A 115,343-nucleotide genomic window follows, 5' to 3' on the forward strand; every position below is an offset into this window, starting at 1 on the left:
AAATACAAACGGCTCAGGCCGGTAATGATGCTTTAAGAACAAGGAAAAAGTTGATTGCCGATAGCTGAGAGCCGATAGCTCAATAACAATGTTACAACAAAAGATAGATCAGGAAATTAAGGCAGCAATGCTTTCAAAGAATGAAGCCAGACTGAGAGGGCTTCGCGCAATTAAGGCTGCTATTTTATTGGCTAAATCCGAAAAGGGCGCTAGTGAAAATCTTACTGAAGAGACTGAAATTAAAGTACTTCAGAAGTTAGCAAAACAAAGGAGAGAGTCGGGGGATATTTATCAGGCTCAGAACCGGGAAGATCTTTATAAGATAGAGATGGAAGAACTGGAGGTGATTGAAGAATTTCTTCCCAGGCAGTTAAGCAGGGAAGAGATCGCTGTTTATATAAAAGAGGTGATTGAACGTACCGGCGCTGCTTCTGTTAAAGACATGGGAAAGGTGATGGGTGCCGCTAATAAGGAGCTTGCAGGGAAAGCGGACGGAAAGACTATTTCAGAGCTTGTTAAGCAGCTCCTTTCCTGAAGTATTATTCCGAAATTGTTATTTCGGGAGTATTATTTCGCGGGCATTTATTGTGTTTAGTATTTAAAACTGTACTTTTATTTCAGATATACGTAAACGTACTGTTACCTGACTAAACAAATTTTGTTTAGAATTATGAGTTATACTATTAAAGAAGAAGACGGATTTAAATATATAGAGGAGGGAGAGGGCGATGTCCTGTTGTTGCTCCATGGCCTGTTTGGTGCCCTGAGCAACTGGGAGGATGTTACGGAAACTTTCAAATCTCAATACCGGGTGGTAATACCTTTGCTGCCTATTTATGAGCTTCCTATACTGACCACGGGGGTCACAACGCTGGCTAAGTATCTTCTGAGATTTGTACGTCACAAGCAGCTTAAAAATATCAACCTGCTCGGTAATTCACTGGGCGGACATGTCGCCCTGATCTTTACATTAAGTAATCCGGAGTATGTAAAGGCACTGGTGCTCACGGGCAGTTCAGGCCTCTATGAAAATTCGTTCGGGGGGTCTTTTCCCCGCAGGGAAAGCTATGATTTTATCAAAGAAAAGGTTGCCTTTACTTTTTATGATCCGGCGATGGCTACTGAGGAACTTGTGGATGAGGTATTTACCACTGTCAACGACAGGAACAAGGTGATCCGGATACTTGCTATGGCAAAATCGGCTATCCGTCATAATATGGCAAAGGATTTGCATAAGATCACCATACCGGTATGCCTGATATGGGGAAAGAACGATAAAGTGACGCCTCCTGAAGTGGCTGAGGAATTTCATAATTTGTTTCCCAATTCGGAGCTGAACTGGATAGACGAATGCGGTCACGCTCCTATGATGGAACGGCCGGCGGAGTTTAATATATACCTCCGGAAATTTTTGGACAGGGTTTTACTGAAGTAAAAAAACAGATGATTGCCGCGGAACTTATATCAGATGCGATACCTCCATTGACACTTTCTGATACTATTCAGAAGGTGATTGGCCGTATGTCTGAGTTTCGTATCAGTCACTTGCCTGTTGTGGAAGATACGCAGTTTATTGGAGTAGTATCCGATGATGATCTTATAGAGATTTCTGATTATACCACTCTTCTTGAGAAAAGCGGGCTTTCTTTCAACCGGATCTTTATCGATCATCAGCAGCATATCTATGAGGTGATCCGCTTGTTTTATGAAAGCCGGTTAAGCATTATTCCTGTACTGGACGAAAATAAGCACTACCTCGGTCTCATTTCCATCAACACGATGATGGAGCATATTGCTTCTATTACGGCGATGAAGGAGCCTGGCGGCATTATTGTTCTTGAAATGACCAGCCGGAACAACTCTCTCTCGCATATTGCTCAAATTGTTGAATCTAATAATGCGAAGATACTTAGTTCTTACATCACCTCTTTCGTTGATTCTACCCGTACTGAGATCACGATAAAGCTTAACAGAAGTGATATTTCGCCGATAGTCGCGTCTTTTCTGAGATACGAATATACGATCATTGCAACGTTTAATGATGTTAAAGCGGATTCCGGTGCAGCAGACAGGTACGATCAGTTAATGAATTATTTGAGTTTTTAGATTGAGCCCGGAGTTTGAGTTTACAGGTATATTATTCCAAATCTCAATCTAACGTCTCAAAACTAAATTATACACATGAAGATAGCAGTTTACGGCCGCGAATTCAGTAATACGACATTGCCGTTTGTGCAGGAAGTATTTGATTGTCTGAGAAAGTTTGACGTAGAACTGTATGTTTATGAAAAGTTCAGCCAGTTTATCTCAGGCCGTATTTATTTTCCGAGGAAACTTTGGCTGTTCAAAGATCATCACGACATTAAGGGCCAGGTTGATGTGATGTTAAGTCTGGGAGGGGACGGCACTATGCTGGATACCGTTACCCTGATCAGGGATTCGGGAATCCCGGTGATCGGGATCAACTTTGGCAGGCTGGGATTTTTGGCCAGTATTAATAAGGGTGATATTCAGTCGGCTATTGCGAGCCTTGTGAACCGGGAGTATACTATTGACAGCCGTGATCTGCTTAAAGTGGATTCCGACAGGAACGTTTTCGGAGACGAGAATTTTGCGCTTAATGACCTTACCGTCCATCGGCGGGATAACTCAGCCATGATGATCATTCATGCTTATCTGAACGGCGAGTTTCTTAATTCATACTGGGCTGACGGATTGATAGTGGCAACTCCTACTGGTTCTACGGCATATTCGTTAAGTTGCGGGGGGCCGATTATCTTTCCCCGGTCTGAAAATTTCCTGATCACACCTATCTCTCCTCACAACCTGAATGTCCGTCCCGTCGTTATTTCTGATTCTTATACACTCTCGTTTGAACTTGAGGGACGCAGTTCTAAATATTTGTTGTCGCTTGATTCGAGGACAGAAGTGATAGATTGTTCATTAAAGTTCAGCGTTTGTAAAGCTGCTTTTCAGATCAACCTGGTCAGGCTTAATAATGAAAGCTATCTTTCAACATTGAGAAATAAGATGCTTTGGGGGATTGATACCCGGAATTATTAAGTGTTTGATTTACTGAACGCAGTGGTTTTTCGTTTTTTTACTCATCCTTACGGAACCTTTAAAAGCGAAAATCAGTATAACAATTTGTTTATTTATCAGTTAATAAAGTGTACTTGCTGCATCTGGTTATTTAGTTCATGATTTTAAAGAGGTTCAGGATCCTTTTAATATTTATTCTCTTATATATCCCGCGTTTGGTTTCAGCCCAAAGCTGGGAAGTTGGAGTGTTTGCCGGAGGTGCCGGGTATATGGGGGATCTGAATCCGGTGAAACCGTATAAGATCAACAATGCAGCATACGGCGTGCTTGTGAAAAAGAATATCGACGGATACTGGTCTGTAAAGCTGAATCTGACACATGGACGTATTGCAGCGACTGATTCCTTATCCAATAACGATTACCAGAAAAGACGAAACCTGAGTTTTTTTTCTCCTGTTACGGAAATGAGTTTACAGGCAGAGTTTAATTTTTTCAATTATATTCCCTCGCTGAGCAGAAAACGGTATTCTCCTTATTTATTTGCGGGGGGAGGCCTTGTATTGTTTAATCCCCAAACGAAATACAGGGATTCAAATAATGAATTGCAAACGGTAGAACTGAACCCTCTGGGAACAGAAAATCAAAGTCTTAATGACCCCTATAAGAGGTATGCGATCACGGTCCCTTTCGGAGCCGGGATAAAATATAACATTTTCAGAAACTGGACGCTTGGAGCTGAAATAGGCTACAGGACAACGTTTACGGATTACCTGGATGATGTAAGCGGCCGGTATGCAAACTTCTCCAACTTACCCGACACGGAGGAAAACAACCTGAGACGCAAGCTGGCGGACCGTTCATGGGAAAAGAATTACCCGGCGAATGCACCTTATACGCAGCGCGGCGATTTCCGTCCGCGGGATACTTATCTCTTTTCAGGTATCACACTTACCTATACTTTTCTCAGCAGCAAGTGCCCCGCTGTTGAATAGGCAGAATTGCTCTTATCTTTCATTATTAATCGATTGTCCGCTTTCTTTTTTTTTATACCTTTGACACCCAAATGCCTCATTAGGCTTGAATTTACATGAGTTTGCTTGAAAGAATTGACAAGACGAGGGTACCTCAGCATATAGCCATTATTATGGATGGGAACGGGCGATGGGCGAAAGAGAAAGGCAAAATGCGTTTTTTTGGCCATCAAAGCGGGGTCCAGTCTGTGAGGGATGTAGTAGAAGGTGCAGTAGAGGCTGGAGTAAAGTATATTACCTTATATACTTTTTCGACAGAAAACTGGAACCGCCCCTGGCTTGAGGTGACTGCCCTGATGGAACTTCTTATTTCTACTATAAATAAGGAAACGAAGACACTAATGGAGAATGACGTGCGTTTAAATGCCATAGGCGATTTGAAACAGCTGCCATCCCGGTGTGTAAAGCAGCTTCAGGAGGCAATAGCTAAAACATCATCGAACAAGAAAAGCACATTAACGCTGGCTTTAAGTTATAGTTCCCGATGGGAGATAGTGGAGGCGGTAAAGAAGGTGTCGGAGCAGGTTGCGAACGGAACGTTAAAGCCTGAAGACATCAATGAGCAAATCTTTGCAGAGCAGCTTACCACCGCAGGGATTCCCGATCCTGAGCTGCTGATCCGCACAAGCGGTGAGTACAGGATCAGCAATTATTTGTTATGGCAGCTTGCATATTCTGAGTTGTATTTCACTTCCAAGCTTTGGCCTGATTTCAGGAGAGAGGACCTCTTTGAAGCTATACTCGATTTTCAGAAGAGAGAACGGCGTTTCGGGCTTACCAGCGAGCAGATTTAAAAAATTTCCATTTAACAAAATTTAACAACTGATACCGTTATTTTAGCAACGTCAAAAAACTAAATGAACAGATTTCTTATAATAATACTTTTTCTCTTTTCAGCTACGGCGTCACTGGCTCAGTTGGGTGGACGTCCGCAGGGATTGCAACTGCGTCCTCATGCGGACGATGAATTAAGTTATCTTAATCCGAAAGAATATATAGTAGGCGGGATTACAGTTTCGGGTACTCAGTATCTTGAGCCGGATATCCTGATCCAGATCTCCAAGCTTGTTAAAGGAGAACGTATTTCAGTTCCCGGAGATGCCACTTCAAATGCTGTAAAGAATCTCTGGCAGCAGGGTCTGCTGGATGATGTGCAGCTAAGAGGATCGCTTAAAGGGGATACTATTTTCTTTAATATCGCGGTTACAGAGCGTCCGCGCCTTACCCGCATGGATTTTAAGGGAATGAAAAAAGGCGAAACAGATGATATAAAGGAAAAGCTGAAAGATAAAACCGGCCGTATTGTCAATGAAGCCCTGAAGAGTACGACATCTGCGATAATCAAGAAGTTCTTTCACGAGAAAGGCTACCTGTTTACAGAAGTGAACTACGAGCAGAAAAAAGATACAACGGAAGCAAACAATGTGATCCTGGTTGTCAATGTAGACAAGAAAACCAAGACTAAGGTTGACGATATTTCATTCGAAGGGAACAAGAATTTCAAAGAAAAACAGCTTCGGAAGTTTCTGAAGAAGACGAAGGAGCGTTCGTCGATCAATATTTTCAGGTCCGGTAAATTTTTACAGGACAAATACGAGGAGGATAAACGCACCCTGGTTGCTAAAATACAAGATAAGGGATACCGGGATGCCGAGATCATCAGTGATTCTGTGATCAAGAAGCCAACCGGCCGTGTTGATATTCATATAAAGTTGCATGAAGGCCCTAAGTATTATTTCGGAAAAGTTACCTGGGCAGGTAATGCTGTTTATCCAACCAAGACTCTTAATGATCTGCTGGCGATAGAACAAGGAGACGTTTTCAGTGAAGAAAAGCTTGAGAAAAAGTTAAGAGGCAATCCTAACGGGGATGATATATCGTCTTTATACCTCAATAACGGGTATCTGACTTTCAATGTTGACCCGGTACAGACGAAGATATATGGAGATACTATTGACGTAGAGCTTCGCGTTTACGAAGGCCCTCAATATACGATTAACAAGGTTAGCATAAAAGGGAACGATATTACGAACGATAAGGTTGTGAGACGGGAAATCCGGACGAAGCCTGGTCAGAAATTCTCTAAAGAGCTGGTGGTTCGTACAACACGTGAAATTGCCCAGCTCGGGAACTTTGATGAAACGAAAACAGATGTTCACCCTGTACCGAATCCTGCAGATGGTACAGTAGATCTGGAGTATGTGGTTGCAGAAAAACCATCAGATCAGATTGAGTTGTCCGGAGGTTTTGGCGGCGGACGTATTATCGGAACACTCGGTCTTACGTTCAACAACTTCTCTGCGCGCAATCTTTTCAATTTTAAAGAATGGAAGCCCCTGCCTAAGGGAGATGGACAGAAGCTGAGCATCAGGGGACAAACGAATGGTAAGTCGTACCAGTCATATAGCTTTTCTTTCTCTGAACCATGGCTTGGGGGTAAGAAGCCTGTATATTTTGGAATAAGCGCCTTTACTTCTTTGAGCTCCAATGATGATTATGCACGGTATTATAATTATACTGATGACCAGAAGTACAGGATCCGTCTTAATGGAGTTACCTTTAGCTTGGGTAATAGATTGAAGTGGCCTGATGATTACTTCAACCTCAACCACTCAATCAACATTCAGCAATATAAGATTAAGAACTATCCTAATTTTATTTTGAGCAATGGAACATCCTACAACTTCAATATTACAGAGGAGTTCAGCAGAAATTCTGTGGATGCTCCTATATACCCGACATCTGGTTCTCATATCAGGTTAACAGTACAACTAACTCCACCTTATTCCCTGTTTAACAAGGTAAATTACAGCACAGCGACGCCTGAAGACAGGTACCGGTTTACTGAATACCACAAATGGAAATTTGAATCACAGTGGTATCAAAGAATTGTTGGCAAGCTTGTACTGAAAACTCAGGCCCAGTTCGGTTTCCTTGGCCAGTATAACAAGGCAGTGGGACAATCAGCTTTTGAGCGATTTAAGTTAGGAGGAGACGGGATGCAGGGCTTTGATTATTTGCAAGGTTCGGAAGTTATCGCTATGAGAGGATATGAAAATAACAACGTGACACCACTTGGTTATGATCCTCAGATTGCCCGTTATTCAGGCAGCCCGATCTTTAATAAGTATATTGTCGAAATGCGTTATCCGCTGATGAACAGCCAGCAGGCTACCGTTTTCATGTTAACCTTTGCTGAAGGAGGTAATACCTGGAACAGCTTTAGTGATTTCAATCCATTCAATGTTCGCAGATCAGCCGGTGTTGGCGCCAGGATCTTCCTGCCAATCTTCGGGTTGCTCGGAATCGACTGGGGATATGGATTTGATAAGGTATACGACACTTCCGACGGCAGGCTTAGGAAATCCGGAGGCCGGTTCCAGTTTAGTATTGCACAGCAGTTAGGCGGAGGTTTCTAATCCGTGTTGGCCTCATATTTGATGTATCGTAAGAGTAGACAACAAGTAATCTTTAAAAAAATTTCTAATAACAGAAATTTATATAAGTTTGTGTTTGGGAAATGTAACTTTTGATAGAAGATAATTTGTTACAATTTGTATCGTTTCATTAGAAAAGAAAATTATATAATGAAGAAATTGCTGTTAATCGTTTCGTTTATTTGTGTTTCAGGGCTTTCAGCATTTGCTCAACGATTTGCCTATGTTGACAGTGAATACATTTTAAAACATATACCCGAATATAACTCAGCCCAGAAGCAGCTTGACGCGCTGTCTCAGCAGTGGCAGAAGCAGGTTGACGACCGTTTGGCGGAGGTTGAAAAATTGTATAAAGCATATCAGGCAGACCAGGTACTTCTAACTCCGGATATGCGGAAACGCAGGGAGCAGGAAATCGTTGATAAGGAAAAAGAGGCAAAAGAGTTTCAAAGACAGAAATTTGGATTTGAGGGCGAATTGTATCAGCAAAGGATTAAACTGGTAAAGCCTATCCAGGAGAGGGTGGCTAAGGCTGTGGAAGCAGTAGCACAGAGCAACCAGCTTGATATGATATTAGACAAGAACAGCCAGGTAATTATGTTGTATGCAAGCTCAAGGCTCGATAAAAGCAACGAAGTTATTACACGGCTTGGATATAAACCAGGAACCCTAGCACAATAAACCACGTATAAAAACCATCTTAATAATTAAAATTCTCAAATGAAAAAATTAGTTAAAGTAGCAGTAGTAGCGGTAGGATTATTTTTAACAGGAAATGCTGTCAACGCACAACAAAAAGTAGCACATATCAACTCAGCTGATCTTTTACAGGCTATGCCGGAAATCAAGACTGCTGATGCTCAGATGCAGACTTTTCAAAAGCAAAAACAAACTACTCTTGAGCAGATGGATGCTGAACGTCAGAAAAAGATCCAGGCTTATAGAGATAAAGAAGCCACTTTAAGCCAGGCTAATAAAGACGCTGTGTCTAAGGAACTGGAAGTAATGGCAAAAGAAATCGAAGATTTCACCAAGAGAATGCAGGAAACTCAGCAAAAAGCTCAGCAGGAAATGGGCCAGAAGCAGCAGGAACTTTATACTCCGATCATGCAGAAAGCTGAGAATGCCATCAAAGCAGTAGCAAAGGAAAAAGGTTATGCTTATGTGTTCGATAGCTCTCAGCAGTCTCTTATCTACTTTGACGGTGGAGAAGATATCATGGGAATCGTTAAAACGAAACTGGGAATATCTGCGACAGCAGCAGCTCCTGCAGCTCAGAAGAAATAAGCATAAGTCTAAGGGTAAAACAAAAAGGTGGGGTTGAAAAACTTCACCTTTTTTGTTTTACGGGGTTTTTATCATCTGACTTTCATAAGTCAGAATTTTGGCAAAAATTCCGGTGTATTTTTTAAGTTTGCAGTTACTACAAAAATAAAATTGAATCTCTATATAATTAATGTACTAATAGGAGGGCTTCTGTTTTCGTTTACGGCACTCTTTGCTCTTTTCGCAGTCTATGCTGAAAGAAAGGTATCTGCATTTATCCAGGACAGGCTGGGCCCTATGGAGACCGGAAAATGGGGTAGCCTGCAGACCTTCGCCGATATTCTGAAGATGCTGCAGAAGGAGCTCATCGTTCCTCATGTTGCAGATAAACTGTTGTTTGCTGCGGCTCCTTTAGTGATCTTCCTGTCTGTATATATGGGATTTGCGGCTTTGCCCTGGGCTGAAGATGTTGCCCCCGTTTCCCTGAATATCGGGGTTTTTTATGTTTTTGCAATCATTTCGGTTGAGTCGCTTGGGATCCTGATGGCGGGATGGGGATCGAACAATAAGTATTCTCTCCTGGGGGGATTGCGTTCCGTTGCCCAGGTTGTATCCTATGAGATTCCTGCCGGGATCGCCCTGATTTCTTCCGTCATGATAGCACAGAGCCTCGATCTTCATGTGATCGGCCTCAGGCAGGGTGTTGCCTCTGTTGAAGCGATAAAGTTCCTGGGTATATGGGATGTTAGTAAAACCGGCGGTGTCTTTGCCTGGCATATATTTCAGGCCCCTCATCTAATCATTGCATATATCATTTACTTTATAGCTTCTCTGGCAGAATGTAACCGCGCGCCTTTCGATATTCCCGAAGCGGAATCTGAACTGGTGGCAGGTTTTCATACTGAATATACAGGGCTCCGGTTTGCCTTTATATTCCTTGCAGAATATTCTATGATGTTCCTGGTTGGAATGCTGGGGGTGATCCTTTTTCTCGGCGGATGGAATACGCCATTGCCGAACATTGGAAGTGTAAGGCTTGCCGACTGGACCAGCGGAATAGGATGGGGATTTTTCTGGACGCTTTCTAAAGTACTGCTAGTAGTGGGAATACAAATGTGGATGCGCTGGACTTTGCCAAGGCTCCGCATGGATCAGTTAATGAACCTTTGCTGGAAAGTATTGACACCGCTTGCCTTTTTGTGCATGCTGGTTTCGGGATTGTGGAGACTGATGGTGATGTAGGGATGGAAAATAAATATTAAGAATAACACGGGCCGGGCTAAAAGCCTGATAGACAAAAGCTAGTATATTTTGATCATAAAAAAGACGATACGGGCACTGAGTACTGCATGGAAGGGCTTGTCTCTTACACTTAAGCATTTCTTTGCAGTAAAGAAACGGCGTAAAAGTGTTGATATCAAGTCGGATAACTATTTTGAGCAGAAAGAAGGCGTCGTTACGGTACAGTATCCCAAAGAAAAGATCCCGATTCCGGAAGTGGGGCGTTATCAGTTACATGTAGAAATTGATGACTGTATAGTTTGTGACCTGTGTGCGAAGATCTGTCCTGTAGACTGTATTGAAATAGAAAGTATTAAAGCTACCGGACCAATCGGGCAAACATCAGATGGAAGCACAAAGCGGCTTTACGCGGCAAAGTTCGATATTGATATGTCAAAGTGTCTTTATTGCGGATTATGTACGGTTGTTTGCCCAACAGAATGTATCACGATGACCAACCAGTATGATCGTACGGTATTTAATATAACAGATCTCACGTATAAGTTCTCTGATATGACTCCTTCGGAAGCAGAAGAGAAAAGGAAGGAACTGGCTAAACAACAGGCGGAAAAGCAGGCAGCCAAAGAAGCCGCTGCCCGCTCTGCTGATCAAAAGAAACAAGAATAATATGATGGCAGAGCAAGTGGTATTTTATATCTTTTCAGCACTGGTGCTATTGTCGGCATTTATGGTAGTGGTTTTGAAGAACCAGGTGAGGGCTATATTTCTCTTTTTTGTTACCTTGTTCTCTATGGCAGGACTTTTTGTTTTTACCCTTGCCGACTTTGTCGCCATTACCCAGGTGGTGGTTTATGTAGGGGGAGTGCTGGTATTAATGATCTTCACCTTCCTCCTGTCGAACCGGGATATTCTTAATAATCCGGATGCTACCAGGGTGAGTGCAGCCGGCATTCATCATCTGCCGGGGATGGTGGTAGCAGGACTCTTTTTTGCTGTACTCATCGCGGTGGTACTGCAATCAAACCCGGAACAGATTGAATGGATTAAGAATGCGGATAAAAGCACACTGAAGCCTACAGATAATACTATCCATTATCTTGGCATAAACCTAATGACACGTTATCTCGTCCCGTTTGAAGTTGTATCCCTTTTATTAATGCTTGCGCTGATTGGCGCAGCGCACCTGGCAAGAAAGGAACGTAAAATATGATCCCTCTTTCTCATTTTATGATCATCAGTGCCGCCCTGTTCTGTATCGGGCTTTACGCGGTGTTATCCAAGCGAAGTGCCATCATGATCCTTATAGGAATTGAGTTTATGCTAAATGCTGCGATACTTAATTTTGTTGCATTCAGCAGGTATGATAAATTTGCCGCCGGAGGGCAGACATTTGCATTGTTTGCTATTGTTCTTGCTGCTGCTGCGGTTGCCGTTGCGCTGGCAATTATCCTGAATGTTTACGGATATTATAAAACAATTGATCCGACACAGATAGACCAGTTGAGGGATTAACTTTGGACACACTAACAGATCAAAATATAGCTCAAATAGCATTGCTGGCTGCGTTTTTACCGCTGCTTACTTTTTTTATCAGTCTTTTTGTTCCGGTAAAACCTGCCGGTAAAGGAGCTGCCGCCATATTTAATATAGGTCTGAGTCTCATCCTTTCCGGTGCTCTTTTCCTTAAGGTATGGAACCAGCAATCCTTTCATTTTCGCATTGAATGGGTTACTATAGGGGATTTTACGCTTTACACAGGTATCCTTCTGAACAACCTTTCTGTTCTGATGATGCTGCTTGTTTCCGGTATCGCGTTGCTCGTCCATGTCTATTCAACAAAGTATATGCAGGGCGATCCATACCTGCACCGTTACTGGGCTTACCTGGGCTTGTTTTGTTTCGCCATGCTGGGCCTGGTAATTGCCGACAACCTTCTGCTGATGTACATGGCATGGGAACTGGTCGGTTTTTCATCATACCTGCTTATTGGTTTCTGGTTTACACGCCATACAGCCGTACTGGCTAATAAAAAAGCTTTTATTGTTAACCGGATAGGTGACCTGGGCTTCCTCATAGGGATTATGATCACCCTTACCCAATTTCACACCCTGGATTTGACGGAGCTTTTTGGCAGCAATGGCTTAGTGGCTAACGCAGTCGTAAAAGGCGGAATGTGGCAGTCACAAGCGGGCATGATGCCTGCAGGTTGGCTTACAGCCGCAGGCATTGCATTCTTCCTCGGAGCGGTAGCCAAGTCGGCTCAGTTTCCGCTTCATACATGGCTGCCGGATGCGATGGAGGGACCGACATCTGTATCGTCGCTGATTCATGCAGCCACGATGGTTGCTGCAGGCGTTTTCCTGCTTGCCAGGATTTACCCGCTTTTCGGTGATGACGTTTTACTGATCATTGCTATTACCGGAGCATTTACGGCATTTATGGCGGCCACGATTGCTCTTGTTCAAAATGATATCAAGCGGATTCTTGCATTTTCGACAATTTCGCAGCTGGGCTTTATGATGCTGGCGATGGGGACAGGAGCTCAGGCGGCCGGCTTATTCCATCTTGTAACACATGCCTTTTTTAAATGCCTTCTCTTCCTTGCTGCAGGAGCTGTTATCCACGAGATGGCTCATGTAAAAGACAAGCAGGGCATCGCATTCGATCCCCAGGACATCAGGCTGATGGGAGGCCTGAGGAAACGTATGCCGGTAACATTTGCAACCATGGTGATAGCTTCTCTTGCTCTTACTGGTCTTCCGCTGATGTCAGGATATTTGTCCAAAGACAGTATCCTGATAAATGCTTTTGAATGGGCTGAGGGACATAGCGGTTTAGCTAAACTGATTCCTTATTCAGCGCTTCTTACCTCTTGGTTAACTGCATTCTATATCTCAAGATTAATCTTTAAGGTGTTTTTCGGTGAACTACGGCTCGAACAAGAGCTGCTGGTACACGTTCATATACACGAGGCTCCTTCAGCAATGAAGTATGTGCTGGTAGTCCTTGCCGTTTTTTGTTTTTTTCCGGCGTTCTCTCTGAATCCATTTCTTTTTGAAGATGCCTGGATACTCAAAGGCTTCCCGGTAACCGATAGCATGACAAGGGTCAATTTATTTCATACGATCATTCCTTTAGCGGTGAACCTGATAGCTATGCTGCTGATCTTTATTGCCTGGTTATGGTATGGTAAACAACAGAGAAAGCCTGATTTTTCAGCATCCGGCTTGTTCAGATTTGCAGAAGGGCAATGGTATATTGACCAATTCTATACAAATGTTCTTGTTTCTGGTTTTGTAAGTGTGTCAAGGTTGGTTTACCGTTTTGACAGGGTAGTTGTAGATGGCCTGGTAAATATATTTGCCCGTGCCGCTAAAGCATTATCTGTTATGGCGGCATGGACTGACCGCAACATTGTCGATCGAATCGTGAATGGTGCAGCATATTTAACGGGACAGGGGGGGCGTTTTTTCGGGCATTTTCAAACCGGCCGGCTTCAGCATTATTTTGTAACGATGCTTCTGGTGGTGCTGGCTTTCTTTATTTATAAATATTACAGCGGAACTATATGAGTTTGCTTTCTACATTGATATTTCTTCCTTTACTTGCGGGAGTTCTTATACTGGTGATGCCGTCGGCCTGGCAAAGCCGTTTTAAGTATGTGGCCCTTGGAACGATCGTTATCCAGATTGTGCTGAGTGCTTTCATGTACATGAATTTCAATGCTGATCTGGCTGGAGTGTCTGATCAGAATAAATTCCAGTTGGTAGAACGCCTTCCCTGGATCAGTATTGATTTAGGTGGCCTGGGAAAACTTCAGATAGATTATTTTCTGGGTATCGATGGATTTTCGATGCCTTTGCTGGTTCTCACATCCATTGTGATGCTGGTGGCTGTTCTCGCCTCATGGGAAATTAAAACTAACCTGAAGGGATATTTTGCCCTTTTTCTTTTGCTGGATACAGCGGTAATGGGTGTGTTTTCATCTCTCGACTTTTTCCTGTTTTACATTTTCTATGAGCTGATGTTGCTGCCTTTGTATTTCCTGATAGGCATGTGGGGAGGGGTAAGAAGGGAATATGCGGCGATAAAGTTCTTCCTGTATACCTTATTGGGCTCAGTTTTTATGCTTCTGGTGATCATTGGCTTGTATTTCTCGGTTACTGATCCTAAGACGGGGAGCCATACGTTTAATATGCTTGCAATGATGGATCCTGCAAATTACACTGCCGGCTCGATCTTTTCCGTTGTATCAAAGCAGATGCTGTTGGGAGTGCCGGCACGGCTTCTCGGCTTTATCGTTTTATTCGTGGCCTTTGCTATTAAGGTACCTGTTGTTCCTTTGCATACCTGGCTTCCCGACGCACACGTGGAGGCGCCTACTCCGGTCTCTATTATTCTGGCAGGGATCCTGCTCAAAATAGGAGGCTATGGTATTTTACGGATCTGCTTCAGTATATTTCCCGATGCTGCTGTCCAGAGTTCCTGGTGGCTGGGACTTATCGGGGTGGTCTCTATCCTTTACGGCGGACTTAATGCCCTTGCCCAGACAGACCTCAAACGCCTGATCGCATACTCTTCCGTGTCGCACATGGGATTTGTGCTGCTGGGGATTGCTTCCGTAACGCCCGAAGGTATCAGCGGGGGAATGATGCAGATGATCAGTCACGGCTTTTTGTCATCTATGCTGTTCTTCCTCGTCGGCGTGCTATACAGCAGGGTACACGACCGCCAGATTCCCAATTTCAGAGGGCTTGCGCTTCTTATGCCGAAATACACTGCTTTTGTTATGATTGGATTTTTCGCTTCCCTGGGACTGCCTGGCTTTTCGGCTTTCATTGCCGAAGCATTCAGTTTAATAGGGGCTTTTACATCTGAAAATGTCAATGGGTTTTTGCCGCGCTGGATGGCTGTCTGTGGTTCGGTTGGTATATTATTAAGTGCCGGATATCTTCTTTGGACCTTGCAACGCATGTTTTTTGGTGAAACAAGGTTGATGGGGGGGGAGGAATGGAAGCTTGCACTTACTGATGTTAACCCGAGAGAGGTAATAGCACTTTCCGTTCTTGCGTTCCTGGGAGTGCTGCTTGGAGTGATGCCTTCCCTCGCTTTTGAGAAAATGAATTCAGCAGTGCTTGAGCTGATACGTTTAGTAAATCCCCAATAATATGAGTGAAATGTTACCATATATTGCAGGACTGCTCAGAGATGTATTGTCAGGCATCCCGCATCTGATGCCGGAGCTCATTCTGGCCTGCACATTTATTGTCGTGATCTTAACAGACCTGTTCTTTAAAGGAAAGGACTCTGCTGCAACATTCTGGCTTTGCCTTACAGGCTTGACAGCTTCCTTTGCGGTTACTCTTCTTCCTTCCCATCAGAGCCAGTCCGGACACTTGATTTTCGGTAATACTTTATTTGCCGACAGGCTCAGCATCGTGTTTAAGCAGATCTTTTATTTTGTGATCCTGTTTTTCGCCGTGTTTGTGAAATTCAGCCCTCAGTTTAGAAAACACAGTAAGGGGGCAGGTGATCTTTACATACTGCTTCCTGTCATTCTTCTCGGCTTAAACCTAATGTCGATGGCTTCAAGTTTACTCCTGATATATCTGTCTGTCGAGATGATCTCCATCGCGTCCTACCTGATGGTTGGCTATGTTTCAGGTACCAGCAGGCAGACAGAAGCTGCTATGAAATATGTTCTTTTCGGATCAGCCTGTTCGGCTATGATGTTATATGGAATGTCCCTGCTTTATGCCTTTACAGGAACATTGAACGTTGCTGAACCTCAGTTCCTGCAAAGGCTTTCACAGATGCCGTCGCTGGCGGGTAATGTAGCCGTCGGGCTGGTACTGGTAGGGATAGGGTTTAAATTATCTTTTGTGCCTCTGCATTTCTGGAGTCCCGACGTTTATGAAGGAGCCCCCACGACGGTAACCGCTTTTCTTTCTACAGGTCCCAAGATCGCTGGATTCGCTATCCTGGTAAGGTTTACAGAAAGCCTGAGTCCTCAGGGAGGAGGAATGCCGGTTTTTGATTTTCAGGGAGTGCTCTCCGCTGTTGCCATTCTTTCCATGCTTGCCGGCAATTTTACCGCGGTGTGGCAGGACAACATAAAGAGAATGCTGGCTTATTCTTCAATAGGGCATACGGGGTTCATACTGATGGCCGTTATTGTTCATTCGCAGCAAGGCCTGAAGCCGCTTTTGTTTTATTTGCTTATTTATGCCATCATGAACATGGCTGCATTTATTCTTGCGGGAAGAATCGAGGATCAGACAGGAGCTGTCAGCATTCGTGAATATAAAGGGCTCGGCCGTTATATGAAGCTGGAAATGGTTTGTTTTGTGGTCATACTGATTTCCCTCACAGGGTTGCCTCCTCTTGCCGGTTTTATGGCAAAGTTCCTGGTGTTTTCAAGTGTTTTGGAGAATTATTCTGTTACTCATTCGGGATGGTTGCTCGCATTGCTGATCACGGCTGCTGTAACTACTGTCGTTTCATTATTTTACTATTTTAAGGTTCCGCTGAATGCGTTTTTAAGGCAATCAGAAGGAAAACCTGTTGCCCCGGTTAAGCCGGATTTTCTCTCTGTTATCATTTTGATTTTAACTTCCCTTCTTTTATTGTGGGGTATATTTCCAGGGCTTATAGCCTAGGTCGATGCTTTTTTACCCGCAGGAGACCGAGTCTTATTTTCCACTGTCCTTAAAAAAGCTTAATTTTGCGTGCTTAGTGATAATCCATGAGTGAAGCAATAAAACATGAGTGCGGAATCGCTCTCATTCGTCTGTTAAAACCCCTCTCTTTTTATCAGCAGAAATACGGTACAGCCCTCTACGGCCTGAACAAGCTGTATCTGCTGATGGAGAAACAACATAACCGAGGTCAGGATGGTGCGGGGATAGCCACAATTAAATTAGATGTAACGCCGGGAAACCGTTATATCAGCCGGTACAGGGCGATGGGTTCAAATGCGGTTTCTGAGATTTTCGAGTACGTACAGAAGAAATTTGCTGATATACAGCATACGCCGGAGTTGTTTGAAAATACGGAATGGCTTAAAGAACATGTGAGTTTTACGGGTGAAGTCCTTATGGGGCATTTACGTTACGGCACTCATGGAAAAAACAGTATAGAGAATTGCCACCCGTTTTTGCGTCAGAATAACTGGATGAGCAGGAACCTGGTGATTGCCGGAAACTTCAACATGACGAATGTGGATGAGCTTCTTGAGCAGCTATTTGAACTTGGCCAGCATCCGAAAGAAAGAGCAGACACTGTTACTGTACTCGAAAAGATTGGCCATTTCCTGGATGCAGAGAATCAATTCCTGTTTGATAATTTTAAAGCTGAAGGGTTCAGCAATGCGGAGATCAGCCGCCTGATCTCTGACAACCTGGATGTCGCTAAAATACTTAGGCGTTCTGCCAAAACCTGGGACGGGGGATACACGATAGAGGGGATCTTCGGACACGGTGATGCCTTCGTCATGCGGGATCCGTCGGGCATCAGGCCTGCTTACTATTATTATGATGACGAAATTGTCGTCGTAACATCTGAAAGGCCTGCCATTCAAACTGCATTTAACGTTGCCTTTGATGCCATAAAAGAGATAAAGCCCGGTCATGCTCTTATCATTAAAAAGAACGGCGAAATAAGCGAAGAACAATTTAAGGAGCCTGAAGAGCATAAATCCTGTTCTTTTGAACGTATTTACTTTTCAAGAGGAAGTGATGCTGCTATTTATGGCGAGCGTAAGCAGTTAGGCCGTCTTTTATGCCCCCAAATTCTGGAAGCGGTTAATTATGATTTCAAGAATACCGTGTTCTCATTTATTCCGAATACAGCGGAAGTCGCATTCTACGGAATGGTGGATGGCTTACATAAACATATTAAGAAATATCAGAGAGACACTCTTTTAAATCGTGCGGACAAGATCTCCGACACAGAACTGGAAGAAATGCTGAGTCTCGAACCACGTGTGGAAAAGATTGCGATCAAGGATGTGAAGCTGAGGACATTTATCACCCAGGATGCCGACAGGCAGGATATGGTTTCTCATGTGTATGACACCACCTATGGTATTATCAACTCGGGCCAGGATAATCTCGTCGTGATTGATGACTCCATTGTAAGAGGTACTACCCTAAAGCAGAGTATCCTTAGAATTCTTGACCGCTTAGGCCCGAAAAAGATTGTCGTGGTATCTTCCGCTCCCCAGATTCGTTACCCCGACTGCTATGGCATAGATATGTCAAGGATGGGAGAATTTGTTGCGTTTGAGGCTGCTATCTCACTTTTGAAGGAGAGCGGCAGAGAACATATTATCTGGGAAACTTACGAAAAGTGCCAGGCCTCGTTAGAGATGAATAAGGAGGATGTGGAGAATTACATTAAAGCTATCTACGATCCGTTTACAGACGAAGAGATTGCTGCCAAAATTGCCCAGATTATATCACCCAAGAATGTTAAAGCTGAAATTAAGGTGATCTATCAGACTTTAGATAATCTTCACAAAGCTTGCCCGGCTCACCTTGGCGACTGGTATTTCTCCGGGAACTATCCTACACCTGGTGGCAATAAGGTTGTCAACCGTGCCTTTATGAATTGGGTAGAAGGGAAGAACCAGAGAGCTTACGTGTAAATTCGAGATATACCCCGTTCAACAGGCAATACGATATGCTGAATTGTATAAAAGCGGCTGTTCATTTTTGAACAGCCGCTTTTAGTTTAAATGAGATTCTGCCTTTCCTGACTACTAAAAATCAACGATAATCGCCGTTTAACTAATGAAATGTGCAATGGGTTGGTTTTCAATGTATTTTATGTCATATTATTTACGCTGACTTTATGATCGCTGTCATTTTTCATACCGCCGGCGTTTAGTAATTTAGTTTTAGCAAATTAAGGGGAGGAAAAGAGGTCAGACCGGAGCAGTGATTTGCTTTAAAAGTACGGGACACGTTAACGCAGGATTATGAAGACTATTTTACGTTATGAATTTGATTTTCCTCTCATTGCAAGGGGTTATGAAGGGAATTGTCATATTATTTTCGAAAATCCGTCTTATATCCCCCAAACAGGGGACGTCATAGATTTTCAGATAGAAGATTTTTTTGATGATGAGCAGGTTGTTGCGCAATACGAACGGGTAAGGGATAGCGGACTTATATGTGCCGAAAAGTTGTATACGAGGTACAAAAAAGATGAAATGGAAATTGTGATCCTTCTTTACGCAGAAGAACAGTTTCAGTTAAATTCTTCCGGCTCGCACAAAGAGACATTAGAGGAAGCCTTCCTTTGTTCTGTGTGACCGTCAGAAGCGGTCTGAATTCTTTAAAGGCGGACTTTTCAGTCCTCCGAACCGTAAAAGGGGGCATCTTACCTTATCACCTTCCCTTTACTGAGGCGTCAGATAGTCAATGGCTTATTTTAAAGTGGTGTTGTTTCGATAATGTAAATGTTTACTCATTGCTCATTATTGTCGCTCTTTCATCCTGATAAAATCCAAGAAGTTTTCCCGTTTCAATATTTTTGAAATAGAGCGTCATGCCCAAGGGAAGATTGTCCGTAAGTCTGCAATACAGATGAAGGTTTTTCATCCAAATTCTGGCTTTTTCCTCGTCGGCCCATAACTCAGGATAGAGATAAACGGTATTATCCGTAATGCTGATGGCCTTCGTTTGCAGAAGCCTGGTTACTGATTCTACAGCTTTGGCTGAACCAGTCATAAGGGAGTGTTCCTTTGCGGTTTTCAGGTCTTTTAACATAGCAATTAAGTTCGGTGTTTAGTCAAAATTAGCGAAATCGAATTATAAAACCAAGTGTTTCTTTGGCTTACATAGTGAAATAGGTAGCTGATTCAAATTTTGAAACCGTTGGCGGGTATGATCCATTCCGGACATTTAATGAACGAATCCGAACAATTCAAAGTAGTGTGATTTTATGTAAATTGTTGATTTTTAGGTCTTTTGTTTTTTTGGGTGTGATATTGCTAAAATATTGCCAAAACATATATCTCCCGGTTTAATTCGATGATGAACTTCAATAACATTAAAGTTTCCATGCGGTATCTGATCCGTAACAAATCTTATACATTGCTGAATATGGCAGGGCTTTCAGCCGGAATAGCTGTTGCGCTGATGATTGGATTATGGGTGCATAATGAATATTCTTATGATAAGTTTCTGAATAATTACGATAGCATATACCAGGTAAGGCGCAATTACAATAGTAACGGAGATACCCTTAATTTCACAACGACATCTTTAAAGCTGGCGGATGCACTGAAGCGGGTTCCCGGCATCGAGTTCGTCGCAGAAACAGACAACTTTTCGAGACACACGCTTAAAGCCGGGGAGAAAAAATTAATACTAACGGGGGGCCAGGTAGCCAGTGATTTCCTGAAGTTATTCGACTATAAATTTGTTCAGGGCAATGCCTCTTCGGTTCTTTCCGATCCTTATTCCATTGTACTTACTGCACAGGCCGCAAAGAGACTGTTCGGCGAAGGAAATGCCATTGAAAAGCTGGTTCGTTTTGACAATATGCACGACCTGAAAGTTACCGGTATTCTGGAAGATATTCCTTACAACTCAAGTCTTCAGTTTGATTTCCTGGTTCCCTTCAGTTATATGGAGGCGGCTCAATCATGGGTAAAAGAAGCGCGGACGTCTTCGTTTAGCTGGAATTCCTTTAATATATATATAAAATTGAAAGACGGAACACCACTGGAGAGAATAAGCAGTCAGATCCGTCATATCGAAAAAACGGAAACAGACAGCGAAAATGCCATGAACTCAGATGTGATCCTGCAACCGCTTAAGAACTGGCATTTATATGGCGAGTATGTCAACGGAAAAGAGGTGGGCGGCTTTGTCGATTATGTCAGGATGTTTTCGTTAATCGGCATTTCTGTCCTGATAATCGCTTGTATTAATTTTATCAACTTAAGCACAGCGAGGGCGGAAAAAAGAGCAAAGGAGGTAGGGGTTAGAAAGGTGAGCGGGTCTGACCGGCTGCAGTTAATTATTCTTTTTCTGACCGAATCGTTGATCGTCACCATTATAGCTGCAATCGCTGCACTCGTTCTGGTATATCTGGCATTGCCAACCTTCAACCAGTTGGCTGCCCGTCACATCCATATTCCTTTCTATTCATTAAGTTTCTGGAGCATGCTGACGGGGCTTGTAATGATCACCGCGCTATTCGCCGGCAGCAGGCCTGCCTTTCTGCTTTCCTCTTTCAGCCCGGTACAAGCCCTGAAGAGCGGATCAGCCGGAGGGAAGGGTAATCACGGGTTGTCCAGGCAAATACTGGTAGTGATTCAGTTCTGTTTTTCAATTGCTTTAATTATAGGTACAATTATCGTCTACAGGCAGATTGAGTTTGTAAAGAACAGGCCATTGGGATACAATAGAAGCCAGCTTATGGTCTCAGATTTAAACAGTGATCTGTCCCGGAATTATCCTGCTTTGAAAAATGAACTGCTGCAGCAAAGACTCGTTGAAAACATTACCCAGTCTTCAAGTCCGGCAACTGATATATACTGGCACAGCAGCATCCAGTGGCCGGGTATGACTGCTGATGAAACGGTAGAGATGGGAGTTGTGGTAACCGATCCCGATTATTTTGCAACGATGCAGATCCCTTTAAAGGAGGGCCGGAATTTCAGGAACATATATGATTCAACCAGCGTTATTTTCAATGAGGCGGCTATTAAAAGATTAAGGCTGAAAGCCCCTCTTGGCAAGACGATACAGTGGCAGGATGAAACTTTTACCATCGCGGGGATTGCCCGTGACGCAATTATGGGATCTCCATTTGCGCCGGCGGAACCAACCATGTTCCTCTGCAGGCAGGGAATGCAGTCTTTACTGCTTTACCGCCTGGCAAAGGGCGTTTCATCCGAACAGGCTATTGCCAGGTTAAACACTGTTTTTAATAAATATAGCCCGGCTTTTCCTTATCAGTATGCTTTTACAGATGACGATTACGCGCAAAAATTTAACACGATGAAGCTAACAGGAAAATTATCCGTTATTTTTTCTGTTCTTGCTATCGTTTTATCCTCTTTGGGGCTTGTCGGTCTGGCTGCCTATATCGCGGAAAAACGGACCAAAGAGATTGGAATCCGGCGGGTGCTGGGAGCTTCAGCAGCTCAGATATGGACGTTGCTCTCCAGGGAGTTCTTTGTTCTTGTCCTAATCAGCTGCCTCATAGCGTCACCACTCTCGTTTTACTTCCTGAATAACTGGCTTGCTGGCTACAGCTACAGGATTTCAATTCAGGCAGATGTTTTTGCTTTTGCCGGTATTATGGCTGTATTTATGGCTCTTATGACTACCAGTTTCTATACTATTAGAGCGGCCTGCCGGAAGGTGGTAAAGAGTATCCGGTCTGAATAGTAGTGTTATCCCCGGCAAAGCCATGTCTGAAGGATTTCAGCCATAGTTCCGTTGAGTTTCTTAATGTGATCCAGGTGTTCCAGGATCGTCTGCTCTGGCTGAACAAAGTCTGATGAAGGGGCCAGGTCCTTCCTGCAATGCTGCAGCATGTCCCGGACTCCGTCTTCTGTTATTTCCAGGTGGAACTGCAGACCGATGACATTTTCGCTATGGAAGAATGCCTGGTTGTTGTTAGCCTCCGATGAAAGGAGGCTGAAACTGCCGTCGTACGGGATTTCAAATTTGTCGCCGTGCCAGTGGAAGACCATAGGATGATCCTGAAATAACCGGTAAAACCATGATACTTTCTTACTCATCTCAGTAGGAGCGACCCTGAACCAGCCTAATTCTTTGGAGTTTGCCGTATAGACATTGGCACCCAGGCAGACGGCGAGCAGTTGTGCTCCGAGGCAAATCCCCAGTACTTTTTTTCCGGCCCTGATGCAATCCTCTATAAAGACTTTTTCTTCATGAAGCCAGGGATATTTATGTTCATCATATACTCCCATCGGGCCGCCCATGATGATCAGTGCATCTATTTCTTCAACCTCGGGAAAGTAATGGGCCGGCTCATAGAACCGTGTGGCCGAAATCCGGAAGTCATTTTCTTTAAGCCAGGTTTCAATGTACCCCAGCCCTTCAAAGGGAACATGCTGCAGATAATGTACTTTCATTTATGAAATTTAAACTTTATTCTCACTCCAGTAATAGCTATCGGGATAAATCCGCTTTCCGAAGATATCTGTACCAATGCGTACGATAGTAGCACCTTCTTCAATTGCCGTTTCCAGGTCGCCGCTCATACCCATTGAAAGTTCCTTCATTTCCACACCTGTAATATGTTGGTTCATGATTTCCTGCCGGACAAATTGAAGCAGGCGGAAGCACTGCCGTACTTTTTCCTGATCAGCACTAAACAAACCGATTGTCATCAGCCCCCTTACCCGGAGAGCTTTAAGTTCTGACAGCTGTTGTGCCAGCTTAACGGCATCTTCCGGAAACACGCCAAATTTGCTTTCTTCTCCGGAGGTGTTAACCTGGATGAGCACTTCCATCGTTTTAGATTCCTGCAGCAGCCTTTGATTGAGTTTTCCGGCGATGTCCAAACGATCAAGGGAGTGGATGCAGGAGATGTCGTATCTGAGAAGTTCTTTAATCTTATTGCTTTGTAAATGCCCTATAAAATGATTCTGATGAGGAATGTCCTTCAGTGAGGCAAACTTTTCCCGGACTTCCTGTACCTTGTTTTCGCCGATCAAAGTACACCCTGACTGTAAAGCTATTTTTATCCTTTCAGCGGGAACCGTTTTGGTAGCAAGCAAAAGTCTGACATCCTCCGGTGGCCGTTTGCTTCTGGCACAGGCTTCTTTTATTCTTCTCTGAATATTATTCAGATTATTAATAATCGGATCTTCCATTTATACGAATTAAGGTCCGGGAGAAGATCTCTTCTTCCGGATCCCTGGTTTGTTCTATTTTAAGTCGCTAATGGAAGCGCCAAAATTTATATGAAGTACATTGCCATTTGGGGTTACCAGGGCGGGGACCGATTTAACACCGGCTTTTTCAGCTTCTGTTACTCTCGTTTTGTCGGTTCCTAAATGAACTACCTCTACCTGTCCGGTGGGAATAAGATTTAAAATATCCTGCTCTGCACTTACACATACAGGACATCCAGCGTGATAAAAAATTGATTTTTCCATTTTACTTATTGTTTGTTCAAAAAAAGACTGCTACTGTGATTTGTATTTCTTATGTTTTTCTAATACAAAAGTATTTTATATTTGGACTAGGTTTCTGATACAGTTTTCATAAAAGTAGCTAGTCCAGATGCTTCGACCCTGGGAGTTAAATGTACATTTAGACGCGAATGGCCAAAAGCCTGTTTACCTGCAGATAGCGGATGCTATTATCGTGGATATTCAGTCCGGGAGACTAAAAAAAGGAACAGCGCTTCCGGGCAGCCGCAAATTAGCTTTAGATTTAAAAGTAAACAGAAACACGGTCATTGAAGCATTGAATGTACTGTTAAATGAAGGATGGCTGATTGCGAAAAACAGGAAGGGTACTTTTGTAGCGGATGTTCTGCCGGTTCTAAGGCCAGTCAAAGAAGAAGCGATCGCCCATCAGGTCGTCACGGAATCCGGTGTAATCCCCGGGATTGTTATAGACGACGGCCATCCGGATAGTAAAATTGCGCCCATTGATGAACTGGCGAGGGCTTACAGGCAGATCTTCAGGCGTAAAGCCCGCTGGAAAATGATGGGATATACAGGTCAGACCGGAGATCCGGAATTCAGAAAAGCGATCAGCAATATGCTGAGCCATCAGCGGGGCCTGAAGATTAGTGAAAACAATGTGTGTATCACGAGAGGAAGCCAGATGGCCATGTATCTTGCGGCTCACGTTCTTTTGGAGAAAGGAGATGCCATTATAGTGGAGAACCCCGGGTATAAGCCCGCCTGGGAAGTATTTGAAAGTGCGGGGGCAAAACTGTTGCTGGTTGGAGTTGATGAGGAGGGACTTTCAATAGAGGAGGTAAAACAACATCTGAAAAAGAGAAAGAAGATCAAGGCAATTTACACCACTCCTCACCATCAATATCCCACTACAGTGACGTTGTCGCTTCAGAGAAGACTTGAGTTAATACAGCTATCCAATCAATATGGGTTTACAGTCATTGAGGATGATTACGATAATGAATTTCATTTCGGCTGCAGGCCGGTCTTGCCGCTGGCAAGTTTTCAGGACCTCAAAAGCTATGTATATATTGGCACGCTGAGTAAGGTGGTTGCCCCTTCTCTGCGGACAGGATATCTTGTCAGTAGTGATGATATTGTGCAGAAAGCAGGTAATATGAGAAAACTAATCGATGTGCAGGGTGATAATATTATGGAGCAGGCGATCCTTGAACTGATAAATACCGGATCTGTCAGACGTCATCTTCGCCGTGCGAACGTGTTTTATAAACTAAAGAGAGATTACTTTACGGGTCTCCTGGATAAATATCTTAGTAGCGAGGTGTCTTACACTATACCTGAAGGGGGGCTCGCGGTCTGGTTGAAGTTGAGAAATCCGCTGGATTTTGCATGGTTGGAAACGCAGCTGCAGGAGAAGGGAATTTCCCTGAATGTTCCCGGTTCATTTTACTATAACAATCACGGTATACAGGGTTTCAGGTTTGGATATGCATCCCTTTCAGAGCAAAAACTCCATGAGGCTGTGGAAACGATAGCCGGAGTATTGAGCAGAAGGCCGCGGTAAAAGCAAAATCAATGATACGATCAGTCATGATGTCTTCTCATGATATTGAATAAACCCGCTTCTGGATCTCTGAACAAATGAGATCGATTTCCTCCTTCGATAGCTTGGAAGGCGCCCGTCCATACACCAGGCATTCATCTGAAATTCTTCTTAGGTGTACCAGAATACTATCGCCACTACTTACTATAAAAAGCTCTCCGCTTTTTCTCACAGAGATGGTGCGCATTTGACCCGAGATTTGTCCCTGAAAGCTGAATAATTCCATGATTCTAAAACTATTAAGAAGTTAAAACGGTTTAAAAATGTTGAAAACTGGATTGATATGTGCTGATTTGTGGAAAAGTGCTAAGAAAAAAAGCCCGCTTGCATCTTTTTTAGCTTTGCCAGTTTTTCTATTGTTTGTATAAGCCGGAATTGCATTAAAACCTCTCGGAATATATCGAAAAGCGCTTCTTGCAATTAGTCATAACGACAGTCTAATTTAGGGAAATAAAAAATAGAAAGACTAAGTAATTTGCCTTTAATTTAAACAGCATAAAAATCAGCCGTTTCTTTTATCAGAATATCGATTGGTGTGTAATTTTCAACCTGGCCGGTTTTATTGTACAAAAGGTATTCCAAAATACTTTTTATTGCCCGGTATCCCTGGTGCTCAGGTCTCTCCGAGATGATAAAGGAGATATATCCATCTTTCAGGCCATCTATATTGCGTTTATCTGTGCCATACCCGACAAGTTTAATATGTTGCAGGTGGTGCTGTTTCAAATATTCAGATATAACGTACGCCCGGGTATTAAACACGGCAGCCCCGCCTATACTGGTGTGCTCCCTGAAGAATTGATCGAGGAGCCCTGTACTCAGTTTCCTGTCTGAGTCGTCAAACTGTGCTGAAAAAACGTTAATTTGAGGGAAGTGATCTTTTAAATATGACATAAATCCATACGAACGGGCAAGTGATTGTACAGAGGTCTCGTCGCCGGTTCTTTTAGAATGAAAAAAAGCAATGTCTTTGCCGGGCTCAAGCACTGTAGTTAATAACCTGGCCTGTACCACACCGGTCTGGAAGGAGTGGGGGCCGAAGAAAGCAAGCGGCTGAGTATTGTTAACGAAGGTATCAACGAAGACGTATGGAATATTCCGCATAAATAGCTGACTGGCGAAAAGTACGGTTTCGTCATAAAATGATGGCCCGATCAAGACCATGTCTGCTTTCAGGGAAAGAGCTTTGTTGAAGGTACTCCTGCAGGAGTAAAGATCAAACTGGTTGTAATAAAGGAATTTCATTTTGAGCTTAATGTTCCCAAAATCGTTTACCGCACTTTCGATTCCTTTCTCAATAGATTCCCAATAGTCTCCCTCAGAATGTTCCGGCAGGATAATCAGGAGCCTGAACTGCCTGGAATCAGCCACGGCAGGGGAGCCAAGCCGGTAGGTAAAATCAAGTTCTGCCAGTACTTTTTCGATTTTCTGCCGGCTATCCGCAGATACATCACCCCTGTTGTGTATAACACGGTCAACTGTTCCTGCAGACACCCCCGCAAGCGCAGCTATATCTTTGATCCTGTATTTTTTCTTCATTTAGGCTGTAAATATATTAAACCTTTTTCGGCTGTGCAAAAGCACGGTGTGTGTATTAGGGTAGTTGTTATCGTTTTTGACGAGAATTCCTCTGTTTTAATAGTTTAGTAGTCGTTAAAAAAGAAAAAATAAATATTGAAAATTAAATTATGTTAATATATTTGTAAAGAGCACGGCATTACACGGTGTTTTAATTTGGTATAGCGTGTTTTTATTTTGCTTTTAAATAACTAATTTGTAATTATAACTAATTGTGTATGAGTTTTTCCTTTATGAGGTTTAAGCGTGCTTTTTCTGTTCTTGTGTTTTGTTGTATTATGTTCCGTGCTTATAGCACGGTTTCTCAGCACAATATTCTTTTATTCGGAGCAGTGCCTGATGGAAAAACAGTCAATACATCCGCTATTCAGGCTGCTATAGATAAAGGAGCGAAGGATGGAGGGAAGGTACTAATTCCTGAAGGTTCTTTTGTGACGGGCACATTGTTTCTTAGAAATAATACAACATTGGTTCTTTCGCCCCGAGCCAGGTTGCTCGGCTCTGTAAACCTTTCAGATTACCCCCGGGTAAAAACAGACTTTCGTTTTTGGGGCGATACATGGGTAAGTCAGGCACTCATCGTAGCACATAATATCCGTAATATCACTATAGAGGGTACCGGAACGATTGACGGACAGGGCGGTCATTTTAAATTAACGACCAACAAGAAGCCCGACAGATATCGTAACAGGCCTTACTTATTATGGGCTGCAGGATGTACTAATGTGCTGGTCAGGGATATTGAGCTGAGAAGTTCCGCTATGTGGATGCAGTCTTATATCCGGTGTGAACAGCTTCGGATAGACGGGATCAGGGTGTTTAATCATTCCAATAAAAACAACGATCTGATGGATATTGACGGATGCAAGGATGTGGTTATCACCCGGGTCATCGGCGATTCCGACGATGATGGTATTACTTTTAAAGGAACCTCAGACCGTGTATCAGAAAATATCGTAGTATCCGATTGTATCATAAGCAGCCACTGCAATGCGCTGAAGTTTGGAACTGAAACCACCGCCGGGTTCCGGAATGTAACGGTCAGTAACCTGGTTATCAGAAAGTCGGCTGTAACAACAGCACTGACAGGCCGCCCGGAGGGAATATGTGGTATTGCGCTGGAAATGGTGGATGGCGGCCTGATGGAAAATATCAGTATATCAAATGTTGTGATAGACGGTACGTATGTACCTCTGTTCGTGCGCCTCGGCAACAGGGCACGAAAGCACTATGCTGAAGCTCCCGAACCGGCACCGGGAAGAATGCGAAATATACAGTTGTCAAACATAACGGCAGAGGCCTCCGGTTTTATAGGGTGTGCCCTTACAGGACTCCCTGATCAGAAGATTGAAGGGATTTCTATTACAAACAGCCGTTTTGTGTTTCCGGGCGGCGGACTTGAAGAGCATGCCCGGAAGGTGATAGATGAACTACCGGATTTGTATCCTGAGTCGACCATGTTCGGCCCCCTGCCTGCATTTGGGCTATATGCCCGGCATATCCGTGATTTAAATCTTCAGGGGATATCTTTCCAGGTCAAGTCAGGCGACAGCCGCCCTGCTGTATTCTGCGACGATGTGACTGGAGGGATGATTTCCGGGATATCATCAGACCGCGGTCAGGACAATATCAGAATACTAAATAATTCAAATATAACGCTGAAATAGAATACATCAGCTCCGCTCAAAACCAAATAGTATGAAAATTAAAGCTTCACTCCTGTGTTTATGTTTTTTCATAAGCTTAAGCGGGAAGTCTCAGACTCCGCCCGCTGCTGATCTTCTTAAAGCTATGAAAGAATCTGCGAATTATGCATCTGCCGTTCTTCTTGATGCGGATGGCAAATCGCGGTGTGATTATAATATCATTGAAGGGAAATGGTACCCGTATGAAGAACCATGGCACACCGGGCAGCTGATCCTTGGACTGCTTGATGCCTATAAGGTAACAGGAGATTCCAGGATGCTGGCTGCTGCCCGGAAGGCGGGGAACTGGTGGATCGGACTGGAGATTAAAGACCATCCTAAACTGAAGGGAATGGTAGCTGCCACACATGGTGATGCAATAGGCAATGATCAGATCGTATTTGCCACCATCAGTGATGGTACACCCGGTATATTTGAATTAAGCAAGGTTACGGGAGATAAGAAATATGCGAAGGTGGCATCGTCTGCATGCCGCTGGATGCTTAATAATATGTATTACCCTGAAAAAGGGGTATGCTATGACCTGGTTGACCTGAAGACCGGTGAAGTTTTAAAAGAAAACAGCCCGTTCTATAAAGATAAAGAGAATCAGACACTGGAGGATGTATCCCGTCCGAACACAGAAGGCTCCCCGTTTAAAGACGCGTATGAGTTTACAGGAGATAAGAAATTCAAAGAAGCTCATATTCTGCTCTGTAATTCACTGATTGAAAAGCAGAATGAAGATGGTATCTGGATGAGATATATGCCTAACCACATCGAAGAATCATCCTTTCATCCCCGCTTCAACCTGTGGTATGCAGAATCGCTCCTGGAAGCTTACGAACTGACGAAAGACCGGAAGTATCTGGAGGCAGCAGCGAAAACTGCCCGCACCTATGCAAAAGCCCAAAAGAAAGACGGCACTATCTTCTACGAAAATTATACAGATGGAAAACCCTCAGATAAAGGCTCGGTCTGTGGATCAGCCGTGGCGTTTGCCGGTATCGTCTGGATGCGCCTTGCGGGTTATGGGTACAGCGAGTTCATACCCTCCTACGAAAAAAGCATTCACTGGATCCTGAAGAACAGATATGCCGCGGATCACCCGGATCCCAATATGCGTGGTGCTGTGATAAACACCCGTATGCGCTCTAAAAATGGCCAGATCTGGCTGACACAGCGCGATGTAGGAACATCCTTCGGGCTTCGTTTCCTGGCTGCTTATTATGAACTAAAATACAAAAAACAGATATGACAGAACCTCTAAAAGAATTTACTATCGGCCCGCTTAAGATCCATGTATACGAAACGAGAGCGGATATGGGACGTGCAGCTTATGAGCATTATAAGCAAAGAGTCCAGGCTTTGCTGGCCAGGAAAAGCCTGATCCGATCGGTATTTGCTGCTGCTCACTCCCAGGCAGATTTCCTTGCTGCACTAGCAGCGGACACGGAGATCGACTTTAGCAGGATAGAAGCATTTCACATGGACGAGTATATCGGCCTTGGAAAGGATGCTCCGCAGAACTTTGGTAATTTCCTGAAAAAAGCCCTGTTCGGAAGCCAGCCGTTTGGCGGGGTTAATTATGTAAGGCCCGATGCGGTTGATGTAGAAGCGGAGTGTGAGAGGTATGAAAAGTTGTTAAGGGCAGCCCCCCTTGATATAGTTTGCCTCGGCATCGGTGAAAACGGTCATCTTGCCTTCAACGATCCCCATGAAGCGCGGTTTGATGAAGAAAAATGGGTCAGGATAACCACTCTTGACGACGTATGCCGGCAACAGCAGGTAAATGACGGAGAATTTGCAGCTATTGATGAGGTTCCCCGTAGTGCCCTCACACTCACAATCCCGGCACTTATGGCTTGTGATACTGTTATCGGAATCGTTCCTTCCGCACGAAAAGCCAGGGCGGTTTTCGACGCATTGTACGGGCCCGTGTCCGAGTCCTGTCCTGCTTCTGTATTGCGCACTCACAAAGACGCTACACTCTTCCTTGATAAAGACGCCGCTGAATTATTAACCAACCAACCAGAATGTTCATTATGAAAAAGCTAATTGTTTCTTTGCTGCTGTTTGCCGCAGTCATTGCGCTCTCATCATCATCCTATGCTCAGGGAAAGGGAAATCTTCGGGGAATTGTAAAAGATACCGCCGGTGTTGTATTGCCGGGAGCATCCGTAACCGTAAAGGGGTCTACATTAGGAACCGCTACCAACCTGAATGGCTCTTATTCACTGCAGGGTGTCCCTGCAGGTGAAGTGGAGATTGTCGTGAACTACCTGGGCTTCGCTACTTTAACCAGGAAAGTCACAATAGTGGCAGAGAAAACAATTACTGCAGACTTCACCCTTAAAGAATCTTCAGTCACAATGAAGAGCGTGGTGATTTCGGCAGTCGTAGGAGGACAGCAACGAGCGTTAAATCAGCAAAAGATGGCTGACAATATGATGCAGGTTGTTTCTGCAGACCAGATCGGCCGCTTTCCCGACCCAAATGTTGCCGATGCGCTGAAACGCCTCAGTGGGGTGACTACCAACGGTAAGGATGTTCAGCTGCGCGGGACTCCTGCAAATTTTACTAATATCAACGTAAACGGCGAGCAGGTAATGAGCAGCCAGGAAGAAGGCAAGAGAAATGAGTCGCTTGATGTTATCCCTTCTGATATTCTTGCCTCCCTGGAGGTGCAGAAAACGCTTTTGCCCTCCAATGATGGTGATGCAATTGCGGGAGTGGTAAACATGCGGACCGCAACAGCCCGTTCTCTTTCACCAAAATTATCTCTCGATCTCGGAAGCGGCTATAACTGGCTGCGTGAAAAGACTATTTACAATATCAGGGCGGGGTTTTCACAGCGCTACTTACCGACAGATAAGAATCCTAAAGGGGTGCTTGGTGTCGCCGCCAACTACAGCTATCTGAATACTAACAACGGGTACGACAGACTGGAAGCTGAAGCCTGGGAACCCTACACGCTGACCCGCAAATCAACCGGTGAGGTGGTATCTGAGAATACTTACATTCCAACTGATTTCAGGTATCGTTATCAGTCAAGGGAATCCAAAAGACACGGTGCTGTGCTGGTGCTCGATTGGGCACCTGTTGAAAATACAAAGTTTACGCTCAGTTCTGTGTACAACAACCGGAACGACGATGACTTGCGGTATCGTAACCGGTACAGATTCCGTGATAACGGGAAAGGCTTTTTCTTAATGGACGATGGAAGTATCGGCTCTGAAAGAATGAGAAATATTGTTCAGGTGTCTGATCAGAATGAGAAGATCAGAAATATTAATCTTAATCTGGACGGAGAATCGACCATGGGAAGCTGGAAAGTGGACGGAGGAGCATTCTACAATAAGTCTAAACGCGACTATACCAGCCAGATGATGGGTTTTCAGGGGCCTGAATGGAGAGCAGGTAAGAAAGTAAATGGGGTTACCATCCCTGCGGGTACGGTAGTAGGAGTTGTTCCGGATATTTATTCAAAATACCTGACTTCCTCTTATCTTTACCAGCCGACAGGCAATATGGGACCTGATGCTCCTGATGCGATATCCCGCTTTAACCTGTATACGGTTGAGAACAATGACAACATCACGGAAGGTACTAACTTTACGTTGAGAGCCAATGCATCGAAAAACTATTTCATTGGCAAGTTTGCTTCTACTTTCTCCTTCGGTGCTAAAGGAAAGTTTATGAACAATTCAGGTTATATTCCTGACGGTACCTGGACATATAGCGTTACTGCCAATAATGCCAACAGTCTTAGTAACCTGCTATATAAAGATCAGCTTTCTACGTCTTTCCTTAACGATAAACTACCGTTTGGGATGACAGCTGACCTCGGCAAAACCCAGGCGTACCTGGCCGATCCGGCTAATTCTGCACAAATTGAGAGAAATGATTACTTCTCAAATACTTATATTGATGGATTTTATTACGATGCGGGTGAAGATGTGGTGTCTGGTTATGTAATGAATAAGATCCAGATGAATAAGCTCATGGTACTTGCCGGTGCCCGTGTGGAGCGGACCAGTGTCAATTATAAAGCGAATATTGTAACCCCATTTGTTAACCCTAACGCTCCTGTTCAGGGGGGCGATGCCACTCTTTATAATGATTATACCTCTACACCTGTCAGTGAAAAACTAAATTACACTAAATTTTTGCCTAATATTCAGTTCAAGTATGACATGACTGATAAAACAATTTTCAGGTTTGCCTGGACTACAGGATATTCAAGGCCTAATGTAACGGATCTGGTGCCGAAGCAGAATATCTCGCAGGACTTACAGCGGGTGACGCTGGGTAACCCTGATCTGAAACCTGCTTATGCGAATAACTTAGACCTGCTTTTTGAGCGCTATCTATCAAATGTGGGAATTGTTTCAGGAGGCGTTTTTTATAAGCACATCGGGAATTTTCAATATCTGAGCGAAGGGATCCTTGACGAACCCGGAAGTGATTACAATGGATGGCAGGTGATCAAAAGCATGAACGGCGATGCGGCGAAAGTTTATGGTGCTGAAGCGACCATTAATGCGAGCCTCACTTTCCTGCCCTGGATCTTCAGGAACCTGGTTTTTACCAGCAATTATACTTATATTCATTCAAAAGCAACCACCAGCCTGGAGCGTGGTAGTACCAGGTTGCCAGGGCAAGCTCAGAATACCGGAAATTTTGCATTAGCATATTCCACCAAGAAAGTCACGCTGCAGGCTTCTATGAATTATATCGGTTCTTATATCAATGCACTGGGATCTAATTCCGAACGCGATATCTGGCAGGAAGGAAGATGGCAGCTCGATCTTAACGGAAACGTACGTCTGTACAAAGGGATCACCGTTTGGGCAGAACTAATGAATGTTCTGGATAATGAATATTATAACTATTTTGGTAACAAGGACAGAATATATAACCTGCAGTTTAACGGGGTGAACGGCCGGCTTGGTATCAGCTATAGATTTTAATGAAGAAATACATTTTAGTACTGTTTACAGCAGGCTGTATGTTCTCCGGCATAGCCGGAGAACATACTTTCCGGGAGCCCGGCTTACAAAGTTCGCCGCATCCCCGGATACTCCTGCCGGAGGCAGGATTGAAACAGATGCAAAAGGATATTGCTTCTGATGAAGTTTGGAGAGTGCTCCATGAGCGCACTCTCTCGGCATGTACGCAACTGCTGGAATCCAGTCCCCTGCAACGCGTGGTAGAAGGCAGACGTATGCTGAATACCTCACGGGAAGCTTTATACAGGCTGTTTATGCTCTCGTATGCCTACCGTACCACCGGTGACCGGGTTTACTCAGCCCGCGCCGAGAAGGAATTGCTTGCAGTCAGCCGGTTCAGTGACTGGAACCCGTCGCATTTTCTTGATGTTGCCGAAATGACCACGGCTGTATCCATCGGGTATGACTGGCTATGGTCCGCTCTGAGTGTACCGACGCGGAAAGCTGTCAAACGCGCAATCCTGGAGAAGGGCTTGTTGCCTTCGCTCAAAACGGAGTACAACAGTTTCCTCACGCGCGACAACAACTGGAACCAGGTCTGCAATACTGCTATGGCGTTTGGTGCAGCAGCAATTATGGAAGATGAACCTGAGCTGGCCCGGAAGATCATCAGCCGTTCGGTGGAGGGTATCCGGAAACCCATGGCCCGTTACGGGCCCGACGGTGCCTATCCGGAGGGTTATGGATACTGGCACTACGGTACGACGTATAACGTCCTTCTGCTTGCGTTGCTTGATAACCTGTATGGTCATGACTCCGGATTATCGGAGATTCCCGGATTTAAGCAAAGTGCCTATTACATTACGCACATGGTAGGACCGGGCGGTCAGGCTTTCAATTTTGGTGACTCGGGGGCAGGAGACAGGCTCAATATCCCGATATTCTGGTTTGCACAAAAGCTGGGAGACGAATCCCTCGCAAAATCCGGCATCAGTCAGCTGCTTGAGAGAAAAGATTTTGGCTATGAGCAGTATACCCGCGTCCTTCCCCTTGCCTTTATCTTCGGGCATCGTTTTAAGATGGATAGTAAAAAGGGAAAAACGCTTCCACGTATGTTTGTTGCCAGGAATGAGGCGCCGGTTTGCCTGATGAGGACTGCCTGGGGGCAGAAAGATGCCATCTTTGCGGCTATTAAAGGCGGCAGTCCTTCCGATAATACACATACACATCTTGATGAAGGCACTTTTGTTATGGAGGCATCTGGTGTACGCTGGGCCCTTGATCTGGGGCCACAGGATTACGGAGAGATTGAGAAGCTGGGTATATCGCTTTGGGATAATAGTCAGGAGAGCGGTAGATGGAGCATCTTCCGGTACAACAACTTCTCTCATAATGTGATCTCTGTGAACGATCGTTATTTTAACGTCAGCGGAAATGCAAGAATAAAGAACTGGTCTGAAACGCCTGAAGAAATGAAGGTAAGCCTCGATCTGTCGCCTATGTACGGCGGTCTGCTGTCTTGTGCGGAAAGGACACTTTCTATTACCGGGCAGAAGGCAGTTGTACTGACTGACAGTATTTGCTCATCTGACTCTGTTGCAAATCTGTCATGGCGCATGCTTACCAAAGCGAAGGCAGAAGTTATTAAAGGAGGAATCTTACTGTTTCAGGAGGGAAAATGGCTTTTGGTCCGGTTGCCCCCGCAGGTAAGCCCTTTCATAATACCCGCCAAAGGTCTTCAAAAGTATGATGCTCCTAACGATGGTATAAGTATAATAGGATATACCTGCTCACTTATGCCTCATAAGCAAAGAAGCCTGACTGTTACGCTGATACCCATAAATAATAAAGAAGACGCTTTAACATATTAGAACTCAATGAGCAATCCTTTAACTCCCCGAAGAACAAATTACAGATGGATTGTATGTTCCATGCTGTTTTTTGCTACACTGATTAATTATCTCGACAGGCAGGTTCTTTCCCTCACATGGAAAGATTTTATCGCCCCTGAATTTCACTGGACCAATACTCACTACGGTAATATCACTGCATTCTTTTCGGTCTTCTACGCCATCAGTATGCTTTTTGCCGGCCGGTTTGTAGACCGGCTTGACACCCGTAAAGGCTACCTGTGGGCAATCGGTATATGGTCTGCAGGTGCATGTCTTCATGCCTTCTGTGGTATCCTTACATCGGGCATTATCTCAGGAAACTGGCTGGTAAGTTTCCATGGGGCACGGGAAACTATCGCCCTGGTAGACAACACATCCATGGTCGCAAGTGTAAGTGTCACTTTATTCATCTTTGCCCGTATGGTGCTGGCGCTTGGGGAAGCCGGCAATTATCCTGCTGCCATTAAGGCTGTTGCAGAATATTTTCCAAAGAAAGACCGCGCCCTGGCGACCAGCTTGTTTGATGCCGGATCTGTGGCAGGAGCACTGGCTGCGCCATTATCTATTCCGTTTATTGCACAGGCATGGGGATGGGAGACCGCTTTTATCGTGATAGGGGCACTTGGATTTGTCTGGATGGGGATCTGGGTTTTTGTCTACAAGAAGCCGGAGGTTAATCCGGGAGTGAATGAGCTGGAAATTGCCTATATCCGTGAGGATCACGAAAATATCATTCATAAAGATATCAGCCGCGAATCAAAGGTCACTTTTAGGGATTGCTTGCGGTACAGGCAGACGTGGGCCTTCGCACTGGGAAAGCTTCTCACCGACGGAGTCTGGTTTTTCTTTCTCTTCTGGACACCTGCATATCTCAGTTCTGTATACGGTATAAAGTCGTCGGATCCGATGGGGCAGCTTGCGATATTTATGCTCTATCTTATCTCCCTTGTATCTATTATCGGAGGCTGGCTGCCTTCCTACTTTGTTGAAAAGAGAGGGATGAATCCATACGCAGGCAGAATGCGTACGATGCTCATCTTTGCTTCATTCCTGCTGGTAGCTCTGCTTGCACAGCCTCTTGGCCATATTTCTTACTGGCTGCCCATCACTTTTATTGGTATTGCTATGGCCGGACACCAGGCATGGTCTGCTAATATATTCTCTACCGTGGGGGATATGTTTCCTAAAAAAGCCATTGCTACTGTCATTGGCATCGGTGGGATGGCCGGAGGGATCGGAGCTTTTATCATCAACAAATCATCAGGGGTACTCTTTGATTATGCCGCTGAAACTCAAATGCGTTTTATGGGATTTAAAGGGGAAGAGGCAGGCTATTTTATCGTTTTCTCGGTTTGCGCATTTTCACATCTGGCAGGGTGGGTCGTTATGAAGGCCCTGGTGCCGGTTTATAAACCTATTACTGATCTGTAGGTATCTTAACAAGCTTATTCAATATGTACAAATTACTGGTTTTTCTGATCTGCACTCTTTATATAGTTCCTCTTAGTGCCCAGGAGCTAAAATCTCCGGACGGCAGCTTCGTTCTGTTTTTTTCTTTGAATGAACAGAAATCACCGGTTTACTCTATGAAGTATAAAGGACGCCAGGTGATAAAACCAAGCCGCCTTGGCTTCGAGATCTTATCCGGAACAGCTCAGATGAAGGAGTTCTTCGAATTACAGGGGATAGAACGGTCTTCAAAAGATACTACCTGGCAAACAGTATGGGGAGAGCAGCGACTCATCCGGAACCACTATAATGAAATGCTGGTATCTCTTCTCCAGGAAGGACGAGTGATGAAGATTCGTTTCCGCCTCTTTAACGATGGCCTGGGTTTCCGTTATGAATTTCCAGAGCAGGATAAGCTTAGTGCCTTTATTATCAGGGAAGAACTGACTGAGTTCAATCTTGCCGGAGATCATAAAGTATTCTGGATGCCTGGTGATTATGATACCAATGAGTATCTCTATACAACATCAAAATTTTCTGAGATCGGCGCGCTGATGAAAAAGGCTACTCTCAGGATCAAGTCGCAGCATCCTATTGCCAATACGGCCGTCCAGACGCCTTTGATGATGAAGTCGGATAACGGTCTGTATATTAACATCCATGAAGCTGCCCTGGTAGACTATCCCGCTATGCACCTTAATGCGGATGTGAAGACCTTTGGTTTAAGTGCACACCTGGTTCCCGATGCCTGGGGAGGGAAGGGAGATATCAATGCCCCGGCAAATACTCCCTGGCGCACAGTTGTTGTGAGTAGTGATGCCCGCAATATTCTGGCTTCGAAACTCATTCTTAATCTGAATGACCCATGCAGGTATGATGATGTATCCTGGATTAAACCAGTGAAATATATTGGAGTTTGGTGGCAGATGTTTGTGGGGAAAGGCACCTGGAATTATACTGATCACGAAAATGTTAAGCTGGGAGTAACCGATTATAGCCGTCTGCAACCAAACGGTACGCATGCCGCTAACACCCAAAATGTAAAGAAATATATTGATTTTGCCGCTAAACACGGATTTGACCAGGTCCTTGTTGAAGGCTGGAATGTCGGCTGGGAGGACTGGGGAGGAAAGGTGCGCGAGAATCTGTTTGATTTCGTGACTCCGTATCCCGATTTTGATGTGAAAGAACTTCAGCGGTATGCAGCCGGAAAAGGAGTGAAGGTGATGATGCATCACGAAACAGGCGCTTCCGTTTCTAATTATGAGCGTCGTTTGGACACCGCATTCCGATTCATGAGAGAATATGGATACAATGCAGTAAAAACAGGCTATGTAGGATGGATCCGGCCCAAAGGTGAACATCACGACGGTCAGTTTATGAACAATCATTATCTCCACGTTGCCCGTACGGCGGCTAAATACAAGATGATGGTCAACTCACATGAGGCGGTGAGGCCGACGGGGCTGCACCGGACATATCCCAACTGGCTGGCCCAGGAATCAGCCAGAGGCACTGAGTTTGAGGCTATGAGTGGCCTTCCTCCTGAACATACTACCATTCTTCCGTTCACCCGTTTAATGGGTGGACCGATGGATTATACGCCGGGGATTCTTCAAACTATTTTCAGTTATCATAATCCGGCTAAAACCAAACAGGCGGGTACTACTCTCGTAAAACAGCTTGCTTATTATGTTACCATGTACAGCCCTTTGCAAATGGCAGCCGATCTTCCTGAAACTTATGACCGGTTTGCAGACGCATTTCAGTTTATTAAAGATGTTGCTGTTGACTGGGATGATTCCTGGATACTGGAGGCAGAGCCCGGCGATTACATTACTATTGCCCGGAAGGCGAGGGGCCGGAATGAATGGTTTATCGGTGGAGTAACGGATGAAAACCGCCGTACGGCAACCATTGATCTGCGTTTTCTTCCCCGCGGCAGGCAGTACACTGCTACTATTTATGAAGATTCAGGTACCGCCCACTGGAAAACGAATCCTATGAGTTACAGGATCCGGAAGGTAAAGGTAAGTTCAAAAACAGTGTTAAAGCAGGCTCTTGCTCCGGGTGGAGGTGTTGCCGTTAGTATAAAGGAGACAGACTAATATGATTCTTATCCGCTCCCTCTTCATTTTAATCGTGCTGCTTGTTACAGAAACAGTTACAGCAGCCGGTCAGTCTTCTGTCAGTATTGTTCCCCTGCCCGTTCATGTCCGGAAAAATGGAAAGAACTTTCCACTCAGATCCGGAGCAGACTACGAACAGTATCTTTTTGCGAACGAACATCCGGCTTTTAAAGGACTATATACAGGTATCCGTAATCAAGACCCTGTTTTCGACAAACTCTGCCGTCGTCTTGGGTTGCTGAAACAGGATACCGGGAAAGAGGGTTACGAACTGTTGATCGACAATGAGAGGATCGTACTTGTGGCGAATACAGCTCAGGGACTTTTTTACGGTAAACAGTCGCTTAAACAACTTCTCAGGTCTGCCAGGAACAACAGGCTTGAAGGAATGCATATCATTGATACCCCTGCCTTAAAATATCGCGGAGTAATGGATGATATCAGCAGGGGACCTGTTCCCTCCAAAGAATATATGAAATATCAGATCAGGAGAATGTCGGAATTAAAGCTCAATATGTTGTGCTACTATACCGAACACATTGTTCTGACGAAGAAACACCCGGAGTTTGCTCCTCCCGCTGCCGGTATATCTATCGATGAATGGAAAGAGATAGAGGCATACGCAAAAGCGCACTATATTGAGCTTGTACCCAATTTTCAGTCACTTGGTCACGCTGAAAAAGTACTTCAGAACCCTAAATACAGGCATCTTGCGGAGAGCAATACGATGTACTCGCCGGTAAAGGCGGAGACTATACAGTTTATGAACGACATTTACGATGAAATGTGTCCGGCTTTCGGGTCGTCTTTCTTTCATGTAAATTGCGATGAAACCTTTGATCTGGGGCGCGGACCGTCAAAAAAGCTTGCAGACAGTATTGGAGCCGGAAAGGTTTACGCCAATTATGTTAATCAGTTAGCGGATATCCTCAGGAGAAACAACAAGAGGATGATGATGTGGGGGGATGTGGCTCTGCAGCATCCTGAAATTATCAGTCTTTTACCCCGGGATGCCGTAATGATGACCTGGGAATATGGAGACAAGGCCTCTTTTTCGTCTTGGATTGATCCATTTGTTTCCAGCCGGTTAGATTATATGGTTTGTACAGGGGTACTTAATTCCCTGCGGCTGTTTCCTGACTATGGTCAGGCCATCCCTAACATCCGCAACTTCACAAGAGAAGGAGCACAAAAAGGAGCTATGGGCGTCCTGAATACCGTTTGGGATGATGGAGGACTTCACAGTTTTGATCGTGACTGGTATGGTGTGGCTTACGGAGCTGAGCATTCATGGAATCCTAATTCCCGGGATTTGAGCGACTTTGATAAGCGTCTCTCGGCAGGGATATACAGGGGAGAGGGAATGGCACTTTTTAATGCAATACACCTGCTGACGGAAATGGCAGCGATACCGGTTTTGGAGAATATGAACGAACTGGTGTTCTGGAAAACCATTATCCCCGAGCGGGGCAAAACGGTTAGCTATAGTGTTTCGGGTTGGGAAGAAGTTCACGAAATGTGCCTCAGGGTTGACTCATCACTAAAAAGCGGGAAGCCGGTGTATTATAGCCGGGAGTATGCTGCCCTGCAATTTGTATCAGATGAATATAAATACCTTTCTCAAGCCAGGCTAAAATTGGCCGAAGCATCTGAATTCTATTCCGATGCTTGCCGCCTACAAAAGGACAACAGGGCAGAGGCACAAAGGGTCCTGGAAAAAGCCAGGACCAATATTATCAATTGCCAGGCGGCATTTAAGATTCTCAAAAAAGACTTTGAATACATCTGGAACCAGGAAAACCGTCCCTACTGGATTGATTTTGCTACCGATCCTTTCAATAAAGTTGCAGGAGATTATGAAGACCTGATAAAATCGTTCGACCGCTCTGCAGAATATTTCAGCAGGCACCTGCCTCTGTCTGCGCCAACTGACATCAGGTTGGATATCAGCCCTCTTGCCGGAGACTACTTTACCTATTGGTTAATATCGCCACCCTTCAGTTCCGGCACGGGTAACAATTTTAATTCCGATTACCTTAAGAGAATGGGCGGTGAGAGGAATGCAGCTCCTTTCCCGGGTTTCTCCTTTTCTGATGAATCAGGTAAAAATATCAAATGGATGAAATATTCCTCTCCATTATCAGATATTGTTCCCTTAAATGAGGCGCTGGATTCTAAGAAACAATCTGTCGCCTATGCATTTTGCACAATAGAAGCTCCTTCGGATATGAGCGTTACCGTGAATCTTGGAGCCTGCAGGGATATTGAGTTAATCTGTAATGGTCTGTCAGTCTTTAAAAAGCAAGGGAATAAATCGATGCTCGTTGACGAATTTGAATGTGGTCTTAACCTGAAAGCAGGTAAGAACAGGATTCTCGTGAAAACTCAGGGTGACATTGATGGATGGGGATTCTCTTTCAGAATCAAAGATCAGAAAATAAGCAGCAGCAAAAACAGATACCGGCTTGTTTCGAAATCCTGAAGATTGTAAGACTTTCCATGAATAGTACCATTTGTAAGGTAATCAGCACCATTAAAAGAAGGTGTTAAATGGTACTTTTGTATTGTGAAGCATGATATTCCAATTTATGATATTGACAGTCTTTCTGCTTTGCGCAGCGAAGAGATCATGGTCAGCAGGTTTGGTGTTTATTCAAAGAAGCACCACCATTTACACTATCCCCACCGGCACAGTTTCTATCATGTTGTGCTGTTTACCGAAGGCGGAGGATTTCAATTTATTGATTTCGAAAGATTTGAGGTAAAGCCCTGGCAGATCTATTTTATGATTCCGGGGCAGGTGCATGGCTGGAACTTCGACAAGCCGGCAGATGGCTATGTGGTGAATTTTTCTGCCACCTATTTTCAGTCTTTCCTGTTGAAGACAGACTATCTCCGGAAATTTAGTTTTTTCGGTGGATTAGCGAATGAGTCAGTGCTTGATATTCCGGATGAAAGCCGTAAGGAGATCCGCGATCTCTTTGAAGAATTGCTAAAAGCTGTAACCAGCGACAGCCGGTTCAGGGACGACTATACCAGGATACTTTTACTGAAAGCTTTCATTTTAATTTCGGATCTGGTTCCTGAAAAGGATAGTGCATATGTTTCCTCTTACAACTACACCCTGCTAAAGAATTTTCAGCAACTGATAGAAGATAATTATACCGTTCTGCGTCTGCCCAGGGAATATGCGGAGTTATTGTATATCACACCGAATCATTTGAATGCATTATGTAATGATTTACTTGGTATACCCGCTGGTGAAGTGATACGGAACCGGGTAATCCTCGAAGCAAAGCGGCTGCTCGTAAACCTCGATCTGCCTGTGACAGAGATTTCCTATCAGCTGAATTTCAAAGATAACTCCTATTTCTCCAGGTTCTTTAAAAAGTATACCGGTGAAACGCCGGAAGAATTCAGAAAGAACACGTTTAAAAAGTAATGATATGAATACATCAGAAAGTAATGATAAAATGAGTGGCAAAAGGAATACGCAATATTATCCGGCAGGTGAGTTTGCTTCAGCTTTACAGGCAAAGTGCCCGAGATGCCGCAGAGGAGATTTATTTGCCAGTCCGATGTATGGATGGAAAGCCCAGAAGATGCATAGTGAGTGCAGCCATTGCGGAATGAAGTTTGAAAAAGAACCAGGCTACTGGTATGTCTCTATGTTCATTAGCTATGCCATGAATGTTGCAGAGCTGATAAGCCTTGCTGTCGCCTTATATGTGTTTACGGGAAACCTGGAAGATCCTTATCTCTATGTGGGCGTGTTGTTTGCAGGGGTGTTGCTGTTATCCCCCTTTAATTACCGGTACTCGAGGGTCATTCTCTTATACTGGCTCACTCCCGGTTTACATTTTGACCCGGAGAAGAGTAAAGACTAAAGTCTGTTTTGTTCTGCCTCTACATTTGCAGAACAAAACAGAAGAAAGTGGTCTGATAAACGGATACTTATAGGCAGGATTCAGAGGTAACAGTGAGGCCGGACTATTTATTGTCTAAGCAAGCGTTGTATTAGGTTAATTTCTTTTTCAATATTTTCCAGAAGAGATGTCAGATCCATAGAATGAAATACTTTCTTTTCCTCCAGATCCCTGGCGAAGCCGGCCAGAAGAGGGAGTCCAACGGAAACTGCCGTTCCATACATCTTATGTCCAAGTTGATTAATTGCATGCAGGTTTCCCGTTCTGATCTGATCCTTGAGTAAAGTTGGAAACCTCTCCAGTTCAGTGCGTGTGAGCTTAATCACTTCCCTGATCATATCCTGGTTTCCTCCTGCGTAAACTTCTAACACCGCAGAAACATAATGTTTTTTGTCTTCCGTTTGTCCGGTAGAGGGAAGTTCAGATTTCTTTGCTGCCGGAATATTCAGCCATTTGAGAAGGACACCGGCAATTGTCTCCTCTACAACTGGTTTAACGATAAAATCATTCATGCCGGAAGCCAGGCATTTATCTCTTTCACTTTTCAGATTGCCTGCAGTTAATGCAATGATACACACTGCCTCTCCATCAGGCAGAGAACGGATGGCTGAAGTTGCCTCGTATCCGTTCATTCCGGGCATTTGAATATCCATTAATACAATATCGGGCATTCGTTCTTTACATACATTAAGCGCTTCGACTCCATTAACCGCTTCGATAATAGTTGTAGCAGGAGCTATCCGCCTGAGTATCGTGGTGGCCAGCAGCATATTGACTGCGTTGTCCTCTGCAACCAATACAGAGAATTCACCTTCTGCGGTTTGCGGACCTGTCGTATTACTGCAGGCTGATTGATTGTTCAGTTGATGCAAACGGCTTAAACTAAGGTATAGATCCTGCATTTTAACCGGTTTGAGCAGCCGGTGATTAATGTGAAGCTGTTCTGTCTCAAGTATTACCTGCTCATTGTCAGACGAGCTGGAGAGCAGCAAAACCGGTGATGCTGCTTCTGCTGCGAAATTTTCCCTGATCTTGCGGATTGTCTCCAGTCCATCCATCAGCGGCATTTGATAATCCATTAGAATGGCATCAAAAGTGTTGCCCGCTGCCAGCAGCTGGAGAGCTTCGAGCCCGTTTTTAGCCGGTACACTTTGAATATTTTTTAATAAGAGCATCTGCTGTAAAATTTCCCTGTTGTGATTGTTGTCATCCACTACAAGAACATTTTTAATACGGTCCAGCCCTTCCCAGATAATTGGCTCTCCCGAGGCGGATTTTACGGTGAGGTCGAAGAAAAAAACACTCCCTTCTCCTGGCTTGCTACACAGCTGCAGGCGGCTGTTCATCATCTCCAGGAGCTTATTTGAAATAGTGAGACCGAGTCCGGTACCTCCGTATTTCTTTGTAGTGGAACCATCTTCCTGTGAAAAGGCTTCAAAGATCTTCTGCTGTTTCTCCGGCCGGATTCCAATGCCTGTATCTCTTACTGAAAAGCGGATCTTCGAATGGTTGTCGTCTGGCTGTCCGAGCGATTCAATTTTAAGCTCTATCTCGCCTTTCTCCGTAAATTTAGAAGCATTTGACAGTAGATTGATCAGAATTTGTTTCAGTCTGATAGAGTCTGTCCAAATAAAGCGTGGCAGCTCAGGAGAGATGTCAAGCAGCATTTCCAGTCCCTTATTCTGTACCTGGAACGAAATAATATCCGTTGCCTCCGCACTCATTTCGAAGATATCATACCGATCGATATCAAGTTCCAGCTTACCCGCTTCAATCTTGGAGAAGTCCAGAATATCGTTTAATACATTTAGCAGGGCTCCGGCAGACTGGTTCACGATAGTCAGATACTGTTGTTGTACGCTAGAGAGTTTGGTTTTCAGCACCAGATCTGTAAAACCGATCACCCCGTTAAGAGGTGTACGGATTTCGTGGCTCATGTTTGCGAGAAATTCAGACTTTGCTATATTGGCTTGTTCTGCCTGTATTTTTGCATGTTTCAATTCCTCTCTTTGCGAAACCAGGGACGTTACGTTTTGGGTGCTGATCATCATGCCGCCGATCTCTCCGGTAAGTTCAAACCAGGGCCGCATTTCCCATGCCTGGTATTGAACGGACGAGAAAGGGGGAAATGAGAAAGCTTCTTCGTCGGCATGCTCCACCGCTCCGCCCAATACCCGCCGATGCCGCATTTTTCCTTCTTCCGTAATAAAAGGAAACAACTCATAATAAGATTTGCCGGGCGTGTAGGTTTCCTGCAAATGATATTCCTCAATCCACCGCTGGCTGGCTGCTATATACTGCATTTCTTTATCGAGCATGGCCACTGCAACTGGTGCATGTGTAACAAACGCTCTTAAAATGGCCTTTGACCGGCTTATCTGTAACTGGGTTTTCTTTTTCTCATCAATATCCTGAAATGTTCCGTACAGTCGTTTGCATCTGCCGCCGGCGATTTCTGCAGTTCCAATAGCTCTTACCCAGCGACTGGTGTTTAGGGATGTAACTACTTCCAGTTCAAGATCCCACCCTGCACCTGTTTCCAGTGCCCGTGTAACAGCTTCCGTTATCGCATTCCTGCTTTCTCCTTCTTTGTAAAAGTTAATCGCAGACTGCAGGTCGGGCTGATAATCAGCAGGCACGCCATGGATCTCTTTAGTGACCGGGCTCCAGTAGAGCCTTCTGTCTTCCATATCAATTTTCCAGCCGCCTACCCGCGCCATCCGGTTGGTATTCTCCAGCATTTGTCGTGTTTCTTCCAGGTTTTTCTCAAGGATGTATGTTTCAGTAACATCCCTTCCCACAGCGAAGAAATTCATTGTCCTTGGTTCCGGACTAGCTACCCATTGGATATACCGGTATTCTCCGCTTGCAGATTTTATCCGGATGGTAAAGTTGATAATGGTTTCTCCCGCGCCGATCCGTGCAACCTTTTCGCTGGTAGCTGCCCGGTCGTCAGGATGGATTGGCGCGTAAAATGACATCCTGTACACTTCTGGCGGATAAATACCTAAAAGTTTCTGAAGGGCCGGATTTATACGTTTAAAATAACCCTCGGTTCCTGCTACGCAGATCAGGTCTGAAGATAATTGAAAGAGCTTTTCAAAGTTGCGGAGTTCTTCTTTTTGCCTGCGTTCGGTAATCAGGGTCATGACCTCTTTGGCAAGCAGCTCGAGAGCCGTTTTTTGATCATCACTCAGTTGTCTGGGAGTCCAGTCGATGACACAAAGGGTTCCCAGATTATATCCCTGCGAATCCGTAAGGGGATATCCCGCATAAAAACGGATACCCGTTGGCCCTGTTACAAGCTCATTATCCTCAAACCGCTCGTCCTTTGTAGCATCCGGAACTTCAAAGAGTGCATTGTCCATGATGGTATACTGGCAGAATGCAAGCTCCCGTCTTGTCTCGCTGATATCCAATCCCACCCTTGATTTGAACCATTGTCTGTGTTCATCCAGCAGACTCACCAGGGATACAGGCGTTTGACAAATCAGGGTGGCGAGCCTCGTAATCCTGTCGAATTCATCTTCGCTGAGAGTATTCAGGATTTCATAGTTTGCCAGTGCCCGCAGACGGTCTTCTTCATTTTCCGGAACTGGAAGGATCTTTTTCTTCATTACCTAAATATTTTATGCCGGAATAAACCCAGGATACATTTCTGCAGCGATGTTCGTATAGGCTAAATATATAAAATATATACACCATATAACAGGGGCTTTATTAAAAGCAGGTTTGATGCTGAGAAGGAAAATGTATGTGAAATATCTGCGATCTGACGATGTATATTTGAATATTATGAATGTGGAAGAAAGTCTCAATAAGAACAGCATCGAATTAGCAAACAGGTTCAGGGAAGTTATCCTGAGCGGAACCTGGATTGCCAATACAAACTTTAAAAATGAACTCATTGATGTGAATTGGGAAATTGCCGTAACTCAATTTCAAAACCTTAATACCATTTGTCGTCTTGCTCAGCACGTTCACTACTATATTGCCGGAATAAAAAGCGTCCTGGCGGGCGGTCGCCTTAACATCAGTGACAAATACAGCTTTGATTTTCTTCCGGTCGCTTCCCAGTCTGAATGGGATGATTTTCTTTGGGAATTCTGGAAGGATGCAGGTGATTTTGCAAGTTTGGTGGAACAACTATCAGAACAAAAGCTTAACGAAGTGTTCGTAGAAGAGAAATATGGCACATACAAGAGGAATATTGATGCGATGATTGAGCACAGTTATTATCATTTAGGGCAAATAGTCCTGATTAAAAAAATGCTTATTGCCGTGGATCTTAAATCCAGGTGATTGCTGCCGGGAGGCGGCTTGTTTGTTATTCCTTTTCATGTCGTTTTATTGTTGTGTAACATTTTTTTATCTAATCGAAAAATTGGGTATACTTGAAAAGAAATGTAATGAAAACGCTTAATGATCCATAAATACTTCCGTAAATTTCTATTGCTCATCTTCATTAAATTAACTCCACCCCGTTACGTTTTATTCATAAGTTACTTAAATTGAAGCAGCCAAGCTCCATTTTAGCCTTCGGGCGGGTGATCAGCGGGCCGTCAGCAGACTTCGCCCTGCCTGTAAGAATATTCCATTCCGTGTTGGTGATCTGCATGTTCGCACTGGCTTACAACATACCCTTTAACTGGTATGTAGGGCTGCCAGCTATTGCTCTTGTAAGCGGTGTTACTTTAGTCGTCGTCGCTTTTGTTTACTATCTGTCCCGTTTTCTTCATTATACACGAGTTGCACGGACAATTTTTTGTATCAGCGGAACATCTCTTTTCGTAGTCAATTATTTCCTCAATTCAGGCATTGACGGGCCTACCGGCTTTTTCCTGATATTGATGATGGTTGTCATGGTAGCAATTGTGCCGGTACGGCAATACTGGATATGGGTAAGCAGTACCATTCTAATTGCATTGAGCCTGCATTATCTTCAATATACCAGACCTGATCTCGTGCCCTATACATACGCCTCAAAAAAGGATCGGTATATTGATATATCTTCAGCTTTTCTCACGGTTGTTTCAGTCATCCTGCTTTGCTTCTATTTCATAAGAAGACGATATGACATGGAAAGAAGGGATGCACTGCGGAATGCTGCCCGTATGAAAGAACTGGATCTGGAGAAAAATAAGCTTTTTTCTATTATAGCGCACGACCTCAGAAGTCCGCTTTCTCATATTCAGAATTTTCTGGAAATGCTGGCGGAATATGATTTAACAGAGAAAGAAAGTCAGCAGATACGGGAAGAGCTTATGTTGTCTACCCGCCGTACACTTGAGATGCTCAATAATGTGCTTCACTGGTCGAAGAACCAGATGAGCGGATTTAAGATTGAAAAGGATACGATTAATATCTTGCAGGTATTGAGCCCGCAGTTGCTATTATTCAGAGACATAGCGGCAGCAAAAGGGATCAGTTTGGATCTGAAGATAGAGGCCAATCTCACACTGGCGGCTAACTCGGATATGCTGCAGGTAATTGTCCGGAATCTGATAAACAATGCAATTAAGTTTACAGCCAGCGGAGGAAGCATCACGGTGTTTGCAGGTTACGTTGATGGTCAGTGCCGCATCACTGTCAGTGATAGTGGAAACGGGTTACCTGTGCATTTATCTAAAGAAATTTTTAGTCTTAGCATTTCTCCGGGTTTAGGTACAGCTAATGAGAGGGGTACGGGACTAGGGCTGACGCTTTGCCGGGAGTATACGGAATTACTCGAAGGACGCATATATTTTAAATGTGATCCATACAGCGGCACCACATTTTTTGTGGATTTTCCCGCTGATGAAAAAGGGAAGGAGGCAATGCAACAGCTCGAAACCGGTCAGCATCAGGCATGAAAAAATATTCGTTAGTTTTTTAAGAGAATATAAGCGCCGCTCATTTTGTCGTATCCCATTCCGTCGCGCATTTTTTTACCTTTCAGGTCTACTTCATGTCCGAAAAAATCCTGTTTGCCTAAAGACGCGTAAGACGCATGAGTGTTACACCAGATTACTACTGATTTTTGCTCTGCAACTTTTTCCAGATCGATATTGGTTTTCTTAAGTCCCAGGAGCAGGTAGATATCTTTAGTATGATACCCGCTATTCAGGGATTCAATGGCATTTGTAAAGTTTGAAATACATGGAGAGCGTTCTGTTATTAATACTCTTTTTGCCATTAATGAATATATGATAATAGCAGATCTGTATAAAGCGGATGTATCGGATTTCGTCACTATTCCCGATAGTTTTTTCGCAATATCTATTTCAGAAGAAGAAACGGATAATAGCATACCATCATTAAAGGTCACCATAACACTATCTTTGACCTCGATCTTTTTGAAGATGTTCTCTAAAGTTCCAAATGCACTTAATGATGCCTTTATTAAGGCAATTGATGCACAGTTCCCGGTTCTTACAGTGTTGCTGCACTTTCTAAAGCTTTCAGAAACTATTACTTCGCCCTGCCTGAAATCTTCAATTAATAAGGCATTTGTTTGCGGGAATGAATTTAAACAGAAAAGGAGCAGAGAGGTAAATGTGATCAGTCGCTTCATCCGGTAAAATTTCCGGAAAATTAGGAAGCCTTATAGGTTCTTAAAATAGCTACAACTAGCTATTTAATGAGCTTATCTACTCCATTATTTAAACCAGAATGGCGTTTGACCACTCACTCGGCGCCTTACCAAATTTTTTCTTGAAGGAATGTGAAAAATGAGAAAGGCTTTCAAATCCAAGCTCCAGGTAGATCGAAGATGGTTTCCTGTTTTTCTTCTCCAGAAGATGACGGGCTTCTGTTAACCTTTTTTCCTGGAGCCAATGTCGTGGCGCCATTCCGAATATTTTCTGAAAATCCCGTTTGAAACCAGCCAGGCTTCTTCCTGTGAGCTGAGCAAATTTTTCAACCGGTACATTGAAATGAAAATTACGGAGCATGAATTTTTCCAGATCAATCTTATGAGGTTCTGAAAAGTCGAACAGGAAGTCCCGGAGCTCAGGCATAGTACGGAGCAGGAGGTATACAGCCTCTTTCACTTTTAACATCCCGAGTTCTTTGGAGATATTTTCCTCTGGACGGCGAACGTAAGGGATTACTGACTGAAAGAATGCATGCAGGAAATCATCTTTGGGAATAAGAACATTTGGGAGACCTGTATATTTTAACCCCGTTGCTATCTGCTCTTCCAGTGCAATCTTCCTAAGCAGGTCATCTTTCAGGTTGATGATGATAGTTTGATATTGTTCATTATCAAGAGGTGTCTTCGTTATTTCTGCGAGTTGATTTTTCTGTATCAGCATCATCTCGCCACGGTTCATCGAAAGTTTTTGGCCTGCAGTTTCAATGGTAAAGCGTCCCGAAACCTGTAAGACAAGTATGTTATTTTCCAGGAATGCTATTTTCTCTTTTCTCAAATCGCAGAGATAAGAGAAAAAAAGCACTCCCGGGATTATTTCAGTTGGATGAGTCACTATGTAAAGATATAAAATTAAGATGCATATACTTCCTTCTATCTTTGCAGGTAAGTGCTTCCAACTATTGCACCTGGTGCAAAATGTTTATTAAGAATGTCTGTTTCTTCTGGTGAGAACCTGATCTCCATGGCCTGAAGATTTTCCGGCAATCTGGATCTCCGGCTCATGCTTACCAGAGGCATGATATGATCGCCCTGGCTGTTTACCCAGGCAATGGCTAACTGCGCAGTGGTGTAGCCCTTGTCTGCTGCCATTTGCTTTAGCACTTCTACCTTTTCCAGGTTCTTTACCAGGTTTTCTCCCTGAAAACGCGGAAAGTGGCTTTGGTAACTATCAGCTGGCAGTGGTGCCTTCATCTGGCCGGTTAGCAAACCTTCAGCTGTGTTGGCAAAAGCAACCACACCTATACCCAGTTCCCGGGCAGCAGGAAGCAACCCGCTCTCAATTTGCCGGTCTGCCAGGGAATAGCCGATTTCCAGCGCAGCCACCGGATGAACGCTGTTTGCCTTGCGCAGTTGTTCCGGAGTAACCTCAGATACACCCAGATGACGCACCTTTCCCTCCTTGATCAGGTCGGCAACAGTCCCGATCACATCTTCAACCGGAACGCTGTTATCAAGTCTGCACGGCTGATACAGATCAATTGTATCTATCCCCAGGCGTACCAGGGAATAATTGATGAAGTTTTTGATCGCTATCGGGCGCAGGTCCAGTCCAAGCCACTGGCTTCCGTAAAAGATCGCCCCGAATTTGACACTTATAAAAACCTCGTCTCTTCTTCCTTTTATCGCTTTGCCAACCAGTAATTCGTTGTGACCGCTTCCATAGAAATCACCCGTATTTAAGAAATTGATGCCATTGTCGAGTGCAGCGTGAATGGTAGCGATACTTTCGTTTTCGTCATTTGCCGGGCCTCCCCAAACAGGAGACATACGCATACACCCTAATCCGAGTTTCGAAACGACAGGCCCGTTTTTGCCCAGTGCTATTTTTCCTATTGTAGTCATAGTTGTGATTTTAAGTAATTAACAATACAAAACTCCGGTTTGCAAGCACAACCTGCTTTCCTGTATAGCTCAATTTACTTGTCCGAACAGCTCAATAACAATAGACGAAATCGTGTTCTAAAGGAGAGGGCAGAGGTATCCTGCCCAATCAGGCATCGGGTATTTCAGGTTCCACCAGCTTGATCAGTTTCTCCAGAGACTCCTGCCATCCCAGATAACACATTTCAACCGGGATTACTGAAGGAATGCCTTCCTGGAGCACTTTCAGTTCTGTACCCACTAATGTCTTTTGGAACCATACGGAAGTGATGATAGTTCCGGGAAGGTTGGGATCATCAAACTTGTCTGTATACTTCAGGAAGTCTGCCGGCCTTACATCTGTATATTCTCCGCCGAAGGAATGACTATTGCCGGTTGAAAAATTCTGGAAAGACATTTTAAAAGTGCCGCCTGGCCTGACGTCCATATCGTGCACAATACAAACAAAACCATAAGGGGGCAGCCACGCAGCGATGGCTGCAGCTTCAGTAAAGGCACGGTACACTTTTTCAGGAGATGCCTTGATAATTCTGTGTAATGAAACTTTGTTGTCTGACATAGAGGAATACGTTTAATGAGGTACTGTTTGGGTGAATTGATTTTCTTTAACAAATTTGCACTAAATAGCAGTAACAAAAGGAGGGTGTATGCGACAATTTATAGTGTATTCGCGACAAAAGTCTTTGTTTTAAGGCTTTCACATTACTCCGTTACAATCCCTTCCCGCTGCCAGCGCCTAACACCTCTTCCAGTTTCTGACTGAGCGCTGTGCCAAAAAGGTTTTTGCCGATTATTTTACCTTGGGGATCAATCAGGAAATTCTGAGGAACGGCCTGCACACCATAGAGCAGCGCCGCTTCGCTATTGAAACCCTTCAGGTCTGAAACATGCGGCCACTCCTGAAGCCTGTCCTTCTGTATTGCTTTCAGCCAGGCCTCCTTCGTACTTTGGTTGTCAAGAGAGACGCTTACCACTACGAAGTTCCGCGAACGGTAATGCCGGAAATTGGCCGCCACATTTGGGTTTTCTCTCCTGCAGGGGGCGCACCAGCTTGCCCAAAAATCCAGCAGCACATAGTTGCCGCGGTAATCCGACAGGTATAAAAGCTTACCGGCCGTGTCCGGCATCGAAAACAACGGCGCCTCCCTGCCCGATGCAGACCTCATCACGTTGTCTACCCTGCGTTTCAGATCCATTGCAGAAGGCAAAGATTTCACTGTATCACTCAAGCTCTGGTATGCCGAATCCACTCCCCCGGGATTTGTGATGACACTACCCGCGTACCAGCGCAAAGGGAGTAAGGAGACAGGTGAAGAAGGATGCTCCAGTACCCAGTTCTTACAAATCGTATTAGCATAAAAGGCCTCCGTCTTGTTGAAATCCGCGGCTGCATGGTGGTATGCCAGGGAGTCGCGGTGCTTATCCAGTTGCGATACTTTGATTGCCGCCACAATAATCTGCTGATCATAAAAGCGCTTTACCTCCTGAAAATTACGGTAATCTTCGCTGAAAGATCCTCCTGTCTGAGAATATATATTCAGCGAATCCGCCGGTACAATCCTTATTGACCCCGCTGTCAGGTAAAAGCTTAAGCGATCCCCGTTATTTACACGCCCCCGGTACAGGCGGCGTTTCGTGCTAAGAAAGGCTTCCTGCGGCTCATCGATCATACCCGTAAACTCAACCAGGTTGTTTTTCACCACAGCGCTGTCCACCCGTGTCACCCGCTCGTTCCCGGCAAAAGCATCATACCAGAAATAGATCATTTCAGGATGGCCCTTCACCTGATGAAGATCCAGCACCAGGCGGTAACGTCCGGCCATAGCCTGCTGTCCTTTCACCATTGTGAAGGGCAGTGCCAATAACATCAAAACCAATATCTTAAAATTTCTTCTCATGGTGATTCGTCTGTAAGTTTAATATCCCGCATTCTGTACAAGGTTGGGATTTTTGGAAATCTCTGCTGCCGGCACGGGGTACTGTGCAGCCGCCGGCTTCCACACGCCCGGTTTTTCCGTACCGAGCACCGCGTCCAGCCGCCCCGTTCTCTTCAGATCGAGGAAACGATGTCCCCATTCACAGAAAAGCTCAGCACGCCTTTCCTGTTCAACCGCCAGGAGCAGCGAGGCTTTATCTGAAGCCGTTGTGTTCTCAAGCCCTGCCCGTTTCCGGATGATATCGAGATCTTCCCGTGCCCCAGCTAGATCACCCAGTTGCGCCTCTGCCTCCGCCCGGATCAGGTATTGTTCCGCCAGACGCAATACCACATCGAACTGCCGGCCGCCTGATAATGCAAAATACTTTGAGGGGTAAGGAAAACCGCCTGAGGTAGCGATCCAACTGGTTTTGCGTTTGTCTTCACGCTCAAACGAATTCAGCAACGGAGCCGCGATGATAAACTGCGGCTGCGTCCCCTGTGCGGGTACAAAGTTTTGGGCAATAGCAGGGAACCCCGCGGTCTTCGAGTCATATTGCCAGATTGCCTCCCTGCTGTTCGCCAGGAAAACGGCATTCAGATCTGTCAGGATATTATAATTGCTGCTGGCGATCACTAAAGCCGACTGCGTCCGGGCATTCTGGTAATCCTTCATATAGAGATATACCCGGGCCAGTAATGCCCGGGCGGCAAATTGGTTTACCCGCACACGCGCACCACCGGAAAGAGAATAATCAGCAGGCAAACCAGCCGCAGCATCCAGCAGGTCCGCGACAATTTGCTGGTAGACTATTTCGGCTGATGTCTGCGGGGCAAAAGCTGTTACATCTGCATCGGTAGTAGTTATCAGTGGGATACTGCCAAACTGGTTGATCAGGTAGAAATGGCAGAATGCCCTGAAAAACTTAGCCTCTGCTGCCGCCTGCAGTTTCGCTTTCGGAGAAAGCGCGGAAGAGGACTCTACGCCATTTATAACAGCGTTCGCTTTATAAATGGTGGCATACGACTCAAGCCAGATATTGCCCAGAGGCTGATCGGCAGAAGTCAGTGCATTACCCTGATATTGCGGGTAACTTACATTTGTCAATTCATCACCGTATAAGCTATTGAGATAAGTCAGTCCGCCGCTGTAGGCACTTCCTTGTGAATACATGGCAATAAGAGCAGCGTTCACCGTTACCGAATCGGAGAAAACAGCTGAAGATGTAAGCGTATTTCTTTTCGGGCCGACATCGACCAGCTTATTACAACCGGAGCAAAAGATCAGCACCATCAGAGGAAACGCAGCCACGAGGTTTTTATATTGAATAATATTTTTCATGTTCTGTTAAAATGAAGCTTGTAAACCTAAAGAGTATAGTTTTAGTGGAGGGATAGCTGTTCCCTGGGTTTCCGGATCGAAGCCGATATAGTTGGTGACCGTCCAGAGGTTCTGCCCCCTCAGGAAAATGTTGAGATTTTTAACCCCGATGCGTTTCAGTCCATGTGTGAATTTATATGTAAGGGACAGGTTTTTCAGCCTGATGAACGACGCATCGCCCACCGTCTCATCCGATAACTTAAAGTAATTATTATAGGCCTGGGATGCTGTGGAACCGGCTAAAGTGCTGTAGTTGAAATTATACTTGAGGATATCCTCCGGAAGGTTATAATTCCCGCCCGGTGCGGGGAAGCCTATCGTGTTCAGGTAACTGTAGATATTGTAAGCTCTTTGTTTTACGAACTGGAACAGGAAATCAAGCTGGAAGTTATTAAACAAGATGCTGTTATTAAGACCGCCGTAGAATTTCGGATCTTTAGTCCCGAGGATATCAAAATCGCCCTTATGATTTGCGGCCAGGCCGGTACTGATGGTGCCGTTACCATTAAGATCGGCTACTGTCGGAAGGCCATTCTCTATACCAGTATACCGGTATCCCGACAGCAGGTTAAGTGAGTAACCGACGGCATAGCCTTGTGTAAAATAACCCGTCGAATACGGCGCTGTCTCCAGTCCCGGATAAGCAAGCAATTTATTCCGCGAAACGGTGAGGTTGGCCGATGAAGACCAGGTAAGACGCCTGGTCCTTACATTCGTAGTATTTAGTTCCAGTTCAATCCCTTTGTTCTGCACCAGCGTACCGGACAAGTTCCCCATATACCCGGTAAAGCCGGCCTGGGAGGCCAGGGGAACACTGTTAACGAGCAGATTGCTGGTGCGGTTTCGGAAAAACGTCCCGCTTAAGGATATCCTGTCTTTAAGAAACCCCAGGTCGAGTGAAAGATTGAATTTTTTTGTGATTTCCCAGGAGTAGTAATTTTTGTTCTCAATGCCCGAAGGAGCAAGTCCGGTTTGACCGTTGTAGGATGTGAAGCCACTCTGGTAAACCGGAGTGTAGCCATAATCATTGATCTGGTCGTTCCCGACGCTTCCATAACTGCTTCTTAACTTTCCAAAGCTGAGCCAGCTTAAGTGCTCCTTAATAAAGTCTTCCTCAGAGAAGATCCAGGCGGCGCCCATACTCCCGAAATTCCCGAAACGGTGGCCCGGAGAGAACCTGGAGGAACCGTCCCGGCGGTAGTTCCCGCTGATGATGTATTTACCATCCCAATTATAGCTTAGCCGGCCAAATACAGAAACGAACCTGGACTCGATAAAACCGTTGGCACTGATCAGAGGCGTCACGCTTCCAAGATCATTATACAGGGCATCGTTCTTAAACGAGCCGAGCAGAAAAAAATCCTGATCGTAGTTTCCTTTCTGATACGTTCCGCCCGCTAATGCATCGAGCTTTCCCCCGAACAGCGTAACACCATAGTTAAACTGTGGCTCGATTACCACCAGGTCATTGCTTGTGCTGATCTTTGTTACCTGCCCTGTTGCCGATGCAGCGTTCGCCGGGTTCTGCGCAGCGATCAATGAAGCTGTGACCGAATTTACACTGATCCGGTTATACCCCAGGTCCGTCTTAAAACTCAGTCCCGGCAAAATATTATATCCCAAAGTGGCATTAGCCAGCAGGTTGTTCGTCTTAACCGAATAAATGTTCTTCAGCGCAGCAGCCGGATTCGTATAACCGGTATACCAGGCAAGTCTGCCGTCAGAAGTATAAAGTGGGAGATTCGGCGGTAATGCATAAATCTGGTTTACAGATATGGGAACAATATTATTGTCGTCCTTGGTAAAACTTGCGGAAGTATTGATATAAAACTTATTTCCCGGAACATGATGCTGCAGGTTATACCGTACCTCAGTTCGGTCGTCTCCCGAATTACCCGGCAAAATCGTTCCTTCATGACGGGCATTCGCGCTGACTAAAAACAGGGTGCGCTCATTACCACCCGAGAGGGTAGCGGACGCATTGGTAAAATGACCCGTATTCCCGAAGAAGATATCCTGGAAATCATTATCAGCGCCCGTATTGAATGAGGTAAGGTCTGCCGCGTTTCCAGCAGCAGGTGTTATTCCGTCGTTTTTAAAAGCCTGCTGACGAATCGCCAGATATTGCTCCGTGTTAAGCATCGGAAGCTTACGGCTGATCTCACTCAGCCCGCTGTAGACTTCGGCTTCCAGTTTCGTGTTTCCCGCTTTTCCCTTCCTGGTGGTGATCAATACCACTCCGTTCGCTCCCCTTGAACCATATATTGAGGTGGCATCAGCATCCTTCAGGACATTAATGCTTTCAATGTCATTTGGCGACAAGGTGTTCAGCGGACTGAGTCCAAGTCCTCCAACTATCGGTGGCGCACTGGTGCTTGCTCCTGCCGTAGCTTCTATCGGCTTGCCACCAAATGGGATACCGTCGATGATATAAAGAGGAAGCTGGCCGGCAACAATACTATTCTGACCCTGGATCGAAATTTTAAAGTTAGACCCGGAAATGCCGCCTCCCTCGGTTACCTGCACGCCGGCCATCCTCCCGGACAAGGTCATGACAGGATTTGAAACCGGCTGCTTTTCTATATCCTGTGCTTTAATTGTTGCTACCGCGCCGGTAGCCAGACGCCTCGTAGTGGTGCCATAGCCGATTACCTTTACAGCGTCGAGGTCTGAAACATTTACCTCCATGCTGATAACCGGCATTTCAGCCCTTGCTTTAACCGAAGTCGTTTTGTAGCCTATAAAGCTAAAGAACAGCTCGCTCCCTTCATTCACATTCGTGATCATGTACTCTCCGTCTGAACCTGTTATAACGGCCCGGTCTGTTCCTTTAACAGTTACAGTAACACCTGGCAAAGGCTGTCCCTTCTCATCTACCACCTTCCCGCGGACATCCATCCGTTTAATCGCCGCTAAGGATTGTTCCGCTGTCTCCTGTGAACTTTTTTGCTGCAATAAGATAGTCTTACCGGCAATTTTATAGGTCAGGGGAACCGAACGGAAGCAAAGGGAAAGCGCATCTTCTATCCCGGCATCTTTCACCCGGATATCTACTTTCTGCTTCACATCTTTAGAATCATAGAAAAAAACGTAACCCGACTGCTTCTCAATAGAAGCCAGCACCTTCTCCAGCGGGGCATTCGTTTCGTCCAGGGTGATCCTTTGGCTGTATCCTCTGGCACTGGCCTGTACCAGGGCCACGATCATCATCAGTGTAGTCAGCTTCATAACAAGCACAAGTTTGGGGGGAAGCCATGCCTGGGGCATAGCTTTACAGAAAGCATTAAAAATCATTACTTTTGTGAAGTTTGGGTTAATACAGAAATAGTTGACCAAATTGTTTTACCGATTTTTATCGGAAGGGTTAGCCCGGACGTTTACGCAGAAGTGCTTCGAACCACTTCTGCGTTTTTTTTTCCGGCCCCCTGATTTACTCAGGACTGTTGTCGTAGATATATATTCATAATTCTAAAGATTAATTAATTGCTTAAAATTCATGGCATCACAATGATCCTTTTTCCTTCAATCCTGAAGCGGATCTGTTTATAACTCAATATATCTGAAACCTGCAAGGCGCTGATATTCCTGTAGATCTTCCCCGAAAAACGGCGTTCTGTTACCTTACCCTCATAGCTGATATCAACATCATACCATCGTGCCAGCTGCCGCATCACCGTTTTTATATCGGCATCCTCGAACCGGAACAAACCCTGATGCCAGGCAATGGCTTCATCCATGCTGGCATTATCTCTCACGCTGATCCTCCTGTCATCGTTCTCCGCCTGCTGACCGGGCTTCAAAACCACTTTATCTGTAGCATCCGACACCTTAACACTTCCCTCAAACAGCGTCGTCTTTACATCTGGTTCATCCGCGTAAGCGTTAATATTAAAACGGGTGCCCAGCACTTCCACTACCTGGTTGCCGGTCTTTACCCTGAATGGCTTCGCTCTTTGATGAGCTACCTCAAAATAAACCTGTCCGGAGATCTTGACCTCCCGGGTACTGCCGGTAAAAGCCACCGGGAAAGTGATTGAAGACGCGGCATCCAGCCACACCTTTGTTCCATCAGGCAAAGTCAACGCATACTGCCCACCACGGGGAGTGGTCAGTGTATTGTATTCAATTTCACCGGAGGTTTTTTCCTTAACTGCATTGTAAATAAGCTCCTTGCCCGACCGGATATTGATATGCGTGTTGCCCTGCCTGGTTAACAAACCCGATCTTGCACCACTAATGTTCATTTGTGTTCCGTTGCCCAGGGTAAGGACTGCCTTGTCGCTGCCCGGCGCCACATCACCTGCTATACTTTTTCGAGGCTTCTGAGGCGTTTCCTGCTTATTCCGGAAAATCCAGGTGCCGAAAGCAAGCAGGAAAACAACCGAAGCTGCTACAGCCATGCGGGGCCATACCGGAACGGTCCGGGCCATACTTTTTGCGCTGCCACTATGAGCGATCAGAGCCTCCCGAATGTGTTCAGCCTGCTGACGTTTGCTTATCTCACTTACTTCCGGCAGGCCTTCCATCTCATATTTTGCATACCAGGCCTCAAGCAATGCCCGTTCTTCCTCTGTCGCAGTTCCCCCAATATATTTTTGCAGTAAATTTTCTGCCTCTTTTCTTTGAATCATCATGCCGGGAATTAAACCTAATTATATACATGACAATCGGATCAGGAGCATACTGGTATTGCTTTCTTAAAAAAAATTATAAAATGAGTGTCTCTTAGCCAGACGGGCTATAAAAGAAGTAAAGAGAAGAGTGAGCCCAATCGTAAACGAAGGATTTTCAGGGAATTACGGATCTGCGTAGTAACAGTCAGCTCTGATGTGCCAAGCTGCTCCGCAATTTGTTTGTGAGTAAGGCCGGCGTTGCGGCTTAAAAGGAAGACTTCGCGCATGCGTGCCGGTAAAGCTGCAATTTCCCTTTCAATTAGCGCTGCAAATTCCTTTTCCCTTACGATCAGGTCGGTGGTATACTCACTGCTGTCGATGAATTCCTGTAGTGACGTAAGGTAATCTGCCTCCCGCCTTTTTTTAACATAAACGTTAAAGACGCGGTTACGAACCGCTGTAAAAAGATAAGCGGACAAACCTGTAGTAATATTCAGAGACTCTCTTTTATTCCATATGTATATGAATAATTCCTGGATCAGGTCTTCCACTTCATTCATATCTCCCAGTTTTCTGAAAGCGTGCTGTTGTAAGACAAATTTATACCGGTCATAGATCTCCAGATAGGCTGCCTGTTCGCCTGCTTTTAGCAAAACAATCAGTTGTTCGTCAGAAAGGGTGCTTGATTCTCTCAATTTATCGCTCGTAAGACGAATATATGAAAAAATGGAGCGGATTAGGAATCTAAATGTGAGTCACGGCGATTTTTTACCTTTATTTTTCTTATTAACGCATGTTAATATAAGTTCCTGAACTATCCCCCGCTGCGTGGACTGTTATTGCAATGCACTTTTTGCTCCCGCTATCAATATCGAAGGCAATCCCATTATTAATGTCGTCAAAAACCTGAACCCTTTTCTGCCGCGTTGAAGCATTGTCTACATGTTTTAATGAGTAATTCTTCTCTATTGCCGCAAGGGCAGTCCCGGTGCTTATACCATCTTTGGTTTTAAACCATGGTGAATTCACCATAATCATTTTTATGCGGCTAACATCTTCATTACCCATATTTCTGCGCGCAAAAATGGCAGTGCGGTAACGGTTGGCGTCTTTGCTGTACCAGGCCATAAGGGCACTGCCCATGGCCGCATCTGAAGAGTCCGGACGTCCGAGTCTGGCAACGGCGCTGTCAACAGGTAAACCGATAGTCAAATGTGCTATACCCTCGCCCGGTATAATCAGCTGACCGGGAGATATTTTTCCATTGATCTCAGCACTGTCTGTTGTACCTGAACCTGCAGCCGATTTACCTGCAGGATTATTACACGAGAATAATACCGGAAGCAACATTATTAAAAAGCATTTCTTCATGGCATACATTAATGAAAGTATTGATAACCATTAAATGCCTGTTTTGTTGCTTTTGGATAATGGAACTGTAAGAGTTCGCATGGTGCTTAAGATAAATTAACAATTAAGGCCTCTCCGAATGTGTTTCAGGTTCTTGTGAAAGTAATATTTAGTATTGTAGACTTAACAAATAAGTCACAAATAGACACATCAAATCTTTCTCGTTTCCAGTTCCTTTTCTATTTCTTTCTCCAGTATCTTATTGTTTTTAGAATTTCCAAGGATGAAAAATGTCAGTATAAGAGGAAAGAATGTAAAAAAAGTAAAACCGTTCTTTATCGCACTATAAGCCACAATTCCAACAGTAAATCCTATCATTGCCCCATCCATAATTTTGTTGCTTTTTAATTTTTTTAGCTTCTCCTGGAGCTCATTATCGCTCAGCTCTGATAGATTTTCAATCTTCATGTGTTATGTTGTTTTCTATTTGCGGAACTATCCTGATTCTTTCATCCGCTTTCGCTAATATAAACATAAACAGCAAGAAAAGTCTCCTCACAAAGGCAACTTCCATTTTACAGTTGCTTCACAGCCTGGGATCATATTTTAAGAGATTCTTTCAAACGGCAAGGGATCAACTAATTGGGGGAGGAAACACTCAACGAAATAAAAGACTTTGCATTTGCGAAGGTTTTTTATTTGTTTTACCTGTAATCAAAATGGATAAAAAACCTAAAAAAAAGCCGCCTTTCGGCCTCATTTTATTATTCGGTACTCTGCTATTCGGTCTCGTTATCGGCTTGGGAATATTATCCCGCCGGGAGAATACTCTTAAAAGAATAGATATAAGTACGCCCACTGCGAACTCCGGATCAAGCAAAATTACACCTATCCAGCCTTATGTTCCCTCAGATCTGGAAAATATTAAAATCGATAAAGAAACTTTCAGGGCAAAGTTGAGATCGTGCTATAAAAAGAAAGATGAGTTTGAAGAAATGACCTGGTATTACGATCAGTCTTCGCCGAAGTTTACTAATGCAAACGCTATAGAGTGTTATATTGGAAAAGACGCAACTAAAGTATTCTTAAGGTTCAGAGTTCAATATCTTTCTGATGACTGGCTTTTTATTGATAATGCCATCTTCAATATCGACGGGGTGAATTTCGACTACATCCCGGGTAAAGTTGAACGGGATAACGGGGGTGGAGATATTTGGGAATGGTTTGATGAGCCTGGTGAAGGACAGGCCTTGTTAATACTATCAAAGCTAGCAAATGCACGTTCAGCGAAGGTGAAGTTTAATGGGCATCAGTATTATAACATCAGGCAAATTTCAAGCCGTCAGCGCCAAGCCATAAAACACGTACTTCAAGTTTACAAAGGGTTTCTGCTGCACTATGATAAATAAGCTATTGCTTTTTTAATAATAAAATTATTAAGCGTGTACCCGGAGCCAGTCGCCCCGCATGCGTAAACGTCCAAACAGCATAGTCAACAATTAGCTGCAAGTGGAATCGCGCAATTTTATCATATTATTTGTAATTGGTCTAAATAAGTTATTTCTTTGCGGCATAGATCAACCTCATTACAATGAAAATAGTATTACTCTGGATTTTCTTTCCCCTGTTTTTAGTTTTTATTTCACTTCCATTATTTGCACAGACCACAGCAACTGTGCGCGGACGTATCACTACCTCAGACAACAAACCCATTGAATATATCAGCGTGGCATTGCAAGGAACAGGCAAGGGCGCGATGACAGATGCCCGTGGTTTCTATGAAATTAAGCAGATTCAGCCAGGCAAGTATCAGATTATTGCCAGTGGCCTGGGCTATAAGAAGGCCGGACGGGAAATAACTGTCCTTGCCGGGCAAAATATAGAGATCAGTTTAACTTTGGCTGAAAGCGAAACTCAACTGCAATCTGTAGAGATTACCGGCCGAAAAGAACGCACTTATAAAACGAAAGCAACCTTTATCGGGAACAAAACACAGACCGATATAATGGATTTACCACAATCGGTTTCCTATGCCAGTAAGGAACTCATGGCTGACCAGGGTGTTGTCCGGACCGGTGATGTTGTTAAAAATTTCAGCGGTGTTAATCAGTTTACTTTTTATGATGACCTCACCATCCGTGGGTTTCGGGTGAACGGTCAAAGTAATACCCAGTTATTGAATGGTTTGCGCACCAGTACAGGGTTTTGGAAGCAGCCCTTAACTAATTACCTGGAGCGGCTCGAAGTTCTGAAAGGCCCTGCTTCCGCTTTATATGGCAACGCCAGTCCGGGTGGAGTGGTAAACCGTGTCACCAAAAAGCCGCTCGATGAGAACCGTAAATCTGTTAGTGTATCACTGGGAAGTTTCAACACGTTTCGCGGGTTGGTAGACTTCACCGGGCCGGCTACTAAAGACAGCTCCTTACTTTACCGTCTCAATCTGGGCTATGAGGATGCTAATTCCTTCCGGGATCTGCAATTCGATAAGAACCTAATCGTTGCACCTTCGTTATCATTCATACCGGATGAGAAAACCCGGATTAATTTCGACCTGGTATATAATAGTTCCCGCAGCCGTCTGGATCGCGGGCAGGCAGTTATTGGTAATAATCTGAATTCAACACCGATTTCCCTGGCGTTAAGTACCCCTAATGACAGGCTTAATGAAAATACCTATATGGTAACATTTTCCCTAAGCAGGCAACTCACGGATAAATTAAATTTCAGTGCATCTTACCTCAAAACCGGTTATAATGAGGACCTTTATGAGCATCGCAGTGCCAATGCTTATGCTGTTGATAGTTTAGGCAAGAATATCCCAAACCTGGTTGCAATGCAGATATTTACCCGTCAGCGTAAACGGTATATTGACAATTTTTCCGCATTTCTAAACTATACCGGCAAAACAGGGGCAATTGAACACAAACTGGTTGCCGGTTATGATTACGGAAGTGAGAAAACTCCGGTAGGAGCTTCACAGCTTACTGCTTCAGGTTACAGGAATGTACTCAACAATGGTTTTATAGCTTCTTATAAAGTAGCAGACAGTCTGAAATATTTATTCGATAAAAAAGGCATTCCGGTACCTAATGTTCCCAGCTTTGACCTGAACAACATCCGGGCTTCCCAACAACTGCAGGATGACAGCAAAGCATTTTATACTGTTGCAAGCATCGCACCTGCCTACTATTATCTGAACGCAGGCTATATCCAGGACCAACTGAAATGGAACCGGTTACAACTATTACTGGGCGTACGGTATGAGTATTACACAGACTTTAGCAATTATGCAGCTCCTAATGAGGTGAAGACTCATTCTCATGTCTGGTTGCCAAGGTTAGGCGCCGTTTACTCGATTCTGAATAATCTAAATGTCTATGGATCCTATGTGACAGGCTATAATCCACAAAGTGCATCCACATTGGCTAATCCGAATGCCGGTGGTCCATTTGACCCTTTAAAAAGTGATATGATTGAGTTCGGAGCCAAAGGGAATTTCCTGAATGACCGTTTAGGTATCACGACATCGGTTTATCGCATTGAACAAAACAACGTCCTGTACCCTGCAAATGTTGAAGGCAAGCCCGACTTGCTTAAGCAAGTCGGTGTGGTTTTATCCAAAGGTATTGAATTTGATGTGACGGGACGTGTTACGCCTTACTGGAGCATGATCGCATCCTATGCATATAATAGGTCTTATATTTCCGAGAGCCCGAACGCAGCAGAGGAAGGGATGCAGAACCCGAATGCGCCACGTAACCTTGCGAATATATGGACACGTTACAATTTTAGTTACGGTTTACTGAAAGGCCTCGGCATAGGAGCGGGAACCAATTATGTAGGTAAACGTACCCTTTCACTCAATACGACGCAAAGTATTCCTGAGTACATGCTGGTGAATGGAGCCCTTTATTACACGGTAGGTAAGATCCAGCTGCAGTTCAATGCTAATAATATCACCGGTAAAAAATATTGGGTTGGTGGATATGATTACATTCGCCTGTTTCCGGGAGCACCATCGAATTATTTAGCGACTTTAACTTATTCCTTCAATTAATATGAACTGGAGGAAGGTCAAGGCTGTAGCAGCATGGCTGCATTTATGGATCGGACTGACTACTGGTGTAATAGTGGTCATCGTATCAGTTACCGGTTGTATACTCGTTTTCGACCAGGAACTCTTTGATCTCTTCCATCCGGATTTAGTAAATGTTCATGAAACAGGCCCAGTAAGGCCTGTTTCTGAGTTACTGGGAAATGCCCAAAAGGTAATAGGGCCGGAAAAGCCTATTACCGATATCCGGATCAGCGGGACAGGGAATAGCTACATTTTCACCGCTTCTAAAGTTAATGCACGTAAAGATATTACCTGGAGCTACTTCAGCCAGTTTAAATATTATGACGATATTTATGTAAATCCTTATACCGGTAAGGTGCTTGGTATAATTGACACAAGGTACGAGTTTTTTAACTTAACAGAGCAGCTTCACAGACAATTGTTGCTGGTCAAACCGATTGGAAGTTTTATTATCGGCTCCTGCATTCTGCTTTTTCTGGTTATGCTGGTTACTGGGTTTATACTATGGCTCCCTAAGAATATCCGGCAACTGAAGAAAAGTCTGTCGATAAAATGGCGGGCGAGATGGAAACGTGTAAACTATGACCTGCACAATAGCATCGGATTCTATGTGTTGCCTGTGGCGATGATCATTGCCATAACCGGATTAACCTGGTCGTTCAAATGGTGGGAGAGAGGTATTTACAAAGCACTCGGTTCATCGAAGCCTGTTGTTCTGTTACGTAGCGCACCGGCTCTCATAACCGCGGATACAACCGGCAATCACCTGGATGAGATATTGGATCATCTGATGTTTAAGCTAAGAGGTGATTATAAAGTCATTGGGTTAAATTTGCCGGAAGGCAGCAACCACTCGCTTATGGCCTTTGTTTATCTTAAAAACCCGACCGACGGATGGCGTAATATCAGCTATTATTATTATGACGCGAGAACGGGGAAACAATTTGATCAGATTGAGCATGCCGGCAAGCCCCTTGGTTTAAAATGGAGAAACTCGAATAAGGATATTCATACAGGACGGATCTATAATCTGCCAACTCAAATCCTCGCATTTCTTGCCAGCCTGGTATGTGCAACCTTACCTATTACAGGATTTTTGATATGGTGGGGAAAAAGAAATAAAAAAGGACGGAAGACCAGATACAGAAAAGCTACACACAGATCAAAGGTCCGTCAAAGTCTCGGGTGATTTAATGTTCTGTGTGCTAGGTAGTGTTCAATTAAGTGAGTCAGGGTTATGGCAACTACTCTACGAAGGAAAGCCAATCAGGTACATTTGCTTTTTATACTCGCGGGGAGACAGTCCTGTGATCTTTTTAAATGTCTTCGAAAAGTAGGAGAGATCCTGAAATCCTGTTTCGGCGCCGATTTCCTGGTAAGTCATCTTTGTGGTGGCCATCAGATACTGTGCCCGTTCCACCCGTTTCTCATGTATGTAACTGACAGGGCGTGAACCTGTATAGAGCTTAAATTGCCTGGAAAAGTAATCGGGATTTTGATTGATCCGTTCAGCGAGGTTGAATACCGAAAGTTCTTCGTGCAGGTTCAGCTGGATGTAATTAAGCGTTTCGGCTATCTTAACGGGGATGATCTTCACATCCTGCTGTTTGAGCGTATTGGAACTCAGGAACCTGGCTGCCAGCTGCAGCAGCATTCCCTGGGTCTCCATGTATTCGCCTACGTTCTGCAGGTTGTTGAGTTCCTGGTATTCTTTATAAAAGATGTCTTTTTCGTACAATTTAGGGTTGTCAGACCGGTTGATTCCTCTTCCCGGGTTGATTTCCAGTAACCGGGCGAAAAGCCGGAAATCGGTTTCTGTGGCCTTGACTTTCAGGATAAAGCGGTTGTTGGTAAACAATGAAGTTCCATCCATGGAATCTTCAAAGAAATGAACGAAGTACTGCCCAAGATGATGGTTGCAGCTCATGGTGCATAGCGTGAAGCTAGGAATAATGTATAAATATCCGGGTTCAAGCCTGGTCGGTCCATTGCTGTCTTTTAGTTCACCTTCCCCCTCGTCAATGAGGTAAATCCGGTGATAGGGGCTTATCACATTACCATAATTCCATTTCGAATTCAGGCTCACCCTGTCGACATTTAAAAGCGTAAAAATGTGCTGGAATGTTCTTCTGTTCATGATGAGCCCTGGACTCCTGGCAGATAAAATTAGCCTTCTGAATAATAGTAAACAATAGAAAAGTCGGATTTGTACAAAAAAAAGTCTTTTTGAGTCAAGTCCTGCTGTCACGATTGTACTAGATTTGACTAAACCAAATTAAACTTATATGAACAGAAGAACTTTGCTGAAAGGAGCCCTGGCAGGAGTTTCGTCCCTGTATCTGTCAAAACTTTACAGTGGTACGTGGATGCCTCCCTTGGCGGGGCAAACCGGCGCCGGTCTCCGTTTTCAACCCACTTGGGATTCTCTCTCCGGCTATCAGGTACCTGATTGGTACCGCGATGCTAAATTTGGATTATGGGCACACTGGGGGCCGCAATGTCAGCCGGAATATGGCGATTGGTATGCCCAGGGCATGTATAGGGAAGGTGGTGACCAGTATAAATATCATTGCAAAAAGTACGGGCACCCGTCGAAGTTTGGTTTTAAAGATGTCATCAACGAATGGAAGGCAGATCAATGGGATCCCGAAGAATTGGTGGCCTTATATAAAAAGGCAGGAGCAGGGTATTTTGTTGCGCTTGCCAATCATCATGACAACCTTGACCTTTACCCGACCAAATATCACAAATGGAACTCTACCCGCGTCGGACCCCGTAAGGATATTATCAAAGGCTGGGCGGACGCAGCACGGGCAAACGGACTGCCTTTCGGCGTTAGTGTGCATGCTTCGCATGCCTGGACCTTCTACGAAGCTTCCCAGGGGGCAGACAAATCGGGTCCTTTTGCAGGAATTTCCTATGATGGTAAAATTACGAAAGACAAGGGGAAGGGCACATGGTGGGAGGGGCTGGATCCCCGGGAACTCTACGCCCAGGATCATCCTTTAAGCACCCCTAACAGGGACGGCCATAAACAATGGAACTGGGGAGATGGCGCTTCAATCCCTTCAAAGGCTTATATGGAGAACTTTTACAAAAGGACCCTGGCGCTGATAGACAACTATGAACCCGACCTGGTGTACTTTGATGATACGGCGCTGCCTCTCTGGCCGGTGAGTGATGTGGGCCTGAAGATTGCCGCTCACATGTACAACACCAGCATTAAAAAGCACGGCAAACTGAATGCAGTAATCACTGGTAAGATACTGGATGAACAGCAGCGCAAATGCATGGTTTGGGATATTGAACGCGGCCAGAGCGACCGGATTGAGCCTTTGCCATGGCAAACTGATACCTGCCTGGGCAACTGGCACTATGATCAGCGGGTGTATAATGGGGATCATTATAAGTCTGCTGCAACTGTGATCCATACCCTTTGTGATGTGGTAAGTAAGAACGGCAATCTGTTGCTGAGCATACCGGTCAGGGGGAACGGGACGATTGATGAGAAGGAACGCGCGATTGTGGAGGGGATCGCTTCATGGATGAAGGTAAACAGCGAGGCTATTTATGGCAGCCGGCCCTGGACTGTATTTGGCGAAGGGCCTGCGGCGGGCAGTGCGGCTCCGCTGACTGCACAGGGCTTTAATGAAGGGAAAGGAAAACCTTTTTCGGCAGCTGATATCCGTTTTACCACGAAAGGGAAGATTCTTTACGCTATCCTCCTGGGATGGCCGGAAGAGAATAAAATACTGGTAAAAAGCCTTGGAGGGAAGGGAAAGGTTGCGGATGTACGTTTGCTGGGACATGGCGAGCCACTTGAATTCAGTCAGAGTGATCAGGGACTGGAGGTGAAGTTTCCCGGACAGCCGCTGTCGCAGCATGCAGCGGTCTTAAAGATCAGCGGTGCAATTGTTTAAGAATTAAATTTAAATTATAAAAGACCGGAAACCGGATGACGGTACACGGTTGTTACTTAACATTATGAATGAACATCTTCAATTGCCGGAAATTGTTTTTGGCACAAGCGGTCTGGGGAATTTATACAAAGCTTTACCTCAGGAGCTTAAAGACGATATTATAAAGGAATATGTAAAGCACAGTCCAGGTAGGGTATTCTTTGATTCTGCAGGCAAATACGGCGCCGGCCTTGCTCTTGAGTCGCTTGGAAAAGGTCTGAAAGCCTCCGGTGTAAGCCCGGATAAGGTGATGATCAGCAATAAGCTGGGCTGGTACAGAACGGAACTGACGACACCGGAACCGACGTTTGAACCAGGAGTATGGAAAGATCTTCAGTATGACGCGGTTCAGCAGATCAGCTACGACGGGATCCTGGCCTGCTATGAGCAGGGGAATTCGCTTCTTGGGGATTACAAAGCTGAATGGGTATCCGTTCATGATCCCGATGAGTACCTGGCAGCTGCAAAAACTGAGCAGGAAAAAGCGGAGCGGTTTTCAGATATTCTGGATGCCTACCGGGCTTTAAACGACCTTAAAAAAGACGGACAAGTGAAGGCCATTGGCGTTGGTTCGAAAGACTGGAAGATCATCCGGGAGATTAGTGGGGTGGTCGCTCTTGACTGGGTGATGATTGCCAACAGTATGACCATTCATAGCCATCCGGCTGATTTGGTTGCTTTTATGAAGAAACTTGAGAAAAAGGGCGTGGCCATTATCAATTCAGCAGTGTTTAACGGTGGTTTTCTGACCGGGCTGGATTACTACAACTATCAACCCGTGTCGCGCGAAACGAATCCTGCCCTCTATCAGTGGCGCGAATCGTTTTATGAGATCTGTGCAGCATCTGATATCAGGCCGGAAGCTGCATGTGTGGCCTTTGCCTTGCGTGCACCGGGCGTGAAAAGTGTGGCTCTGAGCACGACAAATCCTAATCGGGTCGAGGCAAATGCAGGCATGGGCCGGGTTGTTATTCCTGATAATTTCTGGCGTATACTCGTTACAAATAATCTGATAGATGCGGATTACGCAGAGTCATTTCTCTACTAATATAGTCTTATATGAAAAGACAGTGTTTTGCGCTGGATTTAAAGAATGATCCGCAGCTGATCTCTGAATATGAGCATTGGCATAAGGCCGAGAACGGCTGGCCGGAAATCCGCAGGAGCATCATTGATGCGGGGGTGACTGATATGGAGATTTACCGCACTGGTAACCGCCTGTTTATGATCATGGATACTCCCGACGACTTCAGGAACGATGAAAAGGCGGCCCGCGACGAAGCCAACCCAAAAGTACAGGAGTGGGAGCAGCTTATGTGGAAATTTCAGGAACCGCTTCCCTGGGCAGCGGATGGCGAAAAGTGGGTGCTGATGAAACAGATATTTAAGCTCTAATTAAAAAAACGGGGGATCCCCCGTTTTTTTAATTAGAGCTTATGCCGAAAGTTCTTTTTTAGATATTACCCTACTTATCAAACAGCTAATTACTCTTCTGTGCGATGAATTTTCCCACTTCAGATTCGAAATTATGCATTTCGAAATCGTCGTTCAGGATCTTCCCGTCTTTTCCGACCAGTATGTATTTGGGAATGCCGTTGAATTTGAACAGTTCGCGTAAATAGAGATAGTCATCAGAGGAAAGGCGATAGGTGTTCGCCAGCTCCTGTTCTTTTACAAACTCATCATATTTGTTGAGAGGGGACTCGTTTTCTGCGGTAATGAAAATGAATTCGAATGAACCGTTGTTTTTGTACTTATGGCGGCTTTCTTTAAAATGCCTTATAGAAGCGATGCAGGGCCCGCAGAAGATACCCCAGCAATCAACGATGAGGGTTTTGCCTTTGTGCGGTTCAATGATCTTTCGGAAAACATCAGCGGCTTTTCCCTGCGGCAGATCATAAGCCGTTTTTGCAACGGATGGATATGCCTGGTAGAACATGCGTTCGGCTTCCGACAGGAGGAAGGGGTGAGTAATTCCGTCTTCGAACGCAGTGAGGTAAGCACGGGCCGCATCCTTATCCTTTACCTGTTCGAACGTAAACTCCAGCGAGCGTACCTTGGCGATCTGATAAACCAATCCAGGTTGAAGCCTGAAATCTGTGTTCAGTACTGAGTCTTTGTATGCCCAACCCTTTTTTGCCAGCATAACAGACGTATTTTCGGGCTTTTTCAGGTACTTGGTTTTATATCCCTCGTTGTGCTGCTTGTATCGCTCGTAGAACAACTTTGACTGTACTTCGAAATCCTTCATCATCTTGTCTGTTTCCTCTTTTGTAAGATTCGTTCCGAGTTTCTTGAGCACTTCCTGTTCAAGCTTAAGGAAATTTTTGTCTTGCACTGTCGGCTTAAGTCCGAGTTCTGTAAAGAGGTATTGGCCAAAAGATTTGTCGGGTGAGGTGATCACTGAGATCCGAAAGGAACCTTTAAAGGGATTCGCAAACTCGAAGCGGTTAATGAATGTACCGAATGAAGAGGTGGCCAGCAGGGTCGGATCATCGAGAGGGATCAGCTTCATGAAATCATAATAGTCCAGGTTTTCACGGATCTTCAGTATAGCATTCCCTGTATCAACAGTGGCCTGATATTTCCTGTCCATGAGATAGTCAAACATGTAGCTGGCATTGCTGATCATGACTTCATTGCTCAGGATCTTTTCAGCTTGGGGGCTGATCTTTTTTTCTTTTAAGCTCCGCTTAAGCTTTTCTTCGGCTTCTTTCCAGTATTGCATTTGGCGGACTTTAAAGTCAGCCGGGGCAAGCGTTTTGACTAATTTTTTAAATGAGTCGTAATCAGGTGGCAGCAAAGCTGCAGACATCAGGTCACCATTAACCCGGGCGAGGGGGCCGCCGAACACGATATCTTTAAAGGTGTTTCTTTGGTTCCTTAACCTGTCGGCTGTTAGGAATTCTTCCCAGTTAAGTACCATCGACAGGCTCCGGCCTGGTTCCAAATAGAACGGGATAGTCCTGTCTGCCATTACCAGGTAAGTATATTTTGGATGAGACATAGGGATATTAGCCTCAAAGCGCCCATCTTCATGGATACTGATCACCGTCGGAAAATCTTCATCGGTCAGGTCGTTGGAAGCATACACGATGCCGGTTGAAAATCCTGCTCTCTGGTCGTACCCCTTGATGTAACCTACCAGCCTGGCAGTATCGCGGCTGAAGAATTCGGGAGACGAATAATCAACCGGTGTTTTCTTTTTGCTCTTTTCCAGCTCTGCATTGAGCCATTCTTCCACGCTTGCCGGAACAGAGTCCGGTTGTGGAATTGCCTTTCTTTTCTGATTTAGCGAAATTCCGTAAATAAGGGTCTTTTCTCCTTCTCCATAATCAATGGTCTGTGAACCCCTGGGAAGAGGAGGGAATACCAATATAAAGGTGGAATCGCCGGAAGCGGGCATGTAAATTTCTTTATCAATTTCGCCGTTCTCCATACTCCTGATAAACAGCTTCTCACCGCTGCCGGCTTTAATAAAGGTTTGTTTCTCAAACTTCATCCACCATCCCGGAAGGAACGTGCAGTGTACCCAGAGCCGCGTTTCGTTTTTTTTGATCTCGATCCTGGAAATTTCGCTCACCCCGGTGTTTCTGAATTCGTATGCCGGGTTCAGGATCTTCCTCTGGGCAAAGGAAAAGTATGAAAACAGCGTAAGCGCGACAAGGGTAATGATCTGCTTCTGCATGGGGTTATTTGCTAGTTATATGATTAGATTCTTTTCCGGCACGTCATTGTGCCAGAGGGTTTTGTAAATATAATGTTTTTCCTGAATCCAGGAGAGATATATGGATTCTTTTTACACTTATTTGAGGATATTAATCCTCAAATAAGTGTATTGTGAGAAAATACCTGAAAATACCTATCTTAACCACCAAATATTATATACAAATATGAAATATGGAATGAAATTGCTGGGCGGCCTGTTTTTTTGTGCTGTTCCTGGCTTATCTATGGCGCAAAGCGGGAATTATGTGTTGAATGGAAAGGTTGCGCCGTTGCCGGAGACAGCAAAGGCTTATCTTTATTACCAGACCGGAAAGGGGGCTACTACTGATTCTGCCGTGATTAAAAACGGGACATTTGCGTTCTCCGGAACGTTGAACGAACCGCTTAGCTCGTACCTGATCATTAACCCAAATGGTACAGGCATCCGTCAGCGGGGTCTTGCCATGATCCCTCTTTATCTTGAGAACGGTAAGATCACCGTGTCTAGCAAAGACTCGCTGCAAAATGCTAAGGTTTCAGGAGGTCCTGTAAATGCAGATAACGCGGTTCTGAACAATTTGCTGAAGCCCGTGAATGAAAAAATGGCTGCTATAAATAAAGAATATTCTGAGGCCCCGGAAGAAAAACAAAAGTCTCAGGAGTTTACCAGCGCACTTGAAAAGCGATACCAGGTGCTGGAAGAAGAACAGAAATCTATTTATAAAGCCTTTATCAAAAGTCATCCGGCGTCTTTGTTGAGCTTGTTTTCTATCAAAAATTTAGGGGGATCTGTGCCGGATGTAAAAGAAGTAGAACCTTTGTTCAATTCGCTGGCGGCTTCCGTAAAGTCCAGCAAAGCTGGTGTCGCTTTTGCGGAAGAGATAACGAAGATGAAGAAGACCGCCATTGGTGCGATGGCTCCTGATTTTACCATGGCAGACACGCTTGGCAAACAGGTTTCTCTTCATGATTTCAGGGGTAAATATGTACTGATAGACTTTTGGGCAAGCTGGTGCGGCCCTTGCCGCAAGGAGAACCCCAACGTGGTAAAGGCGTTTAATACTTATCAGTCGAAAGGATTCACTGTACTAGGTGTGTCCCTGGATCAAACCAATGCACGGGATCGCTGGATAAAAGCTATTCATGACGACGGCTTAACCTGGACCCAGGTATCAGACCTGAAAGGATGGAAGAATGAGGCCGCAGGTCTTTATTCCGTTCGCGCTATTCCGCAGAACTTTCTGATAGATCCAAGCGGGAAGATCATTGCCACTAATTTACGTGGCGAAGAACTGGAAAGTACGCTGAGTCGTATTCTTGGAAAAATATAAGGTTTTACCAGAAGAGGCTCCGGCCTCTTCTGATCTCCTTTTTTTATTCCTTTGAGAAGAGCTTTTTGTAAAGCTGTAAACCACATCAGGAATGAGTTACCATAGAAAACCTAAGCAAATATCCTCTTCAGGAATTCTTCTTTAAATGTTTCAGAAACGGGGATGTACTTGTCACGGATCTTTATCCGATCCCTTTCAATACTTTCAATTTTATCAATGGCTACAAGGTAGGATTTGTGTACCCGGCAAAACCTGGCGGGCGGAAGCTCCTGTTCCAGGTCTTTAAAGGTCTGAAGAGTCATGACACCTTTAGCTGGTGTATGAATACGACGGTAATCGCGCATTCCTTCTATGAAAAGAATATCGTCCAGTAAGACCTTTTCCAGACGATACTCCGTCTTTACAAACAGGAAATTCCGCAGGTTCACGCGTTCGTCCTGGCTGATCTTGTCGAACACCCTGTTTACTGCCTGCAGGAAGCGTTCGAAGGTATAAGGCTTGAGCAGGTAGTCCGCTACGTTAAGCTCGAAGCCTTTCAGCGCATACTGGTCGAAAGCTGTAGAAATGATCACCTCGGGACGTTGGGTGAGGGATTCCAGAAGTTGTATTCCTGTGAAGCCGTCCATTTGAATATCCAGGAAGATCAGGTCGACTTTGGCGGTTCTGAGAAAGCTGATGGCTTCGATTCCACTGTCGAATATGCCGGTAAGCTGCAGAAATCCGGCTTTAATGACATAGTCTTTTAGCCGTTCCTGTGCCAGAGGTTCGTCTTCTATGATGATGCAGTTAATTTTCATTCAGCTTAATGCTCAGGCTTACTATATATTTCGATTCTGTTTTTTCCATGTGGAGGATATGATCCGGATAGATTAAAGTTAGACGGTTTTTTATGATATCCAAGCCGGCACCTCCTTTTGTTTTTTCAAGTCCGGGAATTTTATCAAGCACGTTGTTACAGGAAAAGTAGATCTCTTCACCGATGATCCTGATGATAATATTAATAGCATTTTCCTGTTTTTTGTTGGTGCTGTGCTTAAACGCATTCTCGATGAACGGAATAAATAGCATAGGAGCAATCTGCAGATTCCCCGGGTCCCCGGTCACTTCAAGTTTTACAAAACCGGAAGCCGATGATCTGATGCGCTGCAGGTCAATGTATTTGCTGATATACTCCAGTTCCTGGGATAACAGGATCTTCTCGGCTGAGGCGTCGTAAATGGTGAACCGCATAATGTCGGAAAGCTTTTTTAAATATTCGGAGGCTTTAGCCGGGCTCTTTTCGATCAGGATATCGATGTTGTTGAGTGTATTAAAAAGGAAATGAGGATTGATCTGCGCACGTAGCAGCGCCAGTTCCGTCTGAAGATTTTTTTTCTCAAGTGTTTCTTTAATCTTCCGCTCGTTAAACCATAAGATCAGGGCTTTGAGCAAACTGCCGCTGATAATCGCACTGATAGTCATTGACATCATATTCAGAAGTCTCAGTTTCAACGGGTATAATATTGCATTATGTTTGTCTTGAGAAGATAAAATATCTCCGAATTCACGTTTGAAGGGGACAATGAATAATTCTCCTATCAGTAAAGTAAAAAGTGTTGTCAGTACAGCAAGTGCTCCGAAAGTCAGGTATTTTTTTCTGGTAAAATATGTCGGGAAAAGGAAGCAGTAAGCAACGTAGAAGGAGAAAAGTGGCACTAGTTGAAAAATGAACCTACTCCATAGAAGCGACAGCGTATAGAGGTCGGAGGTAGATGATTTTAACTGAAACGACACTAACGGGATAATACTGAAAAGCAGTCTTGACCAGTAAACAAGATGAATAATGATGATGGTTTTTTTCTTCATGATCTTATTTTGAGTACTGCAAAGGTTAGCCTGTTATCACTGTTCATGAAATAAGTTCTGCAAGTTGCCCGGTTTGTCCTGCAAAAGAACGAATTCGGACGGGAAACCGAAAGAAGTCCGGCAAAATTGAATGAGAGCAGCAAAACCTCTGCACAATACACTGAAGGTGTTTGCTGCTCTTATTCAACACTTAAGGTAACCGGAGATCTAGCACAGAGATGACCGGCAGGTGATCAGAATCAGTGGATTCCAGGACATAAGACGATAAAGGCCAGAGACCTTTACCGCTGAGGATGTAGTCGATTTTCCGGTCTGTTCCGCCTGCCGGAAAGGTTAGGTCTTTCGTGTTAGTAACATCTTTTAAATATTTTGTCAGCGTGGTCACTTCTGCTGTGCCAGGGCTTGCGTTCATGTCGCCGGTCAGGATCAAATACCTGCATTTGGTTTTCTCTATGATCCTGTTGATCATGTTTGCCTGGTTGATTCTTGACCGGGAATCCCTGTAGTCCATATGGACGACTGCAGCCTTCACCATGGTCTTTTTGCTGACGTGCAGGTCGGCAACAAAGAATGCGACTGTTTTGGAACTGTCTGATAATATGGGGAGACGGAAGGAACTTACTTTACCAATGGGATAGCGGGAAAGCAGGGCATTGCCATAAGCACCTCCCTGGAAGGCGAAGTGTTTCTGGAACAGGTGATGCATGCCTGTCATGGAGGCAAGTATGGCAGCCTGATCCATGTTGTCTGAGCGGCTGCATACACTGTCGACTTCCTGCAGGCCCACTATGCCGGCTCCACTGCTGTTTATAAGGGAGGCCATGTGTGATAACCTGTCCTGCTCATCTTTGTCTGCGCCGTGGTGAATATTCCAGGTCATAACTTTGATAGCTGCCGGGGGATCGGCGTAAAGAAGATATTTGCTTCGTATCTTCCTGTATTTCTTTAATCCGGCTTCCCAGGTTTGACGGATTGCGGGTTCGCTAAACCCCCGTTTGATCTGTTCGCGCAGCAAGCTATTTCCCACCAGGTAATCAAAATGCAGGATGCTATCGGGGCTCTTCGCATTCTCCCCGTTAAAGAAAAGCGCTTTCTCGGGATAGCTTTTGTACATTTCGAGTAGCCACTGCAGATTGAGCCGTCCTCCGATTCCGAAGGCACCGCGAGGGTAGTTGCGGAGGTCAATACCGTAGCAGGTATCGTTTGCGTGTGCCGGGCGTTCGGCCATACCGGTAATAGGTTTTGGAGTGAATGCGAAATCGTATTTTCCTTTAAGCAGCGGGCTTCCTATTGCCTGGAACGGAAAGAATGTACCTCTGGCATCGCTGACTGCCGTTGCTCCGAACCAGCAAAGGGAAGGATAGAGAAAGACTGACCGGGGTGTGTTGAGATTGGGAGAAGGAGGTTGTTTAAAATCAAAGCTTTGGCCGTGACGATAATTTCCCACCGGTATTACTGTCAGACTGCACTTTTTTCTGTTCCGGAGCCATCCTTCCCCATTGATCATCCGGGCGTATTCGCCGATGGTCATGCCGTGCACGATGGGTACAGGGTGCATGCCGATGAAACTTTTGAAACGAGGGTACAGAACAGGACCGTCTATATACCCGTCGTTGGGATTCGGACGATCCAGTATAATGACCGGGATGCTGGCTTCTGCACAGGCTTCCATAATGTAATGCAGAGTCGATATATAGGTATAGAACCGGACTCCGACATCCTGCATGTCGAACAGGATGGCATCGATGCCGCGGAGTTCTTCTGGCTTGGGTTTTTGGTGATGTCCGAAAAGGGAGATTACCTGGATGTGCGTAACAGGGTCCGCATGATCCTCCACGGGAGTATTGGCGGCGACTTTTCCGTACAGCCCGTGTTCGGGACTAAATACCCTGACGATGCTCACACCCCTGGCGAGAAGGGAATCGATCATTCGGCGCCTTCCGATCATAGAACTATGGTTGCCGGCCAGCGCTACTTTTTTATTGCGGAGCAGGGGAAGGTACTCTTCTGTACGCTCAGCTCCCGGAATGCAGACCGTATCTGTATGCTGAATTGGGCTGCTCTCCTGTGATGCGGATAAGTGATTCATTGCAAGCGCAAAAATGCCTGCAATGAAAAGTTTTACTGCTGTTCCCATCCTGGATTCTGTTTGAGATTGCCATTGTCCACAATATCTGAATTGGCGATCGGCCGGTAATATTTCTTATCCTCAAAAGACCTTTTCTCGTCATCCCGCCATGTAACGAACCCTTTGTTTCCTTCGGTAAGACGGGCTGCCCTGTTGTCTATGACGTAATAGATAACGCCCGGCACCTTAGTTTGCGGAACTGCATCAACAAAGCAGACATCGGGACTGCTGTTTCCGTCCAGGTCCATCAGGACGTTTTTAGCGGCTACGTAGATGCCTTTCCATTGCATTTCGAGCAGGCGGCCTTTCTTCCATCGTAAAAGATCGGCATACCTGAAGCCCTCGTATATCAGTTCTATCCCACGCTCTCTTCTTACTTCCAGCAGGTATTTATCGTTGATCCCGCTGAAATAAACCTGCTGGAGATAGGGATCAGCGGATACAGGTGGATCCGTTTTTACACCCGCTCGTTTGCGGAGTTCGCCGATGGTCCTGCTCCAGATTGCAGGGTCGCTATTCATAAGTCCCAGTTCTGCCACTGCTTCTGCGTAGTTGAGGAGAACTTCGGCGTATCGGATCAGGGGCACGGAATTGTAGGATTCTGCCGCACCGTCCAGGCGTTTGTCATCAAGACTGAATTTCAGGATTTGATATCCGGTAAATGTGTAGCCGAAGTTGGGTGGGGCCGCGCTGCCATCACTCCTTTTGTAACCGATTCCCCTGATAGTTTGTGAAAGACGCGGATCTCTTCCCGTTACTTCCCTTACAAACCGCATGGTATCGGATCCATCTATATCGGTAAACCTTGATCCATCACGGTTCAGGTAGGTATTGACAAACTGTTTGTTGAGCCCCCAGCGGGCTCCGTAAGTGGCACTGCTGAATTTCCAGGTAATATCATGCCATCTTTTAAGGGAGTTGTTGTAAACAACGGCCCAAAGTATTTCCTGCGAAACAGGGTTTTCGGAAGTGAAGAGGGTACGGTAATCTTTATCTGGAACTCCGGTGCTGTAAAGGGAGTACTTTTTTGAGTCTATTACTTTTTTTGCTGCTTCGGCTGCAGCCTGCAGCCAACTGTCTGCTGTGTTCCCCAGGTTGAGTTCGGTATGGTATTTCCTGAATGTTCCTTCGAAAAGACAAACACGTGATTGGAACGCGAGGGCTACCTGTCGCGTCACCTTTGAAGCGGTGTTGTCTTTTACATCTTCAATATTGGCAGCAGCAAAATTAAGGTCGGCCAAAACGGAATCCATTACCAGGGTACGAGGGTCGCGCGGCTTGTACAACTCTTCAGTGTCGTTAACATCCAGTGGTTTCGAATACCATGGCACATCGCCGTACGTCTTTACTTTTTCAAAATAGAACCAGGCTCTGAAGAAACGAGCCACCCCCTTGTAATGATTACGCACCTGCTGATCGATGGCAGGGTTGTTGGATCTCTTCAGGAAGTAGTTAATGTTCCGTAGATCTGTCCACGACCAGCGAGCCTGATCAACCGGGGTGAAATTGCCGGCAATAAAAGCGGGGGAGTTTGATTTGGATGTATAGTCGCCCATCTCGTCTGCGATCACCACAGACAAGCCATCGGGCATCATTTTCTGATAGAAGGAGTTGGTATAGAGCTCCAGATCCTCTTTTTTGTTAAAGAAAGTACTGGGTACCAGCTTATCGAATGGTTCCTTCTCAAGGAAATCTTTATTACAGGATGCCAGCAGTGCAATCAGGCTGGTCAGTGCGAGCCAAAGGGCTTTTCTATGGAATATATGAGAGTGAAGCATCTTAAAAAGTGAGATTTAAACCGAGTGTAGTTGTTTTGAGCATGGGGTAGGCATAGCCCTGGCCACTGTTGTTCATCAGATCGGAAGCCGGATCTTCGATCACTTCCGGATCAATGCTGTCGGAATATTTATTCATCCCCGAGAGGGTGAACAGGTTTTGGGTGGAGAGGAAGATGTTTGCACCTTTAATATGAAGCTTGTCGAGCCACGGCCGGGGAAATGTGTAATCAAAGGTGAGGTTTTTCAGCCTCATGTAGCTTGCATCCTGCAGATACCTGGTCTGTGGTGCCCCCAGTGAACGGGAAGCACTGTTGGCGGCATATCCTCTCAGTCTCGGAAAATATCCATCAGGTTTATCTTCTGTCCAGACATTTTCCATCATTTTTACCGGCTGATATCCATAAGGCCTGTTATACAGGCCCCAGAAGATCCCTGCCTCGGGGGCGAAATACCAGTCGCGTTTCCCGATACCCTGGAAGAATGCCGAAAGGCCAAAACCATTCCATCTTCCCGTTAGGGTGAAGCCGAACTGGTAACGGGGCGAGTTATTTCCAATTATCTTCCGGTCTCCTGGATTGTATATGGTGTTGTCGCCCTGGTTAATCACCTTGTCGCCATTGATATCGGCGAATTTGATATCTCCGGGCAGTTGTTTCCTGTTATTGGAGTTTTGCAGGAAATCCTGGTTGGCATGGCCCGCTATCTCTTGTTCTGAAGTGAAGAGACCCAGGGTCTGGTATCCCCAGATTTCCCCGATCGTATGCCCAACATAGTATGTGGCCGACAATGCCCCGGTTGGATTATTGAACCTGGTGATGACCGATTTGTTGTCCCACAGCGAACCATTAAGACTATATTCGAATGCTTTTCCAAACAGGGTACTTTTATTACGCCATGAAAGAGTGAGCTCCCATCCTTTGGTCGACATATCGGCATAGTTTCCGTAGGGCACAACAGCTCCGAATACAGCGGGCAGCGGCGGCCCGGCAGTAAACATATCGGTAGTTTTCCGGTCATACCAGTCGAAATTAATGTTCATCCGGCTTTTGAGCAGGCTTATGTCGGCTCCGAGGTTGAATGTTTCAGAGCGTTCCCAGGTCAGTCCATTCGGTATCACGTCCGGGATTTGAGTATAGTTATTCTGGATGCCATTCAGCACGGCGCTCATCTTGATTACCGACATCTGTTCCTGGTAGCGGTAGGGGGCTACGTTCCCGTTTCCGAGAGATCCGTAGGAACTTCTGACTTTCAGTTCGTCGAGCCAGTTCCGGCTCCAGTTCATGAAAGGTTCTTCCGAGAGCCGCCATCCTGCGGATACGGAAGGGAAGAAGCCATACCGCTGGCTGGCCGGAAACTTTGATGAGCCATCATAGCGGCCGTTGAACTCGGCAAGATAGCGGTTTTTATAGTCGTATCCCACCCGGTAGAACAGGCCGAGGTATGCCCATTCGTTGCCTCCTCCTCCCACGGTGTAGTTGAGACCGTCCATCAAGTTGAAGTCCGGTTTGGATGGGATCAGCAACCCATCGCGACTGGCATTGAAGCTTTCGTATTTTGATGATTCGGCGTTATAGCCTGCGAGAAGCTTAAGCCCATGACCAACTCCGAAATGCCTTTCGTAACCTGCTGTTAAATTGAACGTTTTATAGGTCCGCTCGTTGGTGAACTGCTGAAGCAGGCTCCTTCCCAGCCTTGCTGTCTGCCCCGGAGCGTTGCTGTAGCTGACATAATTGTTTATGCGTTTCTCATTGGCGCGCTCTTTCAGGAAAGTAAAGTCGCCTTTCAGTGTCAACGCATTGTTCAGTGCCCTGGCTGTAAAACCCAACGTGTTCCTGAACATGGTATTGGAGGTGTTCGATTCATTATTGCCATCAATAAAGGATGCAAGACCCGAGTAAACGCCTGTATGGGTGTACGTGCCGTCGGGATTGTAAATGAGGGCCATCGGGTAGGAGAGCAGATCCATCATTCTCCAGATTGTCTGATTATCGCGGTCGGCAAGCATCGGGAAAGAATAGGTATAATCCGATAATTCGAAATTATTCTGAATGGTGAGCCATTCTGAGGCCTTAATATCCCCTTTGGCCCGTATATTGTACTTATTCAGCCGATCGGTGTTATGGTTAAATATTCCATCCTGGAAGTAATATCTTCCTGAAAGAAGATAGCTTGTTTTATCTGTTCCACCAGAGATGCTAAGCGCCTGTTCGGTCGATGGAATATTATCCTGATACAGTTCTTTGTACCAGTCGGTGTTCCCGAAATATTCATAGCGTGCAAGGGCTTCGTTATATTCTGCTTTCGGAAGGGAGGGATCTTCGTCGTGCTGCTTCAGCCTGTCGAGATATTCCAGTGAAAACGGGAAAATGTTGTTTACAACCGTAGGGTGGGAGTTATAGTCATACCATCCGTTATATGAATCATCAAAATTCTTTGCCCACACATATCCGTTTGTAACCAGGTTGGGCGTGACGGTCCTTTGGTTAACAGAATAATTGCTGTTCGCCTGGATAATGGTTTTTCCTGTTTTGGCCGATTTAGTGGTGATTAACACAACTCCGAAGGCTGCCCGTGAGCCATAGATAGCCGCCGAAGAGGCATCTTTCAGAACGGTTACGCTTTCTACGTCGTTTGGATTAATGAGGGAAGGATCGCCTTCTGCTCCGTCTATAAGGACCAGGGCGCTCCCTCCGGCACCGATGGAAGTAGTGCCACGAACATTATAAGTTGCTTTTCTCGTAGGGCTTCCGTCTACCATTTTAAGGTTAAGGTTAGGGATGGTTCCCTGCAGCAGACGGGTAAGGCTGGGAGATGGACGGTTTTCAATCACCTGAGAGGTGATCTGTGAGACTGCACCTGTGAGGTTGACTTTCTTTTGTGTGCCGTACCCTACCACTACAACCTCGTTCAGTTCACCGGGAAGTTCCTTCATAGTAAAAGAGGCAGAAGTGTTTCTTCCTTCAGCTACGACGATGTTCTTCTTTATTTGCGTTTCAAATGCGATGTATGTTACCTTCAGTGTGTAAGTGCCAGGTGCTACCGCCAGGGTGAAGTGCCCGTCGGACCCACAGCTCACACTTTGTTTAAGTTCAAGGATTTGTACTCCGGCACCTGGCAGCGGCTGTCCCGACGCGTCGGTAATGAGCCCGGAAATGGTCCCCGGCTGAGGTCTTGCCGTGAGGATGATAGCGCCAGCTTCCTCTCTGTAATCAATCTTGTGCCTGGAGAAAAGAGTGTGCAGGACACTTTCAAGCGGTTCGTTATGAAACCGTACAGGTCCGGTGCGGATATCGCCAAGCCTGAGACGATCGGTAAAATCAAAGTCAATGCTGTTTTTCTCCTGCAGGTCACGCACAACCTGGTAGAGAGTGGTCTGTGTGTAACTAAGGCTTACCTTCTTCTGTAATACCTGTGCATTACCGGAGGAAGCATTCAGTACGGGAGCGGTAGTAGTAATGAGTATATAGAGGATTGTTGTTATTTTCATATACCAGCGCCAACGCGGTGAAAATTTCATAATTGTTATCTATTTTTGAAGTGTTGGTAAATCTTGTTGATTTGCTATAGCGGTTGCAGGCTAAGGGTCCAATCTTGTACTGCAACGAAAGAGTCCCGGTGCGGCACTATGCTGCGCCGGTTTGTTTATCGTCAGTAGAGTATTATCCTGTTCTCCTCCTTTCTGAATTTTTTTCCAGTCATTCTGCATAGCTGTAGAAGTGTTTTATTCCACTGCCGCGATGCCCGGATAGTAAAGTTGTATTTCATTGTTTTAATTTCCGGATCTACTGTTTGGAGCTTGATCCCGTAATAGTTGTAGAATAGTTCTGCCAGATCGCCGAACGATGCCTGCTCTAATACAGTTGTGCCGCTTCTCCAGCCCGCATCTTTTTCAGTGTTAAAACCGGAGAAAACGCTTCGGCCGCTTTTGGTGCTGATCTCCATTTTTCTGCCCTTATTCAGGATGCCTGCGATTCCGGACCGGCCAGAGACGCTGACTTTTCCGGTGCTCACGGAGATCGTTATACTGCGGGTAGGTGTATATCCCCTTACGTTGAATGAAGTGCCCAGCACCCTGACCTCTACAGATCCGGTATACACTTTGAAAGGCCGGCGGGAATCTTTCTTTATGTCGAAGAATGCTTCGCCCTGTAGTTTTACTACCCGGTTTTGTTTCCGGAAATTTGGGGGGATGTACAATGATGAATTAGCGTTCAGGAAGATCACCGAACTGTCGGAAAGCACCAGGCGTTTTACCTCTCCGATGCCGGTGCTAACTGCAGTGTAACATTGCCGTGCAGGGGCAGTGCTTTTGTCCGCTGTTCCGTTACGAATAAGCATCGTTACAGAAAGAAGAAGGAGCGCTATCGCGGCTGCAATACCTGTGCCCAACCTGCGGTAAAGCGGAACAGGCTGCCGCTTATTCAGGACTTCGCGGAGGATCTTTTCTTTAAAAACATCCAGACCGGCTGTTTCGGGTTGATTTCCGGTAGTTTTACGTTCATTTAGAAACGACTCATACCAGCGGTCTATTATATATCGTTCGGCACTTGTTGCTTTGTTCGTTTGGTAGCGCCGTATAAGCCTGTTCAATCGTGCTTTATCCACTATCTGTTCTTTAATACAACAGAGACATAGCAGGCAGGAATGTATATTAAATTGCCGGTATGATATTGTTAAGATTAAATTAAGCGGCTCAGTACGAGCAGTAACAGGGAATGGCTGATATCAGGGTGCCGTGAAATAAGCGCAGCTCTGATCCTCCTGTTCAGTTCTGAATGGTAGCTTCTCACCGTCTGCTCGGCGAGGCCAAGGGCGGCTGCTATCTCACGCAGGGAATAGTCTTCATTGCGAAGGATAAAGATGTTTTGCATCGCCGGAGGCAGCTGTCCGATAATTTCGGAAAGAGATGTTTGAAGATCATTTGCAGCGAGGGTGTCGAGGATACCGTTCTGTATATCATCCATACGGGTGAGTAAGTGAGCTATTGCCTGTTCGTGCAGGCTGGCCCTCGAAACATGCCTGAGGAATTTATTTTTTAAAGTTGTATGAAGATAGCCTGCAAGGGAGGTACCCACTGTAAGCTGTTCTCTCTTTTCCCAAATTCCGGCAAAAACGTCTTGCACCAGGTCTTTTGCAGTGTCACTGTCCCTTGTAAGTTTCATCGCCTGTTGCAACAGGTCTTTCGTGAAGGAGTTAACAATACATTCAAAAGCTTTTTCGCTGCTTGTCTTTAACCCGGCCAGAATTTCATCCTGGTTTGCCTCGTTAACCGTCAGTACCATAGTTGTATGCAAAATTATCTTCTGCAATCCGGACTAAAGGGATGGCGCATGTTATAAAAAAGTTAAGTTTCGGTTAGGCAGGGTTTGCTAGTTTAAGAATAGAAAAATTTACTCCAGCCAGTTGAAACTGATCGGCGTTGAGTTAAGTAATACCAGAAAAATATGTCTGCATTGGCTAAAGAAAGTGCCAGAGATTCAGATTTAAGTCAATTCTTTCAGGAAAGCCCTGAGTTTACGGCTTAAACAATAGTTTTACAAGATGATTGTAAGATGTGCTTTGGCTATTGCTTTTATCGCTTCTCAACTGGCTGTCCGCGCCCAGGACAACTGGAAGCTGGATACGGAAAAAGAAGGAATTAAGATATACAAAACCGCCGTACCCGATTCAAAAGTTAAGGCTGTGAGGGTGATCGCGATGCTTGACACTGACCTGTCGCAACTAGTAAGCGTTTTGATGGATGTGAATACGGGTAGTCAGTGGGTTTACCATACAAAGTCATCTGTGTTGATAAAAAAGGTCTCCCCCTCGGAACTTTATTACTATTCAGAAGTTGATCTTCCCTGGCCATGTGAAAACCGGGATTTTGTTGCGCACTTAACAGTGACGCAGGATCCCCGCACCAAAGCGGTCACCATTGACGGACCTGCTGTTCCCGGTTATGTTCCTTTAAAACACGGGATTGTCAGAATTGGCCATTCGAAGGGGAAATGGATATTATCGCCGGTGGGGAATAAGGTAAAAGTTGAATATACCTTACAGGTTGATCCGGGCGGAGCGATTCCGGCCTGGCTGGTTAACGTGTTCGCTGCGCAGGGGCCGCTTGAGAGTTTCAGAAAACTAAAGGCTCAGTTAAAAAAGCCCACTTTCCAGGGTGCAAAGCTTTCATATATTCAAGACTGAACGAAGAAGGTTAGTCTTATCGCTTTCAGAGTTTTAGAGGGTGTTTTATTCAACCGGGCCTTGTCAGGATTGCCCCTGAAATGAGCCAGTGCTTTTGTTGGGTGTTTGAAAAAAAATCTAAGGGTGGACGAATCAAAAGTGTCCGAAAGTGTTTTGGCTTCGCAACCACCAAAGTCAGTCTGCCCTGATCTACACATTTGTCTATAGGACCAGAAGGCAGACATGTTCGGGATCGGTTCGGGACAGCTTTGAGCCTGGTTCGTCTTTTTACGCAGAATTCTGCTAGTTTTTTCCCGGATTTCTCCGGGATCTCTCCGTAAAATCAGGGAAAAATCCCGTAGAAATCCCGGAGAAAACTGCGTGCCGACCCAAGCGAGCCTGCCAGCATTCCCGAACAAGTCCGGATGCAGAGGCGAACAAGGGCTACAAGCCAAAGCTGAAAAAAGGACATTTTTATCTTGAGATCCGGAAGATTACCAAAGATTCAGGTTGCACAAAAAGGCAGGACCTGGCCATACCTCTTCCTTTGGTTTGTCTGAGCTCGGGGAAAACTTTGGGATTCGTGTGTGGTTGGTGGTTGTGTGCTGACTAAGGTAAAGGTTAAAAGGAAATTATCCAAAATCTTTTTTATTTGATTTTTATCTGCTAACAGGAACCGGGACTTTATTATCTTCGGGTTATTTACTTAAAATTTATTAAATGGACTTAAAAGCATACCTGGACTATTTTCAGCAAGTACTGGCAGATGAAGATCCTAAAGCTCCGTATGACTCCGTGGATTATATGGAGTATACAAAACTAAACTGGGTCCGGATGAACCGCTGGTTTAAGACCGCTGAGTTAAGCGCCCCTATAATAACTGCTGCGGGTAATATCATTGAACCTCAAAAATGGATAGTGATTACTGAACCATGGTGCGGTGATGCAGCCCATATTGTTCCGTTCATTCAAAAGGTCGCGGAGCTTAACCCTCTTGTAAGCATAGATTATGAACTAAGAGATTCTGAACCTTTCAGCATAAGCAGTTATCTTACTAATGGCAGTAAGTCGATCCCTAAATTGATTATCAGGGATGAGAGCGGAAAGGATTTGGGAGTGTGGGGACCGAGGCCAGCTCCTTGTCAGGAGCTTTACCGGAAATTGACGGCAGAAAAAGCTGATTTTGAAACGTTGAAAGTGGAATTGCAAAAATGGTATAATAAAGATCAGGGGAGAGAGATACAGAAAGAACTGACTGCTTTGATCCAGGGTGCCGAAGATGCGGTACAAGAGTAGAGGATGTAATTACCTAACAGCAAACGATTGAACAAGCATCCGATAATTCTTCAGTTAGATGGGTAAAAAGCCCGGCTGTTAATTAAAAATGCCAGTTAGTATGTCTGGATGAAAAGACTTACTAATAACAGAAATATAATATCAAAATTTGTTGCTTCTTCATATATTTAACAAAAAACTAGAGCCGCTAATAATGAAATCCTCATTGAAAAAATGCATGGCCGGCATGCTTCTGATAACCTTGGGAATTATATCTTGCAAAAAAGACAGTACTCTTGAAAAGGAGGACGCAGCAGTGAAAACCAATCAGGGATTTGGCAGCATTTCTTATTACGCCAAAGTCGGTCGGCCTGGTATTAGAGCCGCAAGTGTTTCGTCTGACACGATTGCCGGGCCGGATAGTCTTAGTCTTACCGTTAATGTTAAGTGGTCCTTTGCAACTGTTTATGTCGAGAAAATTGCATTTAGAGGCAAAAGCAATAATCTGCTTGATACAACCATTATAGTTGGGAAAAAACTGGACATATTCAATGCAAATGCATTGGCCGGAGTAATTAAATTACCCTCAGGAGCCTATAAGGACGTGAATGTAAAAATGTTTTTAAGGAAATCGCCAAAGTCTGACTTTGCTTTCGAATTCAAAGGTACATTTACCAACAGCACAGGAGGAACTGATAGTGTAGTAGTGGGGAGTTCCTACCCTTTTGAAGCAAATCTTACAGTTTCAGATGTAGCAATTGACCCTTCTGTCGGCTATAACGCGGTTTTTAGCTTTGATTTGAATAAAGTATTAACAGGGATCACCACTAAGGAGCTGGAAACCGCTAATAGTTATATCAGGCCCGGTAATAAGAAGGTGTACTCTATCTGGAAGGGGGGATCTCAGGAGGTCCCATATTACGACCAGGTTATACAAAACTGGCAAAATGTGGCAGGTGTAACATTAGTCAGAGAGTAGTGGAACCTGTTGACTGATTCACATTGCAATTTTCGTCCCTTTTGTATTGCTAACGGCACTGGTTCTCACCAGCTGACATTTACGACAGGTTCGATAATGTCGATATTTTACAGAGTGGGAGTACTGGCTTATGATATCACAGATCATATTTACAATGTTTTCAGCGTTTCTCCTGAGACTCTTACTCTCCTCTTTTCATTGTTATTTTCTCCGGAGACAGAAGCATGGCTTATTATTATAACTGGGAAGCTCAATGCTCGAGCCAGTTTTTAAAGGACGTTACTTTTAACCTGCTGACAATCACCTTTTCAGGTGGTTTTATTTTAAGCTGTACTACTACTTTCCTGTTAAAGTAAGGTTCTATATTGAGAACTGCATCCTTGTTAACAAGCATCTGCCGGTTGACACGGAAGAACTGCCGGGGGTCGCAAACGGACTCTATATATTCCAGGTTTTTAAAGAGGGGCAACTGTTCGCCGGTAAATGTGAACAGATACACTGTTTCGAATTCTATGTAAAACAGGGCAATGTCTTTTACTTGTCTGACAATTGTTTTTTCCCGGAGTTGAGTCAGAAAGCTTTGCTGGTAACGCGTTTGGGGGAGCTGCTCCATTTGAAAAGGTCTCGTGTTTTTCGTTTGCAGAGCTGATGTGAGCTTTTTATATCTGGCAAGAGCTGCATGTATATCTTCTTCCCTGAATGGTTTAAGAATATAGTCTATCCCATTATTTTTGATTGCTTTTAAAGTGTATTCATCATATGCGGTACAGAAGACAACGGGAACGAATACATCTACATGTTTGAAAATCTCGAAACTGTGGCCATCGGCCAGCTGAATATCGAAGAACAACAAGTCGAGGTTCTGCTGGTATTTGCTGAGATAATACACAGCGTCGGCTACCGACTCCAGTTTTTCGACTGCCATGAAATCCTTGTCCTGCTCAATGATTTCCTGCAGGAGGCTTGCAGTGTGTGCTTCGTCTTCTACTATCAGTACGTTCATGGCTGCATCAGTTTTAGCGTTACGGCAATGTGTTCTTCCTCTCTTGTTACTGTAACCCCGTCTTTTATCCCCAGAAGCTCATAACGCTTATTGAGGTTGTCGATACCATAACCTGACCTTTCCGTGATTTCGAGCTTGGGGTTCAGGTTGTTCTTTACCTCTACGCAGAAGTCCTCCGTTGTTCTTATTTCAATCCTCAAAGGGGTCCGGGCGGTCATTGAATTGTGCTTAAAGCAATTCTCTGCGACCACTTGTAAAGCAAGCATAGGAATGAGATAATGTTCCTTGTTGCTGTCTATATGCATGCTCACCGAGACTGCTGCCTGGTTACGGCTCTTCATCAGGAAGAGGAAGGATTGGAGTACCTTGATCTCTTCGTTTAGCGTCAGGGTGATGGCTTCATTGTATTTTAATGTCTGCCTGTAGAAGTCGGAGAGACTGAGAATAAACTGCTCTGACTGGGGATGACTGTGGCGGACCATGGTACGAAGAGTATTCAGCGAATTGAACAGGAAATGCGGGTCGACCTTTGAACGGAGGGCTTCGAGCTGTACTCTGTAGTTCTCCGTTTGGATCTGCTGCTTTTCCAGTTCAAGTAAGGCTACTTTCCTGTTGGCCCGGAATGCATACTGGATGATCAGGAAGGGAATGGTGGCAAGGAAATACTTGTAAATGAACATCCATTTCAGCGTATGTTTCTGAAAGAAAGGCGTAAATGAATAAATGCTGTATACGATGACAAAAAAGACCATGCAGGCAAGCAGTACCTTCAACCATTTGTACGTCTGCGCTTTTCTTGATACAAAGTCGAGGATATGCCATAGGATATACAGCATGATGGAGATGCTGAGCCAGCGCCAAAACACGCCCATGCCCGAATCCTCAATTTTTTCAATACTCCTCATGGTGATCGCATTTAATACAGGCAGTATTAAACACAATACAACAGGTAGTATTTTATCTGCACGCCATTTCATTTTCCTTATCAAATATATTTATTTCTTACGCGCTTCGCGGGACTGAAGCGACTTATATTTCAGATGGTCCCCGGTAGTGTCGGGTGGGGGATCGAAAGTATCTTCAAAGTATGAGCAACAACAGGAAGGGCAATATTGGTAATGGCAGAGGCCGGTCTGGCAGAAGCAGGCTTCATAGTCGTCATAATAGCTGTAGGGGGCGAACATGCAGCTTAATAGCGGCAGCAGGGCGATGGCGAAACGTTGAATGAACGCATGACTCATATTTTTATTCTTCTTTCGTTCTTGATAATGTCTTCATTTTAATTTAAAACTGTAGCTAACGCTCAGGATGGTTCCCCTGGTTTTAACCTCTGCAGCCGGGGTACTCTTTTTCTTTATATCGAATGTGAAAATGCTCAGCGCCCGATCTTGCCCATCATCATACAATCTAACGGTCTGGCGAAGGTTGTACCCGAGTCCAATAGAGATGAGATGCTGTTTTCGCAAGGTGAACCCAAGGCTGCTGAGACTGTACCACTGGTTGATGCGGATAAAACGGTTATTATTATCTAGGGCTGAAAGTCTGTAGCTACCGGCACTGCCTGATATTTCGCTGCTCAGAAATATGTTTTCGCTTAGTGCGTAAGTGAGTTTAGGCCGGATCGGGAGAAGTCCGGATAGCCGGAGCCTTGAGCTTATGTCGTATTCTATCGAGAAGAAGGGGTTAAGCTGATGTCCGAAATACTGGCGGCTATAGGCCATACCCCAGCCCGTTTGGAGTTTATCGTTGTGCCGCAAGACGTATCTGAAGCCTGCTGAATACCTAAAGTCCTCAGTACTCAGATCAATGAAATCCGAATAGAAGCCAAATTGACTGAAGAGATAGAATTGAGCGTTGTCTTTTATATTTTTCTGCCAGGACACATTCAGGTCGATGGAATAGAGATGATGATCAAAATACTGGCCGGTATTACTGATCGTTTTGCTCCTGAACTGAATCCTTCCGCCAATTCTTTGTTTATCACCTTTGCTGATGGGGAAATTGAGATAAGCATTCAGGTTATCACTGTAACCTTTTATGCTGTCATTTTGCATTTTTTCACGGCTGTATTCCAGGCCTGCCATCTGGGCTGAGCGCTCCTGGGCAAAGGAGGACACGCTCACGAAGGTGAGGAGTAATATTATGCGGGTTTTCATGGATGTTGTGCTATGATCCTGCCGTCTACCATTTCAATGATCCTGTCGCAGTTTGCCGCAAACTCGTCATCGTGGGTTACTGCGATAATTGTCTGATTCCTTTCGCGGGCAAGCTGACGGAAAATATTGAAGACCGTTTTTGTGTTTTTTGAATCGAGGTTGCCGGTAGGTTCATCTCCCATAATAATGGCCGGATCATTTATGAGAGCACGGGCAATGGCCACTCTCTGTTGCTGTCCACCGGAAATCATGGATGCCTTTTTATGCTCGTGCCCCCTGACGTCGAGCAGCGTAAGCAGATCAAGGGCTTTTTCCCGTATTTCTTCTTTCGGGCGCTTATTTAATTTGAGTGCAGGAAGCATGACATTGTCAAGGACTGTAAATTCGGGGAGGAGATAATGAAACTGAAATACGAAACCGATGTGTTCATTCCTGAAAGTTGCCAGTTGATTTTGAGTCAGACCGGTCACGGTTGTTCCGTTGATGGCGATGCTTCCTGTGTAAGCGGTGTCAAGAGTGGAAAGAAGGTATAAAAGCGTGGATTTCCCTGAACCCGATTTGCCGACAACTGATATGAATTCACCTCTTTTTACCTCGAAGCTTACTTCCTTGAGTACATGAAACTCCTGAGGATCATAAAAATACTTATTGATGTTTACTGCCGCTAATGATTGCATAGTATGTCGTTTTATTTTGATAGCTTATTGTCAGCCTCTGAGAATAGCTACGGGATCCACTTCAGATGCTTTTTTTGCCGGCAAATAGCCGGCGATGAACGTGATGATCAGTCCGAATACCAGGGCCATAACATAATCGAGTGGGATGTATGATATCGGGAGAGTGGTAAATGAAGCAATATGGAAGGGAATCCGATCGACGATAGCTGAAATAATAAATCCGGTGATCAGGCCGGTAAAACCTCCTATCAGACCAATAATGATCGATTGTGTCAGGAAGATCTGGATGATATCTTTTCCATCGAATCCCATTGCTTTCAGAATGGCTATCTCTTTCATTTTTTCGTTTACCGTCATGTTCATGATATTATAGATTCCGAATCCGGCGACGATGAGGATGGTAAGGGAAACGGCTACCGCGATAATATCCCGCAGTGTATTGGCGGATTCGAGCTGAGCGTTGCCTTCCTGCCAGGGCTCTGTCTTATACTTTATATCGCCCTTTACTTCATCTGCTATCTTCCGGGCATCGTTATAATCCCGTACATTGGCCAATACCTCGGTAGCGTAACTTTTATTTTTTGAAAGAAGCTGGCGGGCGGATTGAATTGAGATCATTGCCCGTGATTTGTCGATACTGCCGGTGCCTGTTTCAATGATCCCCGTGATACGGAAGATTTTCGTTACACCATCGGAGGTGGTCAGTGTGATGTTATCACCGGTATACGCGCTGAGCCTGACTGCAAGTCCGCTGCCAAGTACAATAGCATCGGGGCGCTTATCGAGCTCGGTTAAATCTCCTTCCACCATATAGTCGTTCGTCCCGAACAGCCGCGGTTCGTTTGTCACGTCGATTCCCGACAGGGTTCCGTTCAGTTTGGCTACTCCATTGCGGAAAAACACATTCTGGTTTACCTGCTCGGTAACAGCGACAATGTTCTTATTAGACAGCAGGATGTTCTTTATTTCATCAGCATTCCGGATGCCTTCCGTATAACTTATTTCCCTTGCATTACTGACGAACTGAATAGTATCGGAAGAAAGAGGCGGGGGAAGGAGGATGGGTGATTCTCCGTTGAGGTCATTGTATACCTTAATATGCGCCATTGAAGTAAAGGTGATATCGGTTTGAGCATTATTTACCCCATTCATGAAGCTGTTCATGAAAATGTACATGGAGATCCCGAAGACTACGGAGAGGACCGCGACAAACAGCTGCCTTAATTTTGAGGTCAGATGTACCCAGGATATTTTGTTATTGGTGCGGTTCATTTGCGGGGGGATTTAGCGGGCAGGAGAATCAGATCCTCTTCGGTAAGTCCGGATCTGACCTCTACCCATTTACCATACTTCTGTCCCAGGACGATCTTTTTCTCCCCGCCATCCTGCAGCATGACATAATTCCCTCTTACGACAGCTTCCGTTGGGATCATCAATACGCCGGAACGATTTCCGAGCATGATATTCGCCTGTAGCTGAACTCCCGATAGCAGGGCAGGGGGAGATGTCTGGAAAACCCCTTTGATTACGCACGATTGTTGTTCAGTATCGAACGCTGGGAGTATTTCGGTGACACGGGCTTTGAAAACCGTATCCGGATAAGTATTCAGGTGCACCAATACAGATTGCCCCAGGGATATCTTCGTAATATCTTCTTCGGCTATGTACATTTCCAGCCGGGGAGTTCCGCTGCTGATGCGTGCAATGACTTCTCCCTTGCGGACCAATTCGCCTTCTTTCTTATAGAGGTTTGTAATAGTACCTCCTTTGTCAGCCTTTATCTGGTAGTCAGCCAGCACAGACTGCTGTGCGTTTAGCTGCGACAGGCTTTTTTCTGCATTCAGCAGAAGTGCATTCCGGGCTTCCTGGTAGTTCTTTGTCAGCGAACGCAGGTTGTTCCGGGTTGTCTTGTACTGAAGCTCTGCTTTTTCAAATTCAAGTTGTGATGCTGAATTTTGGCGCAGGAGTGCATAATAGCGCTCATAGTTCTGCTTATCCTGGTCTAACTGTATTTCTGTTTGCCTGATCTGAATCTGAACCTGCTGAAGCGGAGGCGCGGAGGGTAGAGCATTCCGGCTTGCATCTTTGTAAACCAATTCAGCCTCTCTGGTTTGTGCAGTCTGGACATCGTTTTTGATCACGAACAATAGTTTTCCCGCGCCTACATTATCTCCTTCTTTTACGGGAAGCTCAGTGATGATGCCGTCGAAATTGGCGGATACCATGTATTCGTTCTCCCTGACCACCTGGCCGCTGGCGAATACAGCCTGCTGGATGGTTTTTCTCTCCGGTTTTATTTTGTTGTTTTCGCTGCATGAAGTCAGAACAGCAATCAAAGACCACAACATCATTCCTTTTATTATTTTATCCATTTGTGTTTTCCTGGGAAAGCATCAGGCTTTCTAAATTTAGTTTCCGGTCGAAGCGCGGATATGTATTTTATAATAACTTATATAATAATCACTCAGGCTCTGCATATAGCGGCTCTGTGCGCTGAGCAAATCACCGAATTTATCCAGCCGTTCATCTGCGCCGATTATCCCGCTCTGGTACCTGTTGGCGGTATGCCGGTCATTTGATTGCTGAAGGGAGAGGATTTCCTGCTGTGCCTGCAATTGTTCTTCCGCCTGCCTGTATTGAAGGTGCAGGGTTTCATCTTCTTTTGCGGCCGACAGGTTCCTGTTTTCCAGGAGCAGCTGTTCCTGGCTGAGGGCAAGTTTCGATTGCCGGCTCTTTTCTCTGACAGCGAAACCGTTGAAAACGGGTATGCTGAGTTTTACAGCGAGGAATTGCTGCGGCAGGGTGTTCGTACTGGTGAAGTCGAACATTCTGTCTGTAGCCCAGTTGTAATTGTATTGATAACCTATGGTTAGAGAAGGATAGCCGGCTGTTTTGACCTGCCGCAACTGAGCCTCTGCCAGTGCAAGTTGTGTTTCCTGCAACAGGACATCGGGATGCTGCTTCAGCGGAACAAGATCAGGAACAGGCCTGGTTACCAATTGCTCCGTAAGCCGGACGCCGCCGGGAAGATTGAGCTGTGCCTGCAACTGGTTATAGAGCTGGCTTAGCGAATATTCCCGGTTCCGGAGGTCGCTTGCTGCCTGTATCAGTTGCATGTTGGCGCGATTGAAGTTTTCTTCAGCGAATATTCCCTGGCGGAACTTGTCCTGTGTTGTTTCGCATATACTGCCGGTTGCCTGTACATTTTCCCTGGCAATGAGAATGTATTTTTCGGTCAGCAGGATGGAGTAATAGAGTTGTGCAAGCTGGTTATAAGTATCATACTTTATTTTAACGGTGGCTGCCTGGCTGGCTTTTTCCCGGGCTCCTGCGGTTTGAATTTCAAACCATTTTTGAAAATCGAGCACATTCCAGCTTGCCTGGACACCGGTGTTGTAGATATACCGGCGTCCGAAGGTGTATTCGTTGAAAGTGCCTTCAGGAGCTGCCGGGTTGAACAGCGCGGCTGGCACCAGGGTAGGCTGCAGGGTGATATTATCGTTGAAGGCTGCCGAAGCATTAACCGAGGGAAGCAGAGATGTACGTGCTGCCTGGCTTTGTGAGTGACTTATTTGTTCATCAATGCGGGCTTTGCGGATGCTGACAGCATTTTTGTCAGCATAGTCAAATACTTCCTGCAATGAGCCAAAAGTGACCTGGGCTTTGGCTGCTGAAACTGACAGAAAAAAGAGCAGGGCAATTATCTTTTTCATTAACTGCTATTTTACCCTGCTCCAGGTTTGTTTCCTGCTCATCATGCCGAAGGTTGCGGTTATTTCCAGCTTGTCGTCATTTACAAGTTTTGCAGTACACCTGGCAGTCTTACTTTTTTTTAAGACGTGCACTGTTCCGTTTTTAAAGGTGTTGATTCCGTCTTTTTGAAGAGACGTAATTTGTTTTTTGCCGGCCAGGCTCTCATCATTGGCCTGCCTGATGATGGCGTCGTATGCGTCGCCGTTCTTTACGAATTCTATTACCCGGCTTTTGTCTTCGTTGGTCCACTTGCCAAGAATCTTGTCGTTGTCTGTCTGAGCGAAAACACAGAAGCCGATGAAGAGGCTTACCGTGAGGATGATCATTTTCTGCATAGCGTTTGTCTTTTTTGACAAATATGACCCGCAGAATCACGGACGGACAGTTTAAACAGGGTGAACTGAACAATTTGAAGGGTGAATTGAACAGAAAGGATAACCTTTTATCTTCTTCTCCCGTAAAAATGAAGGCGTTGATGAGTTTCCGGCGAAGCCGGGAGTATATAAAATTTCGAAAACTACGGGCAGAATGAAAATAAGAACTGTTGGACCTATCCTTATACTATGTTGTGCAATGTTGATCGCCGGGTGCAGGAAAGATGATACTAAGCCTGAAAACCCTGACAGGCGGAACCTTCAGGAAGATAAGCCACTTTCGTCTAGAGCTCTAGCAACAGAGCTCTATGAGTTGGCAAGGATGTGTTACTTGTGGAATTATCCCTGGCCCGATAAGAAAAAATTCGGATTGGATTCTTTATTCATTAATGAGTATGCTAAGGTAGCTGCGTTAAACAATGAACTGGAGGCGATTAAGGCGCTATCTCCTAATAAGATTGACAAATGGTCTAGTCTTGATACAGGACCAGATCCACTTCAACCTTATTATTGGGTAGAATCTGGAGATCATTTATATCAAAGTACTTTTGGGCTTTCAGTAAAGCGGAAAATCAACGGCACATATTATATCGCATCTGTCAACGTATCTTCGCCTGCTGCAAATGCTGGTTTAAGAAGGGGGTGGGAGGTGATATCAGTGGGAGGACTGCCGGTAAAAGGTACAGCAATGAAGGATGTTCAATCTAAATTTAATGTTAATGGGACGTTAAATTTAGTGATTCGAAATCAAACCGGGTATCGTAGCTTATCTTTAGTAAAAGCGCCTTATGTGTATGATCCGATTCCTTATAGCGGAATTGTCGATCTAGTGGATGAGGAGACAAAAGAGCGTGAAAAGATAGGATATATGATTTACGACTCGTTTAAAGGAGATGAGGATAACCTTGAGATACTTGATCAACAATTTATCTCTTTTAAAAATAATGGCATAAAGAAAATTATAATTGATCTTAGGTATAATAGCGGTGGATCCAATCAGGCTGCTGGTAGGTTGCTTGACAATCTTGCTGGTGCGCGGTTTGAAGGACAGACCTCTTATTCTCTGAAGCTTAATAGTATATTGTGGGGATTTAGTCAGATAACCACAAGTCCATGGACATTAGAACAGGAAGCGTTTCTAAAAGCCAGGAAGGCTCCCGATAGAGTGACTTCTTTATACGACTACCTTAAGCCGTTGTGGTCACCTATAAAGTTTCGGAATATCAACACACATATATTTGAAAAAATTTGTTTCATTGTTTCAAAGGAAACAAATTCTGCAAGTTTGTTGGTTATCAATTCTTTAAAGCCTTATTTCGATAACAATCTGATCATAGTAGGACAAGATACAGGAACTAAGAACGTTACGACTGTTGATTTTTCATTGCTGCCCGTCGAAGTGCGGGATGAACGTACATACGATGTAAGTCTTGTTGTCGGTTATTTTAGCAATGTAAACAGGGGAATAGTAGATTCTGAAAGGGGCATCACGGTAGATAATAATGCGAATGTAGGAGATAATCCGGCATTTGGTTTTGGCCCTAACGAACCCTGTCTTGAAAGAGCCCTTAATTTACTTGATTAATGCCGGCTGTTTTTTATCCTAATTAGATTAATCAGATTCAATAGTATTTCCTCACACATGGATATTTTTACTTCAGCAGAAAGAGCATTTTTAAAATTGCTGCCCGGAAGGTACTGGGTTGCAGTACTCCTGATCGCAGGGATCTTCTTTATATTATTACACCAACCGGTTTCAGCCCAATCCTTTACTGCTATAGCAGGCAACGGGACGGCTGGGAACTCCGGTGACGGAGGGCCGGCTATTGCTGCTCAGTTATATGGTCCGACAGACGCTGTAACGGACAAAGATGGGAATATTTATGTAGCCGAAATAAACAATAACAGGATACGTAAAATTGACGTAAATGGAAACATCAGTACTTTTGCTGGTAATGGCCTTAACGGATTCCAGGGAGAAGGGGGGCCAGCTGCGAATGCCCGTTTATACCGCCCCTACAGCTTAGCAATATCCGGAGGCAACCTGTATGTTGCAGATCAGAATAATAATGCCATCAGGAAGATCAATCTCAGTACCACCATTATTACAACAGTTGTTGGAAAATCGACCGCCGGCTTTTCCGGAGACGGCGGTCTTGCCACCGCAGCATTGTTGAACAAACCAACCGGAATTGCGGTGGATGCGGCTGGCAATATGTTTATAGCCGACAATGTCAATAATCGAATCCGGAAGGTAGATGTGAATGGAATAATCACGACTATCGCAGGAGATGGCGGAGCTGGTTTCAGCGGAGACGGCGGCCCGGCAACGGGTTCGAGGTTAAAAAACCCTAATGGGGTTGCTGTGGACGGCTCGGGAAATGTTTATATAGCCGATCGCGGAAATCACCGGATCAGGAAAATTAGTACCGATGGCAAGATCTCTACAGTTGCGGGTAATGGAATGCAGGGTTCAGGGACAGATGGCGAACCTGCGCTCAATACCAGGTTCGATTATCCCTTTGATGTGGCTGTTGACTTTTTTGGCAACGTCATGATTGCCGACTGGGGAAGTTCCCGTATCCGGAAACTGGATGTTCAGACTAATACCGTTAAGACGGTAGTTGATTTGACTTCTGTTCCGGTTATGCCTACGGGTATAGGAATGGATGAACTTGGAAATATCTTTATCCCTGATCAACCGGGCAATAAGTTATACAAAGCAGAGCAAGCACTGCCTTCTACTCTCGCCGCTCCGGTGTTACTCAGCGCGGTGCCGGGAAACGGAAGGATAGATCTGACATGGAAAGCTGTTTATGGAGCAACTGAATATAATATTTACAGGGGTACAGTTTCTGGCAGCCTGGCATTACTCCCGGGAATGCCTGTAAAGAACACAGCTTTTCAGGATAAGACTTCATCTAATGGTACACGGTACTATTACGCAGTAACCGCAGTGAATAAGAATTGTGAAAGCTTAAAATCAACGGAACTGGGCGCGATACCTGTTTTACCACAGCCTTCTAACCTTACCGCTTCCATTATGAGCTATCAGGTTAGTCTCGGCTGGAACAATGTGGAAGGTGCTGTGGCATATAAGGTTTACCGGGGAAGTTCGTCAGGCTCCCTTACGGCTTTGCCCGGAATGGTTTATTCAACGAACTTCACAGATAATGCAGTAGCGGGCGGCGATGCGTTTTACTATGCTGTAAAGGCTGTAGACAATCATTCGGAAAGTGTTTTTTCTTCTTCTGTATTTATCTCGGTTCCAGAGCCGCCTTCGGCTTTGATCACCACAGTAGCGGGGACAGGGCTCATGATGACAGCCCCTGCGCCTGTCAATGGTACTCTTGCTACCAGTGCAAACCTTCGGGGGCCCACCGGAATCAGAACAGATAGTAAAGGGAACATTTACGTCGCTCATGGTGAGGTTTTTGTCGACCGGGTGAATGTTGCGGACGGCACGATCTATCATGTTGCAGGGAATGGAAGTAATACCTATACAAATTACCAGAACAATGGGCTGGCTACACAGGCAGGGATCAGACCGGTGGGGATTGCGATAGATAAATCAGATAACCTGTATATTGCGCATACCGGCGAAGGCAGGATCCTGAAAGTTAATACTGTGTCCGGTAAGATCATAGCAGTAGCGGGTACGGGAAACATCGCTTATAGCGAAGATGGAAATACTGCTTTATATACTGACTTCGGTATGGTAGACCAGATTGAGGTTGACGGAAAAGGAAATCTTTATCTTTCAGAGTATTACGGTAGGGTAAGGCGAATAGACGCTGTTACACAGACGGTCAGTACAGTGGCCCGGAATGCTGATTACTCATCGGGCTTTCTTAAGATCGCCCTGGACAGAGATGGAAACCTGTACTACGCAGATAATTCTGCCTTTCGCATCTTTAAAAGAGATGCGGTTTCAGGGAATATCACTCAGGTTGCCGGCAACGGAACGAGGATGAAATCCGGAGATAATTCTTTGGCTATAAATGCGGGTTTAGGTGAAATACGATGCCTTACCCTTGATAAGGATAATAATATATACCTGTCGGGTACCGATCAGCAGATAAGAAAGATATCTGCAGGAGGAGTTATTACAACAATTGCAGGGACGGGGATAGCCGGGTATAGCGGTGATAACGGGCTGGCCATAGATGCTCAGCTGAATTTTCCGCAAGCCATTGCGGTGAACAATGATGGGGATGTATTTATCGCTGATAATCAAAATGGGAGGATCAGGAAGCTGGGCTCTCCTTATATTAAAAATGTCAGGATGGTTTCCAGTAATGCTGAATCCGGAAAGGCCAGGCCGGGAGATCTTGTAACCCTAACTTTCGAAGCCATTAAGCCCTTAAGTCAACTCCCTTCAGTGACCATATCCGGGCAGCAAGTGCCGGTTTCACTTTCAGGTGGAGTATATAAAGCTTCCTGTACGCTGGGTTTATCAACGACCGAAGGCATGGTTCCATTTTCAATTAGTAACCTGAAAGACACCTCGGGTGGCGATGGCGGTACGGTGGGAACCAGTACGGCAGCCGTTATATTTGATAAGACGCCTCCGAAGCTGGAGCAGGTTAGAATGGTTTCGAAGGGCAGCAGCAATCCGGCAAGGGTGGGAAAAGATAATGAGGTTGTTCTGTCTTTTTTTGCACTAGAGACGTTACCGGCAGCACCCGCTATAACGATTGGCGGGCATGAAGTTGCGGTCGTACAGAAAGGAGGGGCCTATGAAGCTACCTACAAACTGCAGGAGTCTGATCCGGAAGGTATAATCCCTTTTACGATCAGCAACTATAGAGACCTGGTGGGAAATGAAGGTGCAGAAGTAACGAGCGCGTCTGCTTCTGTATTCTACGACAAGACTCCGGCTGGGACGAAATTCCTTTCCTTCAGGATGGTAAACAGGAACACAACAGAAAGATATCCAAAAGGAAAAGAAGGCGACCAGGTTATACTTGCCTTTGAAGCGGAGGAAACTTTAGCTAACATTCCTGAAATGAGCGTAAACGGCCATAAGCTTATTCCGGTATATCGTGATAACTACTATGAAACATCTTATATACTGACGGCATCAGACCCTGAAGGCCCGGTTACTTTTTCGATAAAAAATATCAGGGATATTGCTGGTAATGTTTCGAAAGACCTGAGCCAGGTAGATTTCAACGGATCTGCTTTAATCTATGATAAGACCGCTCCTGAGTTAAAAAATGTGAAGGTTCAGTTTTCGAATTCCAGGCTGGAGCAGTTGAAAGCAGAAGATAAGGTTACCATCAGTTTTGATGTCAGCGAGTCGATCTCAACGGTTCCTAAGCTGATATTGTCTGGTCATGATCTGGCAGTAAGCCGGGTGGGTGAGCGTTATACAGCAGCTTATTCATTGAATCAGCAGGATTTGCCGGTAACATTTTTAGAATTGTCAGTTAACAATATTATCGACTCAGCCGGCAATGCAGGGTTGCCTCTTAACCTGAAAAACCCTTTTGACTTTGCTTTGAATTTATCTCCAGCTACCGATGAAAAGCTAAAGGAAGGACAAGCTGTCGGAGCGTTTGCAGCGAACACGGGCTGGGAAGGAAATTATATGGTCGTTTCTCCGGCTTCAGGAGAAGATGCTTCCGTATATGCTGTTGTGCCTGTTACAGGTCAGACTTTAACTGAATCATATTTCGAGCTGGCAACAGGCGCTGGGGATACAGATAATAGTGCTTTTGATATAAGCGGAAAAGAGCTCGTTCCCAATGAATTATTTAATTATCCGTCTAAGGCTTCATTTTCGATCCGGGTGAGGGCCATCAACTCCAATAATCTGCCGCGGGAGAAAACCTTTACATTCGCAGTAAGGGATATATTTGAACTCCCTGAAGATATACGCTTAAGCAATTCATCTCTTGCTGAAAATTCTGCACGGGGATCGGTTATAGGCGCGTTTAGTGCTATTGATCAGGATCCGGACCATAACTACAGTTACGTCCTGCAGCCGGGAGACGGCTCTGATGATAATATGTATTTCAGGATCAACGGCAATGAATTGATAAGCGAGGAAAGTTTCGACTATGAAACGAAAAGCGCTTATCATATCCGGGTAAGAGCAACGAATCAGAAAGGATTGGTTTTTGAAAAGAGGTTCGATATTGAAGTGATTGATGTGCCGGAAGCTCCAACCGGTATTGTCTTGAATAAAACATCGATTAGGGAAAACGTGCGGATAGGTAGCCTGGTAGGATACCTGTATACCGAGGATGTGCAACAGGTGCAGAAATTTACATATGATCTGGTTTCTGGAGAGGGAGATGTTGATAATCATTGTTTTGCTATTAATGATGACGAACTGATAACGCAGTCGGAGATTGATTATGAGCTAAAAAGTTTATACCATATACGGATCAGGACGACTAACTCATATGGCTTTTCTTATGAGAAGGTTTTTCAGATTAATGCGGAAGATGTCGATAGTCAGTTGCCTCTTAATCTTCGGGCAGATGGCAGTAACTGGAAAGTGGACTGGGAAATACCTGCAAGTAGTAAGGGAGATAGATATCTGGTTCAATATGAAATCAGGGATGAATCAGGAAAGGTCGTCGTACCGGAAAAGAAAGCAGGCTTCCTCTCAACGGTTGGGGCTGGTGCCGGTTTTTATGTGATTATGAATGCCGGAAAAGCTACGCTTGTTGAGGTAGGAGCGGGAACCGCAGCGTCTGCATTCGGGGTAGTTCTGCTTCCCGTGGGACTAGTCGCCGGGTCGATCGTCTGGATGATCTACAACGAATCGTTAGTGAGAGAGTTTGTGCCGGGAGATGTATGGGATGACGGCAGCTTTAATCAGCATTTTTCAACTATTGTTAATGATTATCTGATTGGCAGAGCGAATACTCCTGTTAATCAGCCTGAAAATCCTGAGAAGGATAAAGATCCAATAAAGACGAGGATAGCTACAGCCCGAAGCGTTTCCGCCTGGGCCGACATTGATAATGACGGCGACCTGGATTTAACTGTGATGACCCCTGATAAAACGAAAGACTTCAAAAAAGGGCAGGCTAAATTCCCACGCAGGTTGGATATGTATCTGAATATAAATTCACTGGATATGGGTAACATGGGAATGGTGCCTTATCCCGTGCAATATCCTGCTCTGCCTGAAATTGCAGATGGAAGTATCACCTGGCTTCATGCCAATAACGACGAATATTTGGATCTTTTCATAACGGGAAGTGATACGTCGGGTGTTTTATATTCAAAACTTTATTATCAATACCGGGTAACTAAAGAAAACGTCGGGTTTATATACTCTAAAGTGGCGGAGTTGACAGGTGGTACAGAACAAATTGATTCAACGAAATTAAACATACCAGAATTCAGCGCGCCTATGTTTTTTGATCCGGCGTCCATACAAAATGCACCTGCTGATGCACTTGCCAGATTTGCCGGCATACCGCCTTTAACTGAAATACCCGGACTATTCCGGAGCTCGAGTGCGGCAGGCGATATGAACAATGATGGATTACAGGACCTGGTTGTGACAGGAATGAAAGCTGATCGAAGTGCATATTTTGGTATATTCCTGCAGCAGAAAGGCGGCGGTTTTAAGTTGTTGAGCACAAAAATACCAGGTGTTATCGACGGTTCGGTAAGCCTGGTAGATTATGACCGCAGCGGGCGCCTCTCTATTCTTCTTACAGGGGCAAATAATATTGCAAAGGTGTGCCGGCAGAAGGTAGATGGCACGTTCGAGATCATCGACCTGCCGGTCAGTACTTCGGGCCGGTCTAAGTGGTGGGATTACAATAATGATGGCTATATGGATATTATCATCGGCGGCAATCCTTCAAAGATACTTTTAAACGAGGCGAAGAACGATGGGCAAGAACGGGTCTTTACAGATGTAACGGCTAAGGTAGCACCTGCGGGACTTCCGAAGATCGACGAGAGTGCTGTAGAAACAGCAGATCTGAATAATGATGGAAAACCAGATTTTGTGGTGAGTGGTACCCCTGCTGAAGGTATTGGGCATGTGGTAAAAGTGTATTACCAGGATGGATCCGGGGATAAAATAACTTTTACAGAAGATAATTCCACAGGCATTCGGCCGGTAAGCAACGGTTCAATAAACTTTATCTATGACAATAATTTCACCCCACAGCTATTCGTTACAGGTTCGGCCGTTCCCTATACTGAAGTTGCAGCCAGGGCTTTAGCTAAGAATATTATCGTTACAGAGGAGCCTTTAAGCCGTTACCCGTTTGCCGGGATGGATGTCTATGATGTAAAGAAGGAGGCAAATAAGATATCTCCGAATACTCATCCTGTTTCACCGGTATGGCTGACAGCAACTGTTAACAATAATGATAATAGTGTTACTTTGAGCTGGCAGGAGTCCTATGACAAAGAAACTCCTTCAAAAGGCTTGAGTTATAATGTGTATGTCAGTACAGAGCCCGGAGAAGAAATGTTCACTTCTGCAGATCATAACAGTGACAGCTACCTGGCCAGCGTGTTCACGGGCAATAGCGGGGACGTGCTGAATCCTTTATCGAGCTTTTTATATGGGGGGACCAGGAACCTGGTGCAGGTTGGTAATACAGTTAAAAATAGTATTACGATAAAAGGCCTGGCGAGAGACAAGGCATATTACTGGGGAGTACAAACTATTGATAATGGGTATCTGGCATCAGAATTCAGTGCTGAACGGCGTTTTTATATGGGGCCGCCAGTAGAGCTGTTCCCCAATGACAGATCTCTGAGTGTACATCCTGTATTAACCCCTAATGGTGACGGAATTAACGATGAGTTACAGATCCGGGGACTTGAATATCATGCGGTGAGCCAGGTTAAGATCATGAACACTTCAGGGAATATGGTCTGGTCTTCTTTTGGTTATAATTCATCAACAGGGGCGTTCAAGGGGCTGGACTCAGCTAATAAAAAACTTCTTCCCGGAACATATTACTACCAGGTGAAATATGATGATGGTAAGTGGCTCACGGGTTATCTGGTTTTATTGGATTAAGGATATAGATCTCAAGAGTTAAGAGAAATATGTGGTAACTTTGCACCATTATACTTCAAGGATAAAACAGAACAACAGATGCCTTCAGATAACTTGTTGAAACAAATTGAGTTTATCAAAGAGATAGACAAACTGAAATATATACAAAGGAAAACCAGGCTGCTTAACAGCGACCGGCACGAGAATGATGCGGAGCATAGCTGGCACCTGGCGATGATGGCTATTGTGCTGGCAGAGCATTCGAATGAACCTGTGGATATATTGAAAGTCATTAAAATGGTGTTGATTCACGACATCGTTGAAATTGACGCCGGGGACACGTTCATTTATGATGCTCAGAAAAATCATTCAAATACGGATGAAGAACGGATAGCGGCTAACAGGATCTTTGGCCTATTGCCCGGGGAGCAGGCGGCTGATCTGATTGCTGTATGGGAAGAGTTTGAGGCTGGAGAAACGAAGGAGGCCCGGTTTGCGAGATCCATGGACAGGCTGGAACCATTGCTTCAGAATACGTCTAATAACGGGGGGACCTGGGCTGAGTTTGGAGTGGACTACAACAAAGTCTACGGCAAAAAGAAGGTTATAAAAATGGGTTCTGAAGCTATATGGGGATTTGCCGAAATGCTGATAGACGAAAGCGTTGAAAAAGGCATTCTGAAAAAGAATGTTTAATCTGAAGTCTCCTGTCAGGGATTCTTATTCATGTGTTTAACATAAGCCGGATCATCTGAGGTAATTTACTTGATTATCCGGCTATCTCCTTTACCTTTATGTTATAACATTCCAAATTATAACCATCGTATGAATAAGATCATAATTGACCATTCAGATAAAACACCAAAGGTCCAGCAAATCATTAACTCTATCAAAGCGGAAATAGACCGGGGCAGTTTAAAAAGGGGGGATAAAATACTATCGGTAGCCGATTTTGCCAAAACGCACCAGGTTGCGCGTGATACTGTAGAGAAGGCTTACAGGAGGTTGAAGGACGAGGGATATCTTGAAACGGTGGCGGGAAAAGGGAACTATATAACCGGTAACACAGGTGGAGAGCTGAGAATACTTTTGATCTTTAACAAGTTAAGTTCATATAAAAAGGAGATATATTATAGCTTCCTGAGGGTTATGGGCCCGAAGGCGAAGGTGGATTTGCAGATCCATCACTATGATCCGGCTATCTTAAAAGAAATAATAGCTCATAATAAGGGCAAGTATCATTACTATGTTGTTATGCCCCATTTCTTCCAGGACAGTCCTGAACCTGATTACCAGGAGATATTTCACGGCATTGATCCTCAAAGCATCATGATGCTGGACAAGAAACCGGAAGTAAAAGGCATAGAATATCCGGCTGTTTACCAGGATTTTAGACTGGATATCTATGAGGCTTTATATCTCGCCCGGCACCTGTTTGAAAAATACCGTGGGATAACGGTGGTGTTTCCGCAGCTGAATCATCACCCAGTTGAAATTTTGGATGGTATCAGCAGTTTTTGCAGCGAATCATCTATTACGTTTTCAAAAGCGACTGATATGACTGAATTGATGTTGAAGAAAGGGGAGGCCTATATCACCTTAACGGAGTCGTCGCTGGCAGATCTGTTGAAAAAGATCCGTCTGTCGGGCTATGTTGCGGGCAAAGATATTGGCGTACTGTCTTTTAATGAAACGGTGATGAAGGAGCTCCTGGATATTACCGTGGTGACATCCGAGTTTACAGAAATGGGATCCCGAGCCGCGCAGATGATCCTGGACAAGAACTTTATACAGGTGAGAAACCAGTTCAGGCTGATTGTGCGGCAATCCTTATGAGCCCGGTAAATGATTTGCCGGATGGAATTTGATCGTACGCACAGGAAATCGCATATTTAACGCTTCATTTATAAAATTCATATATGAGAAGTGATGAAGTAAAAAAGGGGTATCAAAGGACACCACACAGATCATTATTCAGGGCCACAGGCTTAAAAGACGAAGATTTTCAAAAGCCATTCATTGGAGTGGCAAATTCATTCATAGAAATTATTCCAGGGCACTTTTTCCTGAACAAAGTTGCCGAAATTATAAAGGAAGAGATCCGGGCAAACGGATGCGTGCCTTTTGAATTCAATACGATTGGCGTGGACGACGGCATTGCCATGGGACATGATGGGATGCTATTCTCACTACCCAGCCGCGAGCTTATTGCAAGTTCAGTGGAAAGCGTGATGAACGCGCACAAGCTTGACGCTATGATCGCGATACCAAATTGCGATAAGATCGTTCCGGGCATGATCATGGGAGCCCTAAGGGTAAATGTTCCGACAATATTTGTCAGCGGCGGCCCGATGGCTAAAGGGTATAAAAAGGATGGGACGCCGATTGACCTGGCTACTGCATTTGAAGCCGTTGGTAAGCATGAAGCGGGGACGATCAGCGAGGAAGAGCTTCATGATATCGAATGTAATGCATGTCCGAGTGGTGGAAGCTGTTCGGGGATGTTTACTGCGAATTCTATGAATACCCTGATGGAGGCTATGGGAATCGCATTGCCGGGCAACGGGACAATACTGGCTCAAACGAAAGAGCGGGAGGAGCTCTACAGGCAGGCTGCCAGGAGAATTTGCGATATTGCAAAAGATGAAGCCGCCCGGGAGAAGTTTAAACTCCGGAATATCCTGAATGAAAATGCTGTTAAAAATGCGTTTGCAGTGGATATGGCGATGGGTGGAAGCACCAATACGGTTTTGCATATGCTTGCTATCGCTAATGAGGCGGGGGTTGACTTCCAGTTAAAGGACATTAATAAGATTTCTAAGAGTGTTTCTCACATCGCTAAAATATCTCCGAGCCTTACTACTGTCCACATGGAGGACATCAACAGGGCAGGCGGTGTCAATGCCGTCATGAAAGAGATGACCAAAAGGGGAGCGGATGTACTGGCTGATAATCTTACGATCAGCGGTGAAACGATACTGGAGAAGATTGCGGATGCCCGGATAAAGGATGAAACGATCATTCATACCATTGATAATCCATATAGTGCGGTTGGTGGACTGGCTATTCTCTATGGAAACCTGGCTGAACAGGGAGCCGTTATAAAAACAGCAGGAATTACCGGCGACCGGGTTTTTACCGGTAAGGCGGTGTGCTTTGACGGCCAGGCAGAAGCCATTGCAGGGATCCTGATGGGCAGGATCAAGGCAGGGGATGTTGTGGTGATCCGTTATGAAGGGCCCAAAGGTGGTCCCGGTATGCAGGAGATGCTGACTCCCACAAGCCTGATCATGGGAATGGGACTTGGAAGTTCTGTTGCGCTGATAACAGACGGTCGTTTTAGCGGCGCAACCAGGGGAGCTTCGATCGGGCACGTATCACCAGAAGCTGCTGAAGGGGGCATGATCGGTTTGTTGCAGGATGGAGACGAGATTCATATTGATGTAGACAACTATATCTTATCGGTTAATCTGAGTGAAGATGAGATCGCTGAAAGAAGAGCGAAATTTGTACCGGTTAAGAAAGACTTACAGTCGAGGTGGCTGGGACAGTACAGGGCACTGGTTACCAATGCCAGCAGTGGTGCCGTTTTAAGATGCGATTTGTAGAAAGGGGAGCCAAACGGCTACCCCTTTTTTGAATACCACGCGCGGATTAGCAGTGACTGGAAAAACTGGACCGGTAATGAAAATCCGGCTTTCACAAGAAGTTCTTCCAGCTTGCTTTTTGATAAAACTGAAAGCTGGGTGCCCATCGCTTTCTCTATATATTCAAGCGTTTGTTCTGAGGCACCTGAGAACCGGTGCAATGCTTTCCATTTCTCCAGCATGCTCTTAAATTCCGGTGATTCCATATCGTCGCTGATATCTGCATTAACCAGATAACCGCCGGGTTTTAGCCTTGAATACATGTCGGTATACATGGCCTGGCGTTCCCTGAGGTCTGTTACAAAATGTGTCACTAATAAACAGAGAACGGCATCAAATCGCTTATCTTCATTAAATTCAGCCAGGTAACCATGAACTAAGTTGCAACGTTCTGTCAAGCCCCGGTCGTTTATCTTTTTCCTGCAGACTTCCAGCATCGGCTCGGAGGGCTCTACCCCTGTAAAATGCCATCCCGGAAAAACTTCAGATAAGGCTATAAGCTCTTCACCGGTGCCAACACCTACACAGAGAATTTCTGAACCGGCAGGCAAGTCGTCGAGAACAAGCCTGATTAAAAAGTGCAGGTTTTTAGAAACGGGAGATAATCTGCTATTTCGCTCGTCGTAAGCTTCGGAAGCCTTCTTATCAAAAAAAGTGTTTACTGAGTTGCTGGACATATTTCGGATTGTAATGATATGAAGTATAGAGCAAATATACTCTTATTTTACTTAATGCAATTATGTTGTATTAATTGCATCGGAATATTGATTTAAGTTCTATATATCATACTTATACCCGGAAGCGATCTTCAGGCTGATTGCTATGAAGGTTTAGTACGCCGCTTAAAGCCGCTTGTTATTATCTAAACATTATCTTTTTGTTAAACCGTTTTCTCTTTTTGATATTCTCCATCAGGTAAGCTTTCTTTGGTTTAATTTCTAATAATAGTATCGCTGGATAAGTATGTTATTAAAAAAAATAAATAAACTTTTTATTTCTTGGAAAAAATCTTCGAAAGTGTTTATTTTTATAAAACAGGAGCTGGTGATTAAGGTTCTGACTGCTCATAGCAGGTTTTTTCTTTCCGCGCGTTGCCGGTTACATGAAAGGAGGCATTTGATGATGCCTTTTAATTATCAGAAATTAATTTTTGTAATCCTATGATAGATTTAGCACTTAACGGAGGCCTTAGCCTCGTTGTTGAAAAAGAAGAAACCGCTCAGGATACTTTGCTTTTACAACGGATATCAGAGGGCGATGAAAAAGCGTTTGCTGCGTTATTCTATCAATATCTTCCAGTTTTGATGCCTTTTGTCAGCCGGTTCACCAAGTGTGAATATGGTACTGAAGAAGTTATTCAGAACACTTTTATCCGCGTATGGATGAACCGGGAGAAGCTTGAACGCGTAAATAATATAAAAGCATGGCTATACCGGTATGCATCAAATGAGTCCCTGAATTATCTCAGGAGTTCCGGATCCAGGAAAAATACTGAATATATAACACATTGTAGCGATGCTTTCACACTTCATAGCGAGTGTACATCACAGCATATTAACCTGAATGAGGTACGGCACCTGGTAGCTCAGGCTGTAGGATGTCTATCTGAGCAACGGAGGAAAATCTACATCATGAGCCGGAACGAGGATTTATCTATTCCTGAAATAGCTGCGCAACTCGGCATTTCACCCAACACTGTAAAAAACACACTTGTTGCCTCGTTAAAATCGGTTCGGCAATACCTGTCTCTCCATGGATATCATTTTTCACTCCTGTTCTTTTTGTTCTTTAAATACAGGCCTTAAAAAAATTTACTTCCCGGATAGTCCTTTATGTCATTTAGGGTTTCTTATAGTTGTGAGGACTACAAATGGACCAGGAAAGAATTAATTATTTATTACAGCGATTTACTGATGACCTGCTTAGCAACGACGAAGAAATAGAGTTGCTGCTGCTGATCAGCGATGATCGCTATGATTTTCCGGAGCATCTGATCTGGCAGATAGAGAGAGCCCAGGCACCGGCACCCGTTGACGAAAAATGGGATAGCATGCTGGCAACGGTATTATCTGCAGATAAGTTTGTGTCCGGCGAACCTGAGAGGGCGACCAGAAAGCTTCAGGCTTGGCGCTGGCTGGTCGCTGCGTCTATTGTGCTGATCCTGGGTTATTCTGCCTGGTTCTTTTTCAGCAATTCACCTTCATCTCACAAATATCAGTTTGCTGCAAATGGAAATGGACCTGATATTCCTCCTGGAGGAAACAAAGCGGTTGTTACTTTGCCGGATGGTAAGAAGGTAATACTTGGCGCCGGTGTTCGTGGCCTCATTTCCGAAGCTGGTGCCATACAGGTAAGCAGAACAGGAGACGGACAGGTTCGCATTACAAATTCTAAATACAAGGAGCCGGCATCAAATAATCCGGTTATTATTGAAACACCCAGGGGCGGAACCTATCAGGTGATCCTGCCAGACGGATCAAAGGTTTGGCTCAATGCAGCATCGTCCCTGAGTTTTCCCGGAAGGTTTGATGACGCGGAACGGCTTGTTGAGCTAAGCGGAGAAGCTTATTTTGAGGTAGCGAAGAATTATCAGAATAACGGCGAACGAAGACCCTTTGTTGTGAGAAGTGGTTCTCTGAAAGTAAAAGTACTGGGCACGCATTTTAATATCAACGCTTATCCGGAGGATGAAAATATCAGGACGACCCTGCTTGAAGGCAGCGTAGCTGTTAGCAGGAAGGGCGAATCGTATTTACTGAAACCCGGTCAGGTTGCAATTGCAAAGGCAGAAAAGGCAGTTAGCATACAGGCGGCGGATACTGAAGAGGCTGTTGCGTGGAAGAACGAAGCGTTCCAGTTTTCCGGATCGGATGTTCACGAGGTCATGAGGCAATTATCCAGATGGTATAATGTAGAAGTACGTTATTCGGATGATATGATTAGTGAGCACTATACAGGTTATATCTCACGGAATGTGCCTGCTTCAAAAGCGCTGGCTATGCTGCGTGAAATAGGGGATCTGAATTTTATAATGACTAACGGCGTCATAACGGTAACGAACAAACCACGAAATAAAGCAATCAAAAATTAAATTTATGAGAAAGACAATTACTTAGCTCATTTCACGGAAGACGGAAGGAAAATCCGCTTTGGCGGCAACCAAAGCGGAAATATGTCCGGGCTTCCCATGCAAATCATTTTCCGACAATCAACAAGGTAACGAAACCCAAACAAGAACAAATGTATGAAATGTAAGTCATTTTTCTGCCCCATCGGGCAGAAATCATTCACGGCTTGTATCTGCTGGCCATTTCCCCGCAAACTTCTTCGTATTATGAAAATCACTGGTGTATTGCTGTTCGCATTTTGCATACAGGTAAGCGCCTCTGTGTATTCACAGCAGGCAAGCATCAATGTCAGTAATTCCTCCCTGGAAAATGTATTTGTCCAGCTTAGGAAACAAACAGGCTATCGCTTTTTATACAAAAATGAAAACGTCAGTAATAAGAAGGTCAGCATAAGTACCAGCGGTGAGCTGGCCGATGTGCTCCGAACATTATTCGCTGGTCAGGGGTTGAGCTTTATTATTCAGGAGAAGACTATCCTGGTGAAAAAAGCTGAAACTGCTCTACCTCCGGAACTTTTTTCTGCTGATATCCCGGTTAAGGGGAAAGTTACAGATGAAAAAGGGGAGCCTCTGCCAGGCGCCTCGGTTCGCGTAAAAGGAACGAGTTCGGGGGCGACCACCGATGCTAACGGTGTTTTCAGGCTCGCCGGAGTTCCGGAAAGCAGTATTCTGGTCATTACGTATACCGGTTTTATACAGCAGGAAATTCCACTGAAGGGGCGCGAAGACCTGACGGTAATATTAAAAGAAAATGCTACTGAATTAAACCAGGTAGTTGTGGTAGGCTACGGTACACAAAGGAAGGCTTCGGTGACAGGGTCTGTTGCTCAAATCAGCGGAAAGGAGCTTGGAACGGCGCCAACGTCTAACTTATCTTCTATGCTGCAAGGCCGTCTTCCAGGACTGGTAACCCGGCAAACAAGCGGTCAGCCCGGCAGCGACGGTGCTTCATTGCTTGTACGGGGAATTAGTACTACAGCAAATAGTAGTCCTCTGATCATTGTAGATGGGTTTGAGCGGGATTTTCCAAGCATCAACCCGGAGGAAGTTGAATCGGTCACTGTACTGAAGGATGCTTCCGCTATTGCGGTATACGGTGTAAGAGGAGCCAATGGCGTTGTCCTGGTTACAACAAAACGCGGTTCTGTACAGAAGAACACCATAAACGTAAATTCTGCTCTTTCTCTGAGCAGTAACACGAATTTTCCAGCTTTTCTGGACGGCCCCGGCTATGCCTACTGGTATAATAAGGCACAGGAGATGGATGGAATAGCAGAGAGTGCCAGGCGGTTTACTACTGATGAGATCAGCAGGATCGGGAACGGTGATCAGCAGGGTGTATTTGCCAATACAGACTGGTTCGGTATGCTGTTTAAGGATTATGCACCGGTCTATACCAACAACCTGTCACTGAGCGGCGGAACTGACAAATACAAGTTCTTTATTTCGTTGGGAGCTTATAACCAGGAGGGGATTATAGACAGGACCTCTTACGACAGATATAACGTCAGAGCAAACCTTGATGCTGATATTAACAAAAACCTGAGTGCCTCCGTAAGTCTTGCTCTTATAGACGGTAAGGCCAAAGAACCAGGCCTGAGCGCCGGTATCGGGAATGATTATGCTTCGATCTTCAGCCAGGCAATGATGTCCTACCCATATCTGTCTCCATACAATGCATCCGGGATGCCTGTGGGGAGCCTGAATGCGGGCAACGGCAACCAGAATCCAATTGCGGCACGCGATCTTTCCGGTGAGAATAATACCAGGAACAGCCGCTTTCAGGGGAATGTTGCCCTTACTTACAAAGTACCGGCGGTAAAAGGACTCAGCCTGAAAATGAATGCGGCGTATGATAAGGGATATTCTATGCGTAAGGCCTTCCTGCTTCCATACCTGCTGTCTGTGTACAACAATTCGACCCGTAATTTTACAGAGGCTTATGCCAGACACGCGCAATCGGGAGATGCACAGGTAAACCAGTGGTTCACCAACTCCTGGAGAACTACTTTGCAGCCATCGGTAACCTACGACCGCGTTTTTGATAAGCATGCTATCGGCGCATTGTTCCTGTACGAATATATGCGGAACGACGACGAATCTCTTTCCGGCGGAAGAAGGGGATATCCTATTACAGATATTATGGATCTGAACTTTGGCGAAGAAGTTATTGACAATCTCGTTAAGGGTGGACATGGCATGTACCGCCGGGCAGGATATGTGACACGCTTCAATTACAGTTATGCTAATAAATACCTGCTGGAGTTCTCGGGACGATACGACGGAACGCCGAAGCTCCCTGAAGAAACCCGTTGGGGCTTTTTTCCCGCTGTGTCCGCAGGATGGCGCATCTCTGAAGAAGGGTTTTTCAAAAATGCATTGCCTTTTGTAAACGACCTGAAAATCCGCGCTTCTGCCGGTATCCTGGGAAATGATCGTATTCCAGATTACCAGTACCTCCGAACGGTAAGCCTCGGCACAAGTCCGGTTGTACTGATCGGTGATAAGTTATCGCGCCCTCTGAATGTTACGCAGTTCCCGAATTTGGGAATAAAATGGGAAACCACAAGAGTCTATAACATAGGACTTGAGAGCAGTATGTGGAATGGCCTGCTCGGCATAGAAGCAGATGGGTTCTATAAGGTAACAAAAGATATTCTACAGGGACAATCGGGCGAAATGCCGGCTTCATTGGGACAATATTACGCCAGCACAGTAAATTCCGGGATGGTTGACGGGCGTGGGGTTGAACTTATCCTGAAGCACAATAACCGCATTGGTCAGTTTGACTATTTCTTTAAGGGGAATTTCTCGTGGGCGAAGAATAAGATCATTAAGGTGACTGAAAATGCGAATGTTCCTGATTATATGCGCCGTACAGGAAAGCCTGCGGGTGTAAAATTCGGTTTTCTGGCCGATGGACTATTTCAGTCGCAGGAAGAGATAGATAACGCAGCGCTCTTTGGGCCTACGCGGGTGGGGGAGGTCAGGCTGAAAGATCTGAACGGAGACGGAAAGATCACGTTCGACCAGGACTGGACGGTAATAGGACGCAGTGACATGCCCGAAATGATGTTCGGGCTGAATGCGGGAGGAAATTTCCATGGTTTCGACTTTAACCTTTTCTTTCAGGGGGCGGCACGCAATGATGTTGCCCTGTCCGGTTTGTATTCTGACAAAGGCATCTATGATAACACGTTTTATACGATGGCT

At 45.0% G+C, this 115,343-nt stretch carries 86 protein-coding genes (1 of these 86 running past the window's edge); 50 read left to right on the top strand and 36 right to left on the bottom strand.

The genetic code is table 11. The annotated features are described in order from the left end of the window. The first annotated feature begins 88 nt into the window (after positions 1-88). The 18 genes from DDR33_RS06275 (at position 89) to DDR33_RS06360 (ending at position 19,334) form a co-directional block, all read left to right on the top strand. Positions 89-535: a GatB/YqeY domain-containing protein gene (locus DDR33_RS06275; protein WP_109414922.1), complete on the top strand. Its 447-nt coding sequence runs from the start codon at positions 89-91 to the stop codon at positions 533-535. 135 nt (positions 536-670) lie between these two features. Then, a complete protein-coding gene (locus tag DDR33_RS06280; RefSeq protein WP_109414923.1) occupies positions 671-1,435 on the top strand; it encodes an alpha/beta fold hydrolase in 765 nt (254 codons plus the stop codon). Between the two features lie 8 nt (positions 1,436-1,443). Further along, on the top strand, positions 1,444-2,106 hold the full coding sequence (locus tag DDR33_RS06285) for a CBS domain-containing protein (RefSeq protein WP_109414924.1): 663 nt from the start codon (positions 1,444-1,446) through the stop codon (positions 2,104-2,106). Between the two features lie 75 nt (positions 2,107-2,181). Beyond that, positions 2,182-3,063 carry an NAD kinase gene (locus tag DDR33_RS06290; protein WP_109414925.1) on the top strand — a complete coding sequence of 294 codons (882 nt, stop codon included), beginning with the start codon at positions 2,182-2,184 and terminating at the stop codon, positions 3,061-3,063. Positions 3,064-3,200: 137 nt separating this feature from the next. Continuing rightward, on the top strand, positions 3,201-4,034 hold the full coding sequence (gene porG, locus DDR33_RS06295; protein WP_109414926.1) for a type IX secretion system protein PorG: 834 nt from the start codon (positions 3,201-3,203) through the stop codon (positions 4,032-4,034). Positions 4,035-4,129: 95 nt separating this feature from the next. Further along, entirely contained in the window at positions 4,130-4,867 is a 738-nt protein-coding gene (locus DDR33_RS06300) for an isoprenyl transferase (RefSeq protein WP_109414927.1), read from the top strand. A 63-nt stretch (positions 4,868-4,930) separates the two neighbouring features. Continuing rightward, the gene (bamA, locus tag DDR33_RS06305; protein ID WP_109414928.1) at positions 4,931-7,492 is read left to right on the top strand and encodes an outer membrane protein assembly factor BamA; all 2,562 of its coding nucleotides are present in this window, start codon (positions 4,931-4,933) and stop codon (positions 7,490-7,492) included. A 168-nt stretch (positions 7,493-7,660) separates the two neighbouring features. Beyond that, positions 7,661-8,191 (top strand): OmpH family outer membrane protein, encoded by a 531-nt coding sequence (locus DDR33_RS06310; RefSeq protein WP_109414929.1) that lies wholly within the window; start codon positions 7,661-7,663, stop codon positions 8,189-8,191. A 39-nt stretch (positions 8,192-8,230) separates the two neighbouring features. Beyond that, positions 8,231-8,797: an OmpH family outer membrane protein gene (locus tag DDR33_RS06315; RefSeq protein WP_109414930.1), complete on the top strand. Its 567-nt coding sequence runs from the start codon at positions 8,231-8,233 to the stop codon at positions 8,795-8,797. 150 nt (positions 8,798-8,947) lie between these two features. Next, the gene (locus DDR33_RS06320) at positions 8,948-10,018 is read left to right on the top strand and encodes a complex I subunit 1/NuoH family protein (RefSeq protein WP_109415103.1); all 1,071 of its coding nucleotides are present in this window, start codon (positions 8,948-8,950) and stop codon (positions 10,016-10,018) included. Between the two features lie 66 nt (positions 10,019-10,084). Further along, complete coding sequence (locus DDR33_RS06325) at positions 10,085-10,684, top strand: NuoI/complex I 23 kDa subunit family protein (protein WP_109414931.1); 600 nt, start codon at positions 10,085-10,087, stop codon at positions 10,682-10,684. Position 10,685: 1 nt separating this feature from the next. Beyond that, on the top strand, positions 10,686-11,228 hold the full coding sequence (locus tag DDR33_RS06330; RefSeq protein WP_109414932.1) for an NADH-quinone oxidoreductase subunit J family protein: 543 nt from the start codon (positions 10,686-10,688) through the stop codon (positions 11,226-11,228). Further along, positions 11,225-11,530, top strand: coding sequence for an NADH-quinone oxidoreductase subunit NuoK (gene nuoK, locus DDR33_RS06335; RefSeq protein ID WP_109414933.1), 306 nt, complete (start codon positions 11,225-11,227; stop codon positions 11,528-11,530). Before DDR33_RS06330 ends, nuoK begins: the two co-directional genes overlap by 4 nt. Positions 11,531-11,532: 2 nt before the next feature. Then, entirely contained in the window at positions 11,533-13,590 is a 2,058-nt protein-coding gene (gene nuoL / locus DDR33_RS06340; protein WP_238387694.1) for an NADH-quinone oxidoreductase subunit L, read from the top strand. Beyond that, positions 13,587-15,185, top strand: a complete 1,599-nt coding sequence (locus tag DDR33_RS06345) for a complex I subunit 4 family protein (RefSeq protein ID WP_109414934.1) — start codon at positions 13,587-13,589, stop codon at positions 15,183-15,185. Before nuoL ends, DDR33_RS06345 begins: the two co-directional genes overlap by 4 nt. A gap of 1 nt (position 15,186) precedes the next feature. Beyond that, the gene (locus DDR33_RS06350) at positions 15,187-16,677 is read left to right on the top strand and encodes an NADH-quinone oxidoreductase subunit N (protein ID WP_109414935.1); all 1,491 of its coding nucleotides are present in this window, start codon (positions 15,187-15,189) and stop codon (positions 16,675-16,677) included. Between the two features lie 86 nt (positions 16,678-16,763). After that, complete coding sequence (locus DDR33_RS06355; protein WP_109414936.1) at positions 16,764-18,665, top strand: amidophosphoribosyltransferase; 1,902 nt, start codon at positions 16,764-16,766, stop codon at positions 18,663-18,665. 333 nt (positions 18,666-18,998) lie between these two features. Next, complete coding sequence (locus DDR33_RS06360; RefSeq protein WP_109414937.1) at positions 18,999-19,334, top strand: hypothetical protein; 336 nt, start codon at positions 18,999-19,001, stop codon at positions 19,332-19,334. Between the two features lie 151 nt (positions 19,335-19,485). Here DDR33_RS06360 and DDR33_RS06365 read toward each other — a convergent pair whose 3' ends face one another. Beyond that, the gene (locus tag DDR33_RS06365) at positions 19,486-19,791 is read right to left on the bottom strand and encodes a hypothetical protein (protein WP_109414938.1); all 306 of its coding nucleotides are present in this window, start codon (positions 19,789-19,791) and stop codon (positions 19,486-19,488) included. A gap of 264 nt (positions 19,792-20,055) precedes the next feature. Between DDR33_RS06365 and DDR33_RS06370 the strand changes: the two genes are divergently transcribed. Then, entirely contained in the window at positions 20,056-22,428 is a 2,373-nt protein-coding gene (locus tag DDR33_RS06370) for an ABC transporter permease (RefSeq protein ID WP_238387695.1), read from the top strand. 5 nt (positions 22,429-22,433) lie between these two features. On the opposite strand, the gene DDR33_RS06375 is transcribed toward DDR33_RS06370, so the two are convergent. From DDR33_RS06375 to DDR33_RS06385, 3 genes are read right to left on the bottom strand one after another with little or no spacing between them, the layout of a single operon-like run. Continuing rightward, complete coding sequence (locus DDR33_RS06375) at positions 22,434-23,141, bottom strand: type 1 glutamine amidotransferase (RefSeq protein ID WP_109414939.1); 708 nt, start codon at positions 23,139-23,141, stop codon at positions 22,434-22,436. Between the two features lie 9 nt (positions 23,142-23,150). Beyond that, the gene (locus DDR33_RS06380; RefSeq protein WP_109414940.1) at positions 23,151-23,885 is read right to left on the bottom strand and encodes a YggS family pyridoxal phosphate-dependent enzyme; all 735 of its coding nucleotides are present in this window, start codon (positions 23,883-23,885) and stop codon (positions 23,151-23,153) included. A 54-nt stretch (positions 23,886-23,939) separates the two neighbouring features. Beyond that, positions 23,940-24,170: a thioredoxin family protein gene (locus DDR33_RS06385; protein ID WP_109414941.1), complete on the bottom strand. Its 231-nt coding sequence runs from the start codon at positions 24,168-24,170 to the stop codon at positions 23,940-23,942. Positions 24,171-24,297: 127 nt separating this feature from the next. Between DDR33_RS06385 and pdxR the strand changes: the two genes are divergently transcribed. After that, on the top strand, positions 24,298-25,731 hold the full coding sequence (gene pdxR, locus DDR33_RS06390; protein WP_109414942.1) for a MocR-like pyridoxine biosynthesis transcription factor PdxR: 1,434 nt from the start codon (positions 24,298-24,300) through the stop codon (positions 25,729-25,731). Between the two features lie 37 nt (positions 25,732-25,768). Here the strand turns inward: pdxR and DDR33_RS25545 are convergent, their stop codons facing one another. Continuing rightward, a complete protein-coding gene (locus tag DDR33_RS25545; RefSeq protein ID WP_146198710.1) occupies positions 25,769-25,996 on the bottom strand; it encodes a hypothetical protein in 228 nt (75 codons plus the stop codon). 260 nt (positions 25,997-26,256) lie between these two features. Next, positions 26,257-27,309 carry a LacI family DNA-binding transcriptional regulator gene (locus DDR33_RS06395; protein ID WP_109414943.1) on the bottom strand — a complete coding sequence of 351 codons (1,053 nt, stop codon included), beginning with the start codon at positions 27,307-27,309 and terminating at the stop codon, positions 26,257-26,259. Between the two features lie 257 nt (positions 27,310-27,566). Between DDR33_RS06395 and DDR33_RS06400 the strand changes: the two genes are divergently transcribed. The 10 genes from DDR33_RS06400 to DDR33_RS06445 all read left to right on the top strand — a co-directional run bounded on the left by DDR33_RS06400 (position 27,567) and on the right by DDR33_RS06445 (position 43,342). Further along, positions 27,567-29,015, top strand: coding sequence for a glycoside hydrolase family 28 protein (locus DDR33_RS06400; RefSeq protein WP_202913670.1), 1,449 nt, complete (start codon positions 27,567-27,569; stop codon positions 29,013-29,015). A gap of 31 nt (positions 29,016-29,046) precedes the next feature. Then, a complete protein-coding gene (locus DDR33_RS06405; RefSeq protein ID WP_109414945.1) occupies positions 29,047-30,291 on the top strand; it encodes a beta-L-arabinofuranosidase domain-containing protein in 1,245 nt (414 codons plus the stop codon). Continuing rightward, the gene (locus DDR33_RS06410; protein ID WP_109414946.1) at positions 30,288-31,082 is read left to right on the top strand and encodes a glucosamine-6-phosphate deaminase; all 795 of its coding nucleotides are present in this window, start codon (positions 30,288-30,290) and stop codon (positions 31,080-31,082) included. The genes DDR33_RS06405 and DDR33_RS06410 overlap by 4 nt, the downstream gene beginning before the upstream one ends. Beyond that, positions 31,079-34,006, top strand: a complete 2,928-nt coding sequence (locus tag DDR33_RS06415; RefSeq protein WP_109415106.1) for a TonB-dependent receptor — start codon at positions 31,079-31,081, stop codon at positions 34,004-34,006. The genes DDR33_RS06410 and DDR33_RS06415 overlap by 4 nt, the downstream gene beginning before the upstream one ends. After that, a complete protein-coding gene (locus DDR33_RS06420; protein WP_109414947.1) occupies positions 34,006-35,856 on the top strand; it encodes a DUF4962 domain-containing protein in 1,851 nt (616 codons plus the stop codon). Before DDR33_RS06415 ends, DDR33_RS06420 begins: the two co-directional genes overlap by 1 nt. A gap of 6 nt (positions 35,857-35,862) precedes the next feature. Beyond that, positions 35,863-37,308: an MFS transporter gene (locus tag DDR33_RS06425; protein WP_109414948.1), complete on the top strand. Its 1,446-nt coding sequence runs from the start codon at positions 35,863-35,865 to the stop codon at positions 37,306-37,308. A gap of 23 nt (positions 37,309-37,331) precedes the next feature. Continuing rightward, positions 37,332-39,434: a glycoside hydrolase family 97 protein gene (locus tag DDR33_RS06430; protein WP_109414949.1), complete on the top strand. Its 2,103-nt coding sequence runs from the start codon at positions 37,332-37,334 to the stop codon at positions 39,432-39,434. A 1-nt stretch (position 39,435) separates the two neighbouring features. Next, positions 39,436-41,937, top strand: a complete 2,502-nt coding sequence (locus DDR33_RS06435; RefSeq protein ID WP_109414950.1) for a family 20 glycosylhydrolase — start codon at positions 39,436-39,438, stop codon at positions 41,935-41,937. 84 nt (positions 41,938-42,021) lie between these two features. Beyond that, positions 42,022-42,897, top strand: a complete 876-nt coding sequence (locus DDR33_RS06440) for a helix-turn-helix domain-containing protein (RefSeq protein ID WP_109414951.1) — start codon at positions 42,022-42,024, stop codon at positions 42,895-42,897. A 4-nt stretch (positions 42,898-42,901) separates the two neighbouring features. Further along, positions 42,902-43,342, top strand: coding sequence for a DUF983 domain-containing protein (locus DDR33_RS06445; protein WP_317047419.1), 441 nt, complete (start codon positions 42,902-42,904; stop codon positions 43,340-43,342). Positions 43,343-43,449: 107 nt separating this feature from the next. On the opposite strand, the gene DDR33_RS06450 is transcribed toward DDR33_RS06445, so the two are convergent. Next, a complete protein-coding gene (locus DDR33_RS06450; RefSeq protein ID WP_109414952.1) occupies positions 43,450-46,998 on the bottom strand; it encodes a response regulator in 3,549 nt (1,182 codons plus the stop codon). A gap of 118 nt (positions 46,999-47,116) precedes the next feature. Here DDR33_RS06450 and DDR33_RS06455 point away from each other — a divergent pair, with 118 nt between their 5' ends. After that, a complete protein-coding gene (locus tag DDR33_RS06455; protein ID WP_238387696.1) occupies positions 47,117-47,683 on the top strand; it encodes a DUF1572 domain-containing protein in 567 nt (188 codons plus the stop codon). 209 nt (positions 47,684-47,892) lie between these two features. Next, positions 47,893-49,233: a sensor histidine kinase gene (locus tag DDR33_RS06460; RefSeq protein WP_146198711.1), complete on the top strand. Its 1,341-nt coding sequence runs from the start codon at positions 47,893-47,895 to the stop codon at positions 49,231-49,233. A gap of 11 nt (positions 49,234-49,244) precedes the next feature. Here the strand turns inward: DDR33_RS06460 and DDR33_RS06465 are convergent, their stop codons facing one another. From DDR33_RS06465 to DDR33_RS06515, 11 genes are all read right to left on the bottom strand, one after another. After that, on the bottom strand, positions 49,245-49,934 hold the full coding sequence (locus DDR33_RS06465) for a hypothetical protein (protein ID WP_109414954.1): 690 nt from the start codon (positions 49,932-49,934) through the stop codon (positions 49,245-49,247). 88 nt (positions 49,935-50,022) lie between these two features. Further along, positions 50,023-50,790: a helix-turn-helix domain-containing protein gene (locus DDR33_RS06470; RefSeq protein ID WP_238387697.1), complete on the bottom strand. Its 768-nt coding sequence runs from the start codon at positions 50,788-50,790 to the stop codon at positions 50,023-50,025. A gap of 95 nt (positions 50,791-50,885) precedes the next feature. Then, positions 50,886-51,857 (bottom strand): aldo/keto reductase, encoded by a 972-nt coding sequence (locus DDR33_RS06475; protein WP_109414956.1) that lies wholly within the window; start codon positions 51,855-51,857, stop codon positions 50,886-50,888. A 148-nt stretch (positions 51,858-52,005) separates the two neighbouring features. After that, positions 52,006-52,455, bottom strand: a complete 450-nt coding sequence (locus DDR33_RS06480) for an SRPBCC family protein (RefSeq protein WP_109414957.1) — start codon at positions 52,453-52,455, stop codon at positions 52,006-52,008. A 151-nt stretch (positions 52,456-52,606) separates the two neighbouring features. Continuing rightward, positions 52,607-53,794 (bottom strand): TlpA disulfide reductase family protein, encoded by a 1,188-nt coding sequence (locus DDR33_RS06485; protein WP_109414958.1) that lies wholly within the window; start codon positions 53,792-53,794, stop codon positions 52,607-52,609. Positions 53,795-53,812: 18 nt separating this feature from the next. Beyond that, positions 53,813-55,153, bottom strand: coding sequence for a RagB/SusD family nutrient uptake outer membrane protein (locus DDR33_RS06490; RefSeq protein ID WP_109414959.1), 1,341 nt, complete (start codon positions 55,151-55,153; stop codon positions 53,813-53,815). A gap of 6 nt (positions 55,154-55,159) precedes the next feature. Further along, positions 55,160-58,420 (bottom strand): SusC/RagA family TonB-linked outer membrane protein, encoded by a 3,261-nt coding sequence (locus tag DDR33_RS06495; RefSeq protein WP_158280654.1) that lies wholly within the window; start codon positions 58,418-58,420, stop codon positions 55,160-55,162. A 266-nt stretch (positions 58,421-58,686) separates the two neighbouring features. After that, positions 58,687-59,826, bottom strand: coding sequence for a FecR family protein (locus DDR33_RS06500; RefSeq protein WP_109414961.1), 1,140 nt, complete (start codon positions 59,824-59,826; stop codon positions 58,687-58,689). Positions 59,827-59,930: 104 nt separating this feature from the next. Continuing rightward, entirely contained in the window at positions 59,931-60,500 is a 570-nt protein-coding gene (locus DDR33_RS06505) for an RNA polymerase sigma factor (RefSeq protein WP_109414962.1), read from the bottom strand. A gap of 91 nt (positions 60,501-60,591) precedes the next feature. After that, a complete protein-coding gene (locus DDR33_RS06510; protein WP_146198712.1) occupies positions 60,592-61,176 on the bottom strand; it encodes a hypothetical protein in 585 nt (194 codons plus the stop codon). A 189-nt stretch (positions 61,177-61,365) separates the two neighbouring features. Next, the gene (locus DDR33_RS06515) at positions 61,366-61,623 is read right to left on the bottom strand and encodes an FUSC family protein (protein ID WP_109414964.1); all 258 of its coding nucleotides are present in this window, start codon (positions 61,621-61,623) and stop codon (positions 61,366-61,368) included. A 251-nt stretch (positions 61,624-61,874) separates the two neighbouring features. Here DDR33_RS06515 and DDR33_RS06520 point away from each other — a divergent pair, with 251 nt between their 5' ends. The 3 genes from DDR33_RS06520 to DDR33_RS06530 all read left to right on the top strand — a co-directional run bounded on the left by DDR33_RS06520 (position 61,875) and on the right by DDR33_RS06530 (position 66,422). Then, on the top strand, positions 61,875-62,564 hold the full coding sequence (locus DDR33_RS06520; protein ID WP_146198713.1) for a hypothetical protein: 690 nt from the start codon (positions 61,875-61,877) through the stop codon (positions 62,562-62,564). A 182-nt stretch (positions 62,565-62,746) separates the two neighbouring features. Continuing rightward, positions 62,747-65,212, top strand: a complete 2,466-nt coding sequence (locus DDR33_RS06525) for a TonB-dependent receptor (protein WP_109414966.1) — start codon at positions 62,747-62,749, stop codon at positions 65,210-65,212. A 1-nt stretch (position 65,213) separates the two neighbouring features. After that, positions 65,214-66,422, top strand: coding sequence for a PepSY-associated TM helix domain-containing protein (locus DDR33_RS06530; protein ID WP_109414967.1), 1,209 nt, complete (start codon positions 65,214-65,216; stop codon positions 66,420-66,422). Positions 66,423-66,482: 60 nt separating this feature from the next. Here the strand turns inward: DDR33_RS06530 and DDR33_RS06535 are convergent, their stop codons facing one another. Further along, positions 66,483-67,370, bottom strand: coding sequence for a helix-turn-helix domain-containing protein (locus tag DDR33_RS06535; protein ID WP_109414968.1), 888 nt, complete (start codon positions 67,368-67,370; stop codon positions 66,483-66,485). Between the two features lie 148 nt (positions 67,371-67,518). On the opposite strand from DDR33_RS06535, the gene DDR33_RS06540 reads away from it, so the two are divergent. The 3 genes from DDR33_RS06540 to DDR33_RS06550 all read left to right on the top strand — a co-directional run bounded on the left by DDR33_RS06540 (position 67,519) and on the right by DDR33_RS06550 (position 70,587). After that, a complete protein-coding gene (locus tag DDR33_RS06540; RefSeq protein ID WP_109414969.1) occupies positions 67,519-69,153 on the top strand; it encodes an alpha-L-fucosidase in 1,635 nt (544 codons plus the stop codon). 64 nt (positions 69,154-69,217) lie between these two features. After that, positions 69,218-70,240: an aldo/keto reductase gene (locus tag DDR33_RS06545; RefSeq protein WP_109414970.1), complete on the top strand. Its 1,023-nt coding sequence runs from the start codon at positions 69,218-69,220 to the stop codon at positions 70,238-70,240. An 11-nt stretch (positions 70,241-70,251) separates the two neighbouring features. Further along, positions 70,252-70,587, top strand: coding sequence for an L-rhamnose mutarotase (locus DDR33_RS06550; RefSeq protein ID WP_109414971.1), 336 nt, complete (start codon positions 70,252-70,254; stop codon positions 70,585-70,587). A gap of 85 nt (positions 70,588-70,672) precedes the next feature. On the opposite strand, the gene DDR33_RS06555 is transcribed toward DDR33_RS06550, so the two are convergent. Continuing rightward, on the bottom strand, positions 70,673-72,880 hold the full coding sequence (locus DDR33_RS06555; RefSeq protein ID WP_109414972.1) for a TlpA family protein disulfide reductase: 2,208 nt from the start codon (positions 72,878-72,880) through the stop codon (positions 70,673-70,675). Between the two features lie 205 nt (positions 72,881-73,085). On the opposite strand from DDR33_RS06555, the gene DDR33_RS06560 reads away from it, so the two are divergent. Beyond that, positions 73,086-74,231, top strand: coding sequence for a TlpA disulfide reductase family protein (locus DDR33_RS06560; protein ID WP_202913671.1), 1,146 nt, complete (start codon positions 73,086-73,088; stop codon positions 74,229-74,231). 110 nt (positions 74,232-74,341) lie between these two features. Here the strand turns inward: DDR33_RS06560 and DDR33_RS06565 are convergent, their stop codons facing one another. From DDR33_RS06565 to DDR33_RS06595, 7 genes are all read right to left on the bottom strand, one after another. Beyond that, positions 74,342-75,028: a LytR/AlgR family response regulator transcription factor gene (locus DDR33_RS06565; RefSeq protein WP_109414973.1), complete on the bottom strand. Its 687-nt coding sequence runs from the start codon at positions 75,026-75,028 to the stop codon at positions 74,342-74,344. After that, positions 75,018-76,076 carry a sensor histidine kinase gene (locus tag DDR33_RS06570; protein ID WP_109414974.1) on the bottom strand — a complete coding sequence of 353 codons (1,059 nt, stop codon included), beginning with the start codon at positions 76,074-76,076 and terminating at the stop codon, positions 75,018-75,020. The genes DDR33_RS06565 and DDR33_RS06570 overlap by 11 nt, the downstream gene beginning before the upstream one ends. A 190-nt stretch (positions 76,077-76,266) precedes the next feature. Beyond that, positions 76,267-78,213 (bottom strand): exo-beta-N-acetylmuramidase NamZ domain-containing protein, encoded by a 1,947-nt coding sequence (locus DDR33_RS06575; RefSeq protein WP_109414975.1) that lies wholly within the window; start codon positions 78,211-78,213, stop codon positions 76,267-76,269. Beyond that, positions 78,198-79,982 (bottom strand): RagB/SusD family nutrient uptake outer membrane protein, encoded by a 1,785-nt coding sequence (locus DDR33_RS06580; protein WP_109414976.1) that lies wholly within the window; start codon positions 79,980-79,982, stop codon positions 78,198-78,200. The genes DDR33_RS06575 and DDR33_RS06580 overlap by 16 nt, the downstream gene beginning before the upstream one ends. 1 nt (position 79,983) lies before the next feature. After that, positions 79,984-83,469, bottom strand: a complete 3,486-nt coding sequence (locus tag DDR33_RS06585; RefSeq protein WP_109414977.1) for a SusC/RagA family TonB-linked outer membrane protein — start codon at positions 83,467-83,469, stop codon at positions 79,984-79,986. Positions 83,470-83,630: 161 nt separating this feature from the next. Further along, positions 83,631-84,587: a FecR family protein gene (locus DDR33_RS06590; protein ID WP_146198714.1), complete on the bottom strand. Its 957-nt coding sequence runs from the start codon at positions 84,585-84,587 to the stop codon at positions 83,631-83,633. Positions 84,588-84,661: 74 nt separating this feature from the next. Then, on the bottom strand, positions 84,662-85,264 hold the full coding sequence (locus tag DDR33_RS06595; protein WP_109414979.1) for an RNA polymerase sigma factor: 603 nt from the start codon (positions 85,262-85,264) through the stop codon (positions 84,662-84,664). A 259-nt stretch (positions 85,265-85,523) separates the two neighbouring features. Between DDR33_RS06595 and DDR33_RS06600 the strand changes: the two genes are divergently transcribed. The 3 genes from DDR33_RS06600 to DDR33_RS06615 all read left to right on the top strand — a co-directional run bounded on the left by DDR33_RS06600 (position 85,524) and on the right by DDR33_RS06615 (position 88,398). Further along, positions 85,524-86,165 carry an START domain-containing protein gene (locus tag DDR33_RS06600; protein WP_109414980.1) on the top strand — a complete coding sequence of 214 codons (642 nt, stop codon included), beginning with the start codon at positions 85,524-85,526 and terminating at the stop codon, positions 86,163-86,165. 699 nt (positions 86,166-86,864) lie between these two features. After that, positions 86,865-87,440 carry a thioredoxin family protein gene (locus DDR33_RS06610; RefSeq protein WP_109414982.1) on the top strand — a complete coding sequence of 192 codons (576 nt, stop codon included), beginning with the start codon at positions 86,865-86,867 and terminating at the stop codon, positions 87,438-87,440. A gap of 226 nt (positions 87,441-87,666) precedes the next feature. After that, complete coding sequence (locus DDR33_RS06615) at positions 87,667-88,398, top strand: hypothetical protein (protein WP_238387698.1); 732 nt, start codon at positions 87,667-87,669, stop codon at positions 88,396-88,398. Positions 88,399-88,648: 250 nt separating this feature from the next. Here DDR33_RS06615 and DDR33_RS06620 read toward each other — a convergent pair whose 3' ends face one another. The 8 genes from DDR33_RS06620 to DDR33_RS06655 all read right to left on the bottom strand — a co-directional run bounded on the left by DDR33_RS06620 (position 88,649) and on the right by DDR33_RS06655 (position 96,322). Beyond that, positions 88,649-89,401 carry a LytR/AlgR family response regulator transcription factor gene (locus DDR33_RS06620; RefSeq protein ID WP_109414984.1) on the bottom strand — a complete coding sequence of 251 codons (753 nt, stop codon included), beginning with the start codon at positions 89,399-89,401 and terminating at the stop codon, positions 88,649-88,651. Beyond that, positions 89,398-90,378 carry a sensor histidine kinase gene (locus tag DDR33_RS06625; RefSeq protein ID WP_109414985.1) on the bottom strand — a complete coding sequence of 327 codons (981 nt, stop codon included), beginning with the start codon at positions 90,376-90,378 and terminating at the stop codon, positions 89,398-89,400. The genes DDR33_RS06620 and DDR33_RS06625 overlap by 4 nt, the downstream gene beginning before the upstream one ends. A gap of 297 nt (positions 90,379-90,675) precedes the next feature. Further along, on the bottom strand, positions 90,676-91,557 hold the full coding sequence (locus DDR33_RS06630; RefSeq protein WP_146198715.1) for a DUF6268 family outer membrane beta-barrel protein: 882 nt from the start codon (positions 91,555-91,557) through the stop codon (positions 90,676-90,678). Continuing rightward, positions 91,554-92,234: an ABC transporter ATP-binding protein gene (locus DDR33_RS06635; protein WP_109414987.1), complete on the bottom strand. Its 681-nt coding sequence runs from the start codon at positions 92,232-92,234 to the stop codon at positions 91,554-91,556. Before DDR33_RS06635 ends, DDR33_RS06630 begins: the two co-directional genes overlap by 4 nt. A 30-nt stretch (positions 92,235-92,264) precedes the next feature. Then, a complete protein-coding gene (locus DDR33_RS06640) occupies positions 92,265-93,506 on the bottom strand; it encodes an ABC transporter permease (RefSeq protein ID WP_109414988.1) in 1,242 nt (413 codons plus the stop codon). After that, on the bottom strand, positions 93,503-94,606 hold the full coding sequence (locus tag DDR33_RS06645) for an efflux RND transporter periplasmic adaptor subunit (RefSeq protein WP_109414989.1): 1,104 nt from the start codon (positions 94,604-94,606) through the stop codon (positions 93,503-93,505). Before DDR33_RS06645 ends, DDR33_RS06640 begins: the two co-directional genes overlap by 4 nt. Positions 94,607-94,642: 36 nt before the next feature. After that, positions 94,643-95,947 (bottom strand): TolC family protein, encoded by a 1,305-nt coding sequence (locus DDR33_RS06650; RefSeq protein WP_109414990.1) that lies wholly within the window; start codon positions 95,945-95,947, stop codon positions 94,643-94,645. A gap of 6 nt (positions 95,948-95,953) precedes the next feature. After that, on the bottom strand, positions 95,954-96,322 hold the full coding sequence (locus DDR33_RS06655) for a DUF2147 domain-containing protein (RefSeq protein WP_109414991.1): 369 nt from the start codon (positions 96,320-96,322) through the stop codon (positions 95,954-95,956). A 193-nt stretch (positions 96,323-96,515) separates the two neighbouring features. Between DDR33_RS06655 and DDR33_RS06660 the strand changes: the two genes are divergently transcribed. From DDR33_RS06660 to ilvD, 5 genes are all read left to right on the top strand, one after another. Further along, positions 96,516-97,946 (top strand): S41 family peptidase, encoded by a 1,431-nt coding sequence (locus DDR33_RS06660; RefSeq protein WP_109414992.1) that lies wholly within the window; start codon positions 96,516-96,518, stop codon positions 97,944-97,946. A 57-nt stretch (positions 97,947-98,003) separates the two neighbouring features. After that, positions 98,004-105,377 (top strand): NHL domain-containing protein, encoded by a 7,374-nt coding sequence (locus DDR33_RS06665; RefSeq protein WP_109414993.1) that lies wholly within the window; start codon positions 98,004-98,006, stop codon positions 105,375-105,377. 78 nt (positions 105,378-105,455) lie between these two features. After that, positions 105,456-106,052: an HD domain-containing protein gene (locus DDR33_RS06670; protein ID WP_109414994.1), complete on the top strand. Its 597-nt coding sequence runs from the start codon at positions 105,456-105,458 to the stop codon at positions 106,050-106,052. A 129-nt stretch (positions 106,053-106,181) separates the two neighbouring features. Next, positions 106,182-107,192 (top strand): GntR family transcriptional regulator, encoded by a 1,011-nt coding sequence (locus tag DDR33_RS06675; protein ID WP_109414995.1) that lies wholly within the window; start codon positions 106,182-106,184, stop codon positions 107,190-107,192. A gap of 83 nt (positions 107,193-107,275) precedes the next feature. After that, a complete protein-coding gene (ilvD, locus tag DDR33_RS06680) occupies positions 107,276-108,964 on the top strand; it encodes a dihydroxy-acid dehydratase (protein WP_109414996.1) in 1,689 nt (562 codons plus the stop codon). A 17-nt stretch (positions 108,965-108,981) separates the two neighbouring features. Here ilvD and DDR33_RS06685 read toward each other — a convergent pair whose 3' ends face one another. Then, entirely contained in the window at positions 108,982-109,680 is a 699-nt protein-coding gene (locus DDR33_RS06685; RefSeq protein WP_109414997.1) for a class I SAM-dependent methyltransferase, read from the bottom strand. 483 nt (positions 109,681-110,163) lie between these two features. Between DDR33_RS06685 and DDR33_RS06695 the strand changes: the two genes are divergently transcribed. The 3 genes from DDR33_RS06695 to DDR33_RS06705 all read left to right on the top strand — a co-directional run. Further along, positions 110,164-110,808, top strand: a complete 645-nt coding sequence (locus DDR33_RS06695) for an RNA polymerase sigma factor (RefSeq protein ID WP_109414999.1) — start codon at positions 110,164-110,166, stop codon at positions 110,806-110,808. A gap of 65 nt (positions 110,809-110,873) precedes the next feature. After that, positions 110,874-112,094, top strand: a complete 1,221-nt coding sequence (locus tag DDR33_RS06700) for a FecR family protein (RefSeq protein WP_109415000.1) — start codon at positions 110,874-110,876, stop codon at positions 112,092-112,094. Between the two features lie 243 nt (positions 112,095-112,337). Continuing rightward, positions 112,338-115,343, top strand: the 5' portion of a protein-coding gene (locus DDR33_RS06705; RefSeq protein WP_109415001.1) for a TonB-dependent receptor. Its footprint extends 357 nt past the window's final position; the window shows 3,006 of its 3,363 coding nt (coding positions 1-3,006); the start codon lies at positions 112,338-112,340; its stop codon lies beyond the right edge, outside the window.

The organism is Pararcticibacter amylolyticus (genome assembly GCF_003130405.1).
Classification (GTDB): Bacteria; Bacteroidota; Bacteroidia; order Sphingobacteriales; family Sphingobacteriaceae; genus Arcticibacter; species Arcticibacter amylolyticus.

Excerpts from the sequence above, each read along its gene's own strand:
- DDR33_RS06695 (WP_109414999.1), top strand. The coding sequence starts at position 110,164 with ATGATAGATTTAGCACTTAACGGAGGCCTTAGCCTCGTTGTTGAAAAA.
- DDR33_RS06485 (WP_109414958.1), bottom strand. The coding sequence starts at position 53,794 with ATGAGAAGAAATTTTAAGATATTGGTTTTGATGTTATTGGCACTGCCC.
- DDR33_RS06630 (WP_146198715.1), bottom strand. The coding sequence starts at position 91,557 with ATGAAAACCCGCATAATATTACTCCTCACCTTCGTGAGCGTGTCCTCC.
- DDR33_RS06300 (WP_109414927.1), top strand. The coding sequence starts at position 4,130 with ATGAGTTTGCTTGAAAGAATTGACAAGACGAGGGTACCTCAGCATATA.
- DDR33_RS06475 (WP_109414956.1), bottom strand. The coding sequence starts at position 51,857 with ATGACTACAATAGGAAAAATAGCACTGGGCAAAAACGGGCCTGTCGTT.
- DDR33_RS06405 (WP_109414945.1), top strand. The coding sequence starts at position 29,047 with ATGAAAATTAAAGCTTCACTCCTGTGTTTATGTTTTTTCATAAGCTTA.
- DDR33_RS06400 (WP_202913670.1), top strand. The coding sequence starts at position 27,567 with ATGAGTTTTTCCTTTATGAGGTTTAAGCGTGCTTTTTCTGTTCTTGTG.
- DDR33_RS06275 (WP_109414922.1), top strand. The coding sequence starts at position 89 with ATGTTACAACAAAAGATAGATCAGGAAATTAAGGCAGCAATGCTTTCA.
- DDR33_RS06620 (WP_109414984.1), bottom strand. The coding sequence starts at position 89,401 with ATGAACGTACTGATAGTAGAAGACGAAGCACACACTGCAAGCCTCCTG.
- DDR33_RS06655 (WP_109414991.1), bottom strand. The coding sequence starts at position 96,322 with ATGCAGAAAATGATCATCCTCACGGTAAGCCTCTTCATCGGCTTCTGT.
- DDR33_RS06600 (WP_109414980.1), top strand. The coding sequence starts at position 85,524 with ATGATTGTAAGATGTGCTTTGGCTATTGCTTTTATCGCTTCTCAACTG.
- DDR33_RS06350 (WP_109414935.1), top strand. The coding sequence starts at position 15,187 with ATGAGTGAAATGTTACCATATATTGCAGGACTGCTCAGAGATGTATTG.
- DDR33_RS06455 (WP_238387696.1), top strand. The coding sequence starts at position 47,117 with ATGCTGAGAAGGAAAATGTATGTGAAATATCTGCGATCTGACGATGTA.
- DDR33_RS06355 (WP_109414936.1), top strand. The coding sequence starts at position 16,764 with ATGAGTGAAGCAATAAAACATGAGTGCGGAATCGCTCTCATTCGTCTG.
- DDR33_RS06280 (WP_109414923.1), top strand. The coding sequence starts at position 671 with ATGAGTTATACTATTAAAGAAGAAGACGGATTTAAATATATAGAGGAG.
- DDR33_RS06385 (WP_109414941.1), bottom strand. The coding sequence starts at position 24,170 with ATGGAAAAATCAATTTTTTATCACGCTGGATGTCCTGTATGTGTAAGT.
- DDR33_RS06450 (WP_109414952.1), bottom strand. The coding sequence starts at position 46,998 with ATGAAGAAAAAGATCCTTCCAGTTCCGGAAAATGAAGAAGACCGTCTG.
- DDR33_RS06480 (WP_109414957.1), bottom strand. The coding sequence starts at position 52,455 with ATGTCAGACAACAAAGTTTCATTACACAGAATTATCAAGGCATCTCCT.
- DDR33_RS06685 (WP_109414997.1), bottom strand. The coding sequence starts at position 109,680 with ATGTCCAGCAACTCAGTAAACACTTTTTTTGATAAGAAGGCTTCCGAA.
- DDR33_RS06515 (WP_109414964.1), bottom strand. The coding sequence starts at position 61,623 with ATGAAGATTGAAAATCTATCAGAGCTGAGCGATAATGAGCTCCAGGAG.
- DDR33_RS06520 (WP_146198713.1), top strand. The coding sequence starts at position 61,875 with ATGGATAAAAAACCTAAAAAAAAGCCGCCTTTCGGCCTCATTTTATTA.
- DDR33_RS06565 (WP_109414973.1), bottom strand. The coding sequence starts at position 75,028 with ATGAAAATTAACTGCATCATCATAGAAGACGAACCTCTGGCACAGGAA.
- DDR33_RS06430 (WP_109414949.1), top strand. The coding sequence starts at position 37,332 with ATGTACAAATTACTGGTTTTTCTGATCTGCACTCTTTATATAGTTCCT.
- porG (WP_109414926.1), top strand. The coding sequence starts at position 3,201 with ATGATTTTAAAGAGGTTCAGGATCCTTTTAATATTTATTCTCTTATAT.
- DDR33_RS06580 (WP_109414976.1), bottom strand. The coding sequence starts at position 79,982 with ATGCTTCACTCTCATATATTCCATAGAAAAGCCCTTTGGCTCGCACTG.
- DDR33_RS25545 (WP_146198710.1), bottom strand. The coding sequence starts at position 25,996 with ATGGAATTATTCAGCTTTCAGGGACAAATCTCGGGTCAAATGCGCACC.
- DDR33_RS06675 (WP_109414995.1), top strand. The coding sequence starts at position 106,182 with ATGAATAAGATCATAATTGACCATTCAGATAAAACACCAAAGGTCCAG.
- ilvD (WP_109414996.1), top strand. The coding sequence starts at position 107,276 with ATGAGAAGTGATGAAGTAAAAAAGGGGTATCAAAGGACACCACACAGA.
- DDR33_RS06495 (WP_158280654.1), bottom strand. The coding sequence starts at position 58,420 with ATGAAGCTGACTACACTGATGATGATCGTGGCCCTGGTACAGGCCAGT.
- DDR33_RS06595 (WP_109414979.1), bottom strand. The coding sequence starts at position 85,264 with ATGGTACTGACGGTTAACGAGGCAAACCAGGATGAAATTCTGGCCGGG.
- DDR33_RS06555 (WP_109414972.1), bottom strand. The coding sequence starts at position 72,880 with ATGCAGAAGCAGATCATTACCCTTGTCGCGCTTACGCTGTTTTCATAC.
- DDR33_RS06315 (WP_109414930.1), top strand. The coding sequence starts at position 8,231 with ATGAAAAAATTAGTTAAAGTAGCAGTAGTAGCGGTAGGATTATTTTTA.
- DDR33_RS06615 (WP_238387698.1), top strand. The coding sequence starts at position 87,667 with ATGCTTCTGATAACCTTGGGAATTATATCTTGCAAAAAAGACAGTACT.
- DDR33_RS06285 (WP_109414924.1), top strand. The coding sequence starts at position 1,444 with ATGATTGCCGCGGAACTTATATCAGATGCGATACCTCCATTGACACTT.
- DDR33_RS06330 (WP_109414932.1), top strand. The coding sequence starts at position 10,686 with ATGATGGCAGAGCAAGTGGTATTTTATATCTTTTCAGCACTGGTGCTA.
- DDR33_RS06625 (WP_109414985.1), bottom strand. The coding sequence starts at position 90,378 with ATGAAATGGCGTGCAGATAAAATACTACCTGTTGTATTGTGTTTAATA.
- DDR33_RS06365 (WP_109414938.1), bottom strand. The coding sequence starts at position 19,791 with ATGTTAAAAGACCTGAAAACCGCAAAGGAACACTCCCTTATGACTGGT.
- DDR33_RS06530 (WP_109414967.1), top strand. The coding sequence starts at position 65,214 with ATGAACTGGAGGAAGGTCAAGGCTGTAGCAGCATGGCTGCATTTATGG.
- DDR33_RS06560 (WP_202913671.1), top strand. The coding sequence starts at position 73,086 with ATGAAATATGGAATGAAATTGCTGGGCGGCCTGTTTTTTTGTGCTGTT.
- DDR33_RS06570 (WP_109414974.1), bottom strand. The coding sequence starts at position 76,076 with ATGAAGAAAAAAACCATCATCATTATTCATCTTGTTTACTGGTCAAGA.
- DDR33_RS06650 (WP_109414990.1), bottom strand. The coding sequence starts at position 95,947 with ATGAAAAAGATAATTGCCCTGCTCTTTTTTCTGTCAGTTTCAGCAGCC.
- DDR33_RS06550 (WP_109414971.1), top strand. The coding sequence starts at position 70,252 with ATGAAAAGACAGTGTTTTGCGCTGGATTTAAAGAATGATCCGCAGCTG.
- bamA (WP_109414928.1), top strand. The coding sequence starts at position 4,931 with ATGAACAGATTTCTTATAATAATACTTTTTCTCTTTTCAGCTACGGCG.
- DDR33_RS06660 (WP_109414992.1), top strand. The coding sequence starts at position 96,516 with ATGAAAATAAGAACTGTTGGACCTATCCTTATACTATGTTGTGCAATG.
- DDR33_RS06380 (WP_109414940.1), bottom strand. The coding sequence starts at position 23,885 with ATGGAAGATCCGATTATTAATAATCTGAATAATATTCAGAGAAGAATA.
- DDR33_RS06635 (WP_109414987.1), bottom strand. The coding sequence starts at position 92,234 with ATGCAATCATTAGCGGCAGTAAACATCAATAAGTATTTTTATGATCCT.
- DDR33_RS06585 (WP_109414977.1), bottom strand. The coding sequence starts at position 83,469 with ATGAAAATAACAACAATCCTCTATATACTCATTACTACTACCGCTCCC.
- DDR33_RS06360 (WP_109414937.1), top strand. The coding sequence starts at position 18,999 with ATGAAGACTATTTTACGTTATGAATTTGATTTTCCTCTCATTGCAAGG.
- DDR33_RS06540 (WP_109414969.1), top strand. The coding sequence starts at position 67,519 with ATGAACAGAAGAACTTTGCTGAAAGGAGCCCTGGCAGGAGTTTCGTCC.
- DDR33_RS06345 (WP_109414934.1), top strand. The coding sequence starts at position 13,587 with ATGAGTTTGCTTTCTACATTGATATTTCTTCCTTTACTTGCGGGAGTT.
- DDR33_RS06420 (WP_109414947.1), top strand. The coding sequence starts at position 34,006 with ATGAAGAAATACATTTTAGTACTGTTTACAGCAGGCTGTATGTTCTCC.
- DDR33_RS06665 (WP_109414993.1), top strand. The coding sequence starts at position 98,004 with ATGGATATTTTTACTTCAGCAGAAAGAGCATTTTTAAAATTGCTGCCC.
- DDR33_RS06445 (WP_317047419.1), top strand. The coding sequence starts at position 42,902 with ATGAATACATCAGAAAGTAATGATAAAATGAGTGGCAAAAGGAATACG.
- DDR33_RS06310 (WP_109414929.1), top strand. The coding sequence starts at position 7,661 with ATGAAGAAATTGCTGTTAATCGTTTCGTTTATTTGTGTTTCAGGGCTT.
- DDR33_RS06545 (WP_109414970.1), top strand. The coding sequence starts at position 69,218 with ATGAATGAACATCTTCAATTGCCGGAAATTGTTTTTGGCACAAGCGGT.
- DDR33_RS06525 (WP_109414966.1), top strand. The coding sequence starts at position 62,747 with ATGAAAATAGTATTACTCTGGATTTTCTTTCCCCTGTTTTTAGTTTTT.
- DDR33_RS06375 (WP_109414939.1), bottom strand. The coding sequence starts at position 23,141 with ATGAAAGTACATTATCTGCAGCATGTTCCCTTTGAAGGGCTGGGGTAC.
- DDR33_RS06395 (WP_109414943.1), bottom strand. The coding sequence starts at position 27,309 with ATGAAGAAAAAATACAGGATCAAAGATATAGCTGCGCTTGCGGGGGTG.
- DDR33_RS06435 (WP_109414950.1), top strand. The coding sequence starts at position 39,436 with ATGATTCTTATCCGCTCCCTCTTCATTTTAATCGTGCTGCTTGTTACA.
- pdxR (WP_109414942.1), top strand. The coding sequence starts at position 24,298 with ATGCTTCGACCCTGGGAGTTAAATGTACATTTAGACGCGAATGGCCAA.
- DDR33_RS06535 (WP_109414968.1), bottom strand. The coding sequence starts at position 67,370 with ATGAACAGAAGAACATTCCAGCACATTTTTACGCTTTTAAATGTCGAC.
- DDR33_RS06425 (WP_109414948.1), top strand. The coding sequence starts at position 35,863 with ATGAGCAATCCTTTAACTCCCCGAAGAACAAATTACAGATGGATTGTA.
- DDR33_RS06410 (WP_109414946.1), top strand. The coding sequence starts at position 30,288 with ATGACAGAACCTCTAAAAGAATTTACTATCGGCCCGCTTAAGATCCAT.
- nuoK (WP_109414933.1), top strand. The coding sequence starts at position 11,225 with ATGATCCCTCTTTCTCATTTTATGATCATCAGTGCCGCCCTGTTCTGT.
- DDR33_RS06645 (WP_109414989.1), bottom strand. The coding sequence starts at position 94,606 with ATGGATAAAATAATAAAAGGAATGATGTTGTGGTCTTTGATTGCTGTT.
- DDR33_RS06465 (WP_109414954.1), bottom strand. The coding sequence starts at position 49,934 with ATGAAGCGACTGATCACATTTACCTCTCTGCTCCTTTTCTGTTTAAAT.
- DDR33_RS06610 (WP_109414982.1), top strand. The coding sequence starts at position 86,865 with ATGGACTTAAAAGCATACCTGGACTATTTTCAGCAAGTACTGGCAGAT.
- DDR33_RS06370 (WP_238387695.1), top strand. The coding sequence starts at position 20,056 with ATGATGAACTTCAATAACATTAAAGTTTCCATGCGGTATCTGATCCGT.
- DDR33_RS06290 (WP_109414925.1), top strand. The coding sequence starts at position 2,182 with ATGAAGATAGCAGTTTACGGCCGCGAATTCAGTAATACGACATTGCCG.
- DDR33_RS06640 (WP_109414988.1), bottom strand. The coding sequence starts at position 93,506 with ATGAACCGCACCAATAACAAAATATCCTGGGTACATCTGACCTCAAAA.
- DDR33_RS06510 (WP_146198712.1), bottom strand. The coding sequence starts at position 61,176 with ATGAAGAAATGCTTTTTAATAATGTTGCTTCCGGTATTATTCTCGTGT.
- DDR33_RS06415 (WP_109415106.1), top strand. The coding sequence starts at position 31,079 with ATGAAAAAGCTAATTGTTTCTTTGCTGCTGTTTGCCGCAGTCATTGCG.
- DDR33_RS06670 (WP_109414994.1), top strand. The coding sequence starts at position 105,456 with ATGCCTTCAGATAACTTGTTGAAACAAATTGAGTTTATCAAAGAGATA.
- DDR33_RS06700 (WP_109415000.1), top strand. The coding sequence starts at position 110,874 with ATGGACCAGGAAAGAATTAATTATTTATTACAGCGATTTACTGATGAC.
- DDR33_RS06575 (WP_109414975.1), bottom strand. The coding sequence starts at position 78,213 with ATGGGAACAGCAGTAAAACTTTTCATTGCAGGCATTTTTGCGCTTGCA.
- DDR33_RS06490 (WP_109414959.1), bottom strand. The coding sequence starts at position 55,153 with ATGAAAAATATTATTCAATATAAAAACCTCGTGGCTGCGTTTCCTCTG.
- DDR33_RS06500 (WP_109414961.1), bottom strand. The coding sequence starts at position 59,826 with ATGATGATTCAAAGAAAAGAGGCAGAAAATTTACTGCAAAAATATATT.